This window comes from Curtobacterium sp. MCBD17_032 (assembly GCF_003234855.1).
Taxonomy (GTDB): Bacteria; Actinomycetota; Actinomycetes; order Actinomycetales; family Microbacteriaceae; genus Curtobacterium.
The window spans coordinates 1-115,099 of record NZ_QKTO01000005.1; the positions used below are offsets into that span (position 1 = coordinate 1).

Genomic DNA, 115,099 nt, shown 5'->3' on the forward strand with positions numbered 1-115,099 from the left:
CGGGGACGGCGCCGCGGGGGCGGTGGGCTCGACGACGCCGGCGGCGTGCGCTCCGGTGGTCGTGAGCATGAGGAAGCCGGCGACCACCGTCAGCCCGAGGAGGACGAACAGCAGGAGCCTGCCCGTGCGGGCGGCGCTCACCCGGTCCGCCGCGAGCGGAGGACCGACGCCGCCTGGCGCCAGGTGTCCGCCGAGAGGATCGACCCCTGCAGCTGGGCCGCAGTCGGGACGACCCGCGTGTCCGCCGCACGGACCGTCCGGTGGGCACGGCGGCCGCGCGGCCGGAGCGGCAGTGGGTCGGTGACTCGTCCCTCGGCGTCGGCCGGGGCGGTCGCGACGGCCGGGAGGCCCGGTGCGGCCTGGTCCTGCCGGTCGAGTTCCGCGCCGAACGCGTCGGCCGTCGGCAGCGCGACCGGACCCGTCACGATCGTCAGCTCCGGTGCGGGCGCCTGCCCGCTCGTGAGGAGCGTCACGCCCTGCTCGGCGACGCCGAGGACGAGCCGCTCGCCGTCGACGTCGACCACGACGACGCTCGCCTTGCCGCCGATCGCCTGACGGCCGACGACCTCGACCGAGGCCGCCCGACGCCCGCGCGCACGCGACGCGCCGAACTGCCCCTTCTGCATGCGCCGGTGCAACACCCACATGAGGGCGAGCACGACGCCGAGGGAGAGCGCGACGCGGAGCGCGATGACGAGCGTGTCCACCGGGGTCAGACCGTCTCGGCGACGTCGAGGATCTTGGTGATGCGGACCGCGTAGTCCTGGTCGACGACGACGACCTCGCCGTGGGCGATGAGGCGGCCGTTCAGCAGGACGTCGGCGGGGGCCCCGGCCGAACGGTCGAGTTCGACGACCGCGCCGGGCTCCATGCCGAGCACGTCGCGGACGGACATCCGGGTCCGGCCGATCTCGACCGTCAGGGTCATCTCGACGCTGTTGATGCGGCCGAGGTTGCCGGCCGGCAGGGTCGGCGCGGCACTGACGGGCTCGGTGACCGTGCCGTTCTCGCGGATCCGGACCGCGACCCAGCCGGCCGGTGCCCCGGCACCGCTGAGGGTGAAGACGACGGTCTCCGGGTCGGCGACGAGCGCGGCGGCGGACTCGCGGCGACCCTCGCCGAGCACGCCCGCACCGAGCGGTGCGACCGCGGCCTCGAGCGACGGACGGAGCACGTCGGCCACCGAGACGAGTCCGGAGTCGACGCCGCCGGCGGCGGTGATGCCGCCCAGGTCGAGCAGGACCACCGCGAGGTCCGCGGAGACGCCGCCGACGAACGAGGCGACCACGGCGTCGACCGCTCGTGCCTGCAGGTCGGGGGTCGGGCCTCCCGGCTGGACGACCGCGACGAGCGGGACGGGGGTGGGCAGTGCGCTCGCGAGCGCCTCGGCGGCGGTCGTGTGCAGCGTGGAGGTGACGACGGTCATGCGGACGGCTCCGATGCGGTGGTGGTGACGACGACGCCCGCGAGCCGCGAGCCGTTCGCGCCGACGGCGGCGGTGCCGACGGGTTCGCCGTCGACGGAGATGGTGAGCGGGCGGTGCTGCGGGTGCGGCAGGGGCAGGACGTCGCCGACGGCGAGGCCGAGCACCTGGGCGGGCAGGACGGTCGCGGGGGCGAAGCGCAGCGCGACGCCGACCGGCACGGCGGCGAGCTGCGCGTCGATGAGCGCCTTCGCGTCGGCGGTCGAGACGTCGGCGGGCCGGTCGACGAGCTGCGGCAGGACGGCCTCGGCGGGGAGGGCGAGGGTACCGTCGGCGACGCGGTCGCCGACGCGGATCTCGAAGGACGCGACGATCATCAGGTCGGACTTCTGTGCGGCCTGGGCGAACTGCGAGTTGAACTGGAAGGCGCCGGCGGCGATCGGCCGGTCGAGCAGCCCACCGAGGGAGTAGCGGAGGTCGTCGAGCGCGTCCTCGACGAGTCGGCGGACGAGGGCCTGCTCGATCGGCGTGAAGGTGCGCTCCGGGGTGGGCAGCGGCTTCGAGGCGCCGAGGGAGTGCGACACCCACGTCAGGGCGGCGTCGAGCGGCACCTGCAGGACGCCCTTCGCGACGACACCCTCGATCGGCAGCAGCACCATGCCGGTGAGCGCGGGCAGCGACGCGGCGTACTCGTCGTAGGTCATCATCGCGACCTGGTCGCTCGTCACCTGACTGAGCACGCGGACCTTCGCGGTGAGCTGCGTGCCCCACTGGCGCGCGAACGTCTCGAAGGCGAGCTCGAGGACCCTGGCGTGCTCGCGCGCGAGCGTCGACGGGCGCGCGAAGTCGTACACCTCGGGCGCGGTCAGGGTCTCGGTCACGAAGCGCACTCTCGGCCGGCGGAGGGCGGCCGTCAGCTCTGGCCCCTCTTCTGGGGCGGCGTGGTGCTAGCCGGTGCGGGCTCCGTCCTGTGCGGAGGCGAGGGCCGGCATGAGGGCGCTGACGTCCTGGTCGGCGTTGGACAGGACGACGATGTCGACGCGGCGGTTCAGGGCGAGGTCCTGCTCCCGGGTCCCCTTCGCCAGGGGCCGACTCGACCCGAACCCGACGGACTGGATGCGCTCTGCCGGCATCCGTCCGCGTTCGACGAGGTCCCGGAGCACCCCGGTCGCGCGGGCCGAGCTGAGTTCCCAGTTCGTGGCGTACGGGGCGGTGGAGTTCCGGCTGTCGGCGTGCCCCTCGACACTGACGTCGTGGTCGGCGCCGCGCAGGACCGGGGCGATCGCGTCCATGATCCGCTTCGCCTGCTCGGACAGGTCCGCGCTGTTCGTGCCGAAGTAGGTGTCGCTGCCGACGAGCCGGACGGTGAGGCCCCGGGCGTCGAGGCGGAACTGGACGTTGGCGTCCTGCCCGGCCTTCTGCAGGTTCCCGGAGATGGCCCGCTCGATGGCCTGCAGGTCGTCGAGCTCCTCCTTCGCCGCCGCCAGGTCGGCCTTCGTCGCCGACGCCGGCACGACGGTGGACGCCGGGTCGGCGTTCGTGTCCTCGGCGCCGGACGCCGCCGTGGAGTGGTCGGCCTGCGCCTTGTCGACGGAGTACCCCGTGCCGTCCTCGACCTCGTCCTTCGTGACGATGGTCCCCGAGGCGGTGTCGATCTTCTGCGACTCGACCTCGCCGAACCCGGTGGCGAGCGACTCCTTGAGGGCCATGTACTTGTCCTGGTCGACGGAGGACATCGCGAAGAGCACGAGGAACATGCACATGAGGACCGTGATCATGTCCATGTACGAGGCCATCCAGCGCTCGTCGGGGTGCTCGACCTCGTGGCCGCCCTTCTTCCGACCGCGTCCGCGACCACGGGGGTTCGCGCTCACGGTCAGGCCGCCAGCTGCTGGTCGTCGGCGTCCGACCGCTTCTTCGCGCCCGTGCCGGCCACGCCGCGCGCGCTCGGCGGAACCATCGCGGTCAGCCGCTCCCCGAGGAGGCGCGGCTGGCTGCCGGCCTGGACCGCGAGGAGGCCCTCCATGAGGAGCGTCTGTCGGTCGGCCTCGAGCTGCGCGAGCTTCCGGAGCTTGCCGCCGAAGGGCAGCCAGAGGAAGTTGGCGGTGAGCAGGCCCCAGAGCGTGGCGACGAACGCACTCGCGATGAGCGGCCCGAGCTCGTCCGGCTTGCCGAGGTTCGCGAGGACGTGGGTGAGCGAGACGACGGTGCCGATGATGCCGACCGTCGGGGCGAAGCCGCCGAGGCCCATGAAGAACGCGCTCGCGCTCCGCATCGGCGCCGCGTTCGACTCGATCTCGTCCTCGAGCAGGATCCGGAGCTCGTCGCCGTCCGTGCCGTCGGCGATGTTCTGCAGGGCCTTCTTCATGAACGGGTCGTCGTGCTTGTCGGCCTCCTGCTCGAGGGCGAGCAGGCCGTTCGCGCGGGCCGTCTCGGCGAGCCCGACGACGTCGTCGATGACCGTCTGCGGCGGGGTGACCTTGCCGGTGAACGCCTTCGGGACGGTCTTGAAGGCAGCGAGGGCGTCCTTCAGCGTCGTGCTCGCGACGCCGCAGCCGATGGTGGCGACGAACACGAGGAGCATCGGTGCGGGCAGGAACAGCCCCGCCATCTCGACGTGCTCCATCTGCGCCATGCCGAACAGGGCGCCGAAGGCCAGGAGGATCCCGATGATGGTCGCGATGTCCACCTCAGCGCCCCCCGTCCTGCGAGCGGAGGGTCGCCACGGGGGCGAGCGTGGGCTGCGGCCCGGTGGTGGCCAGGTCCCGCGCCGACGGCAGGTCCGTCCCGTAGGCCATGCTGACGATCCGGGCGCGGTACGCGGCGATCCGCTCGATGACCTCGGCCAGGGACTCGCGGACGATGTACTTCGCCCCGTCGACCATGATGAGCGTCGTGTCCGGCGTCTCCTGGATGCGCTCCACGAGATCGGGGTTGACAGCGAATCCGCTGCCGTTGAGTCGTGTGACGACGATCATGGCCCGTCCTGGTTCTCGATCGACCCGCCGCCGTCCGTGGGGCAGGTGTTCGACCGCCCGTCCGTGGGTGGTCAGTGCGCACTATCGGCTCCCGGCGCGTCCCCGTAAGTGCGGACGGAGCCGAGGCGCGCTCGCCCGGGGCGACCGGACGACGGACGGGAGGCTCGTCACCGGCTGGTGGCGAGCCTCCCGTCCGTCAGGTCGCGGCGGACCGGTCAGACGACCGCGATCTCGTTCGGGACGCCGGGCAGGCGGTCGCTGGTGGCGATGACGTCACCGCTGGTGAGGTCGACCGCCGTGACGGTGCGCTCGGCCGGGTCGGTGACGTACGCGACGTCGTCGACGACCTTCAGCGCCGGGTGGGCGTCCTGCCACTCGGCGGGGCCCTCCCACTCGTCGATGACGGGGAAGCTGTCGAGCTCCTCGCCGGTCTCCTCGTCGAACACGTGCAGGGCGCCGTCGCTGCCGAGCACCACGGCGGAGTCCTCGGGCCCGCGGGCGAGGTCGCGGAAGGTGAAGCCGACCCCGTCCGGCATGTCGGCGACGCGGTAGTCGCCCGACGCGGCGTCGATCAGGGCGATCTGGTCGAGCAGGTAGCCCTCGGAGTCCGGGTCGTCGTTGTAGTCGCCCAGGGCGATGCTCGACGACTCGGTCGTGAACAGGTTCCCGCTGCGGCCGTACTCGGTCGGTGCGTCGATCTTCTCGAACGCGCCGTCCCGGTACACGAGCGCGCCGTCGGAGCACCCGAAGACGGCGACCTCGTCGGCCACCGCACCCTCGCCGTGCACGTCGGGGCACTCCTCGGAGCGGGCGGTCTCCTGACCGTCGGCGTCGAGCGCACGGACGCCGGTGCGCGACTCCTCGGTGCCGATGGTGGTGAGGAGGGTGCCGTCCTCGAGCTCGATCGCGACGCCGTGGTGGGCGGCCTCCGACTCGGTCGTGTCGACCTCCGGCAGTCCGCCGCCCTCGACGGCGCTCGCCAGGTCGGCGGTGTCGAACGTCGTGACGTCGCCGGAGCCGTCCGCGAAGAGCGCGGTGCGGTCGCCGTGGACGACGACGTGCCCACCGGTGTCGGCGGGGAACGTGACGTCGGTCAGGGCGGAGTCGGCGCTGGTGCCGGCCGCCGTGTCGAGCACGCGGAACCCGTCGGGGACGGTGACCATCACGTGGCGGTCGTCACCGGCCGGGTTGACGCGCGTGAAGCCGTCGATCCCGTGGTCCCCGACGACCTGCAGGTCGCTGTCGAGGACGAGCAGGCCGCCGTCGTACGTCAGGGCGATGCGGTGCCCGGTGTCGGCGCCGGCAGCGTCGGCGCCGGCGGACGCACTGCCGCTGGCGGCGGGTGCGCCCGAGCCGGCGCACCCGGTGAGGAGGAGGGCGGACGCGCCGAGCAGCACGGCCGGGGCGAGGAGGTTCTTCTTCGTCATGGTCGGAACTGTATTGATTCTCATTCTCATTCGCCAGTCGACAGGCCGTCGACGATGGCCTCGGTGTTCGAGCGCATCATCTCGAGGTACGAGTCGGCGCCCTCCCCCTCGGCCGTGAGCGACTCGGTGGCGAGGGACCGGATCTCCACGTGCACGTCCACCTCGTCCGCGAGCACCTCGGCGAGCCGGGCGGGCTGGGACGCGTCGACGAAGATCGTCGGCACGCCGGTGGCCTCGATCGCCGCGGCGAGGTCGCGGAGGTCCGCGGCGCTCGGCGAGGCGAGGGTGGTGCCGCTCGGGATGACGGCCCCGACCACGCGGAAGCCGAACCGGTCGGCGAGGTACCCGAACACGTGGTGGTTCGTCACGAGGGCACGGCGGTCCTCGGGCAGCGCGTCGAACGCGACCGTCATGTCCTCGTCGAGCGTGTCGAGGTCAGCCCGGTAGCTCCCGAGCGCCGTGTCGAGCGCCTCGTCGTCGAGCCCCGGGACGTCGTGGAGCTCCTGCCCGAGCGCGTCCACGACGTCCGTCATGCGTGCCGGGTCGGTCCAGAAGTGCGGGTCGGGGCCGCTGGCGTCCTCACTCGTCCACTCGAGCACGTCGATCGCCTCCCCCGCGGTGAACACCCGGACCCCGTCGGACGCAGCGGCCTCCACGTGGCGTGCGACGCCCTCCTCGAGCCCGAGGCCGTTCTCGACGACCAGGTCCGCGGTCCGCAGCCGGGCGGCCTCCTGCGCGGAGACCTCGAACGAGTGCGGATCGGCACCGCGTGGCATGAGCACCATGACGTCGGCACTGTCCCCGACCACCCGCTCGACGACGTCGCCGAGGATGTTGGTCGTCACCGCCACGAGCGGCCGGTCGTCGCTCCCCGCGGCCGTGCACCCGGTCGCACCGAGTGCCAGGGACGCGACGGCGACGGCGACGGCGACCGTGGACCGTCGGACGCCGGTCACCGGCCGACCTCGGCGAGCACGTCGGGTCGGACCGGCACGTCGATCGACCGGGCGACTCGGGCGTCGTCGGCGAAGTCGATTTCGTGCACGACGGAGCCCTCCGGGTCGGCCAGGTAGGCACGCTGGGCGTCGAGTTGCAGCGTCGCACCGGCAGCGGCCGTCACGAGGGGCTCGGTCGCCACGGGGGCGGACCCGCCGTCCGACCAGACGAGGACCCGGCCGTCGGCGTCCAGTGCGACCACGTGCTCGTCGGCGTCGTCGACGGCGACGACCTCCCGCAGGGGACGGTCGGTCGGCACGTGCTGCCAGGTGCGCTCCCGGGTGTCGAGCAACCAGTACCCGGTGTCGCCGGCGAGGGCGGCCACGGTGGGTCGGCCGGTACGGTTCGCGAAGTCGGTCGCGCGCGGAGCGGTTGCGTCGGCGGGGGCGGCGATCGTCTCGACGACCGGGTCACCGCCGTCCGGGTCCTCGGTGACGAGCACCGCGCCGTCCGCGCACCCGACGACCGCACCGACACGGGTGACGATGCCGCCCGCCGGGTCGCTGCAGGCCGTGTCGACACCGGTCGGCTCCCCCTCGGCGTCGAGCACCCGGACGCGGTCCCCCGCGCCGTCTCCGGACACCAGGAGTGCGCCGAGCGGCAGGAGCACGCCGGCGTGGTCGACCGTCGCGGTCTCCCGCACCTCCCCCTGGCCGAGGGCGTCGCGATCGAGGGCCACCGCGCGGCCGGACTCCGGCCAGGCGAGCGTCGTGGTCGACTCGGACGACGCGATCGACACCGGTCCCCCGCTGTCGAGGGCACCGACGACACGGGCAGTGGCGTCGTAGTAGTGCGTGTGGTCGCCGTGGTCGACGGTCCACGAACCACCGTCGACGATCGTCGTCCGCTCCCCGTCGCTCGTGGCGAGGAACCGGCCGTCGGTCGCCGCGTGCTCGGGCGCCGGGACGTCGTCGAGCGACTCGGTCTCGGCGGCGAGCAGGTCGTGGACGGCCACGCTCCCCTCGGCGTCGACGAGCAGGAGCCGCAGCTGGGGCTCGGACGCCTCGGACGCGCCCTCGACGAACCCGTGCGGCTTCGCGGAGTCGGTGGCCGGAGTGCCGGGCGAGGTGTCGTCCGGTGACGAGCAGGAGGTCAGGAAGAGTGCGGCAGCGACGCCGAGCGCTGCCGGGACGGCGATCGGGGCTGGTCGGGTGCGGAGGTGGTGCATGGTTCCTTCCGGGGACGGTGGACGAGGGGACGGGTCGCACGGCGGAGACCGTGCGAGACGACGACGGCGACGATCGCGACGAGGGCGATGCTCGCGCCGGCAGCGGTGCCGGCGTGCCAGGAGACGAGGAGACCGGTCGTGACCGCGGCCACCCCGAACACCGCGCCGAGCGCCATGGTCGCTCCGGCGCCGCGGGTCCACGCACGGGCGGCCGCGGCGGGGGCCAGGAGCAGCCCGACGACGAGCAGCGTCCCGACGGCCCGGTAGGAGGCGACGACGGCGAGGGTCACGAGCGCCACGAGGACGACCTCGGCCAGCCGCGGCCGCAACCCGAGCGTCGTCGCCTTGCGCGGGTCGAACGCCGCGGCCGTGAAGGGTCGGTGGAACACCGCGGCGACGGCGAGGGCGACACCGGCCGCGACGGCGAGCGTGCCGAGGTCGGCGGTGGTGACGGCGAGCACGTCGCCGAACAGGATCGCGGTGACGTCGGTGGCGAAGGACCGGGACCCGGAGACGATGATGACGCCGAGCGCGAGCATGCCGACGAACAGCAGTCCGATCGCGGTGTCGTAGGACAGCCCGCCGCGACGCCGGAGCGCCTGCACGCCGGCGACCATCACGCCCGCACTCACCGCGGCGCCGAGCACGGCCGGGATGCCGGTCAGGGTGGCGACCGCGACGCCGGGCAGCATGCCGTGCGCGAGCGCCTCGCCGAGGAACGCCATCCCCCGGACGAGCACCCAGGTCCCGACGACGGCGCAGAGCACGGCGGCCGTGGCTCCGGCGGCGAGGGCTCGGAGCATGAAGTCGACGGAGAACGGGTCGGTCAGCCAGGTCACGGTCGACCAACCTACATGGGAACGATTCTCTTTACTGATAACCTCCACAGGTGTCGCCGCAACCCGTCCACCTCCGTTCCGTGACCGTCCGTCGCGGCGAGCGGACCGTCCTGCACCGGGCCGATGCGGTCTTCGCGCCCGGCTCCGTGACGGTCGTCGCCGGCGCGAACGGCTCCGGCAAGTCCACCCTGCTCGAGACCGTCGCCGGGGTCCTGCCCGTCACCGAGGGCTCCGTCGAAGGAGTGCCGTACCGGTCCGTCGCACACGTCGCCCAGTCGGTGTCGGCCCCGGGACCGCCGCTCACCGTGCGCGCTGCCGTCGGCATGGGGCGCTGGGCCTCGGTCCCCTGGTGGCACCCCCTCCGCGCCCGCGACCGCGCGGTCGTCGACGACCAACTCGCACGACTCGACCTCGGCGGGCTGGCCGACCGCCCCCTCGCCGAGCTGTCCGGTGGACAGCGGCAACGCGCACTCGTCGCGATGGGACTCGCGCAGCAGGCGGCGGTGCTCCTCGTCGACGAACCGACCGCCGGCGTCGACGCCCGATCACTCGGGCTGGTGCTGGACGCGCTCCGGGACGAGGCCCACCGCGGCGCGGTCGTCGTGCACGCGGCCCACGACCCCGAGGCGCTCCTCGCCGCCGACCGGGTGCTCACGCTCGACCGCGGCACCCTCTCCTGAGGCGAGCGTCGGGAGCACCCGCACGGTGACCGCTCGGTCAGCTCCGCCGGTCACTCGCGCTGGTCGAGCCGGAGCAACCGGGTCTCCTCGGCGTCGTACTCGGCGCGGACCTGCCGGAGCACGAGGTCGTCGATCTCCCCCTCGTCCCGCAGTCGCAGCACCGTGGCGGCCTTGAGCCGCACGAGCGCCAGCTCGAGCTCCACCGCCGTCCCCCGCTGCTGCAGGAGCGGGTGGTCGTCGTCCTGGCTCTCCTCGGCCTCCACCAGCGCGAGGTGGCCCTCGTAGTCCTCACGGATCCGGTCGACGATCTCGGCGTCGGCACCGGCGCGGCGGGCCAACTTCGGCAGGGCGTCGAGCGCCGCCTCGATCGCGGCGCGCTCCGCGGACCGACGTTCCTCGACCACCTCGTTGCTGCCGTCGAACGCCGCCCAGCGGACGACCGCCGGCAGCACGAGCGACTGCCCGACGATCGTCACCACGACGACGCCGGCGGTGACGAAGACGATGAGGTCCCGGTCCGGGAACGCGCCGCCGCTCTCCACCATCCGCGGGACGGCCACCGCCGCGGCCAGTGAGACCGCACCGCGGAACCCGGTCAACCCGCTCACCAACCGGTCGCGGTGTCCTTCGCGGGGCGAGCCTCCCGTCCGCAGCGTGACGAGCCGGACCGTGCCCCAGGTGAGGTTGAGGAAGGCGAAGCGGAGCACGACGACCGCCACCGACACGGCGCCGATCAGCCCGAGGCCGACCGCGATCTCGCCGCCCGTCAGGGCGCGGACCGAGATCGTCGCCTCGATGCCGACGAGCACGAAGAGCGCGCCGTTGAGGAGGAACGTGGCGAACGACCAGAAGGACCGCACCTGCTGCCGGGTCTCCGCCCGGTCGAGCTTCGGTGCGACCTGGCTGACGACGAGCCCCGCCACGACGACCGCGAGGACACCGGACGCGTGCACGGCCTCGGCAGCGAGGAACGCGGCGAACGGCACGAGCAGCGTCAGCAGGTTCTCGAGGACGACCGCGTGCACCCGCCGGAGGACGAGCATCCCGAGCCACGAGGTGAGCAGTCCCGCGGCGATCCCGCCCACGTAGGACAGCAGGAGCATGCCGGAGACGTTCCAGACGGTGAGCTCCTGCTCCCCGGCCGTCACCGCCACGGCGATGCCGTAGATGACCAGGGTCGTGCCGTCGTTCACGAGCGACTCGGCCCGGAGGACCGTGGTGTTGCGCCGCGGCAGGGACCGCGTGAGCGCACCGACCGCGGTGGCGTCGGTCGGGGCGACCGCGGCACCGAGCACCCACGCCGGACCCCACGGCATGCCGAGCAGGTGCAGGAGCGTCGCCACCCCACCGGCCGTCAGCACGACGAGGAGGGTCCCCATCAGGACGATGCCGCGGAGGTTCGCGCGGATCTCCCGGAGCGAGATCGTCAGGCTCTCCCAGTACAGGAGCGCCGGCAGGAACAGCAGCAGCACCGCGTCCGCCGGCAGCTCCACCTTCCCGAACACCGGGATGAAGGCGATGCCCGCGCCGAAGGCGAGCAACAGGACCGGTGGTGCGACGCGCAGCCGGTTCGAGACCGCGGTGGCGACGGCGATCGCGACCACGAGCACGACGACGAGTTCGGGTGCGATGAGTTCCATGAGGAGGACAGCCTGACAGGGCATCGGTGTGGGGGCTCACGCCTGGTCCGCACAACGAACCCCGGAGCGCCCGGACCGCCCGGCCCGACCGACCCCCGCACGGGTCAGCGGTTCCGCTCGGCCCGCTTCGTGATGACCAGGAACGTGACGTGACCGAGCAGGGCGATGCCGAAGAACACGAGCGCGACCGCGTAGACCCGGTCGAGCGTGCCGTCACCGGTCAGGAGGAGCACGATGCACCCGACCACCGCCGCGGTGAGCACCCCGACCTGCACCATCGACCACGTCGTCCGCCACCGCGGTTGCTGTCCCTGTCCGTCCACCGGTCCATCTTCGCGCACCGTCGGACCTTCCCGGCCGTCGGACCGTCCCCGCCGTCGGACGGTCCCTGCTGTCGGACCGTCCCCGCAGTCGGACGGGAGGCGCGGAGCACGACGTCCGCCGGGCCTCCCGTCCGCTCCGTCGTCAGCCGAGCTGGTCGGTCAGCGCCGTCGGGTCCCCCGCGAGGGACGCCTTGACCATGCGGCTCCAGTCGTCGACGAGGACCTCGGCGGCTCCGGCCTGCACACCGTCCAGCGACGCGCGGGCGACGTCGGCCGGGTCGGTCATCGCGCCGTCGTACCCGGCCATCATGTCGGTGTCGGCGGCACCGAGGTGGAGGCCCTGCACCGTCACGCCGCGGCTCGCGAGTTCGAGACGGACCGCGTTCGTCATGTTCCACTCCGCGGCCTTCGCGACCGAGTAGCCCCCGGCACCGGGAGCGGCGAACCAGGACAGCGCCGACAGGACGTTCACGATCGCGCCGCCGCCGTTCCGCTCGATGACGGGTGCGAAGGCGCGGACCACCTCGAGGGTCCCCCAGAGGTGCGTGTCCACGGCGCGGCGTGCGTCGGCCAGGTCGTCGGTGAGGAGCGACCCGGAGGAGGAGATGCCCGCGTTGTTGACCAGCAGGGTGACGTCGGGCGCAGCGGCTGCTGCCGCGGCGACCGACGCGGTGTCGGTGATGTCGAGGGGCAGGACCGTCACCCCGGGGACGTCGACGAGTTCGGGGCGGCGTGCGGTCGCGTAGACCTTCGTGGCACCGCGCTCCAGGAGCTGCTCGACGAAGCGGCGCCCGATGCCGCGGTTCGAGCCGGTGACGAGTGCGACCGATCCGGTGATGTCCATGGTGTCCTTCCGCCGGACGGGTCCGTCCCGCTCCGGCTCGGGTACGGTAGGACCTCACATCAGTGTCAGGGGCAAACCCGGGACGGAGACGACATGCGCATCGGGGACCTCGCCGCCGAGACCGGGGTGAGCGTCCGCTCGCTCCGCTACTACGAGGAGCAGGGGATGCTCGCCGCCACCCGCACCCCGAGCGGGCAGCGGACCTACGGCTCGGACGCCGTCGAGCGGGTCCGGCTCGTCCAGCAGCTGTTCGCCGCCGGGTTGCCGAGCCGCACCATCGTCCGACTGCTGCCGTGCGTCGACGCCGGCCGGGCGACGCCCGAGAGCTTCGCCCTGCTCGTGCAGGAGCGCGACCGGATCACGGCCCAGCTCGCAGAACTCACGGCGGCCCGGGACCGGCTCGACGACGTCATCCACATCAGCGAGCACCCGACGCCCGAACACTGCCCCGCGCTGCGGACCGATCCGGCGGCGCTGGGCAGCGCGGCTGCCTGACGGTCGGCACGCTCCCGGCGCGCGGGCCACCGGACGGGTGCTGGACGGTGGCGCGGCGAACCGCGACACTCGGAGCATGGGGTCGACGGGGGCGGACGCTGGTGGGGGCGGTGCCCGTGGGTCCCGCCCCGGGCCGGGGCGGACCGCACGACGGATCGCTCTCGCGGTCGTCGTGCTCATCGTCCTCGTCGCGGTCGCCGTGGCAGCGGTCCGCGTCCTGCACCCGCCGGTGATCGGCGAGGAGTACGCGGGCGCCGGACCCGGGACGCTCGGCATCGACGGTTCCGGGGACACCACTCCGACCGTCGGCTGGGTCGAACCCGGCAGGAGCTTCTTCGTCACGACCTACGGGTCGTCGAGCTGCCCGCACGCGCCGACGGGCATCGACCAGCGCGGCACCGCCGTCGAGGTCGAGATGCGCCGGCAGGGCGGACCGGCGTGCACGGCCGACTTCGGACCGACGTCCTACGCGCTCGACCTCCCCCGCCGGAGCGACCCCGACGCGGTGCTCGACGTGACGATCCGCCTGGTGGACGGCGCCACCACGGTGGTCCGGCTCGGTCGATGACGGTGGGGTCGTCCAGACTCCGGTGACGAGCCGGATCCGGCGCCGACCTCGCGGAGGACCTGGGCCGGTGGCCGGCCCGCCGGGGAGGGGTCGAGGGAGTCGTACCCGCTCCGGAGCGGCGTCGGTGTTCGGCGGTGTCGGGCGCAGTCGGTATCGTCGTCGGGTGCAGATGCCGCCCCGCCCAGAGGACACCGTCGGACGACCCCACGGCCGGGTGTCCGCATGACGGCTGACACCACGGTGATCGAGCGCGAGGCGGGACGCCGTCGCACGGTCGCCGTCATCGCGCACCCGGACGCCGGCAAGTCGACCCTGACCGAGTCGCTCACCCTCGCCGCCGACGCCATCGACGAGGCCGGAGCCGTGAAGGGGAAGGCCACCCGCCGCGCCACCGTCTCCGACTGGATGGAGATCGAGCGGAGCCGCGGCATCTCGATCAGCTCCGCCGTCGTGCAGCTCGACGCCGGCGGCACACTGATCAACGTCGTCGACACCCCCGGGCACGCGGACTTCTCCGAGGACACCTACCGCGCGCTGGCCGCCGTCGACTGCGCCGTCATGCTCATCGACGCCGCCAAGGGCATGGAGGCGCAGACGATCCGCCTGTTCGAGGTCTGCCGCACGCGGGACATCCCGGTGATCGCGGTCGTCAACAAGTGGGACCGCCCAGGACGGGAGGCGCTCGACCTGCTCGACGAACTCGAGGAACGCACCGGCCGGACCCCGACGCCCGTCACCTGGCCGGTCGGTGAAGCCGGACACCTGCAGGGCCTCGTCGACACGGCGACGGGAACGCTCACGACCTTCGAGTCGAGCGGCGGCGGTCACCTCCCGGTCACCGCCGAGCGGTCGGCGGACGAGGCGGCCGAGCTGCTCGGCGCCGCCTGGCAGACCGCCGTCGAGGAGGTCGAACTCACCCGCGAGGTCCGTGGTCTCCCCGACCAGGGTGACTTCCACGACCGGATGAGCATGCCGGTGTTCTTCGGCGTCGCCACGAAGCACGTCGGCACCGTCGACCTGCTGCGCTTCCTCCGCGACGCGGCGCCCGCCGCCCTGCCCCGCCGGACCGAGGACGGCACCGCACGCCCGGTCACCGAGCCGTTCGCCGCCCAGGTGTTCAAGGTGCAGGCGAACATGGACCCGGCGCACCACGACCAGGTCGCCTTCGTCCGGATCTGCTCCGGCCGCTTCGACCGGGGCATGATGCTGACCCACGCCCAGTCCGGCCGGCGCTTCAACACGAAGCACGCGCTGAGCGTGTTCGGACGCGAGCGCGACACGGTCGACCTCGCCTGGCCCGGTGACGTCGTCGGCCTCGTCAACGCGACGATGCTGCACCCCGGGGACACCCTGTTCAGCGAGGAACCCGTCGAGTTCGAGCCGCTCCCCCGCTTCGCCCCCGAGATGTTCGCGACGGTCGCGCCGACCGACCCGAGCACGGCGAAGAAGTTCCGGAAGGGCATGCAGCAGCTCGCGGGCGAGGGCGTGGTCCAGCTCCTGCACTCCGAGCGGCGGACCGCGCAGGCGCCGATGGTCGGGGTCATCGGCGCCCTGCAGCTGGAGGTCCTCACCTCCCGGCTCATGGCGGAGTTCGGCACCGCCGTGCGGGTCGAGCCGCTGCCGTGGACGATGGTGCGCACCGTCACGGACGCGGACTTCGCGGTCCTCGAGAAACGCCGCGACCTCGAGATCGTCACGACCGACCGCGACCGGTACGGGCTGTTCCGGGACCAGTGGCACCTCAACTCGGTGATGCGCGAACTGTCGGGTCTGGAGTTGCCCGCTCCGGCCTGACGGGCGGGCCGCGCACCCCTCGATCTGGGGTCGTCCGAAGCGGACGACCGGGCGTGTCCGCATCACCGCGGGCCGGTACGGTCGGGGCAAGCCACCGACCCGACCCCACCCGACCCGAACGGGATCCCATGCACAAGATCGTCACCGGTGTCGTCGCCAGCGCCAGCGGCCTCGCCCTGCTCCTCGGCGGCGCCGGCACCTTCGCGCTCTGGAACGCCGACGCGGCCACCCGTCCGGCGACGGTCTCCTCGGGCACGCTCGCGCTGTCCGCGAACCCGGACGGCGTGTGGACCGACATCACGAACGGCCGGTCCGACGTGGTCGACATCACGGCCGTGCGGATGGTCCCGGGCAACGCGTACCAGTTCCACCAGACGCTCGACGTCACCGCGACGGGCGACGACCTGACGGCGGACCTGACCTGGGTGCCGCAGAGCATCACGGGCGACGCGGAACTGATCGCCGCGGCTACGCAGTCCCTGTCGCTCGCCTCGGACAGTGCGAGCCTGACGCCCGCGGGCCGGACCTCGTGGAACGTCACGCCGACGGACGGTACCTCGGTCGTCGCGGTGACCTACACGATCGGGCTCGCGCCGGACGTCACGACCGGCAAGGCACAGTCGATCGACCTCAGCGGCATCAGGTTCACGCTCACGCAGAAGCCCGTCGAGCCCTGACGCCGGACCGGTGGCAGGCTGGTGACGTGCACACCACCATGCAGTCCGCGACCGACGTCGTCACCGGCATCCGCTTCCCCGAGGGCAACCGCTGGCACCGCGGTCGACTCTGGTACTCGGACATGCACACCGGCGAGGTCTTCTCGATCGACCCCGGCACCGAGGACCGACCGCGCCTGGAGACCACGGTGGACGGTCAGTCGTCGGGCCTCGGCTGGTTGCCGGACGGACGGCTCGTCGTCAGCGCGATGGAGTCCCGCACGGTCGTGGCCGTGGACGCCGTGGGCACGACGAGCGTCTTCGCCGACCTGTCCGACACCGAGCCGTCGCTCCTGAACGACCTGGTCGTCGACCCGGAGACCGGCCGCACCTACATCGGCGCGTTCGGCTACGACCTGTACGGCGGCGAGGAGCTGCGCCCCGGGCCGCTGTACGTCATCGACCCGGACGGTACGACCCGGCTCGCTGCCGACGGCCTGGTCTTCCCGAACAGCGCGAACGTCCTGCCCGGCACGCGGACCCTGGTGGTCAGCGAGACCTGGGGCGGACGTCTCACCGCCTTCGACATCGAACCGGACGGCTCCCTGACCGGACGGCGCGAATGGGCGGCGCTGCCCGACGGCGTGACCCCGGACGGCAGCACGGTGGACAGCGCGGGAGCGATCTGGGTCTGCTCGGTCGACACGGGCGAGTTCCTCCGCGTCGTCGAGGGCGGCGAGGTCACGGACCGCATCGACGCTCCCGGGCTCTGCGCGATCGACTGCGCCCTCGGCGGCCCCGACGGCCGGACGATCTACCTGGCCACCGCCGACAGCTACGACCCGGCGACCACGGCCCGGACCCGCGCGGGACGGATCAGCGCCGTGCGGGTCGCCGTCGCCGGACCAGGGGCCGTCGCACCGAGCTGATCCTGAACCGCCGGTCGCCCGTCCGACAGCGCGACGACACGCGAGCACGGAGCGACTCCCACCACCGGTCGGCAGACCGCTAGGTTGTCCCTACCGGACGCAGTCCGGGAAGGGGGAACACCGTGATCGTCATCCTGACACTCACCGCCGTGGCCGTGCTGGTCGTGTCCGCACTCGTCGTCGGAGCGGTACAGGACCGCCGACGACGTCAGGCCCTCGCGCACCTGGGTGGACCGGACGCGGTCATCGGGTCCCGAGCACTCGCCGAGGCCGACGCCGCACGGTCGACGATCGAGGGGTCCGCGCGGACAGCGCACCCCGGGGTGTCCGGCGCATCCGGGACGTCCCCGGGCGCCTGACCCGCCGTCCCCGCACGACCCCGTCCCCCGCGGGGCCCGTCCCTGCAGGGCCGGTCCCCGCAGGGCCGGTCCCCGCCGGGTCCGTCTCCGCAGGTCCCGTTCCCGCGGAACCCGTCAGCACGAGTCCCGTCGACCCGGAGGACCATGTCCAGCCCCGTCCCGAACCACGGTGCCGCGAGCCCCGTCCGCCTCGGCGTCATCGTCCCCGAGTGGAACGAAGCGCGCCTGGTCCCCGACCTGCTCGACGCGCTCCGCGAGCAGGTCGACCCGGACTTCACCGTCGTCGTCTGCGACAACGGATCGTCCGACGGGACCGCGCGCATCGTGGCCGACCACGTCCGACGCCATCGTCTGCCCTGGCAGGTCGTCGTCGAGCCCCGGAAGGGCACGGGTGCCGCGGCCGACACCGCCGCCCGCGCCGCGATCGCCGCCGGGTGCACCCACCTCGTCCGGACCGACGCCGACTGCGTCCCGGCGCCGGACTGGACCGCCGCGGTCAAGCGCGTGTTCGCCGAGACGGACCACCTGTTCTTCGGCGGGCTGACGCTGCCGCGGCGTGACGACATCCCGGTCGGACCGCTGCGCTACCGGTTCCTGTGCGCCGTCAACGAGATGGCGATCTGGTGCGGTCGGCTCCTGCCGGAGAACCGGGGCCGCCAGTACCGCGGTCCCTACGTGATGGTCGCCGGGAACAACCTGGCCATCACCAGCGCGCTCTACGAGCAGGTGGGCGGGTTCCCCCGGACGGCCATCGAGGAGACGCACGAGGACCGCGACCTGACGAACGCGGTCCGGCGGGTGACGGACCGGTACGGGCTGCACCGCGAGATGGTCGTCACGATGTCCGTCCGCCGGATCGCGGTGTGGGGCATCGTCCGGTCGCTCGCCTGGTACGCCGGGCACCGGTACCGCCCGCAGACCACCGGCTCCGTGGACGTCCGACCGTGACCCGCCTCGACGCCCGTGCTGCGCGCCGCGCCACCCGGGAGGACCGCCGCGTCGTCCTGCACGCGCACCGCGCCGGCTACCTGGCCCTCCGCGGCATCACCCGGCTCGGCCGGGTCGTGCGGGTCCCCGGCCTCGGGGTCGTCGTCAGCGACGCCGCGCGCATGCGGGAGATCCTCCTCGACCCCGGCACGTACTCGAAGGTCGGGCCGGGAGGCTCGGACCGGCTCTGGACGCCCATCATCGGCCCGAGGGGGCTGCTCAACATGGACGGCGCGGAGCACGCGCACCTGCGCCGGAAGCTCACCCCCCTGTTCTCGCAGAAGTTCCTCCGCAGCATCGTCGACGAGGTGCTCACCCCGGAGATGGACGGGTTCGTGGCCGCCGTGGCCCGCCACGAGGACGTCGACGTCGTCACGGTCATCGAACGTGCGGCGGCGCTCATCATCTGTCGGCTCACCGGGTACCCGGAGGACGACGCCGCTGCGCAGCTGGCCCGGGCGCGGGAGATCCTGGGGTTCGTCACCCTGACGACGAAGTCGTTCACGGACGCCCAGCTCGCCGTGATCCACGAGAAGCTCGCCGTCCTCAACGCGAGCACCCGGACCGCCTACCGGGCAGCGGCTCCCGGGACGGTGCCGGCGCTCATGCGCGCCGAGGGGATCACCGAAGACGACACCGTCGCGGTCGTCACCGCGATGATCGTCGCCGGGACGGAGACGATCGTCAGCTTCGCCCCGCGCTTCACGAACCTGGTCGTCGAGTCCGGCCACCTCGACCACCTGGCCCGGCACCCCGAGGACGTCCCGGCCGCCGTCGCGGAGGCGATGCGGGTGACCGTCCCGTCGCCCGTCATGATCCGGAGCGTCCTCCGCGACGACCGCGTGGCCGGTGTCCGGGTCCGCGCCGGGGAGCGGATCATCCTCGCGAACATCTTCGCCTGTGCCCGCGCCGGCGACTTCGACCCGTCCCGCCCCGTCCCGAAGGAGATGCGGCAGCTGTGGTTCGGTGCCGGCGCACACTTCTGCATCGGGATGCCGCTGGCGACGCTCGAGGCCGAGGTGTTCGCCACGGCGCTCGCCCGGGCAGCCGAGGCCGGCCGGATCGGCGTCCGAGCGCGGGTGCGGAAGCAGCGCACGATGGCGGCGTCCTACAGTCGGCTCGTCATCCGGGCGGAGCGTCCGGCGTGACGAGCACCGTCGCCGTCACCGGCGGGAGCGGGTTCATCGGCGGCCGGGTCATCGCGGCGCTCAAGCGGGAGGGGCACCACGTCGTCGACGTCGGGCGTCGTCCCGGACGCGGCGGTGCCGACGAGCACGTCCACGTCGACCTCGCAGCCGGTCGAGCGCGGGCACCACGGCTCGGCGACGTGCCGCTCGTCCACTGCGCGGCGGAGGTGCGCGACGGGTTCGACCGGGGCATGTTCGACCGGAACACCCGGATCATGGACTCCGCGCTCGCCCTCGCCACGGGCAGGGTCGTCCACGTCAGTTCGTCGTCGGTGTACGACCTCGCACGCCCCTCGGTCCACGCGCACCCGGGCGAGGCGACGGGCCACTACCGGTGGTTCGGCACGTACGGCGAGTCGAAGCTCGCCAACGAGGGGCAGCTCGTGGCGGCGGGGCGCGCCTCCGCGGTCATCCTCAGGCCGCACGCCGTCTACGGCACCGGCGACACGACCCTGCTCCCCCGGGTGCTGCGCGCGTCGCGACACGGCGTGCTCCCGCTCCCCCTCGGCGGCCGGGCACCCCACGCGCTCACCTGGGTGGACAACCTCGCCGCCGCCGTCCTCGCCGCACTCCGCGCCGACGTCGACGGCACACACGCGGTGAACGTCACCGACGACGACCCGGTCCCCATCGGGGACGCCCTCCGGGCCGTCGTCGGCCGGCCGCTCCGGGTGCTGCACGTGCCGATGCGGACGGCACGCCACGTCGCCGCGGTCACCCGGGGGCGGTCGGGCATCTCCCCGTACTCGGTCCGGCAGCTGGGACTCGAGCGGACCTACGACGTGGGTCCGACGGCCGCGCTCCTCGGCTGGGTGCCCGAGCCGGGGACACGCGCCCGACTCACGGCCCTCGGTTCGGTCCGTCGCGTGACCGAGCGGCTCAGGCCGGGTTCGACCTGAGGAGCCGGGTCACCGCGATCATCGCGCCGCCCACCACCGCCGGGATCCCGCCGCCGGGGTGCACCGACGCGCCGACCCGCCACAGCCAGGGCCGCCAGGGGTCGTTGTACGAGGGCCGGTGGAACGGTCCGCTCTGCCACGGCGGTCGCGCCGCTCCGTAGAGCGCACCGTGTGGCTCCCCGCCGCTGGCGTAGTAGCCGGGGTCGAGCACGGTCTGCTCGTCGAGGAGGTCGGTGAGAGGTCGGTCGAGCCCCATCGCCCGCGACACGCGGTCGACCTCGCGCCGCACGAAGGGGTGCTCGGTCGTGTAGTGCCCACCGTCGGCGGGCGCGGTGAGCAGGACGCCGACGGTGCTGCGGGTGTTCGGGTACACCTCGCCCGCGCGGTACTGGTTGACGAACACCATCGTGTCCGCCGGCTCGTCGCCCGCCTCGAGGCTGCGGTACAGCGCAGCGGGCTTCGTCGGCAGGACGACACCGTGCGTCGGGAAGTCCGCCGGCAGCTCCTCCCGCAGCACGCCGTACACCGCGACGGCCGAGCAGGAGAGCACGCGGGGCCGCAGCCGGGGCAGCGTCGGCATCCGCGACGGCCCCGTCAGCGTGCCGAGCCGGTCGGCGTCCACCCCGCTGACGACGAGGTCGGCCTCGTGGCGGCCGGTCTCGGTGGTGACCGCTCCGCGGTCGATGTGGGTGACCGCCTCACCGGTGCGCACCTCGACCCCGGCGGCCTCGGCCAGGCGGCCCAGCGCGAGCACGATCTCGTACACTCCGCCACGCGGCACCCAGGCCCCGGTCTTCGCCATGATCGCCGGCATGCTCGCGTAGAGGGCGGGGGTGCGCGCGGGCGAGACGCCCGCGTTGAGGGTGTGGATGGCGATGATCTCGCGCAGCCCGTCCGGCAACCAGGGCAGGCTGTCGAGGTACGCGCGCGTGGTGAGGCGCGAGCCGTAGACGGTCAACAGGCGGCGGAGCGCCGGAAGTGCGGCTCGGTCGAGGGGGTCGGCGAGCAACAGCTCGGTGACGTCGTCGGCGAGGGGCGCGTGCAGGTCGGAGAACCGGCGCCAGGCGGGGTACCAGGGGTGGTCCGGCGCCACCGGCAGCGAGGTCACCTCGCCGTCGTGGTGGTAGCGGCCCACCTCGGACATCCGCACCAGGTCGAGGTGGCCGTCGTCGCGGGTCCGGTCGGAGGCCCGTCCAGCGCCGCCGAGTCGCCGCAGCAGCTCGTCCCACACCGCCGGGAACGTCACGAGCGAGGGGCCGGTGTCGACACGCTCCTCGCCGAGGTGGATCCGACGGCTCTTGCCGCCGAGCTCGGTCGAGGCCTCGAGCAGGGTGACGCGGTGACCCGCGTGCGCGAGCAATGCGGCGGCGGTGAGTCCACCGATCCCGCCGCCGACCACGACGATGCGGCTCACGGGGTACCTCCCAGCACGATCGAGACCATGAGCAGCACGCCGGCGAACGAGCCCGCGATGTACGGGAACGCGACCGACAGGCGGTAGAGGCGGTGTCCGGTCTCGGGTGTCGGATCGCGCAGCAGGCACACCACGAGGATGCCCGCGATCAGGAGGTTGACCGCAGCCACGGGCACGCTCACCACGGCGAACAGCGCCGTCGAGACGATCCACCACGACCCGCTCCACACGGCCGTCCCGCGCGGGCCGAGTCGCACCGCCGTGGTGGTGATGCCCGCGTCACGGTCCTCCACGATGTCCTGGACAGCGTCGAACGCGTGCTTGGCGACGCTCCAGGCCATCAGCCCGAGGGCGGCGGGCCACACCGGGGGCACCGCGAGGGCCGCGGGCACGATGACCAGCGGGAGTGCGTAGGCCGCGTTGCTCAGCGAGTCGAGGAACGGCCGCGCCTTGAAGCGCAGCGGCGGTGCGGAGTAGAAGACGAAGACGCCCACGTAGAGCAGGATCGCGGCGTTCGCGAGCGGCGGCAGCGCGAGGAGGAAGAAGACGAGGAACGGGACGTTGACGACGGCGACGGCCCACGCGATGAGCCGCACCTCCGACTGCCGGATGCGCGCGCCCTCGATGGAGCCCTTGCGCGGGTTCGCCGCATCCGTGTCCTGGTCGTAGATGTCGTTGACGCCGTAGATGAGCAGGTTGAACGGCAGGGTCAGCCACAGGATGACCGGCAGCGCCCGCAGGTCGAACAGTGCGCCGGTGAGCCACACGGCCACGAGACCGGAGCCGATGGTGTTGATCCACAGCACCGGGCGCGAGATGAGCACGAGGCGACGCACGGCCAGACCCAGCCCGGACGGCACGGTGCGCGATGTCAGCTCACCACTGTCGGTCACGACTCCGAGCCTACGCGGCTCGCGTCGTCGCCGGGCACCGGCTTCCGGGCCACACTGGGTGGATGCGCCTGATGCTGCTCACCGCCGGGACCCGGGGTGACGTGGAGCCCTTCGCAGCCCTGGCGCGTTCCGCCGCGTCCCGGGGCCATGACGTCCGGCTCGCCCTGCCCGACGACGCCGATGCGCCCGACGGGACGGACACCGTGGCGCTCGGTCTCGACGTGCAGCGCATGCTCTCCCCGACTGCTCGCAGCCCGTGGGCGCTCGCACGGCACCTGCACGCCGAGGTGCGGCCCGCGATGCGACGGATGTTCGCCGCCGCGGTGCGGGAGACCGTCGCCTTCAGGCCCGACGTCGTCGTGCACCACCCGCTCGTCCTCAGCGCTCCGATGGTGGCGGACGCGCTCGGTGTGCCCCGCGTGCTGGTGGAGTTCGCGCCGGTGGCCACGCCGAGCGAGCACTTCCCCGCCGCCGGCGGTCCCACGGCCACCCACGACCTCGGCCCGCGCAACCGGTTCACGTACGCGGTGCCGCGTGCCGCCGCGCGGCTCTTCGGCGCCGACGTGGCGCGCGCCGCTGCCGAGCTCCCCGGCGGTCGTCCCGACCGGCGGACGCCGTCGCGGGCGACGCTCATGGCCGTGAGCCCGGCACTGCTGCCACGGCCGGACGACTGGCCTGAGCGGGTGCACCAGACGGGGGCCTGGTACGCGGAGGGTCCGGCGGTGCCTCCCGACCCCGCCGTCGGCGCCTTCCTGCGGTCCGGCCCCACCGTCGTCGCCTCGTTCGGCTCGATGGCGACGGGGGACGCCTCCGCACGGGGTGCCGCGGTCGTGACGGCCGCCCGTGCCCACGGCCTGCGGGTGCTGCTCGTCACCGGGTGGGGCGGGCTCGCGCTGCCGGCGGAGTGCCGCGGACCCGACGTGTTGGCGGTCCGGTCGGTGCCGTTCGACACGGTGCTGCCGGGTGCGGCGCTCGCGGTGCACCACGGCGGAGCCGGCACCGCGCACGCCGTCGCGCGGGCCGGCGTGCCCGCCGTCGTCGTGCCCGTCACCGCCGACCAGCCGTTCTGGGCCGCTCAGCTGCACCGGCGGGGTGTGGCCGCCGCTCCGGTCCCCCTGCGACGTCTGTCCGCCGGCACCCTCGCACCCGCGATGCGTGACGCTCTGTCCCGGCGGGCGCGGGCGGCCGGGGTCGGCCGGCTCATGCGCCAGGAGCCCGGGGTCCGTGGAGCGCTCGACGTGCTCGAGTCGCTCTGATCCGTCGGGCCTCCGGACGGTCCGCCCGGCGGGGATCTCCTAGGTCAGCACGACCTTCGCGGCGACGAGCACGTCGTGCAGGTCGGGGCGGAGCGCCTCCTGCGACGACGTGTGCACCTTCACGATGAGCGCTGCCCCGGGCTTCGCGAACGCGCGCGCGACCGTCGCCGACCACGATCCGTCGGACGACTGCCCGGCGATCGACAGGAACTGCGCCGTGCCACCGGTCATCGTCGGCAGGAGCTGCTCCTCCAACTGCTCGGCCGGCAGTCCCGCTGCGGTGAACAGCTGCTCGGTGGCGGCACGGTCGCCGACGGACGGGTCGAGGTCGGTGATCCGCTGCTGCGTGATCGTCGCGACCGAGCCGTCCGTGTTCGTGTACTCGCGGGACCCCGTGCCCGGGTCCTCGCCGGTCTGCTCCCACCCGTCGAGTGCGGAGACCTCGAGACCGAACGCGGGCAGGCTGCTCGCGGAGAGGGCGGCGCCGTCCTCGAAGGTGAGGTCGGTGGGCGCTGCTGCCTCGGCCGCCGGGGTCGACGTCGGCGAGGCGGACGCAGCTGACGGTGCCGCGGACGCCGACCGGTCGATGCCGGGCACGGTCTTCCCGCTCGCGGCGCAGCCGGACAGTGCGACGGCGACGAGCACCGCGGTCGTTCCCGCGGCGGTGATCCTGGACGTGATGGACATGCGGTTCCCCCTTGTCGCCCGCCGTGCGCCCCGTGCACCGGCGGATCCGCGTCCCAGCGTACGGGGCCGCGGCGGAAGCGGTGCGGGACCCCGCTCTCCTGATCGACCAGGAACAGCGGGGTCCCGCCGACGAGCGTCAGCGCTTCAGGTTCGTGAGCTCCTGCAGCACCTCGTCCGAGGTGGTGATGATGCGCGCGTTCGCCTGGAACCCGCGCTGCGCGACGATGAGGTTCGTGAACTCCTGCGACAGGTCGACGTTCGACATCTCGAGCGTGCCCGCGGCGAGTGAGCCGACGCCCGCGGACCCCGGGACGCCGACGGTCGCCTGGCCGGAGTTCGCGGTCGCCCGGTAGCCCGAGGCCCCGGTCTTCTCGAGGCCGGCCGGGTTGGCGAAGGTGGCGAGTGCGATCCGGCCGACGGCGAGCGAGGAGCCGTTCGAGAAGGTGCCCATGACGGTGCCGTCCTTCGAGATCGAGTAGCTCTGCAGCGACCCCGCCTCGTGACCGTTCTGCGACGAGATCGACGCGGTGTTGAGCGCGGCGAAGCCGGTGAGCTGCCCCATGTCGACCGCGATGCCACCGACCTGCAGCGTCGCGCCGCGGGTGATCTTGCCGTCGGTGCCGAAGGCGATGGTCCCGGTGGCCGAGGTGCCCTGCCCGTTCGAGGCCGCGACCGACCAACCGGTCGCCGTCTTCGTGTAGGCGAGCGACAGGGTGTGCTTCGTCCCGTACTCGTCGAACACGGTCGCGTCGCGGTTGAGGGTCTCCCCTACCGCGGTGTCGGAGGGCAGGTTGCCGGACACCGTCGCGGCGCTCGTCGCGGTGGCGGGCGCGGCGGCCTGCAGCGGCAGGGTGATGTCGGTGAGCTGACCGCCGTCGTTGACGACACCGTTCGTGGCCGAGTAACCCTGCACGATCTTGCCGTCCGCGGTGACGAGCCGACCGTCGGCGTCGAAGTCGAACGCGCCGGCGCGGCTGTAGACGGTGTCGTTGCCGAGGCGGGTGACGAAGAAGCCGTCGCCCGAGATCATCAGGTCGGTGGCCTTGCCGGTGGCCTGCGCCGAGCCCTGGGCGAAGTTCGTCGAGACGCCGGCGACCTGGACGCCGAGGCCGATCTGGGCGGGGTTCGTGCCGCCGATGCCGGTCTGCGGGCCACCGGCACCCTGGGTCATCTGGGAGAGGGTGTCCTGGAACACGGTCGTGGAGGTCTTGAAGCCGACGGTGTTGACGTTGGCGATGTTGTTGCCGGTGACGTCGAGCATCTGCTGGTGCGAGCGGAGGCCGGAGATGCCGGAGTAGAGCGAGCGGAGCATGGTGCGTCCCTTCGTGGACGAGGAAGCGGAGGGGGAGGGAGGGTCAGGAGCCGGAGGCGGTGGAGATACCGGAGATCACGTCGAGATCGACCTCCTTCCCGTTCACGGTCACGGTCGGCACGCTCTCGGCGTAGGAGACCGCGGTCGCGGTCCCGGTGACGGCCTTGCCCGAGGTGGCGTCGGTGTAGCTGACCTGCTTGCCGACGAGGTTCGCGGCGGCGATGCGCATCTGCAACGAGAAGTTCTCGTTCGCCGTCGTGGTCTGGTTGGTGATCTGCTCCATCATCGCGAGCTGCGTCTGCTGGCTGATCATCTGGTTCGTGTCCATCGGCGACGACGGGTCCTGGTTGCGGAGCTGCGTCACGAGGAGCTTCATGAAGACCTCGGAGTCCATCGTCTGCGACCGCGAGGACGCCGTGTCGGCCGCGAGGGCGGCGGCCTGCGTGGCGGCGTCCACGGAGCCGGTGATCCCGTCGAGTGGCATGTCGTGTTCCTTGTCGTGGTGGCCGGTCAGGCGAGGACGTCGAGTCCCGCGGTGCGGACGGTGGTCGAGGCGGACGGGTGGTCTGCGGCGGTGGTGAGGCGGGCCTCCCGGCCGAGGTGCCGCGGGTCGGCCCGCAGGGCGTCCGGACCGGCGCCCCGACGACCGTCCCGGGCACCGGCGTCCGCCCGGTCGCCGCCCGGCTGGTTCTGCGCGGACAGGTCGAGCGTCGTGCCACCCGCGGCCTCGCGGCGGAGGTCCGGCAGGATCTGTCGGACCGCGTCGCGTCCCGCGTCCGAGGCGGCGAAGAGCTCGACGTGCATGCCGTGCCCGGTGACGTGGGCGCGGACCGTGACGGGTCCGAGCGCGTCCGGCGTGAGCTGGACGGTCACGACGTGCTGCCCCGGGCCGGCAGCCGCGAGCGTGAACAGCGGGCGGGCGAGCTGCTGGGTCAGGGGCGGCGCGGCCGGGGTGGTACCGGCGGCCGGCGCGACGGATGTCGTCCCCGCGCTCGTGGTGGCGGTCGGCGCGACGAGCACGACCGGTGCGTCCTGACCGATGGCCGGGAGGCCCGTCCCGCCCTGGTCGGTGCCTGGTGCGACCGCGACGTGGCCGGGTCGGACGGTGCCCGCTCCGGCCGTTCCGTCGGGTGCGGTCCGGGGCAGGGCGGTGGCCGTCGGCGCGGTCTCGCCGGAGGTACGGCCGGCTGCGGTCGGGACGAGCAGGGCCGTGCCGTCCGGCCCGGTGCCGGGCGCGAGGGTGCCCGTCTGCGCCGTGCCGGCCGCCGCCGGCGCGCTGGCCGCACCGACCACTCCGGCCTGGGAGGAGACCGGATCGGGAGCGGCCGGCGACCGGGTGCCGGCCGTGGCGGTCGCTGTGCCCGTCCCACCGACGGTCTCCTGCGCCGGGCCCCGGTCCTCCGAGGACGGGGCCGTGCGGTTGCCGGACGGCGGGAGTGCGCCGGCCGTCCCGGTCGGGACCGCCGCGGTGACGACGACCGGCACGGTGCCGACGGGGGCGTCAGCGGGCGCGACGGCACCGGTCGCGTCGGCACCGGTGGCGCCAGTCGCGCCGGTCGCGCCGGTCGGCAGGACGCCAGCGGCGTCGCCCTCGGTGGCCGTCGGGTCGCCGTCGGCGACCTCGCCCGCGGTCGGACCGGACAGCGCGGCCGGTGCGTCGGGTCCGTCGGGTTGGTCGGGTCCGAATGTGGTCGTCGCGCCGGACGCCGCGGCCCCGCTCGACATGATCGGCAGGGTGACACCGGCGCCGACCGCGGTGGCGTCCACGGAGGCCGAGACCACGACGGGAGACGCCTCGGTCCCGTCCGCGCCGGCCGTCGTCGCGGTGTAGCCGTCGGCCGACCTGCCCGCCGCGGAGCCCGCCGTGTCCGCGGTCGCACTTCGGTCGACCGCAGGACCGGTCGCGGTGCGGCCACCCGCCGGACCGATCCCGCCGCGGTCGTCAGCCGGACCGGTCGCGCTGCGGTCGCCCGCCGCGGCGGGTCCGGCGACAGCGAGCTGCGCCGCAGCCGCGGTGAGCGCCAGCCCGAACCCAGCGGCTGCGTCGGGGTCGCCGACGCCCGGCCCGCGGGACACGACGGACCCTCGGACGACGGCCGACGGCTGCGCGGTCACGGCGTTCACGCGGCGCTCCCGGCGAGGAGCGACTGCAGCGCCGCGGTCTGCAGGTCCTTCGCACTCGTCGCTCCGGCTGCACGGGCCGTCGAGGTGACCGTCGCGGCGGAGGCGGTCGCCGCCTCCTGGGCGGACGGCACGATCCGACGGATGGTGGCGATGTCGCTCTCCTTGTACCAGTTGTCGACGATGCGGACGTCCTTGCCCGGCCGCGGTGCGTGCAGGACCTTCCCGTCGCCGAGGTAGATGACGATGTGTCCCTCGCCCTTCGGGATGATGAGGTCGCCGGGGCGTGCCTGTGCGAGCGACGGCACGGCGACGCCCATGTCGGCCTGGTCCGGCACGACGCGGGGCATGCTGACGCCGAGGTCCTTGAACACGGTCTGCACGAGTCCGGAGCAGTCCATGCCGGCGCGGGTCTCGCCGCCGAACACGTAGGGGACGCCGAGGTACTGCTTCGCGGCGGCGACGACGTCGTCCCCGGTCGCACCACTGCCGGTCGCGATCGTGCCGTGCCCGGCGTCGACGGAGGTCGCGGGCGCAGCCGTCGACGCACCCGCGCTCGCGGCGGCTGCCGACGGAGCGGAGGCACCGGCCGCGGTCCCGGCGCCGGTGCCCGTCCCGGTCGCGGTGGCGAGCGCGTCGGCGAAGGCGGACGACGAGGCGGCGGCCGACCCGGCGGCGGTCGGCACCGTGGTGCCGCCCTGCAGCGTCTCGATCCGGCTGCAGATCTCACTGATCCGCGAGAGCACGGCGTCGATGCTCATCGGTGTCCCCCTTCGGTGCGACGGCGCGCGGCGATCTCGTCGAGCGCGGATTGTTCGGCGCGCAGGTCCTCGGCGGCGACACGGCTGGTGTGGTGTCCCTCGAGCTTCTCCAGCCCGAGGGCGGACCGGCGTGCGGCGTTGTAGGTCTCCTGCGCCCGCTCGGCGTCGGCGCGGCGGGAACGGACGACGGCGTCGAGTTCCTCGAGCATCCCCCGGGTCGCGGCACGGGCCGACGCGACGGCGCTGAGCGTCGCTGCGTCGGTCACCGTCTGCGGCTCGTCGTCGAGGGTGCGGCGTGCGGCCATCCGGGCGTCGGCGGCGTCGCGGACCCGTCCGTTCGCGTCGGCGAGGGACGCTGCGGCACGGTCCTGTTCGGCGTGGCGGAGGCGGAGGAGCCCGGCGAGCGGGAACCGGCGCGCCATCAGGACACGCTCCCGGACACGCCGAGCGTGCGGACGAGACCGGCCAGACGCTCCCAGGACCCGGCGGCGGTGACCTGCTCGGCCATGCCCTGTCGCAGGAACCCGTCGATGGCGTCCTGGTGGTCGACGGCCGCGTCGACGAGCGGGTTCGTCCCGCGCTGGTACGCACCGACGTCGAGCAGGTCCTGCGCGCTGCGGCGGGCGGCCATCACCTTCCGCAGGGCGGTGGCCACGGCTCGCTGCTCGGGCGTCGTCACCTTCGAGGCGACCCGCGAGATCGACCCGAGGGCGTCGACGGACGGGAAGTGCCCGGTGACCGCGAGCTTGCGGTCGAGCACGACGTGCCCGTCCAGGATGCTGCGGGCGGCGTCCGCGATCGGCTCGTTGTGGTCGTCCCCGTCGACGAGCACGGTGTACAGCCCGGTGACGCTGCCGACCCGGTCGGTCCCGGCGCGCTCGAGCAGCCCCGCGAGCACGGAGAACGTCGACGGCGGGTAGCCCCGGGTGGCCGGCGGTTCCCCGACCGAGAGCCCGATCTCGCGCTGCGCCATCGCGACGCGCGTGAGCGAGTCCATCATGAGCACGACGTCCTGGCCGGCGTCCCGGAACGCCTCGGCGATCCGGGTCGCGACGAAGGCCGCCCGCAGGCGCATGAGCGCCGGCTCGTCGGAGGTCGACACGACGACGATCGACCGCGCGAGCCCCGCCGCGCCGAGGTCGTCCTCGAGGAACTCGCGTACCTCGCGGCCGCGCTCGCCGACGAGGGCGATCACGTTCACGGCGGCGTCGCTCCCCCGCGCGATCATCGACAGCAGCGAGGACTTGCCGACGCCGGAGCCCGCGAAGAGCCCCATGCGCTGCCCGCGGCCGACCGTCGTGAGCGTGTCGAGCACCCGGACGCCGAGCTGCAGCGGGGTGTCGATCCGGGTCCGGGCCATCGCGTTCGGCGTGTCGTGGTCGAGCGGCACCCACGCGTCGGCGTCGAGCGGACCGCGGTCGTCGATCGGCCGGCCGAGTCCGTCGAGCACCCGACCGAACAGGCCGGTCCCGGTCGGCACGAGGACGGGCTGACCGGTCGACCGGGCCGGGGTGCCCGCGGTGATGCCGGTGAGCCGGCCGAGCGGCATGCAGCGGACCCCGGACGCGTCGGTCGCGACGACCTCGACGGCGGTCTGCTCGGCACCCTCGGCCCCGACCGTGACGACCTCGCCGACGCGCGCGTCGAGCCCGGCGATCGTCAGGCCGAGACCGACCGCGCTCGTCACCGTCCCGACGCGCTGCGGGCGCGCCGCGGCGACGGCGGCGTCGAGGCCGCGCGGCCGGAGCAGGGTGGTCGTCGTCACCGGAGCACCCCCAGCGCGGCACGGGCACGGGCGAGCGCGGCGGCGATGCGGGCGTCGAGGACGCCGTCGGGCAGGTCGACCACCGCGTCGCCGTCGCGCAGCGTGGGGTCCGCGACGACCGGGACGGGCAGGGACACGTCGGCGAGCACGGCCGCGTCGGCCGGGCTGAGCCGCACCGCCGTCGCGACCGGCGCGTCCGCGGCCGCGAGGGCGCGTCGGACGGTCTCCTCGGCGGAGGCGGCGCGGCGACCGGTCGGACCGCTGCCGTCACCCTCCGGACGGGAGGCCCGGATCGCCGACCCGACGACGGCCTCCGCCAGGTCGACGGCCGCGCTGGCGACCGAGTCCTCGGCGGACGCGAGCACCGGCGCGACCCGGGCCTGCAGCGCCGCTGCGGCGCGGTCGAGGACCGCGACCCGCTCGGCGACGACGGCGTCGAGCGCTGCGATCCGGGCGTCGTGCTCGGCGACGAGCCGCGCGCGGAGCGCGTCCGTCTCGGCCTGGGCGGCGCGGAGGCCGGCGGCGTAGCCGGCAGCGTGTCCGCGGACGTCGGCGCTCGCGGCACGCCGGGTGCGTGCCGCGTCCGTGATGACCGGGAACGCGACCGGGGCGAAGGCGTCAGTCAACGAGCTCGTCCTCCTCGGCGCGGTGCACCGTGATGACGCCCTGGGCCTCGAGTTCGCGGACGGAGCGGACGACCTCGGCGCGGGCCTCCTCGACCTGCGACACCCGGACCGGGCCCATCGACTGGACCTCGTCGTCCAGGAGCTCGCGGTTGCGCTCGGACACGTTCGCGCGGATGGTCTCGACGACGGCGACGGGAGCGCCCTTCATCGCGGTGGCGAGGATCTTCGAGTCGATGCCGCGCAGGACCTGCTGGATGTCTCGCGACTCGAGCTTCACGATGTCCTCGAAGGTGAGCATGCGCGAACGGATGTCCTCAGCGAGTTCCGGGTCACGGGCCTCCAGGCCATCGAGCACGGCCTTCTCGGTCGCGACGTCGGAGCGGTTGATGATCTCGACGAGCGGCGCGATGCCGCCGACGACCTCGACGCTCTCGCGCGGCGAGACCACCGCACCGGCGCGCGCCCGCAGGACGCCGGCGACGATGCCCACCGACTCCGGGGTGGCGGTGCCCATGGTGGCGAACGCCTGCGCGACGTCGGTGCGGACCCGCTCGTCGAAGCCGGCGAGCACCGCGCTGGCCTGCCCGGCCTTCAGGTGCGCGAGGACCAGCGCGATGGTCTGCGGCAGCTCGCCCTCGAGCAGGGCGATCACCTGCCCGGGTTCGGCGTCGTCGAGGAACTCGAACGACTGGCCGGCCAGGTTGGACGCGAGGCGGTCCATCACGCCGGCGGCGCGCTCGGCACCGAAGGACGCCTCGAGCAGCCCGAGCGCGGTCTCCTTGCCGCCACGGCGGCCGGTGCGGCCGGTGCGGGTCAGCCGGTGGAACTCGCTCAGGGTGCGGTCCACGGTCTCGTCGTCGACGCGGCGCATGCGGACGATCTCGGCGGAGATCTCCTCGGCCTCGAGCTCGGAGAACTGCTTCATCACCTCGGCGGCGCGCTCGGTCTCCATCTGCATGAGGATGAGCGCCACCTTCTGCGCACCGGTCAGCTGCCGGTCGGTGCCGGGCGCGGGGACGACGGCGCTCACACCGGTGCCCGGTCGTCGAGCAGCCCGCGGAGGAGCTCGGCGGTGCGCTTCGGGTCGCGCTCGGCGAGGGCGGCGATGTCCTGACGGCGACGTTCGGCCGTGATCTCGTCGGTGGTGAGCACCTCGGTCGGGGCGTCCTCGACCGGCAGGGCCTGCAGCGCCACGGTCGGGGCGTCGCCGGCGTCGAGGCCGGTCCGGTGCTCGGCCGGTTCGACGGCGAGCGGCAACTGGAAGGCGTCGCCGAACGCGTCGAGCTCGCCGATGTCGACCTGCTCGCGCTGCTGCCGGCGGCTGCGGCGGGCGAGGAACACCATCACCGCGATGACCGCGAGGACGATGCCGACGACGATGCCCGCCGTGCGGATCGCCGACCACAGCGCCTCCTGCTCGTCGGCCTGCTGCTGCGCCTCGAGCGCCTTCGCGGCGTCGTCCGCGGCGCTCGTGTCGAAGTCCATCATCGCGACCTCGACGCGGTCTCCCCGCGTCCCGTCGACCCCTGCTGCGTTCGCCACCAAGTCGTTGATGCTCTGCAGGTTGACGCCCTGCACCGACGCCGCCTTGGAGTTGAGCGCGACCGAGATCGTCTGGCGGTCCATGGCGCCGGCCGGGATCTGCGTCGTCTCGGTCGTCTTGTCGACGGCGTTGTTCTTCGTCGCCGACTCGTTCTGGTAGCCGCCGTCCGTCCCGGCGCCGGCGGCGGTGTCGTTCGGCACGGCGATGTTGTCCGGCCCGAGCACGCCCGTGGCGTTCGCGCCGGCACCGGAGCCGGCGCCGTACTCCTCCTTGGTGGAGGACTCGTTGAGGGCGACCGGGCCGGTCGTCGGGGTCGTGTAGGACTCGGTCGTCCGGGTGCCGGAGTTGTCGCTCATCGTCGCGGAGACGACGACGCTCGCGTTGCCGGCGCCGAGCGTGGTGTCGAGCAGGTCCTGGATCTTCTTGCTCGTGGCGGCGTCGTAGTCAGCGGCCTGGTCGGAGCCCGAACCGGTCGCGCCGGTGCCGACGGCCGACAGGGTCTGGCCCTTCTGGTCGACCACGGAGACGTCGGTCGGCTGCATGCCCTCGACGGCCGCACTGGTCAAGTGCACGATCGCCTGGACCTGGTCGGAGCCGAGCTGCGCCCCGTTCTTCGTCGCGACGAACACCGACGCGGTCGGGTCCTTCTCCTCGTCGACGAACACGGACTTCTCCGGGATCGCGAGCTGCACGCTCGCGGTCTGCACGCCGTCCATCGCGGAGATCGTCTTGGCGAGCTCGCCCTCGATCGCCCGCTTGTACGTGACGTCCTGCTGGAACTCGGAGCTCGTCACGCCCATCGTGTCGAGGAGCGAGTACCCGCCCTCGTTCGACGACGGCAGCCCGTTCGACGCGGCCGCGAGCCGCTCCCCGTACACCTTGTCCTGTGGCACGAGGATCGTCGCACCGCCGTCGGTGAGCTGGTACGGCACCCCGTCGGTGGTGAGCTGGTCCGTGATCGAACTGGCGTCCGCCGCGGCGAGCCCGGTGAAGAGCGGCGCGTACGACGGCTTGCCGAGCCAGGACGCCAGCGCGACGCCCCCGAGCACGAGGGCAGCCACACCGATGACCGCGATGGTCCGCTGCGCGGCGGTGAACCCCTTGACGTACGCGCCGAGTCGGCCGAGCACGCCCTGCACCCCGGCGGGCATCAGGCCTGCATCCGCATGATCTCGTTGAACGCGTCGACGCCCTTGTTGCGGACGGCGGCGACGAGTTCGAGGGTGACCTGCGCACGGGTGGACGCGATCGTGGCGTCGTGGATGTCCTCGAGGTTCCCGGTGACGGCCTTGAGCGCGAGCGTCTTCGAGTCGCTCTGCAGCTGCTGCAGGCCGTCGACGGCGGAGCCGAGGCTCGCGGCGAAGCCGTCGCCGCTGTCGCTCGTGGTGCCGGACGCACGGGTCACGGCGTTCGTCATCGCGTTGGTGGTCACACCGTTCACGGCGTCGATGGGCATCAGTTCTTCCCGATCTGCAGTGCCGCCTCGTAGGCGGTCTTGGCACGGTCGACCACGGCGGCGTTCGCCTGGTAGCCGCGCTGGGCCATGATGAGGTCCGCCATCTGCGTGCCGAGGTCGATGTCCGGCATGCGGACGTACCCTTCGGCGTTCGCGAGCGGGTTGTCCGGGTCGTAGGTCACGCGACCGGCGGCACTGCCGAACGCGGCGCCCTTGACGTAGGCGCCGGAGACGCCGTTGCCCTCCTGGACCTCCACGTACCGGGCTTGGAACGCGGCGTCGTCCATCGACCGGACGGTGTTGACGTTCGCGATGTTGTCCGAGATCGCGTCGAGCCACTTCCGGTGCACGGTCATGCCGGTGCTCGCGATGCCGATCGCGTCGAACGTGGTCACGAGTTGGTCCGCATCGCCGTGCGGAGGCTGGTGGCCTCGCCGCCGACGGCCTGCGTGGCGAACTGGTACCGGAGCACGGTGTCGACGTTCGAGAGCGTCTCCTCGTCGAGGTTGACGTTGTTCCCGTTCGTGTTCGTCGGCTCGAGGCTCCGGGCGACGGACGGCGTCGTGTGGCCGTCCCCGTCGACGATGCTCTGCGCGAGCGCGTCCTCGAACCGGACCTTCTGCGCCCGGTACCCGGTCGTGTTGATGTTCGCGATGTTGTCCGCGATCACACGCTGGCGCATCGAGAGGCCGTCGAGCGCGCTCTGCAGCGCAGCCGACGTCACGGAATCGAACACGGAGGGGTCCCCTCGTCGGGCGTCGTCACGAGGGACGTCGCCGAAGCGGTGGTGGCCGATCCGTGGCCGGTTGTCGAGCGATCCGTGCTCGTGGTGGCCTATCGGCGGGGCCGACGAGCCGTGTAAGCCGTCGCCCCGAACGGGGGGCCGACGGGTGCGTCAGGCGCTGGCGTCCAAGTAGACGGAGCCGGACGGCAGGCGCGTGGCGTCGACGGCGCGGAGCGCGCCGAGGTGGTCGAGGGTGATCCGGCGGGCGTCCTCGACGGCGGAGATGCGGTCGCGCTGTGCGGCGAGCAGCCGGGAGGCCCGACCCACCAGGTCGCGTGGGACCGGTCCCAGCCCGGTCGGCTCGGTCCACGGCTCGTCGGCGTCGTCGGCGTCGCCGTCGAGCGACGCCTCGAGGGCGTCGAGCACCGCTTCCCAGCGGGCGTGCGATCCGTCGCCTGCGGCCGGCGGGCCCGCGTCGATCGGACCCGCGTCGTGGGGCTCCGACTCAGGCGACACCGAGGGCCCCGCCGGCGGTGTGCTGCGGCGCGGCCGGGGCCGCCGGCAGCGAAGCGGCAGCGTCGTGCCAGGCCTGCCGGAGCGGCTCGAGGATCCGGATGCAGTCACGCGTCGCCTGGACGTCGCGGTGCACGTTCGCGGTGATGAGCGAGGTCGACGCGTAGTTGTAGAGCGCGAGCAGTCCCTCGCCGCCGTCCCACACGTCGACCTTCAGCGTGGAGGACAACTCCCCCACGATCGCCTGCGCGTGCATGAGCTGGTCGCGGGCGGTGTCCCAGTCGGACGCCACCTGCGCGGTCTCGGCGCGGTGCAGGTCGAGCAGCAGCCGGTCGTAGAGCATCGTGACGAGCTGGGCCGGGGTGGCCGACAGGACGGCTTCGTTCGTGTACTGGGCGCGACGCTGCTCGGTCATCGAGCGCGGTGCCGCTGCCTGGCGGAAGGCGGCCGCACCGCTGAGGTCGTAGGCGTTCATGTCGGTTCTCCTGCGGCTCAGTTCGCGGACATCGACGCGAGCTGCCCGGCGAGCCAGCTCGACTGGGACTGCAGCTTGCTGAGGCTCGTCTCGAGCGCCGCGTACTGGTTCTGCAGCGTCGCCCGACGCATCGTCAGGCGGTCGGTCCACGATTCGATCTGCGTGGTGAGGTCCTTGACCACGGACTGCTTGCCGGTGATCGCGGTGGTGATGGAGCCGGTGTACTTGTCGCTGGCTGCGGTTGCGGCGTCCGCCACGGTCTTCGCCACACCCGAGAGCATGCTCTGGGTCCCGGCGGGGTCGGCGGCGAGGGCCTTCTGGAAGGCGTCGGCGTCGAACTCGAAGTCGCCGTCCTTCGTGATGACGATGCCGATCGAGGACGGGGACTTCCCGTCGACCGGGGTCGACATCGCGGACGTCAGACGCTGCACCGCGGACCGTGTGGTGCCGTCACCGAGCAGGACGCCGGCGGTGGTGCTGGTCGTCCCGCTCGTGGGGCTGGTGGTGCTCGTGACACCGGTGTTCGACGCGTAGTAGGACGTGACGGCGTTCAACGCGTCGACGAGCCCGGACGCGACAGCCTGCGCCTTGGCGGAGTCCCGCGCCACGGTGACCGTGACCGGGTCGGTCGAGGCCTTCGAGACGGTGACACTGACGCCGGGCAGCAGGTCGGCGAAGGCGTTCGTGGCGCTCGTCACGGTCTGGGCCGCGGCGGTGCCGGCCCACAGCGTGACGGACGCGTCGGACGCCCGCGTCACGACGGCCGCGCCGGTCTCGGCGAGGACGTCCGTCGCGGTGCCCGCCGCGACGTCGGCAGCCGTCCCTCGGTGCAGGGTGAAGCCGTTGGCCGCTCCGGTCGCGGTGCTGGTCACCTGCAGCCGGTAGAGCTTCGTGCCGGCGGCGTCGGTGCCGGCGGCGACCTTCGTCGCGGTGACCCCGGCAGCGGAGGCGTTGATCGCCGACACGGTGTCGTCGAGCGACCCGGTCTTCGGCGTCACCGTCGTGGTCGTGCCGTCGGGCTTCGTGAACGTCAGCGGCGACGCGGTGTCCCCCCAGGACGACATCGCGGCGGTGACGCCCACCTGTGCGGCGGCGGTCTGGCCGACCGTGAACGAGACCGACCCGGGTGCGGCGGTCGCGCTCGTGGAGACGGTGGCGTTCGTGGCGCTCGACGACGCCGTGTAGACGTCGAGGGAGTCCGCCTTCGCGGCGGCCGAGGCCTTCGTCGCGAGGGACTGCACGAGCGAGTTGATCGTCTGCAACGACGAGATGAACGAGTTGGTCGTGGTGACCTTCGCCTTGAGCAGGTTCTGCGGGACCTGCTCGATGCTCATCAGCGAGTTGATGAGGTCCGAGGTCTTCAGACCGGAGACCAGACCGTCGATCGCGAGCGAGGTGCCCGTCGCGGACGTGGTGGACATCGCGGGCTCCCCGGCGGTCGTCGGATCGTGGTGGTGGCGGACCGACCGCGGTCAGTCCGAGGGGGTGGGCGCCACCACCGAGGAGCACCCGAACGGCTCCTCGGTGGTGGCGACCGATGCGACTAGCGGAGCAGCGACAGGACGCCCTGCGTGCTCTGGTTCGCCTGCGCGAGCATCGACGTGCCGGCCTGGCTGAGGATGTTGTCGCGCGTGTACTTCACCATCTCCTGCGCCATGTCGACGTCGGTGATGCGGGACTGCGCCGCGGTGAGGTTCTCCTTGGCCACGTTCGTCACGTTGATGGCGTGGTCGAAGCGGTTCTGGATGGCACCGATGTTCGAGCGAGCCTCGGACACGTTCTTGATCTCGGCGTCGATCGCCGCGATCGAGAGCTGCGCGTTCGCGTTCGTGTCGAACTTGAGCGCTGCATCGTCAGCACCCGCAGCGGACTCGTCGACCGTGAGGCGCGTCGCCATCGACTTGACGTTCGCCTTGGAGAGGTCGACCTCGATCTTGCTCGAGTCGTCACCGTTGGCGCCGACCTGGAAGGTCAGCGTGCCGGTGCCCGTGTCGGCAGCCGTCGTCGACGCCTTGCCGTCGAGCAGCTTGATGCCGTTGAAGTTCGTCGAGTCCGCGATGCGGCCGAGCTCCTTCTGGAGCTGCCCGACCTCGGTCTTGATGGCTTCACGCGACGTCTCGTTGTTCGAGTCGTTGCCGGCCTGGACGGCCAGGTCGCGCATGCGCTGGAGGATCGAGTGGGTCTCGGTGAGGCCACCTTCAGCGGTCTGCACGACGGAGATGCCGTCCTGCGCGTTGCGGGCGGCGACCGTGAGGCCACCGACCTGCGACTTGAGCCCCTCGGAGATCGTCAGGCCCGAAGCGTCGTCGGCGGCGCGGTTGATGCGGAGACCGGTCGAGAGCTTCTCGAGGGACTTCGACAGGTCGTTCTGCGTCGCGTTGAGGTTCCGGTACGTGTTGAGTGCCGAGAGGTTGGTGTTGATGGACATACCCATGGTGTGTTCCTCCGTGAAACTGGGCCGATCGTCAGCCCGTCCGTGGGCTGACAAGTGCTCCTCTCGGCCGGTCGGCCGGAGGCGTTAGACGATCCGTCGGACGATTTCCCGCTCGTCGGACCGCCGGACGGTCAACTCGCCGCGACCCGACCGATCGGTGCGGCGTCCTGCACCGCGCGGGCGACCCCGGCGGCGGCGTTCGTGGCGACACGGGCGAGGTAGGCGCTCCGTCGCGCCGCCGTGGTGCGCGAGGCGGGCTCGGGAGCGGCCCCGTCGTCGCCGTAGTGCGCAGCCAGGCCGTCGCGGAGCAGTCGCATCGCCTCGGACCGCTGCTGCGAGACGGCGGAGTGCGTGATGCCGAGCTCGGTGGCGACGTCGGTGACGGTGCGGTCTCCGAAGTAGACGGCCTCGACGATGAGCCGCATGCGGTCCGGCAGCGCCAGGACGGCGGCGCGGAGGTACCGACGCTTCTCGGCCTCGAGCAGGTCCTCGCCCGGCAGCGGCAGGTCGGCGGCGATCGTGTCGTGCACGGTCTCGTCGATCGGGGTGATCGTCCGCGCCGCGTCGCTGAGCGCGTCCACCGCCGTCTGCCGGTCGACGCCCATCGCGTCGGCGATCTCCTGCGGGGTGACGCTCCGGCCGAGACCCGCGGAGAGGGCCTCCTGTGTGGCGAGCGTCTCGCGGATGCGCTTGCGCGTGCCGCGGCTGGCCCAGTCGCCGGCGCGCAGGTCGTCGGCGATCGCGCCGGTGATCCGGGTCCGGGCGTAGGCGCCGAACGGCACACCGAGGGTCGGGTCGAACGCGTCGGCCGCCTGCACGAGGGCCACGGAGCCGACCTGCGCGAGGTCGTCGCGGCTGAGGTGGGTCGCGCGTGCGCAGGTCTCGGCGACGATGTAGCCGACGAGCGGCAGGTGCTCGACGATCATCGCGTTGCGTGCGTTCCGGTCCATGGTGTTCCCCTGGTCGTCCTGGTTCGGCTGACCCGTCCGTGGGCATGACGAGCACCGGCGTCGGGACCGCCGGAGTACGTCGAAGAACCGCGGGGATCCGTCCTCGCGGTGCACCCGCGCCCTGGGCGCGACCTGGAGGTTGTCCCCCGGTGCTGCTTCCGAACCTATCGGCTGCGCAGAGGCTGAACGAGGGTCTGTCCGTACCCAGTGCGGGGGTGAGGGGCTTGGACCGCGGTCCGCCGTTCTGCGGACCCGGAGCGGCGGTGTCCCCCGATCGGAGGACCGGGGCCGCCGTGCTTACGCCGGGGTCTCCCGGGTCGATAACCCCTGGAGACCGCAACGGGCGGTCGACCGATCCCGGAGGGGGCTGATGAGCGTGAACGACCTGTCCGCCGTCCTGTGGCGTGAACGCGAGCTGCTCGAGTTGCTCACGTTCAAGCTCGAGGAGGAGCAGCTCATCCTCGCCGCCGGGCGTTCCCGCTGGGTGTCGCACGCCAGCCGCGAGGTCGAGCAGGTCCTCGACCGCCTCCGCACGACCGGTCTCGAGCGCAGCGCCCAGAGCGCCGCCGTCGCCGAGGAGTGGGGCGTCTCCTCGGACGCACCGTTGCGCGAGGTCGTCGCCGCCGCACCGTCCGGACCCTGGAGCGAGATCCTCGCCTCCCACCTCGCCGCCATGCTCGAGCTGACCACCCGGATCGGCGCACTGCGCGACGAGAACGACCGCTTCCTCCGCATCGCCGCGCAGGCCACGCAGGAGACGCTCGCGGGGACCGTCGCCGACGCGGACACGTACGACGCGACCGGGTCCTCCGGCGCGAACCCGGACGGCGCCCGCCTGTTCGACGGGAACCTGTGACCATGGTGAGCACCTTCGGATCGCTGCAGACCGCTTACTCGGGACTCGCGGCAGCCCGCGCCGGACTCGACGTCACCGGGCAGAACATCGCGAACGCGGGGACGACCGGTTACACCCGACAGCGCATCGTGCAGAGCGAGGTCGGCGCACCGGCACAGACGGGCTTCCTCCGCGGCACCGCTGCCCTCGCGGGACAGGGTGTCTCGGTCGACGCCATCGCCCGGCTCGCGACCGCGACCCTCGACACCCGCGTGCGGTTCTCCGCCGGTGCCGCGGCGTACGCCGACACCCGGGCGACCGCCCTCGACCAGCTCGAGACCGGTCTGCACGAGCCGGGCGCCGACGGGCTCGCGGCGAAGCTCGACGGCCTCTGGTCCGCCTGGAGCGACCTCGCGACCCACATCGACGACCCGGGCGCCGCCAGCGCGCTGCTCGGCGCCGCGAAGACCGTCGCCACCTCGCTGTCCGCCGGCTCGGCGAGCGTCGACGCGCAGTGGTCCGCGACCCGGTCGACCGTCGCCACGCAGGTCACCCAGCTCAACGACGCAGCGGCACAGGTCGCCGACCTCAACGGCCAGATCCGGTCGACGGTGGCTTCGGGCGGCAACGCGAACGAACTGCTCGACCGACGCGACCAGCTCACCGAGTCGATCGCGACGCTGACCGGCGCCGCCGTCCGGGACAACGGTGACGGGACGGTCGACGTCGTCCTCGGCGGGAACGCGCTGGTACAGGGCACCTCGGCGCGTTCCGTCGCCCTCGCCGGTGGCGGCACCCTCGCGGACGTGCGCGCTGGATCGGGTGGACCGTCCCTGACCTGGCTCGGCGGTTCCGGCGGTCCGGTGGCGCTCGACGGCGGGTCGCTCGCTGGCGGCTTGTCGCTGCTCGCGCCGGCGAACGGTTCGCGGACCGGTGGCGCCCTCGCCGAGGCCGCCGCCGCGTACGACGCCGTCGCCACCGACCTCGCGACGTCGGTGAACGCCCTGCACACCACGGGCACGACCCCCACGGGCGCGACCGGCGCCCCGTTCTTCGCCCTCGCCGCCGGTGTCCCCGCGGCCCAGGGACTGTCCGTCGTCCCGACGGATGCGAGTGGGCTGGCCACCCGGAGCGCCACCGGCCAGTTCGACGCTTCTGTGCTGACGGCCATCGCGGCCGTCGGCACCCGTGCCGGCGGCCCCGACACCACCTGGGCGACCTTCGTGACGGGCGTGGGCAGCGCCTCCCGGACGGCCACGTCGGAGGCGACGCTCACCGGGCTCGCCCTGACCAACGCGCGCACGCAACAGCAGTCGAGCGCCGGCGTGGACATGGACGAGGAGAACGTCTCCCTGCTGGCGTACCAGCACGCCTACCAGGGCGCGGCGCGCGTCCTCACCGCCGTCGACGAGATGCTCGACACCATCATCAACCGCCTCGGCCTCGTCGGGAGGAGCTGACCGTGATCACCCGTGTGACCACCCAGATGACCATGGCCGCCGCGCAGTCGCGGCTGCAGGCCGGAGCCGCGAAGGTCGCCGAGCTGACCGACCAGGCGACGACGCTCAAGGCGATCCGCAAGCCGTCCGACGACCCCGCCGGCACCGCGACCGCGATGCAGGTGCGCAAGGAGCAGGCGCAGGCCGCCCAGCACGCCCGGAACGCGGACGACGCCGTCGGCTGGCTCGCCACGACGGACAGCACCCTCGCCGACGTGTCGAACGTGCTCGGCAAGGTCCGGGACCTCACCGTGCAGGCCGCCAACGACGCAACGCTGAACCCGGCGGCGCGCGACGCGTTCGTCAAGGAGCTGCAGGGGCTCAAGGCCGACCTGCTCAGCTCGGCGAACACGAAGTACGGCACCCGCTCGGTCTTCGCCGGGTCCTCCCCCGCCGCGGCCGCGTACGCGCCGGACACCACCTGGGCCGGCTCGTCGGCCACGAGCGTCACCCGCACGGTCGGCACCGGCGACGAGGTCCGCGTCGACACCGACGGCAGCGCCGTCTTCGGGACCGGCGACGGCTCGGTCTTCGCGCTCCTCGACGACATCGTCGCCGACCTGCAGGCAGGGACGAACGTGAACCCGAGACTCAACGAGATCGATGCAGCGCAGACCGCCGTCCGCGGAGCACAGGCGGACGTCGGCGTCCGGCACGCAGCGGCGCTCTCCGCGCAGGACGCCCTGAAGACGCTGTCCACCACGCTCGAGGGACGTCGCTCCGGCGTCGAGGACAAGGCCCTCGCGCAGGCCGTCCTCGACCTGCAGGTCCAGAGCACCAACTACCAGGCAGCCCTCGCCGTCACCGCGAAGGTCCTGCAGCCGACCCTGATGGACTACCTCCGATGAACATCGACCTCACCTTCCCCGTCGCCCCGTTCGGCCTCGAGCCGCTGCGGTCCTTCGCGCTCGTCCCCGTCGACGGCGCCGACGGCCTGTTCACGCTGGTGGGCACCGGCACGACGGACTCCGGTGTCACCGACCCCCGCCTGTACCTGCTCGACGCCGCCGTGCACCTGCCCGACTACGCACCCGTGCTCGCGGACGACCAGGCCGAGCGCATCGGCCTCGAGCGCGCGGAAGAGGCCATGCTCCTCGTCGTCGCCAACCCGGACGCCGCCGGCACCACGGTCAACCTGCTCGCCCCGGTCGTCGTCAACGCCCGCACCGGCGTCGGCGCGCAGTTCATCCTCGAGGACCAGGACCTGCCGATCCGGGCGGAACTCGCGCACAGCTGACCCTCCGGAGAACGGCCGGTCACGGCCGCTCCGAGCACGCCGCGCGTAGCGTCGTCGGCATGTCCCGCACCTCCAAGGGCCACGACGCGATCGTGCCGATGCCCCCCGCACCCGTCCAGAGTGCTCCGTCCGCCGACGGTCAGCGCGTGCAGCCCGACGACACCTCGGGCTGGGCCTCCTGGCTGGACCGGGCGATCTCGGTGCAGCGGCCCGTCGTCGTCGCCCACGTCAACCGTGTCCGTCGTCGCCATCCCGACGCCACCCCCGCCCAGGTCATCGAGATCCTCGAGCGCCAGTACCTGGCCGCCGTGACCTCCGGTGGCGCGGCCGTCGGTGCGAGCGCCGTCATCCCCGGCGTCGGCATGATCGCGAGCCTCGGCCTGAGCGGCGCCGAGACCGTCGGGTTCCTCGAGGCCAGCGCGCTCTTCGCGCAGTCCGTCACCGAGGTCCACGGCATCACCGTCGAGGACCCGGAGCGAGCCCGTGCCCTCGTCATGGCGATGATGCTCGGTGCCCCCGGCACGCAGCTCGTCCAACAGCTCGCCGGCCAGGCCCGCGGCGGACAGGGTCGCTCGGCGTTCTGGGGTGAACTCGTCACCTCGTCGTTGCCGAAGCAGGCGGTCAGCGGCATCGGCGGCAAGCTCCGCAACACGTTCGTCAAGCGCTTCCTCACCCGCCAGGGCACGTCCGTCCTCGGCCGGGCCATCCCGTTCGGGATCGGGGCCGTCGTGGGTGGCCTCGGCAACCACGCGCTCGGTCGCAAGGTGGTCCAGTCGTCGCGCAGCGCCTTCGGCCCGCCGCCCGCCCACTTCTCGGTCGTGGTCGACGCCACGCCGGTCGGCACCGCGGAGTCCGCGAAGCCATTGAGCGAGAAGCCGCTGAGCGAGAAGCCATCGAGCAAGCGGCAGCAGCGCAGGCTCGACCGCTGACGCGGACGACGGACGGGAGGCTCTCCACCGGGTGATGGCGGGCCTCCCGTCCGTCGTGGGGTCGCCTCGGGCGACCGCGGTCAGCGGCGGCGGACCGGCGTGGTGACCACCTGGCCGGCGTGCGCGAAGCCCCCGCCGAACCCGAACAGCAGCGCCGGGACCCCCTCGGGCAGCTCGCCGCGGTGCCACGCCTTCGACAGGCCGAGCGGGACGCTCGCCGCGGAGGTGTTGCCGGACTCGACGACGTCGCGCACGACGTACTTGCCCTCGCCGCCGAGCGCCGTGACGAGCGGCTCGATGATGCGCAGGTTGGCCTGGTGGAAGGCGAAGACCCCGATGTCGTCGAGGGTCAGGCCGGCCCGCTCGACGACCGCGCGGGCGTGCCCCTCGGCCTCGGTGATCGCCCACCGGTAGATCGAGCGGCCCTCCTGCTGGAAGACCTCGGGGTCGTGCGTGACGCGCACGGCGTCCTGCAGGTGCGGCACGCTCCCCCACGACACCGGGCCGATCTGCGGCTCGTCGGAGACCTGCACGACCGCGGCGCCGGCGCCGTCGCCGACGAGCACGCAGGTCGAGCGGTCGGTCCAGTCGGCGATGCGGGACAGCGTCTCGGAGCCGATGACGAGCGCGGTGTCGGCGGAACCGGTGCGGATCGCCTGGTCGGCGATCGCCATGGCGTACTCGAACCCGCTGCACGCGGTGTTGATGTCGACGGGTGCCGGGCCGTTCGACATGCCGAGCGCTGCCGCCACGCGTCCGGCCGTGTAGGGCGAGCGGTCCCGGTGGGTGGTCGACGCGACCACGACCAGGTCGACCTCGGTCGGCGCGACGCCCGCGTCCGCCAGGGCGTTGCGCGCCGCCTCGGTCGCCATCGACGTCACGCTGTCGTCCGGGCCGGCGATGCGCCGGGTCCTGATCCCGGTGCGTGTCGTGATCCACTCGTCGTTCGTGTCGACCATCGTCGACAGTTCGTCGTTCGTCAGGACCCGGTCGGGCTGGTGGTGGCCGAACCCGGTGATCCGGCTGCCTCGGAGTGCTGGGATGTTCACACCCCGAACGCTACGCCTGTCGTCCAACGCCGCATGCCGGGCACGGCATGGAGTGGGCGGAGGTCAGTCGCGCGCCTTCGCCGTCGCTCGGCGGTTCGCCTTCTTGATCGCCTCGACGAGCTCGTCCTTCGTCATCCTCGAGCGGCCCCTCACCTCGAGGCGCTTCGCGACGTCGAGCAGGTGCGCCTTCGAGGCGTTCGCGTCGACGCCCTCCTGCGTCGTGCCGGAATCGCGTGTGCCGGCGGCACCGGAATCCGACGGGCCGGCGGAGCCCTTCTCCTCCCAGTGGTCGCCGACCTTCTCGTACTCGTGCTTCACGGCGGCCCACGCGGTCCGGCCGGCGCGCTGCCCCTCGCCGTACTCGGCCTCGGCGGACCGCAGGGTGGCGCGGTAGACGTCCTGCGCGTGCTCCGGGGACCGCTGCAGCGTGCTCGGGATGTCGTCGTCGGGCATGGTCGTTCCTCCGTCGCGTGGTCGTCGAGGCCTCCACGGGTACTCCCGGGTCCTGACAGCGCGTCGAGCCGGGGGCGTAGACCTGGTGCATGGACTACACACACCTCGGACGGACCGGCCTGTCGGTGTCACGGGCAGTGCTCGGCACGATGAACTTCGGACCGGAGACCAGCGAGGACGACTCGCACGCGATCATGGACCGGGCGCACGAGCTCGGCGTCAACTTCTTCGACACCGCCAACGCGTACGGCGGCTCGGTGGGCAAGGGCGCCACCGAAGAGATCATCGGCCGGTGGTTCGCGAAGGGCGGCGGACGACGCGACAAGACGGTGCTCGCCACGAAGGTGTACGGCGAGATGACCGATTGGCCGAACGGCGGCAAGCTGAGCGCGCTGAACATCCGCCGGTCGATCGACGCGTCGCTCCAGCGGCTGCAGACCGACCACATCGACCTCTACCAGATGCACCACATCGACCGGGACACCCCGTGGGACGAGATCTGGCAGGCGATGGAGATCGCAGTCGGCCAGGGGAAGGTCCTGTACGTCGGCTCGTCGAACTTCGCCGGGTGGCACATCGCCCAGGCGCAGGAAGCGGCGCAGCACCGGAACTTCCTCGGCCTCGTCAGCGAGCAGTCGATCTACAACCTCGTCGTCCGGGACGTCGAGCGTGAGGTCCTGCCGGCCGCGCAGCACTACGGCCTCGGCGTCATCCCCTGGTCGCCGCTGCAGGGCGGCCTGCTCGGCGGTGCCATCGAGAAGACCGAGAACGGCTCGCGCCGCCTCTCCGGCCGCAGCGCCGAGTACGTCGACGCGCACCGCGACCAGCTGACCGCGTACGAGTCGTTCGCGAAGGAGCTCGGGCACACACCGGGTGAGGTCGCGCTGGCCTGGCTCCTGCACCAGCCCGGCGTCACCGCGCCGATCACCGGCCCGCGCACGATGGAGCAGTGGGAGTCCGCGGTCCGCGCCGTCGACGTCCGCCTCGACCAGGCCGCGCTCGACCGCCTCGACGAACTGTTCCCCGGGCACCGGACCTCCCCGGAGGACTACGCCTGGTAGCCCCGCACCGGTCCAGGGTCCGACGACTACCGATGGACCCTCGGACCACCGACGAGAGGACACCCACGATGACCACTTCCATGCCGAACGACCACGGCGGCGAGGGCGGCAACACCGAACTCGGCGAAGCCCTGCAGCACGAAGCCGCCACCACGGGTGACTCCGGCTCGGCCGAGGAGCAACCGCGTGCCGACGACGACCGGTCCGGGCTCGACCTGGAGGACCGTGGCGACCAGGAGCAGTCCGCGCTCGCCGCGCTCGGGAACGACGCTCGCGGGGGCGACGCCCTCGTCGGCGGTGGCGACGACCTCGGGGACACGTCCGCCGGGACGCAGACCGACGACCAGGCTGCCCCCGCCGGCTCCCGCGAGGACGGCGCCGACACGCACTGACCACCGGCCGCACGACGACGGCCCCCGCTCGGAGTGAGCGGGGGCCGTCGTCGTGCGGCAGGAGCGGTCAGCGCACGCCGACCGGGCTGCTGTCCTCCTGGTCGTAGAGGACGTAGCCCTCTTCGCCGTGGACCGCGGTGTCGATGCCAGCGACCTCGTCCTCGGTCTTCACCCGGAAGCCCATCGTCTTCTCGATGATGAAGCCGATCACGAAGGCCAGGACGAACGAGTAGAGGCCGACGACGAGGGCCGCGGCGGCCTGCTTGCCGAGCTGCTCGAACGAGCCCGAGTAGATGAGCCCGGTGTCGTTGGCGAAGAAGCCGAGGAACAGCGTCCCGAAGATGCCGCCGACCAGGTGCACGCCGACGACGTCGAGCGAGTCGTCGAAGCCGAGACGGTACTTCCAGTCGATGGCGAAGCAGCAGACGACGCCGGCGAGGAAGCCGAGGACGATGCCCCAGCCCGGGGTGAGCGCGGCGCAGGCCGGGGTGATCGCGACGAGGCCGGACACGGCGCCCGAGGCGGCACCGACGGAGGTGGCCTTGCCGTCCTTGAGCTTCTCGATGAGCAGCCACCCGAGGATCGCGGCGGCGGGGGCGGCGAGCGTGTTCACCCAGGCGATGGCGGCGATGCCGTCCGCAGCCCCCTCGGAGCCGGCGTTGAAGCCGAACCAGCCGAACCAGAGGATCGCGGCACCGAGGAGGACGAAGGGCGGGTTGTGCGGCTTGTGCGCGCCCTTCGCGAAGCCGACCCGCTTGCCGAGCACGAGCGCCAGGGCGAGGCCCGCGGCGCCGGCGTTGATGTGCACCGCGGTGCCACCGGCGAAGTCGATGACGCCCCACGTGGCGGCCCAGCCCGAGGTGAGGTTGAACACCCACGAGGCGACCGGGAAGTAGACGACCGTGACCCAGATGCCGGCGAAGACCATCCACGCGCCGAACTTCGCACGGTCGGCGATGGCACCGGAGATGAGGGCGACCGTGATGATCGCGAACGTGGCCTGGAAGCCGACGAAGGCCATCGAGGGGTAGGCCGCCTGGATGTCCGACGACTGCGCCTCCTCGAACGCCTGGCCGAGGCCGAGCAGGTTCCAGTCGATGCTGAAGAAGCCGACGATGCCCGTCACGGCCGTGTTGTCCCCGTGGTTGGCGAAGGCGATCGCGTAGCCGTAGAGCACCCAGAGGACGCTCACCAGCGCGATGGCCCCGAAGGACATCATCATCATGCTGATGACGGACTTCGCCTTCACCAGACCGCCGTAGAAGAAGGCCAGGCCGGGTGTCATGAACAACACCAGCGCCGCCATGACCAACACGAACGTCGTGTTGCCCTGATCAAGCATGTGTGCACCTCTCGTCGCTGTGCGGCTCTCCGTCCGCCTCGGGTGCGACCGAGTCTGGCGACGACGTGTTTCACCGGGACGCGTGCTCTGTTTCGCGGAGGTAACGTCACGGCGCCTTCTGTGAACGCTGTGTTTCGCGGCCCCGTGCGGTGCCCGGCAGGACGGCTGCAGCGACGCTCAGGAGGCCCGGGGCGCTTCCTCCGTGCGGGTCAGTGCGACGACGCGGCTGGCGGCACGCAGGTACTTCTTGCGGTACCCGCCTTCGAGCATCACGTCGGGGTACACCGTGTCGAGCGGGATGCCCGAGGCGACGATCCGGACCTGCGCGTCGTAGAGGCGGTCGACGAGCGCCACCCACCGGAGCGCGTCGGTCTGGTCCGTGAACGCCTGCACGTCGGTCAGCCCGACGGCATCGAGCCCGTCGACCAGCGCGACGTACCTGGACGGGTGCACGGACGCCAGGTGGGCGACGACGGACCGGAAGTCGTCCTGCGTGACGCGGGCCGGGCCTCCAGTCCCGGACGGCGTCGACGCGGTCAGGGCCGCCAGCGCGGCCGGGACGTCCTCGACGACCGACGCCGACTCGTCGACGGCACGACGGCGGAAGTCCAGGCCGTCGATGCGCATGGTGTCGAACCGGTCGGACATGGCCTGGATCTCGCGGAGGAAGTCCTGCGCGGCGAAGCGGCCCTCGCCGAGCGCCCCGGGCGGGGTGTTCGACGTCGCGGCGAAGCGCGTACCGGTCTCGGTGAGCTCCTTGATGAGCCGGGTCATCACCATCGTGTCGCCCGGGTCGTCGAGCTCGAACTCGTCGATGCAGACGAGCGCGGTCCCGCGGAGCAGGTCGACCGTGCCCTGGAACCCGAGCGCCCCGACGAGCGCGGTGTACTCGATGAACGTGCCGAAGGTCTTCCGGCCGGCGGCCGCGTGGTACGCCGCGGCGAGCAGGTGGGTCTTGCCGACGCCGAACCCGCCGTCCAGGTACACGCCGGACTTGGCGGGGACCTCGGGCTCCTTGCGCTTCCGGCCGAACAGCCCCCGCTTGGTGGGCTCCGGGGCGGTCGTGACGAACGCCTCGACGGCGTCCCGCACCGCGGCCTGCGAGGCGTACTCGGGGTCAGGACGGTACGAGGCGAACGACGCCTGGGCGAACTGCGGCGGTGGCACGAGTGCGGCGGCCATCTGCTGTGGCGTGACCTGCGGGTCGCGGTCGACGAGGTGTCCCGGCGCGGGGCGCGGTTCGTGTTCCGGCGCGGGGCGCGGTTCTGGCACGGTGCGGGACCTCCGGTGGCCTGTCGTCTGGTGTCACGTCACGGCTGCGACACGGCGCTTCCGCGTACCGTTGGCGGTGACGCGCAGGGACCGATCCTAGTCCGCGCGCCATCGATCCCCAGGAGGTACCCCCGATGACCGCACCGGTCGACCCGTCCGAGAAGTTCCGCTCCTACGCGCACCCCGAACGCCTGGTGTCCACCGAGTGGCTGCAGGAGCAACTCGACGCCGGCGTGGGGTCGCCGGAGCTCGTCGTGGTGGAGTCCGACGAGGACGTCCTGCTCTACGAGACCGGCCACATCCCGGGTTCGGTCAAGATCGACTGGCACACCGATCTGAACGACCCGGTGCAGCGCGACTACATCGACGGCGAGGCCTTCGCCCGACTCGTCGGCGGCAAGGGCATCGGCCGCGACACCACCGTCGTCATCCACGGCGACAAGGACAACTGGTGGGCCGCCTACGCCCTCTGGGTGTTCACGCTCTTCGGGCACGAGGACGTCCGGTTGCTCGACGGCGGCCGGGCGAAGTGGATCGCCGAGGGTCGCGCGATGACCACCGACCGGACGTCGGTCGACGCGGTGGAGTACCCCGCGGTCGAGCGCGACGACGCCACCGTCCGCGCGTTCAAGGAGGACGTCCTCGCGCACCTCGGGAAGCCGCTCGTCGACGTCCGCAGCGCCCCGGAGTACTCGGGCGACCGCACGACCGCGCCGGACTACCCCGAGGAGGGTGCGCTCCGCGCCGGCCACATCCCGACCGCCGTCAACATCCCCTGGAAGTCCGCCGCTGCGGCCGACGGCACGTTCAAGTCTCGCGCGGAGCTCGACGCCGTGTACCGCGAGGGCGCCGGCATCGGCGACGCGGACGAGGTCATCGCGTACTGCCGCATCGGCGAGCGGTCGAGCCACACGTGGTTCGTCCTGCAGCACCTGCTCGGGGTCGAGGACGTCAAGAACTACGACGGCTCCTGGACCGAGTGGGGCAGCGCCGTCCGCGTCCCGATCGCCACGGGCTCCGAGCCGGGTACCGTTCCCACCCGATGAGCACCGAACTCCCCCGGCCCCTCGCCGAGATCCGCGACGACTTCCTCGCGCTGACGCAGAACGACCGCCTGCAGCTCCTGCTTGAGTTCTCCGACGAACTGCCGGCGCTCCCGCCGCGTCTGCAGGGGCACGAGGACGAGCTCGAGCGTGTCGAGGAGTGCCAGTCCCCCGTGTTCATCACCGTCACCGTGGGAGCCGAGGGTGATGCGCCGGACGTGGTGCGGATGCACGCGACGGCGCCGCGTGAGGCACCGACCACCCGTGGCTTCGCGTCGATCCTCGCGCAGGGGCTCTCCGGGCTGACCCTCGAGCAGGTGCTCGCCGTCCCGGCCGACTACCCGCTGACACTCGGGCTGAACGAGGCGGTCAGCCCGCTGCGGATCCGCGGCATGGTCGGGATGCTCGGCCGGGTGCAGCGGCAGGTGCAGGCGGCCGCTGCGGACTGATCGCGGTCTCCTGACGGACGGGAGGCGCGGTGCCGGCTGGCACCGCGCCTCCCGTCCGTCACTCCGTCCGTACGCGATATTTCCCCCACTGGTCATCCGCCCTCCTGCCGTGCCAAGATCGAGGAGTCATCGGGGGGAGACATCATGGCGAAGGTCCACGGCAACGATCCGACGGGGTACTCGTACGGCGACGCCGACGCACTGAAGACCGCGGCGCGCAACCTGGCGTCCGCGATCGACGGACAGACTGCGACGCGCGCCGCTGCGGTGACGAGCGCGGGACGCGAGTTCCGCGGGTACTTCTCGCAGGTGTTCGCCGACAACGCCGGCATCGCATCCCGCAGCGCGAGCAAGCTCTCGGACGCGCTGTCGTCCCTGGTCGGCTTCGTCGACGAGCTGCGCGAGGCGGCGAAGCAGGAGGACCGACGGCGGGCCGACGCCAAGGCGTGGGAGGCTCGGAAGCGCGAGCGCGAGGAGAACTTCTTCATCGGTGCCGCGCACGAGGTGTCGACGTGGTTCGGTGCCGAGGACGACCCGAAGCCCCCGGAACCCGAGCCGGAGCCACAGCTCCAGGCCGATGCGGTCTCGGTCCGCGGTCGCACGATCCCGGCGGGCGGTGGCGGCAGCGGGGGCACGTCGTCGGCGGTGCCGGCCGATCTCCGATCGTTCGCCTCGAGCACCCGTGGTGCCGACGACTCCCTGTCCGGCGCGGTGTCGTCGTTCCGCAACGCCCTGGCCGACTACGAGTCGGGGTGCAACACGTGCTGGGGCACGCTGCACGCGCAGTCCCTCGTGACGGCGGTGCAGGACTGGCTCACGGACAACGGACACGACGCCTCGTGGGCGGACACGGTGGCCGCACAGTTCGAGGCCGCCGGCGGTGGGTCCGGACCGGCGACGCTCTCGGACGCCTCGATCGCTGCGGCGCTGGCGTCAGCCGGGGTCGCGGTCGGACGCGACGACTTCACGATCGGCCCGTTCTCCGCCATGGGGACACCACCCACCAACGGGTTCGCCGACGATCCGGTGAACACCGCGACGGGCAACTTCCTCGAGCCGGAGGACGACCTGACCTTCGGCGGCGCTGCGGCGTCCCTGCGGTTCTCCCGGATGTACAACTCGCTCGACACCCGGGTCGGGGCGTTCGGGGTCGGATGGTCGTCGGTGCTCGACGTCCGGTTGGAGCTCGGCGACGAACTGGCCTCGATCGTGCTCGAGGACGGGCGCCAGGTCGACTTCCCGCGCGACGGCGACGGTTGGGGTCGCGGTGTCGGTCAGGACCTCTGGCTCCGTCGCGAGGCCACCGCACTCGTCGTCACGGACAACACCGGCGTCCGCTGGATGTTCTCGCCCGCCGGTGTCTGGCTGCACACCGGACGTGGCCCGGGGACTGGCGTGTCGGTCCTCCGCGACGACGACGACCGGATCACCCGGCTCGAGCACGAACTCGGTCGTGCGCTCGACGTGGAGTACCACGGCGACCGCGTCGCTTCCGTGTCTGCGTCCGACGGCCGGCGCGTGGAGTACGACTACGACGACGCGCGCCACCTGGTCGCCGTGCAGGACGCCGTCGGCACGCGACGCTACCGCTGGAACGACGCAGGTCTCATCGACCAGGTGACCGCCGCGACCGGCGTCGTCGAGTGCATCAACACCTACGATGACCGGGGCCGTGTCGTCGAACAGCGCTCGCCGTTCGGACGGACCGTGCGGTTCTCCTACCTGCAGGGCAGGGTGACCTCCGTCTCGGACACGGACGGCGGCAACGCCAACACCTGGATCGCGGACCGCAGCGGTCGAGTGGTCGGCATCGTCGACTCCGACGGCGCGCGGCAGTCGATGTCCTACGACCGACACGGACACCTGGTCTCGGTCACCGAGCGGGACGGGTCGGTGACGGTGCACGGGTACGACGACCGGGGACGCCGCACGCGCACCGTGACCCCGGACGGTGCCGGCGTGACGTACGCCCACGACGACCAGGACCGGACCATCACCGTGGTGACCGCCGACGGCGGGATCGTCGAGTACGAGTACCGCGGCGACGACCGCAACCCGTCCGTCATCAGCGATCCCGTCGGCGGACGGACGCTCCTCGAGTGGCGTGCCGGACAGCTGACTCGCTGCACGGACCCGACCGGCGTGGTCGTCACGTTCCACCACGACCAACACGGCGACCTCGTCGCCATCGAGGATGCCGACGGGGGGACAGCGCGCTTCGTCCGCGACGCAGCGGGACGCGTCGTCGAGGCGGTCACCCCGCTCGGCGCCCGAACCTCGTACCGCTACGACGCGGCAGGTCTGCTGACCGCTCGCGAAGCTCCCGACGGTGGTGTGTGGCGGTTCGAGCACGATGATGCCGGGCGCGTGATCGCCACCACGGATCCGACGGGAGCCCGGACGGCGGTCGAGTACGACGCGCACGGCGAGATCACCGCGACCACCGACCCGCTCGGGCGCCAGACCACCAAGCGGTTCGACGAGCTCGGCAACGTCTCCGCGCTCACCCTGCCCGACGGGGCGGAGTGGCGCTTCGTGCACGATGCACTCTCGCGGCTGCGCACCGTCGTCGATCCCGCGGGTGGTTCCTGGACGCGCGAGTACGACGCGATCGGCGCCGTCACCGCGACCCTGGACCCGACCGGTGTCCGCACCGCGGCCGACCGGAAGCGCGCCGACGGCACCACGATCGTGCGTTCCGCGTTCGAGGAGGTCAGCGTCCGCACCGATGCGCTGGGTCGGCCGGTCAGCGTCCTGCAGAGCGACGGGTCCGCCATCGTGACCGTGTGCGACGCGGCTGGTCGGATCGTCGAGTCGCTGGACGGGGAGGGCGGGCTGACCCGCTTCGAGCGCGATCTCGCGGGTCGCGTCGTCGCCGTCACCACACCCGCTGGTCGGACGACGACGTACACCTACGACCGGTGCGGACGACCGGTGACGGCCACGGATCCGCTCAGCGGTCGGACGTCACTCCGCTACGACGCCGACGGACGGGTCGTCGAGCGGACGGATGCGGACGGCGACGTCGAGCGCACCGAGTACGACGCAGTCGGTCGGGTCACCTCCGTCGACGTGCCGGCCCTCGGGATCATCCGGTACCGCTACGACCGGGCGGGGCGCGTGGTCGAGGCACGTGACCCGCGGTTCGGTCGCCGCTCGTTCCGGTACGACGCCGCGGGGCAGCTGGTCGCGGCGACCAACGGCCTCGGCGGGGTGACGCGCTACGAGTACGACGGTCGCGGGCGGCTCGTCCGCACCACCGATCCGCTCGGAGCAGTCACGACGCGGACCTACACCGAGCTCGACAAGGTCGCCAGCTCGACGGACCCCCTCGGCCGGACGACGAGCGCGACGTACGACGCTGCCGGTCGCCAGGTCTCCCAGACGGAGCCCGACGGCACCATGCTCCGGTGGGAGTACGACGCAGCCGGCCGAGAGGCCGCCCAGTACGTGGACGACGCGCTGGTCGCTCGCATCGAGCGCGACCCGCGCTCGCGGACCGTGACCATCTCCGACCACACCCGACCGGACGTCACCAGTGCCCACCTGCTGGAGTACGACCGTCGGGGTCTCCTCGTCCGCCGTGTGACGGACGGTCGAGAGACGCGGTGGACGTACGACGCGGACGGCCTCCGGACGTCGGTGCACGCGCCGGACGGTTCCGTGACGCGCACCGAGCGTGATCCCGCGGGTCGGAAGGGCACCGTCGAGCACACCGCGTTCGGCGACGTCCACCACGAGTACGACGGCGCCGGTCGACTCACGGCGGTGCGCACGGCAGGGACGAGCGACTCCTGGTCCCACGATCACGGTTTCGTCGTCGGGCACACCCGCTCCGACGCGGACACGACATCGACGACACGGTTGACCCGCGATCGAGACGGTCGGCTCGTCCGGATCGAGCGGCCGGGCACGACGACGGTCTACGAGCACGACGCAGCGATGCAGCTCGTCCGTGCCGACACCGACGGTGTCGAGACCACGTGGTCCTACGACGCCGCCGGCCGACTCGTCGTCGAACGCACCGGGGGTGGCACCCGCACGTTCGAGTACGACGATGCGGGCCAGCTCGTCGCGGTGACCGGACCCGAAGGGCGGACCTCGCACGAGTACGATGCGCGCGGCCAGCGCGTGCGGAGCACTGCCCCGGACGGTACGGCGACGCGGTACTCGTGGGACGGGCGGGGGTGGCTCCGACTGATCGCCTCGGGCTCGTCGAGCACGTCGACCCACGTGGATGCACTCGGCGACCTCGTCGACGTCGACGGCGTCCGACTCGACTGGGACGCCGCTGCCGCCGTTCCCACCCTGCTGGCCGTCGACGACTCCCCCGTGCTCCGCACGCCGGTCGGACTGCTCGGTGGTCCGGAGGGTACTGGAGCAACGGGCTGGCGGACGGCCCGCAGCACGCCCGAGGCCGATCCGTGGCAGCTCCTCGCCGCGGCCTCCGGCGATCGCGAGGGCGCGCTCTCGTTCGGCGCGGACGGGACGCCGGTGGTGGCCGGACTCGAGTGGATGGGGGCGCGCGCCTACGATCCCGCGACCCGTGGCTTCCTCTCGACCGACCCGATCACCGCTCCAGCGGGGGCGGCCTGGGGCGCGAACCCGTACTCGTTCGCTGGGAACGACCCGCTGCACGCGGTCGACCCACTCGGTCTCGCGCCGATCACGGATGCCGAGCTCGAGGCGTACGCCGCCGCCGAGCAGGGGCCGCTCGCGCGGGCGGCAGCGGCGACCGGTGACTGGTTCGGGGACAACTGGGAGTACGTCGCCGGCGGAGCGATGGTCGTCGCGGGCGGTGCCCTCATGCTCACCGGTGTCGGCGGGCCGCTCGGCGGGATGCTCATCGGTGCCGGCGCGGACACCATCATCCAGAAGGCCACGACCGGCGAGGTCAACTGGGGACAGGTTGCCGTCAGCGGGGCGTTCGGGATGGTCGGCGGTGGCCTCGGGGCTGCGGTCGGCAAGCACTTCGTCGGCAACGCCGTCGAGGGCGCGGTGGAGAACGTGGCGAACACCGTCGTCAGCGGTCAGCCACTCACGCCGGGCAAGCTCCTCGGTTCCGCTGTCGAGGGCGCTACGACGTCCGCTGCGACCGGCGGCACGATGTCGAAGGTGCACCTGCCGTCAGCGGTGAACAAGCTCGGCGACGAGCTCCCGGTTCCTCCGCCAGGGATCATCTACCGACGCACCGACCTCACCGGGAATCTCAAGCCGTACGTCGGACAGACCAGAAGCGACGAACACTTCCTCCTGCGGCAGTCAGCGCACGAACGGGAGCACCCGGACTCACTCTTCCGTTTCGAACAGATCGACCGCGGTCATCCAGGGCAGGATCTGGATCGGCGCGAGGAGTTCCACATCCGTAACGAAGGCGGTCCGACGAACAAGTCACATCCCGATGGGGGACTCTCGAACAAACGACACCAGATGAGCGAGAAACGCTACGCTGCGGCAGGAGGAAGCCCGTATTGAACAGCGCAAAAAGTGTGTACGACGTGTCCGTCGGTGATGTCTTCTCCGTTCCCGTGGATGATCGACGCCGCGCCGTCGGCCAGGTCGTAGGCGAGTACAAGTCCGCCTTCTACGTCGTCGTCTTCGATCGAACGATCGAGGAGGCCGACGGCCCATCGCTCCAACTCGAGGATCCGACGAAGTACGAGCCGGTGTTCGCCCGGCTGATCTTCGACTCACGGTTCCGCCCAGGCATGTGGGAGATCGTCGGACACGCCGCGGCCGATTCCGAGCGGTACCTTCCGGCTTTCACCTACGGGTCCGCGGATCTCGACGGCATCAAGATCACGAACTTCGACGGAACGAAGGTCCGCAACGCATCGGAAGCCGAGTCGACGAGCATCCCCCGCCTTGCGATCGACTCACCGCTGATCCTGGAGAAGGCCGTGCAGGCGCACTTCGGCACTGGCCCTTGGCTTCCTGCTTTCGAAGAACTCCGGTACCAGCGGGGCATCGCGTCTGCGCAGCTCTTTCGCTGAAGAAACAAGCCGGGACACAGGGAGAGAGCGCGAGGGATGAAGTGGCCGTCGAGGACCTCTCGTTGCTCCCGGTCGGAGAAACGGTCTCGACGAGTACATCATCCCGAACGGCATCGAGAAGGGCGAGATCCAGGTCGATCGCGTCGATCCGGAGTTCTGACATGCAAGAAGTCTTCTTCCTCTCCTCCATGGACAGCAAGCGGTTCTCGTCCGTCTTCCGGTGCGAAATGGAACGACCGATCGAGCTCCCGAACGGTCACCATGCACTGATGGTCAGCTGCGATCCGCCGCTGAACGGTCAAGAGCTCGGCCACCCGCTGGGCATCGGGGAGTTGTTGCTCTGGAGTCGGTTCGAAGACGAAGACATCTGGACGCTCCCCGCCTTCCCGCACTTCGTGCAGATCTGTCTCCCTGACGTCGATCTGCCGGTCCATGCCATGCCTCCGAGCATCGCGTGGGGCGAGATCTACAAGACCGAAGCAGACGCGCACGCCCACGAGATGAGCGCTCGCCCGCGCTCCTCAACAAGCGGATGATGACCATGTCGTTCGGCAGAAGACCAGGTCGCCTTGCCACCAGGAAACCGGAGCCCGACTTCGTCACGTACCACCGCCCGATCGGCTCACAACCGACCGGCGTCCCGACGTTCCGCAACGTCGTCAACGGCATGACCATCCCCCCGCTGCGATGGCTCGTCACAGACCTCGAAATGGTCGTGCTGCCGGACTCGGACATCAACGTCCTCGAGTGGGCGCAGGAGCTGCGCGACAGCAGCGGCGCCGAGCTGTGGATCACCGACGGCGACATGCGGGGCTTCGCCGGGGACAACCACCACATGATCGACGGCGAGTTCTCCGGGTTCCCGATCGGCAGCACCACGACGGACGCGTCACAGGCGGTGGTCCGCATCGACTTCTTCGACAGCTCGACGGTCACGGTCACCTTGGACAGTTCGGTGATCCGGACCTCCTGGGAGTTCGAACGCTTCCTCGCACCCGGCGTTCCCGTGTCCAGCATCGGCAGCCGTGACGAGGAGATCGCCGACGAGCAACGCCGCGCACAGGACGAGCAGCGACGCGCACAGGACGAGCAGCGACGCACACAGGAGGAACGTGACGGACAGCAGATCCGCGCACTCGTCCGGGTGTGCCTCCAGAACGCTCGGTTCAACGAGGCACCGACCCTCCTCACCCAGCTCGACGCAGGAGGAGCCGTCACGCCGTCCGGGCCGCCGTGCCTGGTCGCTCGAGCTCGAACGCGACGACGCGCCCCGTGTGGACCTCCCCGACGGGCCACCGCCGGAAGCCGCCAGTCACCGGACCGACGCCGAGGCGCTCGCGGGCGAGTTGCTCATCTGGGTGCAGGACGGCACGATGCAGATGGTCGAGCTCCCGTGGTTCACCGACGCGATGCCGACCGAACTGCCGCGCGTCGATCAGCTCGTGCACCCGCAGATCGAGAGGCCGGGACGGAGAGGACTGTGACGAACTCCGCACGGGCCCCCATCCAACTGCATGTCGCCAGCGACGCGATCGACGCCATCGCGATCGACACCGGCGTCACCGTCAGCTTCTCGAGCGGAGCGACCCTCCGGTTCGAGACCGCCTTCTCGCTGAGCGAGACCGACGGCCCGCACACCTTCATGAAGCCCGGGGACCCGCCTTCACTCCTGCCGCTCCTCACCCTGCACGCGAAGGCGGTGGAACGCGGCACCGTCACCGGTGCGCGCGTCGCCGTCCGCTTCGCATCGGGTGCGTTGCTGGAGGGGTCGTCCCACCGCGACCGGCCCTCGTGGCACTGGTCCGAACCAGGACGAGCACGCCTGGACATCGACGTCCTGACCGGCGGCGAGGTCGTCGCTCGCACGCTGCCGGGAAGGATGCCGTCATGACGGACGTCGTGTCGGTCGACGTCCTGCGCCGACACATCCCGAGATCCGACCCGCTCGTCCCGGGCCGGGTGCACGAGGTGTTGTCCGCTGTCGCCGACGATGCCGATGTCCTCGCCTACAACGTGCCGGCACGCTCGTTCGTCGAGGTCGTCCGGCGGAGCTACGCACAGGACGAACCCGACCTGCTGCCACTGGTCGAACCACTCGGGCCGCTCGGGGACGCACTCGTCCTCGTGTGCCAGGTCGAGTCCGGTCCGGAGATCGTCACCGTCCTCCTCCGCGCTGCCGATCGGGCATTCCTGTCCGCGACGGCTCACGACCGATCCGTCGGCGCCCCGCACGTCACCGCCGTCGCACTCACGGCGCTCCTCCGCTCCACGCAGGCACCGGGTGCAGCCGAGGCGCTGACGGTCGCGCTGCGTCTCGCGCCGGAGGAGCGGATCAGGATCTTCGTGCAGGGCGCGCATCCGACTGCGCGGACGCTGCTCACCAAGTACACGCTGGCCACGGAGAAGGGGTTCGACGTCCGTGGGCTCCTCGCGTTCACCGACGCGTTGCTCGCGCTGGAGGCCCGACTCGTCCCCTTCTGCATCGTCACGTCCGGCGGGTCCTCGTCCACGATCGCACTCGGGGACGAGCGGACGTCGGTCGTCGCGGCCATGACCGTGCACGGCATCGGGTCGCACCCTCAACCGACGGAGGAATGACCTGTCCCCGAGCACCATCAGGACGGAGGAAGCAGGATGACCTCGACAGTCCCGCAGGACCTCGAGATGGTCACGTACACGATCCCCGCTGCCCGGATCGCACTGCCCGATTTCGTGCAGTTGTTCTCAGAGCTCGAAACACCAGAACTCGAAGCACCCGAGCTCGTCTGGGTCCTCACGACCCTGTACGCCGTCACGTCCCCTGACCAGTTGGTCGAAGCACTCCCACTCGAACGCCGTGTCGACGCCGCGGAGGAACCAGGGCTCGTCCTCAGCCACGCCGAGGCGACGGACATCGCCGACAGCATCTGGCAGCTCATCGACGGCGAATTCCTCGGGTACCTGCCCGGCGGGGACCTGACCGACGAGACGAACCTGGTCGTCCGCATCGACGCTTTCGACAGCGGCGAATGGACCGTGACGGTCCGACCACCGCTCACGACGATGAGCGATGCCTTCGACCGGAAGTACGGCCCAGCGCGGCCCGGCCGCCCGGCGACTCGTCTCGAGGAGTTCGGGCCACGCCGGCAGACGGCGATCTGACGGAGGAGGCACGATGACCGACGATCCCGCTCTCGAGTGCACCGACGGCCGGGTGACGTCCGCAGCTTCGCTTTCCAGACGAAGCGATGTCCGACTCACCAGTCGTGCCACGATGAGGGTGTCATCGGACGAGGGGAACGGACGACGTGTTCGGCAAGCGCAAGAAGGACCAGCCATCGGGCTCCGAGTTCCACCGGACCAACAGTGAGCAGCAGCTCTTCGCGCAGCTGCTGGCCGAGACCCGGGCCGACCCGGAGAAGCTGTTCACGATCGAGATGATCGATCGTGGCAACCCAGGTCGCGACCTCGACGACCGTCTGGACCGGGTCCGCCACGCGGGCGTGACGATGACGCGGCCGTCCCCCGCCGAGGGTGTCCCGCCACGGTCGTCGTCGCACTCCGAGTCCGGAACCGCCGAGACGCCCGCCGACGAGCTGGTCCCGCTCAGCCGCGAGCCGTTCACGGCCGAGACCGGTGACGTCTTCTTCATCCCGGACGGCGGCGGCAGCGTGCTGCTCGGGCACGTCCTCGCGACGCTGCACGACGCCGTCCACGTCGCGGTCTTCCAGCGCCCAGCGGACCTCCCGCGCCCCGCCGACCCGCTCGTCGTGCTCGCCACGCAGCCGGTGGTGGCCGGGCTGACCCTGCCGGCACGGTTCCAGCCGGGCATGTGGGAGGTCGTCGGCAACGTCGCCCCGGACACCGACCGCCTGTTGCCCGCGTACACCTGGGGCACGGACCTCGACGGTGTGTACGTCACCGACTTCAGCGGGTCGCGCTCCCGACCCGCCACCGAGATCGAGGCGACGACGATCCCCCGCCGCGTCGTCGTGTCGCCGTACTTCATCGACATCGCCGTCCGGGCCGTGGTCGGCCTCGTCGACTGGCACCCGGACTTCGAGCACCTCCGCTACCGCTCCACCCCACGCTCCGTCGACCTCTTCCCCGCGCGCTGAAGAGGGACGGGGGCGGCCACCGCGGGTGCGGTGGTGCACACCCGTCGGACGGGAGGCGCGGTGCCGGCTGGCACCGTCCTCCCTCGCAGCCTCGGTCGGCACGCCCCGCGGCCCGCTCCGCGTCGCCGCTGAGCGGGCCGCGCCCGTTCGACCGTCGGTCGCGCCTACCGCGCGCTGGGCACGTCCGTCGGCTGGACCACTTCGGTGAGCCACGCCAGGATCCGCGCGTCGAACCAGTCCGCGTCGTGGTTCCAGAGCTTCGTGTGCCGGGCGACGTGCGCGACCTCGAGCCGCACCAGGTCCGGTCGTGCCGCTGCGAGGGCGTGTGCCGCTGACGATGGGACGAACCCGTCGTCGTCGCTGTGCAGCAGGAGGATCGGCACCCGCAGTTCGTCGGCGCGGGCGACCATGTCGAGCTCGCGCAGGTCGATCGGCCGCTCGAGTCCGGCGATCCGGTGCACGACCGGCGTGCGGAGGACCCACTGCGCCACCTTCCGGACCGGCCGCGGCAGTCGGAGCGCGCGGCTCTGCGACTTGAGGACGGCGTTCCAGTCGACGACGGCCGAGTCCAGCACGATGCCGGAGACCAGGTGCGCCAGCGCCGAGCGCACGAGCGTCTGCAGGACGACGGCGCCGCCCATCGACCATCCCATGAGCACGACGCTCGTGGCGCCCTGCTGCGCGACCCAGTCGAGTGCGGCGTCGGCGTCCTCCCACTCGGTCGAGCCGAGCCCGTAGCGGCCGTCGGGGCTCGGAAGCGCGACGCCGTCGTTCCGCCACGACACCAGCAGCACGGAGTACCCGGCAGCGCGGAACACCGGCACGGCGCGGATCGTCTCGGCGCGCGTGACGCCACGACCGTGCACGAGGACGGCCCAGGGAGCCGCCGGGTCCTCGGCGCGGACGACCCAGGCGGGCGCGGGACCGTTCGGGGTCCGCACGTCGACGTCCTCGACCGGGACGCCGAGCTCCCCCGGGGTCAGGTAGAACCAGCCGCCCCAGCGTCCGCGCCGTGCAACGGTCGGGTCGCCGGCGTCCACCGCGATGATGCGCCGGGTGACCGTCGTGTCGGTCACGGCGAGCACCTCGCCGACCCGCATGTGCCCGGTCGCTCCGCCGAACCACAGGCTGTACCGGCCCTGGAGCTCCGTGTCGGGACTGCGCCCCAGGGTGACGGTCCGGGCCTCCAGGTCGACCGCGGTGATCGGGACCCGCTCGGTGCGCTTGCGGTCCGGGGTGACGACGGCGCGGGCGACGGCAACGACGGAGCCGGCGATGACCGCGACGCCGAAGGCGGCGGCGGTGACACCGGCGCCGAGCGCGACGAAGCCGGCCGAGCGCGCCGTCCGTTCAGCGGGCCCCGGCCGTGACCGACGTGCGGGACGGACGGCGGCGGGACGGCGGGGCATGCGGGCCTCCAGGAAGAGGACGACTGCGGGCAGCACGACTGCGCGACGGACGGCGTGCCGCCCGCACCGGTGCTCGGTCCGGAGCCTAGTCTGCATCCGTGCCTGAACCCCGAGTCCCCGACGCCGAACCGGAGGCGTTCGCGCGTCTCCGCGCGTTCGTGTCGACCGGCAGGACCCGCACCGAGACCACGGTCACCGAGATCCCCTCGCCGAGCCGCATCGCCCCGTACTCGATCGCCCTCGCGGCGGACGTGTCCGGGGTCGTGCACGGCGTCGACTCGGACCTCGGTACCGGACGCTTCATCGCCCTGCACGACCCCGACGAGCCGGAGGGCTGGGGTGGCGCGTACCGCATCGTGACCTTCGCGCAGGCCCCGCTCGAGCCCGAGATCGGCGTCGACGAGTTCGTCGCCGACGTGACGTGGAGCTGGCTCGTCGACGCCCTCGACGCGCACGGCGCCCGCTACGCGAACGCCTCGGGTACCGCGACGAAGATCATCTCGCGCGGGTACGGCGAACTCGCGACGCAGGGCGACGGTGCCCAACTGGAACTCCGGGCGTCGTGGACGCCCCTCGACGACGACCTGACGCCGCACGTGCAGGCCTGGGAGGAGATCGTGGCGATGCTCGCCGGACTCCCCCCGGCCTCGGACGGCGTCTCGCTCCTGGCCCCTCGGAGGCTCGCCCGTGACTGACCCCGATCCCGCCTACGAGGCCGCGCACGCCGCCGTCCACGTGATCGAGAGCCGCGAGGAGTACCTCGACGCCGTGGCCCGCATCGCCGCCGGCACCGGTCCGGTCGCGGTCGACGCCGAGCGCGCCAGCGGCTACCGCTACTCCCAGCGGGCATACCTCATCCAGGTGTTCCGCCGCGGCTCGGGCTCGTTCCTGTTCGACCCGATCGCGATCGGTGACTTCAGCGACCTGCAAGCCGCGATCGTCGACGAGGAGTGGGTGTTCCACGCCGCATCGCAGGACCTGCCGTGCCTCCGCGAAGTCGGCCTCGTCCCGACCCGGGTCTTCGACACCGAGCTCGGGGCCCGGATCGCCGGCTTCCCGCGCGTGGGGCTCGGCGCGGTCGTCGAGCAGCTGCTCGGCATCACGCTCGCGAAGGCGCACTCCGCCGCGGACTGGTCGACCCGTCCGCTGCCCCAGGCCTGGCTCGTGTACGCCGCCCTCGACGTCGAACTGCTGCCCGACCTGCGCGACTCCCTCGCCGAGGTCCTCGAGGCCGCGGGCAAGACGCGGATCGCCGAGGAGGAGTTCGCCGCCGTCCTCGCCCGCGCCCCGAAGCCCCCGCGCGCCGAGCCCTGGCGTCGCCTGTCCGGCATGAACGTGCTCCGTGGCGCCCGTGCCCTGGCGATCGCGCGGTCGCTGTGGCAGGCACGCGACGCGTACGCCCAGGAGACCGACATCGCCCCGGGCCGCACGATCCCGGACGCCGCCATCGTCGCCGCCGCCGCTGCCGCCCCGGCCTCGCGTGCCGAACTCGGCGCGCTGAAGACCTTCACCGGCCGCGCCAGCCGGTCGGAACTCGACCGCTGGTGGGCCGCCGTCGAGGAGGGTCGCACCACGGAGGACTTGCCGCGCCTGCGTGGCGGGGGCGAGCCGAGCCTCCCGCCGCCCCGCGCCTGGGCCGACCGGAACCCGGACGCCGACCGCCGGTACCGTGCAGCCCGCGTCGCCGTCGCCGCCCGCGCCGCCGAACTCGACCTGCCCGTCGAGAACCTCCTCACGCCGGAGACGCTCCGGCTCGTGTCGTGGAACCCGCCGAAGACCGTCGCGACGGAGACCGTCGGCGCCACCCTCGCGTCGCACGACGCCCGGCCGTGGCAGGTCGAGGAGACCGCGTCGGTCATCGCGCACGCGTTCGAGGTCGCCGCGGACCGGTCCGTGGCGGACCCGGTCGCCGTGGTCACCGCGACCACGGCCTCCCGGCCGGACGAGGCGACCGACGGCGCAGCACCCGACGCCGCCGAGCAGGGCGACGCCGCTCTTGTCGCAGACGGACAGCCCGACGCCGCCACCGGATCGACCGGCTCGTAGGAACCGCCCAACCGACGTGCCGCCGCTCAGCCGGGGGTACTAGCGTCGGATCGTCGCCGGGCGAGGCCCGGCCAGGTCGGGGCGACCGTATCCCCGGCCCGATCGTTGTGGATCTGGAGGCTCGCATTGCCGAAGACATCAGACGTCGTGTTCGTGGACGGTGTCCGCACACCGTTCGGCCGCGCCGGTGAGAAGGGCGTCTTCTGGCGCACCCGTGCCGACGACCTCGCGGTGCACGCGATGCGGGGCCTGCTCGACCGGAACAGCTCGCTGGACGGTGCCGCCGTCGACGACGTCGCGGTCGCCGCGACCACCCAGCAGGGCGACCAGGGCCTGACCCTCGGTCGCACCGTCGGGATGCTCTCGGGCCTCCCGAAGTCCGTCCCTGGCTACGCCATCGACCGCATGTGCGCGGGCGCGATGACGAGTGTCACGACCCTGGCCGGCGCGATCGCGTTCGGTGCCGCCGACGTCGCGATCGCCGGTGGCGTCGAGCACATGGGTCGCCACCCGATGGGCTTCAACGCCGACCCGAACCCCCGCTTCGTCGCGGAGCGCATGGTCGCCCCCGACGCGCTCGTGATGGGCAACACCGCCGAGCGCCTGCACGACCGCTTCCCCGCCATCACGAAGGACCGCACCGACGCCTTCGCCGTGCAGTCCCAGCAGCGCTACGCCGCCGCCTGGGGCGCCGGCAAGCTGCAGCCGGACGTCATCCCGGTCGAGGTGAACACCGGTCAGGGCTGGGACATCGTCACGAAGGACGAGCCGCCCCGTCCGGGCACCACCCTGGAGGCCCTGGCCGCGTTGAAGACGCCGTTCCGGCCCCACGGGCGGGTCACCGCCGGCAACGCCGCGGGCCTGAACGACGGCGCGACGATGAGCCTGCTCGCGTCCGAGGACGGTGCAAAGCAGCACGGTCTGCCGACGAAGATGCGCATGGTCTCCTTCGCCTTCGCGGGCGTCGACCCCGAGGTGATGGGCGTCGGCCCCATCCCCGCGACAGACAAGGCGCTCCGGAAGGCCGGCCTGTCGATCGACGACATCGGCCTGTTCGAGATCAACGAGGCGTTCGCGGTCCAGGTGCTCGCGTTCCTCGACAACTACGGCATCGCGCAGGACTCCCCGAACGTGAACGCCTGGGGCGGCGCGATCGCCGTCGGGCACCCGCTGGCGTCGAGCGGCGTCCGGTTGATGACCCAGCTCGCGGCGCAGTTCGCCGAGCGACCGGACGTCAAGTACGGCATCACGACCATGTGCATCGGGCTCGGCCAGGGCGGCACCGTCATCTGGGAGAACCCGACCTTCAGCAAGAGCGCGGCACGGAAGGCGGCCTGACCATGACCACCACCCCGATCGACCAGCTGACCGCCCTGAGCGAGGACGAGGTCGTCACCCACTCGTACGTCAAGCACGTCGCGCTGCCCTCCGGCGGCACGCTCGCGCTCATCACGCTCGACAACGGCAAGGACTACAAGCGGCCCTCGACGCTCGGTCCGCGCACCATGCGCGAGCTGTCCGAGGTGCTTGACACGCTCCGTGACGCGGCGTCGAAGGGCGAGGTCCAGGCCGTCGCCATCACCGGCAAGGAGTACTGCTTCGCCGCCGGCGCCGACCTGTCCCAGGCGGCGGCGCTGCCCTCCCGCGAGGTCGCGCACGAACTCGGTGTCCTCGGGCACGCGACGCTCCGCAAGTTCAGCGAGCTGGGGGTGCCGTCGTTCGCGTTCGTGAACGGCATCGCGCTCGGCGGCGGGCTCGAGGTCGCCCTGCACTGCACCTACCGCGTGTTCTCGTCCGCTGCCCAGGGCATCGGCCTGCCCGAGGTCTTCCTCGGCATCATCCCCGGTTGGGGCGGCGCGACGCTGCTCCCCCGCCTCATCGGCCCGGAGAAGGCGCTCCGCGTCATCGTGGAGAACCCGCTGAAGAACAACCGGCTGATGGACGGCAAGGCCGCGGTCGAGCTCGGCATCGGCGACGCGCTCATCCCCTCGGTGACGTTCCTGCCGTCCGCCGTCACCTGGGCGGACGGCGTCGTGTCCGGCCGGACGAAGGTCAAGCGGGCGAACGAGCCCGGCATGCTCGAGAAGGCCGCCTGGGGCACGGTCGTCAAGGTCGCCCGGGGTCAGGTCGCCTCGAAGATCGGCACCGTCCCGAAGTCGCCGTTCCGCGCGCTCGACCTCGTCGCCGCGGCGAAGTCCGGGTCGCTCGAGGAGCGGTTCGCCGGCGAGGACGACGCCCTGGCCGACCTGCTGTCCGGAGACCAGTTCGCCGCGTCGATGTACGCCTTCGACCTCGTGCAGAAGCGGGCCAAGCGCCCGGTCGGCGCCCCTGAAGGCGTGGACGCGAAGAAGATCACGAAGGTCGGTGTCCTCGGCGCCGGGCTCATGGCGTCGCAGTTCGCGCTGCTGTTCGCCCGTCGTCTCGGCGTCCCCGTGGTGATCACCGACGTTTCGCAGGAGCGGGTCGACGCCGGGGTCGCCCGGATCGGCGGCGAGGTCGCGAAGCTGCTCGAGAAGGGCCGCATCTCCCCGGACGAGGCGAACCGCATCAACGGACTCGTCAGTGGTTCAGTGTCGTACGACGCGTTCGCGGACGCCGACTGGGTGATCGAGGCCGTCTTCGAGGAGATGGGCGTCAAGCAGGACGTGTTCCGGAAGATCGAGCAGGTCATCGCCCCCGACGCGATCCTCGCCACGAACACGTCGTCGCTGTCCGTCGACGAGATGGCTTCGGTGCTGACGAACCCCGAACGTCTGGTCGGCTTCCACTTCTTCAACCCGGTCGCGGTGATGCCGCTGCTCGAGGTCGTCCGGGCGGCGAAGACGTCCGACGAGGCCGTCGCCACCGCGCTCGCGGTCGCGAAGACCCTGAAGAAGACCGCGATCGTGACCGCCGACCAACCTGGGTTCGTCGTGAACCGGGTGCTCGCGCGGGTGCTCGGGGAGGCCATGCGCGGCGTCGAGGAGGGCACTTCGTTCGAGACGGTCGCCGACGGTGCCGCTCCCCTGGGCCTGCCGATGTCGCCGTTCGAGCTGCTCGAACTCGTCGGCCTGCTGGTCGGTGCGCACGTGCTCGACTCGCACCACGCGGCCTGGCCCGACCGCTTCTACCCCGGCGACGGCCTGAAGCGGATCGCTGAGCACGGCACGATCCTCACGCGCGACAAGAAGGGCAACGCGACCGGGTACGACCCCGCCGCCGTGAAGCTCGTCGCGCCGTCGAAGAAGGACGCGAAGCAGGTCGACGCTGCCGAGATGCAGCGCCGGTTCGAGGACGCCCTCGCCGACGAGGTGCACCGCATGCTCGAGGACAGGGTCGTGCAGCACGTCGAGGAGATCGACCTCGGGCTCATCCTCGGCGCGGGCTACCCGTTCCAGGCCGGTGGCATCAGCCCCTACCTCGACCGCAGCGGTGCCTCGGAGCGCGTCTTCGGCGCCACGTTCCACGAGCCGCGGATCGTCGGCCCGGCCAGCCGCTAGCACGGCCGGCCAGCCGTTAGCACGGCCGGCCGACCGACGCCTCGGCAGGCCGGCCCCGGCCCCGGCCCCGGCCCCGACCCCGACCCGGCGCCAGCCGGACCCGCACAACAGCAACCGCCTCGTACCACGGACGTCCGTGGTTCGAGGCGGTTCGTGTTGTGCGGTGCCGATGTCCGCCGCGGCTGGCGAGCCCGGGCCCGGGCCCGGGCGCGGCCGGCGGGCCCGCGCACGAGCCGGCCAGCGCCGGGCGTTCAGCGCTCGGCGGACTCCCGCGAGCGGGCCGGCTTCGCCTGGGGCACCTTCGTGCCGACGACCTGGTCGATGACGTCGCGGGCGATCGCCTGCGCTGTCAGCCCGGCGTCGGCGAGGATCTCGCTCCGGCTGGCGTGGTCGATGAACGCGTCCGGCAGACCGAGCTCGTTCACGCCGGTGTCGACCCCGGCAGCGCGGAGGTCCTGCCGCAGCCGCGTCCCGACACCGCCGACGCGCACGCCGTCCTCGATCGTGATGACGAGCCTGTGGTCGCGCGACAGCTCGATGAGCGACGTCGGGATCGGCACGACCCAGCGCGGGTCGACGACGGTCACGCCGATGCCCTGCGCCTCGAGGAGCGCCGCCGCCTCGAGCGCGGTCGGCACCATCGACCCGACGGCCACGACGAGCACGTCCGGCTCCTGGTCGTCGGCCGGCGTCCGGAGCACATCGACGCCGTCCGCCAGCCGTTCGACGGCGGGGATGTCCGGCCCGACCTGGCCCTTCGACCACCGGAGGACGGTCGGGGCGTCGTCGACGGCGGCGGCCTCCCGGAACTCCTCGCGCAGGGTCGCTGCATCGCGGGGCGCGGCGATCCGGATGCCGGGTACGACCTGCAGGAGTGCGAGGTCCCACATGCCGTGGTGCGACGGACCGTCAGGCCCGGTGATGCCTGCGCGGTCCAGGACGAACGTGACCCCGGCCCGGTGCAGGGCGACGTCCATGAGGACCTGGTCGAACGCCCGGTTGAGGAACGTCGCGTAGAGGGCGACGACGGGGTGCAGACCGCCGTAGGCGAGCCCTGCGGCCGTCGTCACGGCGTGCTGCTCGGCGATGCCGACGTCGTAGACACGGTCGGGGTGCGCCTGCTCGAACAGGTGCAGGCCGGTCGGCCGGAGCATCGCGGCCGTGATCGCGACGATGCGGGGGTCCTCGTGCCCGACCTCGGCGAGGGTGGTCGCGAAGACCGAGGTCCACGACGGACCCGACGACACGTCGAGCGACTCCCCGGTCTCGGGGTCGATGTGCCCGACGGCGTGGAACTGGTCCGCCTGGTCGCGGAGCGCCGGCGCGAAGCCGTGGCCCTTCTCCGTGATGGCGTGCACGATGACCGGGGACCCGTAGCCCTTCGCCTGCCGGAGCGCCGCCTCCATCGCCTGCTGGTCGTGCCCGTCGACGGGGCCGACGTACTTGATGTCGAGGTTCGAGTACAGCGCCTCGTTGTTCGTGAACCGGGACAGGAACCCGTGCAGGCCACCTCGGAGGCCCCGGTACACCGCTCGGCCGGGCGCCCCGAAGTGGTCAGCCGCCGCACGGCTCTTCTCGTACAGCGTGCGGTACTCACGGCGCGTCCGCACCGAGCTGAGGAACCGGGCCATGCCACCGATCGTCGGGGCGTACGACCGGCCGTTGTCGTTCACCACGATGACGAGCCGGCGGTCGTTCTGGTCGGAGATGTTGTTCAGCGCTTCCCAGGTCATGCCGCCGGTGAGGGCGCCATCACCGACGACGGCGACCACGGTGCGGTCGCTCTGCCCCGTCTGCTGGAACGCCCGCGAGATGCCGTCCGCCCAGGACAGCGACGACGACGCGTGCGAGGACTCGACGATGTCGTGCTCCGACTCGCTCCGCTGCGGGTACCCGGCGATCCCGCCACGCTCGCGGAGGTGGGAGAAGTCCTGCCGTCCGGTGACGAGCTTGTGCACGTACGACTGGTGCCCGGTGTCGAACACGAACGGGTCGTGCGGCGAATCGAAGACGCGGTGCATCGCGAGGGTGAGCTCGACGACGCCGAGGTTCGGTCCGAGGTGCCCGCCGGTCTTCGCGACCTCGGCGACCAGGAAGCTGCGGATCTCCGCGGCGAGGTCGGTCATCTGCGCGTCGGAGAGACGCTTCAGGTCGCGCGGCGACGTGATGCTGGCGAGCAGGCTCACGGGCGGTCCTTTCGTACGGCTGACGGCTCACTCTATGCGCGCGACCGGCGGACGGACTGGAGGCGCGGTGGCGGCCCGCCACCCGCCTCCCGTCCGTCCGCACGAAGCAACGAAGGCGGCTCCCCGCAACGGAGTACCGCTGCGGGGAGCCGCCGATGTTGCGTGCTGCGAGGGGTCAGACGAGCGACCGGAGCACGTACTGCAGGATGCCGCCGTTGCGGTAGTAGTCGGCTTCGCCCGGGGTGTCGATGCGGACGACCGCGTCGAACTCGACCGTCTGCTTGCCGGCGGGCGAGTGCTCGCTCGGCTCGGCCGTCACGTGCACGGTCTTCGGCGTGGTGCCCTCGTTCAGCGCGGTGAGGCCGGAGATCGAGATGACCTCGGTGCCGTCGAGGCCGAGGGACTCGATCGACTCGCCCGCCGGGAACTGCAGCGGGACGACGCCCATGCCGATGAGGTTCGAGCGGTGGATGCGCTCGAAGCTCTCGGTGATGACCGCCTTGACGCCGAGCAGGCTCGTGCCCTTCGCCGCCCAGTCGCGGGACGAGCCGGAGCCGTACTCCTTGCCGCCGAGGACGACGAGTGGGGTGCCCTGCGCCTGGTAGTGCTCGGACGCGTCGTAGATGAACGACTGTGCACCGTCGGGCGTGGTGAAGTCGCGGGTGTAGCCGCCCTCCACGCCGTCGAGCAGCTGGTTGCGGAGTCGGATGTTCGCGAAGGTGCCGCGGATCATCACCTCGTGGTTGCCACGACGCGAGCCGTAGGAGTTGAAGTCCTTCCGGTCGACGCCGTGCTCGGCGAGGTACCGGCCCGCGGGGCTGTCTGCCTTGATGGACCCGGCCGGCGAGATGTGGTCGGTGGTGACCGAGTCGCCGAGCTTGGCGAGCACGCGGGCGCCGGAGATGTCGGACACCGGGTCCGGCTGCATCGTCATGCCGTCGAAGTACGGGGGCTTCCGCACGTAGGTGGACTCGCTGTCCCACTCGAACGTGTCACCGGTCGGGGTCGGCAGGTTCTTCCAGCGGTCATCGCCCTCGAACACGGAGCCGTACTCGTGCGTGAACATGTCGGTGTCGATCGACGCGTCGATGACCTGCTGCACCTCGGCGGTGTCGGGCCAGATGTCCTTGAGGAAGACGTCGTTGCCCTCGGGGTCGGTGCCGAGCGCGTCGCTGTCGAAGTCGAAGTGCATCGACCCGGCGAGGGCGTAGGCGATGACGAGCGGCGGCGACGCCAGGTAGTTCATCTTCACGTCGGGGTTGATGCGGCCCTCGAAGTTGCGGTTGCCCGAGAGCACCGCGGTGACGGCGAGGTCGTTGTCCTGCACGGCCTGCGAGATCTCCTCGGGCAGCGGGCCCGAGTTGCCGATGCAGGTGGTGCAGCCGTAGCCGACCGTGTAGAAGCCGAGGTCCTCGAGGTAGGTCGTGAGACCGGCCTTCTCGTAGTAGTCGGTGACGACCTTGGATCCCGGCGCGAGGGTCGTCTTGACCCACGGCTTGGCCTTGAGGCCCTTCTGCGACGCGTTGCGCGCGAGGATGCCCGCGGCCATCATCACCGACGGGTTCGACGTGTTCGTGCAGGACGTGATCGCGGCGATCGCGACCGCACCGTGGTCGATCGTGAACGGGTCGCCGTCGGCCACGGGCACCGAGGTCGGCTTCGAGACCGTGCCGGGCGCGCTCGACGCGTGCACCGGGACCTCGGACGCCGGGGCGTCCTGCAGGTCATCGACCGCGTGCTCGTCGCCGGGGGCAGCGGCGACCGGGTCGGACGCCGGGAAGGTGTCCGCGACGGCCTTGTCCTCTTCCGAGTGGTCGATGCTCGCGTAGTTCGCGAGGTCCACCTCGAACTGGTCCTTCGCCTCGGTCAGGACGATGCGGTCCTGTGGGCGCTTGGGGCCCGAGATCGACGGGACGACCGTGGACAGGTCGAGCTCCATGTACTCGGAGTACACCGGCTCGACCGAGGGGTCGTGCCAGAGTCCCTGCGTCTTCGAGTAGGCCTCGACCAGCGCGATCTGCGCCTCGTCGCGGCCGGTCAGGCGCAGGTAGTCGAGCGTCACGTCGTCGACCGGGAAGATCGCCGCCGTGGAACCGAACTCGGGGCTCATGTTGCCGATGGTCGCGCGGTTCGCGAGCGGCACCGCGCCGACGCCCTCGCCGTAGAACTCGACGAACTTGCCGACGACGCCGTGCTTGCGCAGCTGCTCGGTGATCGTGAGCACGACGTCCGTCGCGGTCACGCCGGCGGGGATCTCCCCCGAGAGCTTGAAGCCGACGACCTTGGGGATGAGCATCGACACGGGCTGACCGAGCATGGCCGCCTCGGCCTCGATGCCGCCGACGCCCCAACCGAGCACACCGAGGCCGTTCACCATCGTGGTGTGCGAGTCGGTACCGACGAGGGTGTCCGGGTACGCGTACAGCTCGCCGTCGAACTCGCGCGTGTAGGTGACCTTCGCCAGGTACTCGATGTTGACCTGGTGCACGATGCCGGTGCCCGGCGGGACGACCTTGAAGTCCTCGAACGCGGTCTGGCCCCAGCGGAGGAACTGGTAGCGCTCCCCGTTGCGCTCGTACTCCAGGTCGGTGTTGCGCTGCAGGGCGTCCGTGCTGCCGAACAGGTCCGCGATGACGGAGTGGTCGATGACCATCTCGGCGGGCGAGAGCGGGTTGATCTTGTTCGGGTCGCCGCCGATCTCGGCCATCGCCTCGCGCATGGTGGCGAGGTCGACGATGCACGGGACACCGGTGAAGTCCTGCATGACCACGCGTGCCGGGGAGAACTGGATCTCGGTGTCCGGGTCTGCCTCCGGCTTCCACGAGCCGAGGGCGCGGATCTGGCCTTCGGTGACGTTCGCGCCGTCCTCGGTGCGCAGGAGGTTCTCGAGCAGCACCTTGAGGCTGTACGGGAGCTTCTCGTGCCCGGGCACGGCGTCGATCCGGTGGATGGCGTAGTCGACACCCCCGACCGAGAGCGTGTCCTTCGATCCGAAGCTGTTGACTGCAGCCACTGTGCCGCCTCCTGAGTTGATCGGTGTGCCCTCATCCTCGCGGGCCGCGGGACGTCCCACCAGCAAGGTGAACCTAAACCCGGGGACTCCGTCGTGCCCGGAGGAAAGTGTCTCGACGTCGAGACAACTCTACACCGCGGCGGGTTCGTCCCGGACGAAGACGGTCCGGACGAGCAGCCACGTCACCCAGAGCAGCGCGGCGTACAGGGGCACGCCGGTGATCAGCTTGATGCCCGCGAGCAGCTCGACCTGGGCGGTCAGCCAGAGCGGGATCTCGAAGGCGAGGCGGAAGGCGAACAGTCCGGCCCACATCCACGTCGCGACGGTGAGCACCCGACGCTTCGCCGGGTCGTCCCGCCAGTCGTGCCCGTCCTCGTCGCCCGGGACGAGGAGACCGACGACCAGGCCGATGAGCGGTCGCCGGATCGCCAGGGTCACGAGGATCACCGCGAGGAACACCGCGTTGATGACGATGCCCGGGATGAAGTTGCTCTCCGCCCGGCCGGTCAGCAGCGCGAGGCCCGCCGAGATCGCGACGCCGAAGATGCCCGCGAAGGACATCATGATCGACTGCCGCTGCAGCAGGCGGAACACCACGAAGACGAGCCCGATCGCGACCGGGACGACCACGCTCGGGACGACCTCCTTCGTCACCGCGTAGACGATGAGGAACGCGAAGCCGGGCAGCACGGACTCGGCGAGCCCGCGCACCCCGCCGACCGCGGTCAGCAGGGCCCTGCCCGACGGCGCTTCGCCCGGGGCCACCTGCCCGATCCCGGCGTTCCGGACGGCGTCCCGGAGCTGGGCCTGGAGCGACAGCGGCTCCGCCCGCTCCTCGGCGTACGGATCACCGTCCGGGGCGACCCGGTCCGGACGTGGGCGGTCGTCGTGGTCCGTCACCGGGCCTCCAGGCTGGATCGAGCGTTCGGCCGGTGGCCGGGGTCAGATGGTCGACTGCGTCGACTTCGGCATGTGCAGCGGGATGAGGTCGCGCGGCGGCATCGGGGTCGTGCCACGCACGACGACGACGCTGCGGAACAGCTCCTCGATGTCCGCGGAGTCGTCGGGCTGATCGGCGGCCTTGCCGGCGATCACACCGCGGAGGAACCACCGCGGGCCGTCCACGCCGACGAAGCGGGCGGCGCGCACGCCGTCCGTGACGCCGGCACCGCCGACGACCGGGACCTGCGCACGGAGCTCGGGGCCGAAGGGGCCGTCGACCTCGGTCACGACGCCGCCCTGCTGCTCGATCTGCTCGGCGATCTGTGCCCGGATCTCGTGCCAGAGCCCGGTGGACCGGGGAGCCGCGAACGGCTGCACCTGCAGCGTCGACTCGTCGAAGTCGAGCCCGACGGCGACGACGCGCTTCGAGTCCTCCTCCACCTCGAGCCGGAGGTGCAGGCCCTCGCGCGGCAGGATCTTCACGCCGCCGAGGTCCACGTAGGGGCGGACGAGGTTCGCCTCGGTCTCGTCGAGCGGGCCGTTCTCGCCGCGGTCGGCGGGCGCGGACTTCGCGGTGGACTCGGTGGCGAGCACCTCGTCGAGTCCTGCGTCGGCGTCGTCGGCGAGTTCGATCTCGGGCGACGGACCGGCCACCTCGACGTCGTCCACCACGGCCTCGGCGACCTCGACCTCGTCACGCTTGCGTCGTCCGATCCTCATGACCGCGTCCCTTCTCGACCCTGTTCGTGCATCTCGACGGGCGTCGCCGCGCCGTCGTGTCCGGTGGTGCCCGCGTCCCGTCGGGCGTCCCCCGCGCCGTACACGCCCGGGTGCCCGTTCTGGTCGTCACGGTAGCCCGACGACCCGAAGCCGTCCTGGCCGCGGACGCTCTCCGGCAGGTCGGCGACCCGCGTGAACGTCACCCGCGGGACGGGGAGGACCACGAGCTGCGCGATGCGGTCACCGACCTGGACGGCGTAGGGCTCGGTGGCGTCCGTGTTGAGCAGCGCCACCTTGACCTCGCCGCGGTAGCCGGAGTCGATCGTGCCGGGGGCGTTGACGATCGTGATGCCGTGCTTCGCCGCGAGCCCGCTCCGGGGCACCACGAACCCGACGTGTCCGTCGGGGAGCGCGATCGCGAGGCCGGTCCCCACCAGGCGCCGCTGTCCGGGCGCGAGGACGAACGCCTCGGCCGAGACGAGGTCGGCCCCGGCGTCACCGGGTTTCGCGAAGACGGGAGCGGCATCCCCGGTCCAGAGCACGTCGACTGCATCGGTCACGAGTCGAGGGTAGTGCAGACCGTGACCGATCCGTGACCTGGCTCGGAGCACGCAGCGATGCATGGTCGAATGGAGGGGTGACCGTGTACCGCGAACGACTGTGGGCGCCGCCCGCCCTGTACCTGGCGACGGCGCTCGTCGTCCCCGCCAGCCTCCTCGTCTTCCTCCCGATCAGCGTGACGGCCGGCGTCGTCGTCGCGATCGGGATGGAACTGGCCGTGCTCGTGCTGCTGTGGGTCCTGGCCCCCGTCATCGAGGTGACCGAGACCGAGTTCCGTGCGGGCCGGGCACACCTGCCCCGCACCGCGGTGGGTGCCGTCGAGGGCTTCACGGGCGCAGCCGCCACGAGTCAGCGCGGCCCGCAGCTCGACGCGCGGGCCTGGACGCTCTTCCGCGGCTACGTGCACGGTGTGGTGAAGATCGAGGTCCGCGACGACGCCGACCCGACGCCCTACTGGCTCGTGAGCGTGCGACACCCGGACGCGGTCACCCGTGCCCTCACCGCCGCCTCCGCGATGCCCGAGGGCGACCCGCGCTGACCCCGGGCGGGTCGGCATCCCGGCACCGCCGCGACGCAGGACGGCCCGCATCCGACTGGATGCGGGCCGTCCTGGGTTCGGCAGCGTGCGCCGGCGGACGCGGCTCTACAGAGCAGCGCACTCCATGCACACGGGGCCGAGCTTCGTCTCGTGGTCGAGCTGCGAGCGGTGCTTCACGAGGAAGCACTCCACACACGTGAACTCGTCGACCTGCGGGGGGAGGACGACGACGTCGAGGTCGACGTCGCTGAGGTCCTGTCCGGCGAGTTCGAAACTGCCGGGATTGTCGGAATCGTCGTCGACGACCCCCGACATCTTGTCGGGAACGCGCTCCTTGAGGGCCTCGATCGACTCCGAGTCAGAGTTGTCGTCGGTCTTCCGAGGGGCGTCGTAATCGGTGGCCATGCCCATCCATTTCTCGTATCGAGAGGGTCGTCGCCGGAATCGGCGGCGACAGTTTGCACCACGGCCCGTCCGAGTGCAAACCCGATGGACGGTCGGTGCGTTCTGGCCGTGCAACCCGGCGCACCCCTGCGCCATTCCCGGAGTCGACGACCTGCGCACGGCACGCCGTGCGCCTCCCCGGAAACCGCCCGGACGGCCTGCATACTCCTCGGGTACGACGCACGACCGTACGCAGGCAGCGGAAGGCGGAACCATGCAAGACGTGAGAGTCATCGGGGTCGAATCCGGGTCACTCCTCCTCGCGACCGACGGCGGCACCGAGTTCCGGTTGCCGGTCACCGCGTCCCTCGCGGGTCAGGTCCGACAGGCGAACCCGGACTCCAGTCCGCAGAAGCGCGTGTCCCCGAAGGACGTCCAGGCACGCATCCGCAGTGGTGCCGACGCCGCCGACGTGGCCGCCGCCCTCGGGGTGGAGGTCGAGTACGTCCGGCGCTTCGAGGGCCCCGTGCTCGCGGAACGCGCGTTCATCCTCGACGCCGCCCGTCGCGTCGGCGTGACCCCGGTCGACGACGCTGCGCCGGACACCTTCGGCCCGGCGATCACGGCGCGCCTGGAGGCCGGCGACGCCGCGGACATCACGTGGTCGAGCTGGAAGCACGTGGAGAACGGCTGGCAGGTCCAGGTCCGCTACACGGCCGCCGAGGTCGAACACGACGCCCAGTGGCGCTTCGACCCGAAGACCGCGACGCTCGTCCCGGACAACGGTGACGCCCACCGCCTCTCCCACACCGAGGACGAGGGGATCGCACCCCGACTCCGTGCCGTCGAGTACGAGCGCCAGGACGAGGACGCCACCCGCTTCGACTCCGGGGCGTTCCACGTCGAGGAGCCGACCACCGAGACCGAGCCCCCGGCAGCGGAGCCCGCGGAACGCGCGCCGCTCCGGCCGCCGCTCCCCCGGATCGGGACCGCGTACGTCGAGGAGCGCGCACCCGGCAACGAGACCGCCGACCTGCTCGAGGCGCTCCGCCGCCGCCGCGGCGAGCGTGAGGCCGCGTCGTTCTCCGAGCAGCAGGACGCGCCGCGCGGTCCGGCGGTCGGGGTCGTCGACATCCCGCTGCACGGCGCGGACGACTCCGACACCGCCCCGCAGCCGGAGGCCCGCTCCACCACCGACGGTGACGCCCGACCCGACCGACGCAAGCGCAACCGTCGCGCGATGCCGAGCTGGGACGAGATCGTCTTCGGGACCCGCCCCGACGACGACGTCTGAGTCCGGTCCGCCGCCCCGACGTCCGGAGGCCCTCCCACATCCGTGAGGCGCGCCAGGAGGCCCGTCCCACGCCCGTGGGGCGGGCCTCCTGGCGTCTCGTCGCCGGGTCCGGTCGCCGCGCTACCGCTGCGCGAACGCGCCGGCGAGACGGAGCGGCACGAGCAGCTCGTCGTCGCTCATCGCGCCGTGCTGTCCGACCATGCGCCCGGGTACCGTCCCGGTCCGGACCTCACGGTCGTCGTTGAACGCCCACGAGCCGCGCGCCACGAGCAGGACGTCGCCGATCCGCGGCAGGACCTCGGGCGAGACCGGCCCGAACCACCCGGCGGCCACCGCTTCGTCCCGGCTCGCCACAATCGCGCGCTTGCCGAGCCAGGCCCGGAACGCCCCGACCAGGCCCGGTACGTCCGTCCCCGGCGCCACCGTCAGCTGTCGGCAGCGCGGGTCCCCGGCGACGCCGACCACCGCCGTCAGCAGCTCGGGGTCGAGTGCGACGTTCGATTCCGGCGGGACGTCGAGCACGCCGTGGTCCGCGGTGACGAGGACGCCCACGTCTCCCCCGACCCGGGCCGCCAGCCGGGCGACCTCGGCGTCGACGAGCTCGAGGGCCGCCGTCCACCGGTCGGACTGCCAGCCGTGCTTGTGGCCGATGGAGTCGAGTTCGGGCACGTAGAGGTAGACGAGCTGCCGTCCGGCCGCGGTGGCCTCGACCGCCGCGTCGACCCGGGCGGCCACGGTGTCCGCCGACACGAAGCGCGCGCCGCCGAGCACGTTCGCCGTCATCCCGGAGGACCGGTAGCGCCCGGGGGCGACCACGACGGGCTCGACGCCGAGCCCGTCCGCCGCGGTGAACAGGGTCTCGGAGCGGAGCCACCCGGCGGGGACCTCGTCGTCCCATCCGCTGAGCAGGTTCATCACGCGCTCCCGGTCGGGGTCCCAGCCGCTGTAGCCGACGACACCGTGGGTGCCGGGCGGTCGGCCGGTCGTGAGGGTCGTCAGGGCAGCGGCCGTGGTCGTCGGGAAGCCGCTCCGCAGCCGTTTCTTCGTCGCGGTCAGGAAACGCGCGTGACCGGCCCGTGCGGCGAGGGCGTTCGCGCCCAGACCGTCGACGAGCACGACGACCGCGGAACGGGCGGGGCGGAGCGCGATCCGGGCCTCCAGACCGTGCGTCCGCAGCCAGTCGTCGTCCGCGGCGCCGAGCGCGACCAGGCAACTCGGCAGCACGTCGGCGAGGTTCGCGGTGTCGTCGGGGGCCGTCGGTACGCTGGTTGCCACATCTCCACTCTTCCAGAAAGGTGCCATGGCACGCACGGACGTCGTCGGACTGCCCGACGGTGAGCGCATCGAGGACGTCGACGTCTCGGAGGAGATGCAGGGCTCCTTCCTGGAGTACGCCTACTCCGTCATCTACTCACGCGCGCTCCCGGACGCCCGCGACGGGCTGAAGCCGGTCCAGCGACGGATCCTGTACCAGATGGCCGAGATGGGTCTCCGGCCGGACCGCGGCCACGTCAAGAGCGCGCGCGTCACCGGTGAGGTGATGGGCAAGCTGCACCCGCACGGCGACGGCGCGATCTACGACGCCCTCGTCCGCCTCGCGCAGCCGTTCACCATGCGCGTCCCGCTCGTCGACGGACACGGCAACTTCGGGTCCCTCGACGACGGCCCCGCCGCGGCGCGGTACACCGAGGCCCGCCTCGCCGAGCCGTCGATGACGATGACCGAGGGCCTCGGCGAGGACGTCGTCGACTTCGTCCCGAACTACGACAACCAGATCATGCAGCCGAGCGTGCTGCCGGCCGCGTTCCCGAACCTGCTCGTCAACGGCGCCTCGGGCATCGCGGTGGGCATGGCGACGAACATGGCGCCGCACAACCTCGGCGAGGTCGTCGAGGCCGCCAAGCACCTGCTCCTCCACCCGCAGGCCACGCTCGACGAACTGATGGAGTTCGTCCCGGGTCCGGACCTGCCCTCCGGCGGGACGATCGTCGGTCTCTCGGGCGTGCGGGACGCCTACGCCACGGGACGCGGCAGCTTCCGGACGCGGGCCAAGGTGTCGGTCGAGAACCTCACGCCGCGCAAGTCCGGGCTCGTCGTCACCGAGCTGCCGTACCTGGTCGGCCCGGAGCGCGTCATCGAGAAGATCAAGGACGGGGTGCAGGCGAAGAAGCTCGTCGGGATCTCCGACGTGAACGACCTGACCGACCGCAACCACGGCCTGCGCCTCGTCATCGGCATCAAGTCCGGCTTCAACCCCACGGCCGTCCTCGAGCAGCTGTACAAGCACACCCCGCTCGAGGAGAACTTCGGCATCAACAACGTCGCCCTCGTCGACGGTTCGCCGCGCACGCTCGGTCTGCGCGACCTGCTCGAGGTCTACGTGCAGCACCGGCTGGCGGTCGTCACGCGACGCTCGCAGTACCGGTTGGCCCGCCGGCGGGAACGGCTGCACCTGGTCGAGGGTCTGCTCATCGCGATCCTCGACATCGACGAGGTCATCCAGGTCATCCGGACGTCCGACGACTCCGAGGCCGCACGGAGCCGCCTGCGGGACGTGTTCGACCTGTCCGAGGTGCAGGCCGAGTACATCCTCGAACTGCGGCTCCGCCGCCTCACGAAGTTCTCGCGCATGGAGCTCGAGGGCGAACGGGACCAACTGCTCGCCGACATCGCCGCGCTCGAGGAACTCCTGGCGTCCGACGACCGGCTCCGCGCCCAGGTCGCGACGGAGCTGACCGAGGTGTCCGACCGCTTCGCGACGCCGCGACGCACCCTCCTGACCGAGGCGGACGCCCCGGTCCGCGGTGGCCGGAAGGCCGCGGTCGACCCCGAGTCGCTCCAGGTCGCCGACGCGCCCTGCCGCGTGCTGCTCTCCACGACCGGGCGGCTCGTCCGCGTCGACATCCCCGCAGCCGAGTCCGGCATCGTGCACGTCCCGAAGCGGTCGAAGCACGACGCGGTCCGCTCCACCGTGGTGAGCTCCGTGCGCGGGCAGGTCGGCGCGCTCACCTCGACCGGTCGGGTGCTGCGGTTCTCCCCCGTCGACGTCCCCGCCGTCCCGCCCGCGTCCGTCCGGCTCGACGCCGGTGTCCGCGTCAGCGACTACCTCGGCATCCCGAAGACGGAGACCGTGATCGCGCTCGTCTCGCTCGACGCGCCCGCGTCCGAGTCGCTCGCGATCGGGACCGCGCAGGGCATCGTGAAGCGCGTGGTGCCCGGTGCGTGGCCGGACAAGCCCGAGGTCGTCGCGATCGGGTTGAAGCCGGGCGACCGTGTCGTCGGTGCCGCCCAGGCGCCCGAGTCGGACGACCTGGTGTTCATCACGTCGAACGCGCAGCTCCTGCGCTTCCCGGCCGCCGCCGTCCGTCCGCAGGGGCTGCCCGCCGGCGGTGTCGCGGGCGTCTCGCTCGCCGCCGGCGCGTCCGTCATCTGGTTCGGTTCGGTCGCCCGCACCGAGGACGCCGTGGTCGCCACCGTGTCCACCACGTCGACCGCCCTGCCGGGGACCGACGCCGGACGGGCGAAGGTGTCCGCGCTGACCGAGTTCCCGGCGAAGGGCCGCGGCACGCAGGGCGTCCGTGCACACGCTTTCCTGAAGGGCGAGGACGGCCTGACCGTGGCGTGGGCGGGCGTCGCTCCCCCGCACGCGGTCGGGGCGGACGGCGCTGCCCGCACGCTGCCGGACTGGCTGTCGAAGCGCGACGGCTCTGGCAGTCCGCTCGACGCCGAGGTGGTCACGATCGGTGGCAGCGCGGCGGCGGTCGACGGGACACGCGGCGAGGCCTGAGCTCCGCCGGACGGGAGGCGCGGGTCGGGTCTAGCCCGCGCCTCCCGTCCGTCGGGAACGCCGGTCAGGCGTCGATGCGCTCGCGGTCCAGACCCTCGCCGGCAAGGATGAACTCCTTGCGGGGCGCCACGTCGTTCCCCATGAGCAGCTCGAACACCTTCGCCGCCGACTCGGCATCCGACACGTTGACGCGTCGCAGGGTGCGGTGCGCGCGGTCCATCGTGGTCTCGGCGAGCTGGTCGGCGTCCATCTCCCCCAGGCCCTTGTAGCGCTGGATGGGCTCGAGGTACTTCTTGTTCGAACGCTCGAGCTTCTTGAGGAGTGTCGTCAGCTCCTGCTCCGAGTACGTGTAGAGCGTGTCGTTCGGCTTGCCGCGGTTCACCACCACGACCCGGTGCAGCGGCGGCACGGCGGCGAAGACCCGGCCCTGCTCGATCATCGGTCGCATGTACCGGAAGAACAGCGTCAGGAGCAGTGTCCGGATGTGGGCGCCGTCGACGTCGGCGTCGGACATGATGATCACCTTGCCGTACCGGGCCTGGTCCAGCTCGAACGTGCGCCCGGACCCGGCACCGATCACCTGGATGATCGAGGCGCACTCGGCGTTGGAGAGCATGTCCGACACGGAGGCCTTCTGGACGTTGAGGATCTTGCCCCGGATCGGCAGGAGCGCCTGGTACTCGCTGTTCCGGGCAAGCTTGGCGGTCCCGAGGGCCGAGTCGCCCTCGACGATGAACAGCTCGGTCCCGTCGACGTCGTTCGAGCGGCAGTCGGCGAGCTTCGTCGGCAGCGACGAGTTCTCGAGCGCGTTCTTGCGGCGCTGCGTCTCCTTGTGGGCCCGGGCCGAGATGCGCGTCTTCATCTCGGCGACGACCTTCTCGAGCACGACCGCGGCCTGGGCCTTCTCGGTCCGCTGCGTCGACGTGAGGATCTCCGTCATGCGCTTCGCGACCACGGAGTCGACGATCCGGCGGACGGCCGGCGTCCCGAGGATCTCCTTCGTCTGCCCTTCGAACTGCGGCTCGGGCAGCCGGACGGTCAGCACCGCGGTCAACCCGGCGAGCACGTCGTCCTTCTCGAGCTTGTCCTGCCCGACCTTGAGCTTCCGGGCGTTCGCCTCGACCTGGGCACGGACCGCCTTGACGAGTCCCGACTCGAAGCCGGCCTGGTGCGTGCCGCCCTTCGGGGTGGCGATGATGTTCACGAAGCTCCGGAACACGGTCTCGTACCCGTCGCCCCACCGCAGGGCGACGTCGACCTCGCAGGTGCGCTCGACCGCGGTGGACACCATGTGCCCCTTGTCGTCGAGCATCGGGACGGTCTCCGTGAAGGTGCCGGAGCCCTGGATGCGCCAGACATCGGTCTTCGCCCCGTCGACGGCGAGGTGCTCGACGAACTCGCCGATGCCGCCCTCGTAGCGGAAGCGCTCGACGACCGGACCCTGCTCGACCGCCAGGGCGGGGGCGACGTCCGTCGCGGGCCCGTCGGCACCGACGGCGTCGCCCACGCCCACCGCGTCGGCGTCGGGAGCAGGCGCCGCCAGGGCCGCGCGCTGCGCAGCCGCCGTGATCGACGCCGGTCGGGCGTCCGTGATGGTGAGTCCGAGACCCGGCACGAGGAAGGCGGTCTGCCGTGCGCGGGTGACGAGGTCCGCGGTGCTGAACGCCGCGTCCTTCGTGAAGATCTGTCGGTCGGCCCAGTACCGCACCCGGGTCCCGGTCACGCCCTTCTTCACCTTGCCGACCACCCGCAGCTCACTGCCCGAGGTGAACGGCGCGAAGGGGGCGTCCGGCCCGATGCCGGCCGAGTCGTCGAACACGCCCGGCTCGCCGCGGTGGAACGACATGGCGTACGTCTTGCCGCCGCGGTCCACCTGCACGTCGAGGCGCTCCGACAGCGCGTTCACGACCGAGGCGCCGACGCCGTGCAGACCACCGGACGCCGCGTACGACCCCGATCCGAACTTGCCGCCGGCATGGAGCTTGGTGAAGACGACCTCCACCCCGGTCAACCCCGTCTTCGGCTCGACGTCGACCGGGATCCCGCGCGCCAGGTCGGAGACCTCGACCGAACCGTCGGCGTGCAGCGTGACGCCGATCTCGTCCCCGTGACCGGCCAGGGCTTCGTCGACCGAGTTGTCGATGACCTCCCACAGGCAGTGCATGAGCCCGCGGGAGTCCGTCGAGCCGATGTACATGCCGGGACGCTTCCGGACCGCCTCGAGTCCTTCGAGGACGGAGAGATGCCGTGCGGAGTAGTCGGAGCTCACCTGACGAGCGTACCGATCCGCACCGACATCAACAGGCCGCCCGAGCGGTGAGCCTCGGCGTGGGGACAAGCGCTCCGCGCTCAGCGAACGAGCCGGTCAGGATGCACGGCATCCAGGCGGGACGTGTTGGAATGGGTGCATTCACCGCACCGTACTGCGATCCGTGAGGAGCACAGCAATGACCCAGACCGTGCAGGACCTCTCCGTCGACGAACTCAACGACAACCACCAGCTCACCGCAGCCGACCGCTGCGACAGCTGCGGTGCGCAGGCGTACATCCGCGCCACCATGGCCAGTGGTGAACTTCTGTTCTGCGCCCACCACGGCGCCGAGTTCAAGGACAAGCTGGCAGCCACCGCCCTCGAGTGGCACGACGAGTCCTCGCGACTCCACGAGTCCAAGTAGGCGGCTCCGCCGCGACGCACCGGAGGCCCGGTGCCGGTCCACGAGACCGGCACCAGGCCTCCGGTGCGTGGTGCTGCCGGACGCCGGCGCGCCGGGTGGCGCGCCGGCGTCCGGGTCGATCAGGTGATGCGCTTGAACGCCTTGTCGACGTAGCGGTCGACCGTGGCGCGGGCCTCACGGGCGTACCGGTCGATCGTGGCGGTACGCTCCGCGTCCGGCTCGTACGAGCGCCCGAGCCGAGCGGTCGCGGCGGCGAGGACCGCGTCGGTGAGCTGCGGGTTGAGCGGCAGGACGGGCCCCTGTGTGTGCGTGCCGAAGGACGTGCCGGTGATCGCACCCTCGACCGGAGCACCGGCCTGGTTCCCACCGCCCGACACGACGTCCGCGAACGGCTCGACGCCGTCCGACAGCTCGATACGAGCGGCGTGGTCCTCGAAGCCCGCGAGCCGGGTGGAGGCACCGGGGAGCAGCGGGTAGCGGGTCTCGAGCACGAAGTAGTTCACTCGGCGCTCGGCACCGCGGACGGCCCGGGCGTCGAACACGCCGAACCCGTCGACCGGGGCACCCTCGGTCGGCACGACCTGGTTCGTGGCGAGGTCGAACCCACCACCGACCGCGACGACCGGCACGCCAGCGGCGGCGAACTCCCGCAGGGCGGCACCGATCCGCGGGACGTCCGTGCCGAGCGACCGCATCGCGCTGAGCGGTCCGTTCCCCACCAGGACGACGTCGGCGGCGGGCGGTAGCTCGTCACCCGGCGCGTACTCGACGACCTCGGTGGCGATGTCGGCCGCGGCGGCGCGACGGACGAGGGCTGCGACGTTGCCGCGGTCCCCGGAGACCCCCATCTGGCGTGGGTACACGTGCAGGATGGTCAGGCGATCGGCCGTCATGCGGTCTTCTCCAGGTCCGGGTGACCGAGGGCCTTCCGGGCGATCATCATGATCTCGTAGTTGACGATGAAGTTCTTCGTGCCGGTCGTCGTCGCGCCGAGGCCCTGCATGTGCCGGATGGCGGACTCGACATCGGGCTCGACGCGGCCGATGCGCACGCCGGCGTGTTCGAGGGCGATCGCGATCTGCCAGGCCTTGTCGCCCGAGACGACGTCCACGTGGTCGAGCTTCGAGAAGTCGATGTCGTAGATCCACGAGATGTCCGGAGTGCCCTCGTCGATCGCCATGAGCACCTGTTCCGGATGCGCGGGCAGGGCGTCGAGGTTGAGCTGCAGGCTCGCGGCGTTCTTGAACATCGTGAACTCGGCGGACTCACCCGCGATCGGCAGACGCTCGCCACGGCCGTACGCCGGCTTCATCCGCTCGAACGCCTTCGTCACGGCGTCGACGCGGAACTGGGCGCCGAGCGCGGCACTCGCGGTCGCGGTGGCCGCGGCGGCATCGACCGCGTAGTGCAGGCCGCGCGCCGGGAGCCGGACCGGGATCTCGGCGCCGTCGAACGCGATCGTCGCGCCGTCGCCGGTGAACACGACCACCTCGGCGTCCGCCGTCGTCTGGACACGGTCGGCCCCGGCGACGAAGTCGTCAGCGTTCTGCAGGCCGTTCGGCGCGGCGGCGACGACCTCGGCGCTGGCACCGAACCGGAGGACGCGCTGCCCGTCGACGGCCGTGTAGGCGTCGAGGAACTGGTCGTCGTGGTTCGTGATGACGTTCGCGCTCGACAGCGCGGCGGTGTCGAGCATCATCGTCGCGACACGCTCGGTCTCGAAGAAGCGGTAGAGCTGGTCGACCTGGACGTTGAGCATCGTCACCGTCGACGGCGACAGGATGCCCGCGAGCTCGACGGCGAAGGCCTCGTCCACCTCGAGGATCCCGATGTCCGCCTTGAGCGCGCCCGTCAGCGACACCTCGGAGAGGAGCGCCGACGCGATGCCCTGCGGCAGGTTCGCGCCGGACGGGTTCGTGAAGACCCGAAGGCCGTGCGCCCGCACGATCTCCGAGATCATGTGCGTGGTCGTCGACTTCCCGTTGGACCCGAGCACGAACACGACGCCGTTCGGGAACTGCCGGGTGACGTGCTGCAGGAAGTCCGGCACGAGCTTGAGGACGATGTAGCCCGGGTAGGCGGACCCGCCGCCCCGCGCACGAGCGAGGGCGCGGAGGATCCGCCCGACCAGGATCGGGATCACGAATCGCACGGGCGGCCTACTCGAGGTAGTCGCGGAGCGACTGCGACCGGGACGGGTGGCGGAGCTTCGCCATCGTCTTCGACTCGATCTGGCGGATGCGCTCGCGCGTGACGCCGAAGGTGTCGCCGATCTGGTCGAGGGTCTTCGGCTGGCCGTCACCGAGGCCGAAGCGCATCCGGATCACGCCGGCTTCGCGCTCCGACAGGGAGTCGAGCAGGCTCTCGAGCTGCTTCTGCAGCATCGTGAAGCCCACCGCGTCGGCGGGCACCACGGCCTCGGTGTCCTCGATGAGGTCACCGAACTCCGAGTCGCCGTCCTCGCCGAGCGGCGTGTGGAGCGAGATGGGCTCGCGGCCGTACTTCTGCACCTCGACGACCTTCTCGGGCGTCATGTCGAGCTCACGGGCGAGTTCTTCCGGCGTGGGCTCACGGCCGAGGTCCTGCAGCATCTGCCGCTGGACCCGGGCGAGCTTGTTGATGACCTCGACCATGTGCACCGGGATGCGGATGGTGCGGGCCTGGTCGGCCATGGCTCGCGTGATGGCCTGTCGGATCCACCACGTCGCGTAGGTCGAGAACTTGAAGCCCTTCGTGTAGTCGAACTTCTCGACCGCACGGATCAGGCCCAGGTTGCCCTCCTGGATGAGGTCGAGGAACTGCATGCCACGGCCCGTGTACCGCTTCGCGAGCGAGACGACGAGACGGAGGTTCGCCCCGAGCAGGTGCGACTTGGCGCGCTGACCGTCCCGCGCGACCCAGCGGAGTTCACGCTCCGCCGGCTTCGACAGGCCCGTCGAGTGCTGCAGCTTGTCCTCGGCGAACAGGCCGGCTTCGATGCGCATCGCGAGCTCGACCTCCTGCTCGGCGTTGAGCAGCGCGACCTTGCCGATCTGCTTGAGGTAGTCCTTCACCGGGTCCGCAGTGGCACCCGTGATGGTCGTCGAGTAGACCGGTGCTTCGTCGTCGTCGGTCTGCGAGATGACGAGTGCGCCCGCGGCGACCGCGGCGGCCTCGGTCGCGGGCTTCGCGGCCGACTCGTCCTCGGTGTCCTCGGCGACGTCGTCGGTGGTGTCGACCGCGTCCTCGACGACCTCGACCGGGGCGTCGTCCTCGGCGTCGCCGTCCTCGTCCTCGGCGGCAGCCGTGGCCTTCTTGCCAGCCGCCTTCTTCGGGGCGGCCTTCTTCGGGGCGGCTTTCTTGGCGGCGGTGGTGGTCCTGGTGGCGCGCTTCTTCGGCGCAGCCGTTCCGTCGGTCTCCGTGGCGTCTTCCGCCACGACGCCGTCGGGCGTGGTGTCCTTCGTGGGATCGACCGTCGTGCTCCGGGCAGCCATGCGATCACCTTCCTCGTCGTGCCACGTTCCTGGGGTCGTGGCCTTCCCTCGCCGCCCAGGGCCACCGCCGCGGTCCCCCACGTCGTCTGGTCCTACCGTTCCGGGCAGCACTAGGACCCATGTCAAGTCCCCCGACGTCGGACGCGGGGAACCCGAAAGGGTCCGTGGTCATTATTGCACGCGCTGTTTCCGCAGGCGTGCAACGAGTGCAACCCAGAGCGGTCCCACCCGTATTCCGTCCTCGGCGTGCAGCCGTGCGCGGGTCCGACGCCGGGCGGAGATCAGCATCACGACACCGAACCCGACGACCACGTACTGCACGGTCATCGCGACGCGGAAGTTCTGCCAGGCGAACGTGTCGGTGCCGGACGCCGAGGCGAGGACGTCGAGCAGCGTCCCGATGGCGAACATCATCACGAAGGCCGCCAGGAACCCGCCGACGTTGACCACGCCGTTCGCCGACCCGAGCGAACCGACCGGGTTGAAGGACCGGGCGAAGTCGAACCCGATCAGCGACCCGGGTCCACCGACCCCCATCGCCACGACGAGCAGGACGAGGAGCCACGTCGGCGGCTGGCCCGGCCAGAGCAAGACCGCCGTCCAGACGACGCCGAGGGCGGTCACGATCCCGAGCACCAGGTTCGACCGCCGCATCGGGAAGCGTGCGCAGAGGAGTCCGAGCACGGGCCCGGCGACGAACCCCACGACGACGATGACGGTGAGGAAGCTCGCCGCCTCGGTCGGTGAGTACCCGAGTCCCCGCAGCATCGGTACGCCCCACAGCAGGCTGAACACCGTGCCGGACGACTGCGTGACGTAGTGCGACCAGAAGCCGAGCTGGGTCCCCGGCCGACGGAGCGCGTGGCCGAAGGTGCTGAACGCGGCGCCCCACGAGTGCGGGATCGGGATCGTGTCGGTGCGGACGGCGACCGGACCCGCGCGGACGAAGACCACCGCCAGCACCAGGCCGACGGCACTCGCGACGGCCGCGACGCCGAACGCGGCGTCCCACCCGACGGAGTGCAGGAGCAGGGCGAACGGGAACGCGGAGACGATCTGGCCGATCTGGCCGAGGTTGCCCGTCCACTGCGAGATCTGCGGCAGCAGGGTGCCGCTGAACCACATCGGCAGCAGGCGCATCACCGAGATGAACGTCATCGCGTCGCCCGCGCCGACGAGCACCCGCCCGACGATCGCCGGTCCGATGGTCGGCGAGAACGCGACCACCGCCTGTCCGACCGTGAGCAACAGTGCGCCGAGGAGGACCAGGCGGCGCGGACCGACGCGGTCGAGGGCGATCCCGACGGGGATCTGCAGGCCGGCGTACACCGCGATCTGCACGACCGCGAGCGTCGACAGGGCGGCGGCGGACACGGCGAAACGGTCCTGCGCGTCGACCCCGGAGACACCGAGGGACGACCGCTGCACGACCGCCAGGACGTACGCCAGGACGGCGACGCCCCAGACGACGAAGGCGCGGCGGGAGTTCACCCGACCAGGCTAGCCACCACGCAGGCCGCCCCGACGCGAGGACCCGGTGTCCGTGGACGGGACGACCGGGAGGGCACGATGTGGAAGGCTGGGCGCACCCTGCGCGTCCGTCGGGACCGCGGGCGTGACGGTGGCGCGCTGACCGGCGGGGCCGGGTCGGGCCTCCCGGCCGACGTCAGTCGTCGTCGGCGGTGCGACGGTCCGCCAGGAACCGTTCGAGCTCCGCGGCGATCGCGTCCGCAGTGGGGACCTCACCGTCGGCACCGGTCAGCGGCGACGCCACCGGGTTGCCCTCCATGTACGTGTCGTGGCGCTGCTCGAGCGCGCCCACCAGCCGCTGCAGTTCGGCGTTCCCGGCCACCTGCTCGTCCACCCGGGACAGGAACTCGCGGCCCTCTTCGCGGAGGGCGTCGGTCGGGAAGATGAGCCCGGTCGCCGCCGAGATGCCGGACAGCGCGGCGACGGCCGCGTCCGGGTACTCGGTGTCGGCCAGGTAGTGCGGGACGAGCAGGACCAACCCCGTCACCTGCTGCCCGAGTCCGGCGAGACGGTGCTCGACCAGGTGCAGGACGTTCGCCGGCGCCTGCGTCTCCGGCTTCCAGACGCTCATCGACTCGACCAGGTCCGACCGCGTGCCGGACACGGTGACCCCGATCGACCGCGTGTGCGGCACCGGCATCGGGATCGCCTGCACCCAGGTCGTGTCCGCGACCTGCAGGTCCTCGGCGAGGTCGACGACGGCGCGGACGAAGCGGTTCCACTGGAAGTCCGGTTCGTACCCGGACAGGAAGAGGAACTGCTGGCCGAGCTCGTCGCGCACCAGGTGCAGGGTCAGCCGGGGCGGCTCCACCGCGGTGATGTGGTCGTGCTCGAACGTGATCACCGGGCGGCGGGCGCGCCAGTCGAGCAGGACGTCCGGGTCGAACTCGGCCACGAGCTGCGACTCGAGCGAGCCGGTGATCGACGTCGTGATCTGCGCCACCGCCGAGCCCGCGTCCGCGAAGCCCGTGAGGGCGGCGACGAGGTGCAGCCCGGCGGGCACCGTCGGCGCGGACTCGTCGAGCGTGTAGAGGTCCTCGGGGTGGTTCACCCGGCCAATGCTAGGCGGGCCCGCCGACGCGGCCCGGACCGCCGCCCACGCCGACAGCGAACATGCCGTCAGAGCACCGTCAGTAGGCTGGTGCGATGGTCCGACCGACGCTCTCCACCACTTCCTCCTCCCCCGCCTCCGTCGACGCCGACGTCCTCGTCGTGGGCGTCCGCCCCGGCACCGACGGCGGCCCCGCCACCCTCGCACCGACCGCCGTCGGCCCCGTCGCCGGCCTCGAGCAGCTCGACCTGGAGGCCGTGGGCGCCACCGGCGCGAAGGACCAGCTCGTCCGCATCCCCGGTGGCACCGCCGCCGGGGTCGCCGCCGCCGGCATCGCGCTCGTCGGGCTCGGCAGCGCGACCGGGGCCGCCGCCGTCCGCTCCGCGGCGGGCAGCGCTGTCCGACAGCTCCCGCACGTCGAGGCGATCGCCCTCGCCCTGCCGACCGAGGACGACGACACCGTCGCCGCCGCGCTCGAGGGCGCTGCCCTCGGCTCGTACGCCTTCACCCGGCACAAGGGTGCCGGCACCACCGGACCGACGCGCGGTGACCAGCGCATCACGGTCCTCGCCCCGGAGTCGGTGGACGCCGACGCCACCGAGCGCCCGACCGTCGTCGCCGAGGCAGCGGCGCTCGTGCGCGACCTCGTGAACACCGCCGCGGGCGACCTCGGGCCGTCGGACGTCGCCGACGTCGCCGCCGCGGTCGCCGAGGGCCTGCCCCTCACCGTCGAGGTGCTCGACGAGACCGAGCTCGCGCAGCAGGGCTTCGGCGGGATCGCCGGCGTGGGCCAGGGTTCGGTCCGGCCGCCGCGCCTCGTCGTCGTGCGGTACGAGCCGGCGGCTGCGACGAAGCACCTCGCACTCGTGGGCAAGGGCATCACCTTCGACACCGGCGGTCTCTCGCTCAAGCCCGCCGCGTCGATGCTCGGCATGAAGACCGACATGACCGGTGCCGCGACCGTGCTCGCCGCGACGGTCGCCGCGGCGAGACTCGGCCTGGACACGAAGGTCACCGCCTGGCTCTGCCTCGCCGAGAACATGCCGTCCGGGTCGGCGATCCGCCCCGGCGACGTCCTCACGCTGAAGAACGGCAAGACCGTGGAGGTCACGAACACCGACGCCGAGGGACGCCTGGTCCTCGGCGACGGGATCGCCGCGGCCTCGCTCGAGCAGCCCGACGCGATCGTCGACGTCGCGACGTTGACCGGCGCGCAGATGGTCGCCCTCGGCGACCGGACGACCGGCCTCATGGGCAGCGACGGGCTGGTCGCCCAGGTGCGCGCGATCGCCGACGCCGTGGCCGAACCCGTCTGGCCGATGCCGATGCCGGAGGAGCTCGACGGCCGGCTGGCGAGCGACGTCGCCGACATGGTGAACGCCACCGTCGGACAGACCGCGGGCGGCATGCTCCTCGCGGCGAAGTTCCTCGAGCGCTTCGTCGGCAGGACCGCGGACGGCGAGAGCATCCCGTGGGCGCACCTCGACATCGCCGGACCGTCCGAGAACCGCGGTGCCGGGTACGGCTGGCTCGGCAAGGGTGCGACGGGCGTCATGGTCCGGACCCTGGTCGCACTCGCAGAAGACCTGCAGGGCAAGTAGTAGGTTTGGTTCCGGCGGGGCCGCCGCGTCAGCGTGCTCCCCGCCGGAACTGACGGGACGGGACCGGTACAGACGGTCCGACCGCCGGACGCCGCCGCGCGGTGTCCACCGGGACGGCGTCCAAGAGACACGAAGCCGCCCCTGACACGCACGAGGGAGTTGCACCAGGTGACGGAACAGACTTACGACGTCGTGGTCCTCGGTGGCGGCAGCGGCGGGTACGCCGCAGCGCTCCGGGCCGCCGAGCTCGGCATGAGCGTCGCACTCATCGAGGGAGACAAGCTCGGAGGGACGTGTCTGCACCGCGGCTGCATCCCGACGAAGGCACTGCTGCACTCGGCCGAGATCGCCGACGGCACGCGCGACGCCGAGAAGTACGGCGTCATCGCCGAGTTCGCCGGCGTCGACGTCCCGAAGGTCATCGAGTACCAGCAGGGCGTCATCAACTCGAAGTACAAGGGCCTGCAGGGGCTCGTCAAGGCCCGCGGGATCACCGTGGTCGAGGGCTGGGGCCGTCTGACCTCGCAGAACACCGTGCAGGTCGGCGACCAGACCGTCACCGGTCGGAACGTCGTCCTCGCCACCGGCTCCTACTCGAAGTCGCTGCCGGGTCTCGAGATCGGCGGCCGGGTCATCACCTCCGAGACCGCGCTCCGCATGGACTACGTCCCGAACAAGGTCGTCATCCTGGGCGGCGGCGTGATCGGCGTCGAGTTCGCCAGCGTCTGGAAGTCGTTCGGCGCCGAGGTCACGATCGTCGAGGGCCTGCCGCACCTCATCCCCGCCGAGGACGAGTCGATGTCCAAGCAGCTCGAGCGCGCCTTCCGCAAGCGCGGCATCGAGTTCTCGCTCGGCGTCCGGTTCGACCACGTCGACCAGCACGAGAACGGCGTCGTCGTCACGCTCGAGGACGGCAAGACCTACGAGGGCGACGTCCTCCTGGTCGCCGTCGGGCGCGGCCCGGTCACGCAGAACGTCGGCTACGACGAGGTCGGCGTCGCGATGGACCGCGGGTTCGTCACGACGAACGAGCGCCTCCTCACGAACCTGCCGAACGTGTACGCCGTCGGTGACATCGTCCCCGGTCTGCAGCTCGCCCACCGCGGGTTCCAGCAGGGCATCTTCGTCGCCGAGGAGATCGCCGGTCTGAACCCGGTCGTCATCTCGGACACGAACATCCCGAAGGTCACCTACTCCGACCCCGAGGTCGCCTCGGTCGGTCTCTCGCAGGCGAAGGCCGAGGAGCAGTACGGTGCGGACAAGGTCGACACCTACGAGTACAACCTCGCCGGCAACGGCCGCAGCCACATCATCGGCACGGCCGGTGCGGTGAAGGTCGTGCGCGTCATCGACGGTCCGGTCGTCGGCGTGAGCATGATCGGCGCGCGCGTCGGCGAGCTCATCGGCGAAGCCCAGCTCGCCGTGAACTGGGAAGCGCACCCGGAGGACGTCGCGCCGCTCGTGCACGCCCACCCCACGCAGAACGAAGCCCTCGGCGAGGCCTTCCTGCACCTCGCGGGCAAGCCGCTGCACGCGCTGTGATCGACACGCACGTGCACACCACGAACACCACAACCACGAACCACGCCTGCGAAGAGGAGTCCACCCGATGAGCGAATCCGTCAACCTCCCGGCGCTCGGAGAGAGCGTCACCGAGGGTACGGTCACCCGATGGCTGAAGAACGTCGGTGACCGGATCGAGGTCGACGAGCCGCTGCTCGAGGTCTCCACCGACAAGGTCGACACCGAGATCCCGTCGCCGGTCGCCGGTGTGATCGAGGAGATCCTCGTCCAGGAGGACGAGACCGTCGAGGTCGGGACCCCGCTCGTGAAGATCGGCGACGGCTCCGGTTCGGGTGACTCGTCCGACCAGGGCGGTGCCGAGTCGGCCGACGACGCGACCGAGGCCGTGGCGCAGGAGTCCGAGCCGGAGACCGCGCCGAGCACGGAGCAGGACACCGAGGCGAAGGCCCCGGAGCCCACCGAGCCCGAGCCGACCCCGGCCGGCCAGACGCAGCCCGCCGCGCCGCAGGCTCCGTCCGCACCGCCGGCCGCCCCGCCCGTACCGCAGGCCGCACCGGTCCCGCCGCCCGCGGCAGCCCCGCCGGCTGCGGTCCCCGCCCCGGCGAAGGCCGCACCGGCTCCGGCCGCTGTCCCGGCCGCCGCTGCGCCGGCATCGACGCCGTCCGCCGAGGTGCCGAACCCCACCACGAACGGTTCCGCGACCGGCTACGTGACACCCCTCGTGCGGAAGCTCGCGAACGAGCAGGGCGTCGACCTGTCGACCGTCGCCGGTACCGGTGTCGGTGGACGGATCCGCAAGGAGGACGTGCTCGCCGCGGCTTCGGCAGCGGCCGCAGCCCCCGCAGCCTCGGCTACGCCCGGCGCTCCGGCCCGGTCCGGTCCCTTCGTCGCCGAGGTCTCGCCGTTGCGCGGGACCCGGGAGAAGATGACCCGTCTCCGCAAGGTCGTCGCCGAGCGTGCCGTGCAGTCGATGACCTCGACCGCACAGCTCACCAGCGTCGTCGAGGTCGACGTGACGAAGGTCGCGCAGTTCCGCGACGCGCACAAGGCCGAGTTCCTCGAGAAGACCGGTTCGAAGCTCTCCTTCATGCCGTTCTTCGCCCTCGCGGCCTCCGAGGCACTCAAGGCGCACCCGAAGATCAACTCGACCGTCGACGGTGAGGAGATCGTGTACCCGGAGACCGAGAACGTCTCCATCGCGGTCGACACCGAGCGCGGCCTGCTCACCCCGGTCATCAAGGACGCGGCGTCGCTCGACCTCGCCCAGTTCTCGAAGGCCATCGCCGACCTCGCCGAGCGCACGCGCAACAACCAGCTCAAGCCGGACGAGCTCGCCGGCGGCACGTTCACGCTGACCAACACCGGTTCGCGCGGCGCGCTGTTCGACACCCCGGTGGTCTTCCTGCCGCAGTCGGCGATCCTCGGCACGGGCATCGTGACCAAGCGCCCGGCCGTGGTGAAGGTCGACGGCCAGGAGGCCATCGCGATCCGTTCGTTCGTCTACCTGGCGCTCTCCTACGACCACCGCATCATCGACGGCGCGGACGCGTCCCGGTACCTGGTGGCCGTGAAGAACCGCCTCGAAGAGGGCAACTTCGCACCGAACCTCGGGTACTGACCGACAGGTCGGACCGACAGCACCTCGACGGCCCCGTCTCCCCTCCGGGAGGCGGGGCCGTCGCCGTGCTGGTCCGGTTCAGGTCCGGCCCCCGGTGACGCCGGCGAGCACGAGCCCCGCAACGACGACCCCCGCGGTCACGAGCGCACGGACGCCGACCCGCCGCCCGCAGACGGGGACGCCCGTCGTCAGGACGTCCCGGCACGCCACGAGGAGTCGGTCGACCGTCCCGGGCTCCCGCTCTCCCGACGATCCCCGGATCGCCATCGCGTCGCCGGTCCGGGCGCCGAAGGCGTACGTGAGCGGCGGCGGATCCCACCGGACAGGTCGTGGTGGTGCCGCAGCCCGGACCGCCCGCTCGAGTTCGACGAGTGCAGCGCCGCCGCGCGTCCGCGCCGCCGCGCACCGTTCGTCGATACCCGCCAGACCGGGTCCGGCGACCCCGTCGCCCCGCGGGTCCACGCGGTCCCACACGGCACGGACCGCGAGGACGAGCGCCTCGGCTCCGTGCGACGACCCCGCGGGCAGGGGTCCGTCCGCTCCCGGCGGACGGTCGACGAGCACGACCGCGCCCGCGTCGTCGACGACGACGTCCTCGAGCCGGGCGGACCCCAGCAGCACCGCCCCGGCGTCGGCAAGCAGCGCGACCTCGAGCAGCGGGAGCGTGAGCGTCACGGCGACCCCCGGCGTCGGTGATCCGATGCGGTCCAGTGCGGCGGGCAGCGCCAGTCCGGTCGGCACGGCGACGCGGACGACGAGTGCGCCGGTCTCGTCCCGTCCCACTTCCGCGATGTCGACCAGGTGGTCGTGGGCCGCCGGACCGCGGTCCGCGACCCATGCCCAGAAGGCATCGGACGGCGCCGCGGCGCGCCAGCAGCGGTCGGTCTGTCCCTCCGGTCCCATGGTGCCCAGCATGCCGGCGGTGTGGCGAGCCTCCCCTGCGGCGACCGGGATGGTGGACGAGCCCTGTTCGCCCACAGCCTGGTGGCCGGCGGTCTGCGATGCGCGTGCCAGGCCGTATCCTTGTCGGCATGGCACGCAGCAGTTCCTCAAGCACCCCGGCGAAGGAGCCCGGTCGTCTCAAGCAGATGTACCAGGTCTTCACCATGACGCGTCGGGCAGACCCGTCGTCCGTCTGGTGGTTCGCCCTCGCGTTCCTCGGTCCGGTCGTGGCGGGCGTCCTGTTGGCGCTGCTCCTGCCGGGTCAGAACTGGCTCGCGATCGTCCTCTGGATCCTCGCCGGCGTCCTGCTCGGCGTGCTGCTGTTCCTGATCGTGCTCGGACGTCTGGCCGAGCGGGCCGCGTACTCGCAGATCGAGGGGCAGCCCGGTGCCGTCGGCGCGGTCCTGTCCAACTCGCTCCGGCGCCAGTGGCGGTCGAGCGAGATGCCGGTGGCCGTGCACGGTCGCTCGCAGGCCGCGGTCTACCGCGCGGTCGGCACCCCGGGTGTCGTCCTCATCACCGAGGGCCCGGTCGGCAACCTGACGCGACAGGTCGAAGAGGAGCGACGCAAGGTCGCCCGCATCGTCCCGAACGTCCCGATCCACGTCGTCAACGTCGGCGACGGCGACGGGCAGGTCACGCTGCACAAGCTGCCGAAGGCGATGAACAAGCACAAGAAGGCGCTCAACCGGAACGAGGTGCTCGCGGTCGCGAACCGACTCGACTCGCTGACGCACGGTCCCGCCGCGGCCATCCCGAAGGGCATCGACCCGACGCGTGTCCGAGCGGGTCGCCCGCGCTGATCGCCGTCGCACGTCACGGAGCCCCCGAACGAGCTGGTCCCCCGACCGAGCTGGCCGGGGGCTTCGTCGTCCTCCGGGCGTCGCCGGGACCCGCCGCGTCGGGCGAGCGCTCCGCTCAGCGCTGACGGAGCACGACTGCCTCAGCGGCGGACGAGCACCGTGCCGGCAGCCCCGTCGTGGAGCGGGCGGCCGTCCTTGGCGTGGATCAGCGCCGGGATGACGATGCAGAGCAGGAGGGTGCGGACCGCCGGCCGCCACACGCCGACGTAGCCCCCGCGGATCGGTACGACACGCAAGCCGACGCAGAGGTGTCCGAACGAACCGGACAGCAGCGCGATGAACAGGACCTGCAGGGCGGCGAAGATCCCCAGCGTGACGAAGTTGCCCGCCGCGCCGTACGTCCCGATCACGAGCGAGACGAGCGAGGCCAGCGCCCAGTCGATCACCAGCCCGAGGAACCGTCGCCCGAAGCTGCCCATGCTCCGCGGACCCGACTCGGGCAGGCCCAGGACCTTGCCGGGCCACTCGGTCCGTCCCGATCCGGCTGCGGGCGGAGTGGACGGAGTGGAGCGGGCCATGGGTCCAGCGTAGGCGCTCGCCCGGTGCGTAACACGCCGGAAACAACGCAGTCACGTCCGGGAAACCCGGTGTCCCTACCCTCGTCGGAGGGTGCCTCCTGGTTCCCTCGTCACCACCCAACGCCACAGGAGACCGACTCGCATGTTCAGTGATTCCTCCGAGGTGCTCGCGTTCATCAAGGACACGGACGTCAAGTTCCTCGACATCCGGTTCACGGACCTCCCCGGGGTCCAGCAGCACTTCAACATCCCCGCATCAACGGTCGACGAGGACTTCTTCGCCGTCGGTCAGCTCTTCGACGGCTCCTCGATCCGCGGTTTCGCGTCGATCCACGAGTCGGACATGCAGCTCATCCCCGACGTGACGACCGCCTACGTGGACCCGTTCCGCGCGGAGCGCACGCTGATCATGGTGTTCGACATCTACAACCCGCGCAACGGCGAGATCTACGGCCGTGACCCGCGCCAGGTCGCCAAGAAGGCCGAGAAGTACCTCGCCTCGACCGGCATCGCGGACACCGCGTTCTTCGCCCCCGAAGCCGAGTTCTACATCTTCGACGACGTCCGCTACTCGGTCACGCAGAACGAGTCGTTCTTCTCGGTCGACTCCGAAGAGGGCGCCTGGAACACCGGTCGCGAGGAAGAGGGCGGCAACCTCGCCAACAAGACCCCGTACAAGGGCGGCTACTTCCCCGTCTCCCCGGTCGACAAGACCGCGGACCTGCGGGACGACATCTCCCTGAAGCTGATCGACGCCGGCCTCGAGCTCGAGCGCGCACACCACGAGGTGGGCACGGGCGGCCAGCAGGAGATCAACTACAAGTTCGACACGCTGGTCCACGCCGCGGACGACATCCTCAAGTTCAAGTACATCGTCAAGAACACGGCGGAGCAGTGGGGCAAGGTCGCCACGTTCATGCCGAAGCCGCTGTTCGGCGACAACGGTTCGGGCATGCACACCCACCAGTCGCTCTGGTCCGACGGCACCCCGCTGTTCTACGACGAGAACGGCTACGGCGGCCTGTCCGACGTTGCGCGCTGGTACATCGGCGGCATCCTCCGGCACGCGCCGGCCCTGCTCGCCTTCACGAACCCGACGGTGAACTCCTACCACCGCCTGGTCCCGGGCTTCGAGGCCCCCGTCAACCTCGTCTACTCGGCGGGCAACCGTTCGGCAGCGATCCGCATCCCGATCACGGGCACGAACCCGAAGGCCAAGCGCATCGAGTTCCGCGCGCCCGACGCCTCCGGCAACCCGTACCTCGCCTTCGCCGCGCAGCTCATGGCCGGTCTCGACGGCATCCAGAACCGCATCGAGCCGCACGAGCCGGTCGACAAGGACCTCTACGAGCTCCCGCCCGAGGAGGCCAAGAACATCCCCCAGGTCCCGGCCGGCCTGTCGCAGGCGCTCGACGCGCTCGAGGCGGACCACGAGTTCCTGACGAAGGGCAACGTCTTCACCGAGGACCTCATCCAGACCTGGATCGACTACAAGCGTGAGAAGGAGATCCTCCCCCTCGCGCAGCGGCCGCACCCGTTCGAGTACGAGCTGTACTTCGGCGTCTGAGTCCCGCACACGAGGAAGGGCCCCGCACCGTCAGGTGCGGGGCCCTTCCTCGTCGTCGCGCAGGCCTGCCGCGGCAACGGCGGGGCCGAGCCTCGGTCGCGCGGACACGCCGCGCCCTCCGGGCGCCGCGATCAGTCCGCAGGGCCGAGGCTCGGCTCCGCATCAGCCCGCCCGAGCCGGCCGGCCTGGAGGCCCGGCGCCGGTCCGCCCGGCCGAGACGGGCCTCCAGGCTGCCGCACCCCGCAGCAGCCGGGCCGAGCCTCGGCTCAGCGGACACGTCGCGCCTCCCGGGCGCCAGGATCAGTCCGCAGGGCCGAGGCTCGGCTCCGCCTCAGCGCGCGGCTGCACGCGCGCGAGCGGCGCCCGCGCCGGACGCCGCGGGCACCGCTCGAGGACGATCGGTCAGCGACCGGTGACGAGCACGTCACCCACACCGGCAGCGACGCTCGGCGCGGCAGCGACGGCCGGTGCCGGTCGGCCCAGGGACCGGACCGTCCAGCCCGCCCCGATCCAATGTGCGACCGGGAGGCAGTTGCGTGCGTCGATCACGACCCGCCGGCCGACGACGGCGGCGAGGGCGGCCGGGACGGCCTCGACGACCTCGTCCCACTCGGTGAGGACGAGCACGAGGTCGGCGCCCGCGATCGCCTCCGTCATCGATCCCGCGTACGTCAGGGTCGGGAACGAACGACGTGCCGTCTCCATCGCCTCGGGGTCCCACAACGTGACCTGGGCACCGCGGAGGTGCAGTGCGGCCGCCACGTTCAACGCCGGGGAGTCGCGGACGTCGTCGGTCATCGGCTTGAAGGCCGCCCCGATGACCGCGATGCGGCGGTTGAGGACCGATCCCCCGGCGGACTCGATCGCCATGTCGATGACGCGCTGGCGCTGCCCCATGTTGATCTCGTCGACCTGCTGCATGAGCCCGACGACGCGACCCGCACCGAGTTCGTTCGCCCGGTGCATGAGCGCCCGGATGTCCTTCGGCAGGCAGCCACCGCCGAAGCCGAGCCCGGCGTTCAGGAACTTCCGGCCGATGCGGGCGTCGTGCCCGAGGGCGTCCGCGAGCGTCGACACGTCGGCCCCGGTGATCGCACACATCTCGGAGATTGCGTTGATGAACGAGATCTTCGTCGCGAGGAACGCGTTGGCGCTCACCTTCACCAGCTCGGCCGTGGCGAGGTCGGTCGTGATGACGGGCGTCCCCTCGGCGATCGGCGCGGCGTAGACCTCGCGGATGACGGCGTCCGCCGCAGGCGAGGCACCGCCCCAGACGAGACGGTCCGGGTGGAGCGTGTCCTCGACGGCCTTGCCCTCGCGGAGGAACTCGGGGTTCCAGATGAGCTCGGCGTCGATGCCCGACGGCGAGAACTCGCGGACGATGCCGCGCAGCCGCTCGGCGGTGCCGACCGGGACCGTCGACTTGCCGACGATCAGGCCCGGGTGGGTGAGGTGCTCCGCGACGCCTCGGGTGGCGCTCTCGACGAAGGTGAGGTCCGCGGCGTGCGACCCGGCCTTCTGCGGGGTGCCGACGCAGACGAAGTGCACGTCAGCCGCCGCGACCGCTTCCGAGATCGAGGAGGTGAAGCGGAGCCGCCCGGTGGCGACGTGCTTCGTGATGAGTTCCGGCAGACCGGGCTCGTAGAACGGCACCTCGCCGGCGGACAGGGCCGCGAGCTTGGCCGGGTCGACGTCCACGCCGATGGTCTCGAAGCCCATCTCGGCCATGGCGGCGGCGTGCGTGGCGCCGAGGTACCCGGTGCCGATGACGCTGATGACGGGAGCGGGGCGCGTGTCCGACGAGGACGGGTTCGTGGTCACTTCTTGACCTCCTGCAGGTCGTAGTCGATGTCGTTCCGGGCGATGCCGGCGACGAAGGCCGCCAAGCTGTCCGCCCGGGAGTCGAGGCGCCAGTCGTTCGTGGTGCGGGCACCGTCGACGATGGTGGTGGCGGTCTCGCTGAAGTAGGCGAAGCCGATGACGTCGGCGTTGGCCGGGTCGGCGAGGGCGTCGAAGAGCGAGGTGATCCAGCGCGCCTTCTGCCCGTCCGTGACCGCGGCTCCGGTCTCGGTCGCGCCGATCTCGCTGAGCAGGATGCGCTTGTCCGGCGCGATCTGCCGGATCTGCTCGAGGGTCCTCGCGAAGGTGGTGTCGAAGGTCGGCGCCTCCGCCGCCTTCCGGTAGTACCCGCTCATGCCGACCCAGTCGACGTAGTCGTCGCCCGGGTAGTAGGCCCGCAGGGAGTCGAGCGTCTGGTACTTCACGTTGCCCAGGGCGTCGATGCGCGTCGGCGACCAGTTCCAGATGACGTAGTCGTTCGCTCCGACACGGTCGAAGACGTCGTGCACGTGCTGCCACATCGCGACGAACGATCCCGGCGCGTTCTGCTGCGCGGTGCCGTCGGCCCAGTTGTACCAGCTGCCGTTCATCTCGTGGTCGAGGCGGATGACGACCGGCTGCCCGTTCGCCACGAGCGCTTCCGCGTACTGCGTCAGGTAGCGGTCGAACGCGCCGCCGGTGATGTCGGCGTTCGTGTACCCGGGGACGTACTTCTGGTCGTTGCCGGTCTTCAGCGGGCGGCTCTCCCAGGTGAGCATCGGGACGCGCCCGTTCGTCCAGGAGCGCTGGACGGCGTTCGCGTTGAAGTCCTGGTCGAAGCCCTGGAAGTAGCCCACCATGTTCGTAGCAGCACCGATCTGCTGCGACAACTGGTCGTACTCGGCCCAGTTGAAGGGCGACTGCGCTGTGTACAGCCCGTACCAACGGGACTGCTGCGCGAGCACCTCGGCCTTGGTCGGGACGTCGACGGGGGCCGCGGGGTCCGGGTCGGTCGAGGGGCCGCCCGTCCCGGGGACGACGGTCGGCCCGCCGCCCTGGCCGGATGCCCCGCTCCCGTCACCGTGGCGGGCGGTGGCCGACGCGCCGGAGGAGGACGAGCCTCCCGAGGAGTGGTGCGCGCCGGACGCGGACCGCGCGGCCACGAGCTGCGACCGCAGGTCGGCGATCTGGGCCTTGAGCTGGGTGAGCTGGTCGCCGCGGGAGCCGGCCTGCGCCGACGTGCTCTGCAGCTTGCCCTCGAGCTTCCAGATCCGCTCCTGGGCCGCGGTGAGCTTCGTCTCGAGGGCTTCGGCGTCCGCCGACTGCTCCGGCTTCGTCGGGACGCCGAGCGCCCGGCTGACGGCCGAGGAGACCGGCCCGGAGGGCGAGATCCACACGGACCAGGTGATGAGCGAGAGGACGGCGACGATGGCCGCCATGCCCACCGCGGTGCGCTTCGCGTGACGGGTCGAGGGGGCCCACCAGGTGCCGGTGGGACGGGAGTGGTCAGACAATGAGGAACGCCTCCAGAGCGAAGACGGCGATCCCGATCACGTAGGGGATCGACGCGTAGGGGTTGAGACGGGGGGTGCGGGTGGGCTTCGGCGCGCGCTGCGCCTGTCGTTCGGTCGCGGTGGCGACGTCGCGGCGGGTGGCCAGGACGGTCGCCGTGGAGGCCGTGGTGGCGTCCGGACCGAAGATCTCGTCGAAGGCGCGGTCGACGGCGGCCTGGTCGTCCGCCGGGCCGACCGGTGCGGCCGGGTCGCGGTCGACCGGACTCGCCGGGACGGCGGTGGCGAGGGGCTGCGGCTGGGCCGGGTCCTCCTCGACGGGGCCACCGGCGTAGGCGCCCGCCCGGGTCCCCCAGCCGCTGGCGTGCGCCAGGCGGAAGAACCCGATGAGACGGATCGGCATGAGGAAGAACGTCGAGACGATGATGAACATCGGCAGGCGGAAGAAGTCCGACGGCTTCTCGGCGAGGTGCCGCATCTGCCGGATGGCCATGCTCAGCACACTCGACACGACCATCAGCCCGGCCACGTAGACGAACCCCGTGGAGAAGCCGTACTGGTGCAGGATCCCCTCGTAGAGGTTCTGCCCCTGGCCGGTGAGCGCCCGGTACGCCCAACCCGCGATGACGCCGAAGAGCATGAACGGCAGGATGATGTCGGTCAGGAAGAACAGTGCCAGGACCGGCGCGTGCCCGAGCATCCACGGCAGCATGCGCAGCGTGTTGTACTGCGAGCCGCGCGCCCAGCGGAGCTGCTGCTTGAACAGCTTCTTGACCTGCAGCGGAGCGTCCGTGTACACGAGCGACGTGTACTGGTACACGGTCCGGTACCCCTCCTTGAGCGTCAGGTTCGTGAGCGTCCGGTCGTCGGACACCTCGAGGAAGACGCCCATGAACTCCTCGTGCATGAACTTGTCCATGACGCGGACGAGGATGTTCCGGCGGAACGCGATGGTCCGACCGGGCAGGCAGCCGATCTGGCCGAGCACGCTCTGCGCGGGCATCGAGTACAGCGCGCGGGAGTTCTCGAGCCAGTCGGCCCAGCGGGTGATCCACGAGCGGGTCGGCTCGAGGATGCGCTGCCGGGTGGTCACCCCACCCACGGAGTCGTCGGCGAACGGTCGGAGGAGCTCGACGAGTGTCCCGGGCGTCCAGACGGTGTCCGAGTCGACGAGCACGGTGATGTGGCCGGTGGACATCTCGGTGCCGACCTTGACGGCGTTGCGCTTGCCGGGGATCGGGGTGTGGGTCCAGCGGACCAGCGGAGCGAACTCGTCGCACACCGCTTCGAGGGCCTCGTTCCGGGCGCCGTTGATGACGACGATGATCTCGCCGGGACGCTGTTCGACCATGCGGCCGATGACGTCACGGAACAGGTCGAGCGGCTCGTCCACGACCGGGACGACGACGCTCGTCGTCCCGGTGTACGTGCCGGTGAAGGGGCGGTAGCGGGCGGAGAGGACGACCTTGAGCAACCAGAGCAACCAGATCACCAGTGAGTACACGGTGAACAGGTAGAACTCGGGGTGGCCGTCGACCATCTGCCGGATCTGGAGGATGAAGGTGAACATCGATCCCTGCTGCAACGTTCGAAGGGGAGATTCCGCGCCATCGGGAAATCGGGGGTCGGTTCGGGTGTCCTCATTCAGACAGAACGCAGACTCGCCGCGCAACGTGACCCTCGGCCGGGGGTGACCACGGCGTCCCCCGGGGTACACCCGGGTCCGCTGCACGCTGGACAGCGGCGTGTCCGCACTGGTGCTGACAGCAGTTCCGTGGACCGGTCCGACGGTGCGTGACGTCACGTCCGCCAGTCGGGCTAGCCGGGAGGCTCGGTCCTGGCTGCGCGGAAAGCCCCGGTCACCGCGCGGATCACCGCCTCGTCACCGGTCTCGACGCGGCTCGCGCCGCGCGTGTTCCGAAACCCTGGTTTCCGGCTGACAGCAGTCCCGCCGACGAACCGACCGGGGTACGGTATTCACCTGTGTGGGGTACGACGGCCTCGGCCCGCGAATTGCCGAAGACAACTTCCCCGGACGAGCTCGAACGATGCGCCCCGGGCGTGTCGTCGGGCTCCGGGAGCGGTCAGGCGCCGTAGAACTCGCGCTCGAAGACCTGCCGCGCGCGGCGTGTCACCGCGAGGTAGTCCTCCTCGAGCTGCGACGCCGACCCCGGCGGGTACTCCAGCAGGCGGGCGATCCCCTCGAGCTGCGTGCGCTCCACCGGCAGGACGTCCGTCGTGCGGCCGGACCAGAGCACGAGCGCACTCCGGGTGCGCGATGCGAAGCGCCAGGCGGCTGCGAGCTTCTCGGCGTCCTCGGCGGCGACCCAGCCGGCGTCCGTCGCCGCGTCGAGGGCCTCGAGCGTCGACGTGGTGCGGAGCGACGGCTGCGCACGCCCGTGCTGCAGCTGCAGGAGCTGGACGAACCACTCGACGTCGCTCAACGACCCCCGTCCGAGCTTGAGGTGCCGCGCCGGATCGGCTCCGCGCGGCAGCCGCTCCGACTCGACGCGGGCCTTGATGCGCCGGACCTCGCGGACCTCGCGCTCCTCGATCGACTCCGGGTAGCGCGTGCGGTCGGCGAGGTGCTCGAAGTCCCGGAGGAGCTGGGGGTCCCCCACGGCACCGCGAGCCCGCAGCAGGGCCTGCGCCTCCCACGTCAGCGACCAGCGGGCGTAGTACGCGGCGTAGGAGTCGAACGAGCGGACGACCGGGCCGTTCCCGCCCTCCGGTCGCAGCCCGATGTCGAGGTCGAAGGGGTACAGCGCGTCCTCGGTCAGGCGGTTCAGCTCGCGGACGATCACCTGCGCCGCCCGCGAGGCCACGTCGTTCGGCACCGAGGCGGACCGGTAGACGAACAGGACGTCCGCGTCGGACCCGAACCCGAGCTCGCGCCCGCCGTACCGGCCCATCGCGACGACGCCGAACTCGAGACCGTCGGGGGCGTCCCGACGCGCCAGGTCGAGCGCACCGCTCAGCGTGGCCTCGGTCACGTCGCTCAGGGCGGGCCCGAGCCCGTCGACGTCGAGGTGCCCGAGCACCGCGGCCATGCCCAGGCGCAGCGTCTCCCGTCGGCGGACGCCGCGCAGGAGGGACGCCGCGGTGTCCACGGCGTCGCCGTGCCGGGCCGTCGTCGCGCCGGTCTCGGCGAGCAGGGCCGGCAACGGTCGGGGGCGGAGCAGGGTCTCCGGTTCGTCGAGCCATGCGACGGCCTCCGGGAAGCGCTCGAGCAGGCCGGACAGGAACGCCGACTCCGACAGCACCGTCGTGAGGCTGTGCGCCGCGCCCGAGGAGTCGCGGAGCATCCGGAGGAACCAGTTCGACTCCCCCAGGGTGTCGCTCAACCGCCGGAAGGCCAGGAGGGCGCGGTCCGGGGCCGGCCCTTCCGCCATCCAGCGCAGGAGCACCGGCAGCAGGTTCCGCTGGATGGTCGCGCGGCGTGAGGTCCCCTGCGTCAGCACTCGGATGTGCCCGACGGCCCCGTCCGGGTCGAGGAAGCCGATCGCGGTCAGGCGGTCCCGGACCTGGCTGCTCGTCAGGGCGATCTCGCCGTCGGTCGCCGCCACCGCGGAGAGCATCGGCCGGTAGAAGAGCCGCTCGTGCAGCCCCCGTACCTCGAGCTTCACCGACCGCCAGCGGTCCTGCAGCCCGGACGCCGAGGACGCCAGGCGCGTCGACCGGGCCAGGACCCGGAGTTCGTCCTCGTCGCTCGGCATGAGGTGCGTCCGCTGGAGTCGTCGGAGCTGGATGTGGTGCTCGAGCACCCGGAGCAGGGCGTAGTCGGGTCCGAACCGTGCCGCTTCCGGACGCCCCACGTAGCCCGCGGCCGCCAGGGCGTCCATCGCCTCCAGCGTCGACCGGACCCGGACGGACTCGTCGTCGCGGCCGTGCACGAGCTGGAGCAGCTGCACCGTGAACTCGACGTCGCGCAGGCCCCCCGGACCGAGCTTGAGCTGCCGGTCCACCTGACCGTCCGGGATGTGGGCGGTGACCCGCTCCCGCATCCGCTGGACGGACTCGACGAAGCCGGGGCGCTTCGACGACTCCCAGACGAACGGCGCCACCGCGGCGACGTACCGCTCCCCCAGGTCCATCGACCCGGCGATCGCCCGTGCCTTGAGCAGCGCCTGGAATTCCCACCCCTTCGCCCACCGCTCGTAGTAGGCCACGTGGGACTCCAGCGTCCGGACGAGCGCGCCGTCCTTGCCCTCGGGACGGAGGTTCGCGTCGACCTCCCACAGCGCGGGCTCGGCGGCGAGGTCGGTGATCACGTGCGTGGCCGCGATCGCGAGGCGGGTCGCGATGAGGACCGCACGGTCGGTGCCGATCCGCGGCGCGTCGTCGCCTTCCGGAGGCTCGGTCGGCTCGGTGACGAAGATGACGTCCACGTCGCTGACGTAGTTGAGCTCACGCGCACCCGCCTTGCCCATCGCGATGACCGCGAGCGGGGTGGCGGCGACGTCCGCGGCGGGGAAGGGCACCTCGCGACGGGCCACGGCCACCGCGACGTCGAGCGCGGCGCCCGCCAGGTCGGCGAGCCCGGCGGCCACGGCCGGGAACGCGTCGGTCGGTACCGGGTGGAGCACGTCGAACAGCGCGATCTGGGCGAGGTGCCGGCGGTAGCGGACCCGGAGGCGCCGGCGTGCGGTCTCCCCGGAACTGCCGTCGACGGCCTCGGACAGGGACGCCGTGTACCGCTCCTGAGACAGCGGCGGCGTGACCGGCTCGAGCAGGAGCGCGAGTTCCTCAGGACGTCGCTGCAGGAACTCGGCGAGACCGATCGAGGACCCGAGCAACCGGACCAGGCGTTCGGTGGCGGCCGGGTCGGCGAGGACGGGGCGCAGCTCGTCCGGAACCGCCTCGACCAGGCGCTCGATGGCGAGCAGCGCACCGTCGGGGTCCGCGGTGGCTGCCCAGACCGACTCGACATCCGCGATCGGGACCCGCGGGTCGGACGCGGGACGGGCCTCCAGGGCGGCGATCCGCTCGAGCGTGCCGGACAGGTCGGCGAAGCCGAGCCGCGCCAACTGTGACCGCGACGTCGCCGTCCTGCCCGTCATCTCGCGAGTGCTCCCGTGGTGTGCTTCCGGAGGATCAGAGCATGCCGAGGTTCGTGTCGAGCTCGAACGGCGTCACCTGGTCGCGGTACCGCTTCCACTCCTGCCGCTTGTTGAGCAGGACGAAGGTGAAGACCTGCTCGCCGAGGGTCTCGGCGACGAGCTCGGAGTCCTCCATGAGCGACAGCGCGTGGTCGAGGCTCGCGGGCAGCTGGCTGTAGCCGAGCGCCTTCCGCTCGGAGTCGGACAGGCTCCAGACGTTGTCCTCGGCCTCGGCAGGGAGCTCGTAGCCCTCCTCGATGCCCTTGAGACCGGCGGCGAGGAGCAGCGAGTACGCCAGGTACGGGTTCGCGGCGGAGTCGATGCCGCGGTACTCGATCCGGGCGGACTGGCCCTTGTTCGGCTTGTACAGCGGGACCCGGACGAGTGCCGAGCGGTTGTTGTGCCCCCAGGTGACGAACGAGGGAGCCTCGTCGCCGCCCCAGAGCCGCTTGTACGAGTTGACGAACTGGTTCGTCACGGCGGTGATCTCCGGCGCGTGCCGGAGCACACCGGCGATGAACTGCTTGGCGGTCGCGGACAGCTGGTACTCGCCGCCGGGCTCGTAGAACGCGTTCTGGTCGCCCTCGAAGAGCGAGACGTGCGTGTGCATGCCGGACCCGGGCTGACCGGACAGCGGCTTCGGCATGAACGTCGCGTACACGCCCTGCTCGATCGCCACTTCTTTCACCACGGTGCGGAAGGTCATGATGTTGTCCGCCATGGTCAGCGCGTCGGCGTAGCGGAGGTCGATCTCGTTCTGCCCCGGGCCGGCCTCGTGGTGGCTGAACTCCACCGAGATGCCGAGGTCCTCGAGCATGCGGACCGAGCGCCGACGGAAGTCGTGTGCACTGCCGCCGGGGACGTTGTCGAAGTACCCGGCCTGGTCGACGGGCTGCGGGCCGCCGTCCTTCCACTCACGGCTCTTGAGCAGGTAGAACTCGATCTCGGGGTGCGTGTAGAACGTGAAGCCGCGGTCGCTCGCCTTCGCGAGGGTGCGCTTCAGCACGTTCCGCGGGTCGGCCACCGCGGGCTGCCCGTCCGGGGTCGTGATGTCGCAGAACATCCGCGCGGTCGGGTCGACCTCGCCCCGCCACGGCAGGATCTGGAAGGTCGAGGGGTCCGGGTGCGCGAGCACGTCGGCCTCGTACGACCGGGTGAGCCCCTCGATGGCCGAGCCGTCGAAGCCGATGCCCTCGGCGAACGCCCCCTCGACCTCGGCCGGCGCGATGGCGACCGACTTGAGCGTGCCGATCACGTCGGTGAACCAGAGTCGGATGAACTTGATCCCGCGCTCCTCGATGGTGCGGAGCACGAAGTCCGTCTGCTTGTCCATGCACGACCTTTCCGTGTTCGCCGGGCCACGTCGCGGCTCGCCGGGGGCCGCATCGCGACCGTGCACACAGGCTAGTGCCCGCGCCGGTGGTCGTGGGCGGGACGCGCGCGGTCGACGTCCCGCGCGGCCGGTTGTCAGGGGTACCGACCAGTATCGGACCGGTACCGATCGCGAAGGAGCACCGTCATGGCCGTCCTCGACGCCGCCGAAGTCCTCACCCAGACCCCCATGCCGATCCCGGAGGCCCGCGGTCCGCTCAGCGCCGCCGTCCTCGACACCCTGCGCTCCGGCGCGCCCGAGGAGTCGCTGCCGGCCACCGCGGCCGCTGCCGTCGCCGCGTCGCCCGACCTGCTGCACGACGACGACGTCCAACTCGCGCTCTTCGTCCTGTACGAACTCCACTACGGCGGGGTCCAGGGCGTCGACGACCGCCTGGAGTGGGACACGACGCTGCTCGCGACCCGCACCGTGCTCGAGACGGCACTCGAGTCCGCCGTGCGCGCGGTCGTGCCGGTGCCGGACCGACCGGAGCCGACGGCGGAGGCGGTCTCGGCCGCCCTCTTCGCGTTGACCGCCGCCGACAGCGGGCCGAGTGTCTCGCGCTGGGTGGCGCGGAAGGCCGACCGCGAACACATCCGCGAGTTCCTCGTGCAGAAGACCGCGTACACGCTGAAGGAGGCGGACCCGCACAGCTGGGCGATCCCCCGCCTATCCGGGCGTGCGAAGGCCGCGCTCGTCGAGATCCAGTCGGACGAGTACGGCGGTGGACGGCCGAAGCGCATGCACTCGGCGATCTTCGCGCGGACGCTCCGGGCCGCCGGGCTCGACGACTCCTACGGCGCCTACGCCGACCACCTGCCGGCGATCACGCTCGGCGCGCTGAACATGATGAGCTTGTTCGGCCTGCACCGGCGCCTGCGCGGCGCGATCGTCGGACACCTCGCCGCGTTCGAGATGACGTCGTCGATCCCGAGCAAGCTCTACGGGGACGGGTTCCGCCGGAACGGGTTCGACGAGGACGCGACCTGGTACTTCGACGAGCACGTCGAGGCCGACGCCGTGCACGAGCAGATCGCCGGGCGCGACCTCGCCGGCGGGCTCGTGGAGGCCGACCCGACCCTCCTGGACGACGTCATGTTCGGGGCGGCGGCGTGCCTGACGGTCGAGGGGATGGCCGGTGCCCAGCTGCTGTCGAGCTGGGAGGCCGGGCGCAGTTCCCTCCGTCGACCGCTCGACGACGCAACCCTCACCTCGGGCGGTGTCGCGGATGTCGCGTGAGCCGGCCGACGAGCCGTCGATCGTGGCTTACCCCGACGGGCCCTTCCTGCTCCGCGGCGACGTCGCGGTGCTCGGGCCGGACGGGCAGGAGCTGCCCCGGCGTCGCCGCACCGTGGCGCTCTGCCGGTGCGGCAAGTCGGTGCTGAAGCCGTACTGCGACGGCACGCACAAGGTCATCGGCTTCCGCACCGAACCGGAGCTGCCGGTGGACGACACGGGCCCTTCCGCCGGATAGCGGACCAGGCCGGGCCGGAGGTCAGGCTCCGGCGTCGGCCGCGTCGGCGCGCTCGTTGTTCGCGCGGATGCGGTCGAGGGCGTGCGCCGCCTCGTCACGCGTGGCGAACGGGCCGATGTGGTGCCGGTTCGTCGACTTGAGGCCCTGTTCGACCTCGCCGGTCTTGTCGTTGTACCACCACTGGGATTCGATGCGTTCGTCGCTCATGCGCCCGACCGTACCCGCCGACCGCACGGCGCGGGCGGCGCCCTCCGACCCGCGGCTAGAGTGGAGCGCATGCCCCGGGACGAACACGGACACCTGACCGCCGGCCGGATCTCCCCGCAGCGGCCGGTCCCGAAGGACATCGAGCGTCCCGAGTACGTCGGCAAGGTGGAACCGCACGAGCACGGCCTCGGTGACACCTACACGCCCGACGAGGTCGAACGCATCCGCGTCGCCGGGCGCATCGCGTCGCAGGCGATCGACGCGGTCGGCGCCGCGATCCGCCCCGGCGTGACGACGGACGAACTCGACCGCATCGGCCACGAGTTCGTCACCGGGCACGGCGCCTACCCCTCCACGCTCGGCTACCGCGGGTACCCGAAGTCCCTCTGCTCGTCCCTCAACGAGGTCATCTGCCACGGCATCCCGGACGACACGGTGCTGCAGGACGGCGACATCGTGAACATCGACATCACCGCGTACAAGGACGGGATGCACGGCGACACGAACCGCACCTTCGTGGTGGGTTCGGCGTCGCAGGAGGTCCAGGACCTCGTGACCCGGACCGAGGAGGCGATGCACCGCGGCATCCGCGCAGTCGCCCCCGGCCGGCAGGTGAACGTCATCGGTCGCGCGATCGAGTCGTACGCCAAGCGCTTCGGGTACGGCGTCGTCCGCGACTACACCGGGCACGGCGTCGGACGGGCGTTCCACTCCGGGCTGATCATCCCGCACGTCGACGACGTCCGGTACGACACCGTCATCGAGCCCGGGATGGTGTTCACGATCGAACCGATGCTGACGCTCGGCGGTATCGACGCCGACATCTGGGACGACGACTGGACCGTCACCACGCGGGACCGGTCGTGGACGGCCCAGTTCGAGCACACGCTGGTCGTCACCGAACGCGGCACCGAACTCCTCACGGTCTCCTGACCGCACCACCCCTCAGCACGTCTACCGGAAGGCACCGTTCCTCATGACCTCACTCGCAGTCGGCGTCGACATCGGCGGAACAGGCATCAAGGGCGCGATCGTCGACATCGAGTCCGGTCAACTCACGACCGACCGCATCAAGAAGGCGACGCCGGAAGGCGGGAAGCCGCAGGACATCGTCGACGTGGCGAAGTCCATCCTCGACGACCTCTCGCCGGCGTCCGACGTCGCGGTCGGCGTGTGCTTCCCGGCGATCGTCCGCGACGGCAAGACGATGTCGGCGGCGAACGTGTCGAAGAAGTGGATCGGCTTCGAGGCCGAGGCACTGTTCGAGAAGGAGCTCGGTCGTTCGATCCACTTCGTCAACGACGCCGACGCCGCCGGGTTCGCTGAACAACAGTTCGGCGCCGCCGAAGGCCGGAACGGCCTCGTCATCATGACGACCCTCGGCACCGGCATCGGCACCGCGCTCATCAACGACGGCGTGCTCATCGTCAACGCCGAGCTCGGGCACCTCGAGATCGACGGCGTCGACTACGAGACGAAGGCGTCGTTCGCCGCCAAGGAGCGCGACGACCTGTCCTGGAAGCACTGGGCGAAGCGGCTGCAGAAGTACTACTCCCGACTCGAGGCCCTGCTCTCCCCCGAGCTGTTCGTCGTCGGCGGCGGGGTGTCGAAGCAGCACGAGGAGTTCCTGCCGTTGCTCGACCTGCAGGCCGAGATCATCCCGGCGACGCTCCGGAACAACGCCGGCATCATCGGCGCCGCGACCCTGGCCGCGCGCAGCAACGGCTGAACTCCTCGGAGCGAACGGGTCGCCGACCATCCTGCGCTGCACGGTCGCGTCGGACCCGCAGGACGTCAACAGCGAACAGGTCGCCGACCATCCTGCACTGCACGGTCGCGTCGGACCCGCAGGACGTCAACAGCGAACAGGTCGCCGACCATCCTGCACTGCACGGTCGCGTCGAACCCGCAGGACGTCAACAGCGAACAGGTCGCCGACCATCCTGCACTGCACGGTCGCGTCGAACCCGCAGGACGTCAACAGCGAACAGGTCGCCGACCATCCTGCGCTGCACGGTCGCGTCGGACCCGTAGTATGTGTTCAGCGAACGGGTCGGTGAGACGGTCGCGTCACTCCCCCGGGAGTGCCGAGGAACGTCCGGGCTCCACAGAGCAGGGCGGTGGGTAACACCCACCCGGAGCAATCCGCGAGACAGTGCCACAGAAAGCAGACCGCCGGCGGTGACGTCGGTAAGGGTGAAACGGTGGTGTAAGAGACCACCAGGGGTCCGGGTGACCGGATCCGCTCGGTAAACCTCGCCCGGAGCAAGGTCAGACAGAGGACGTCGAGGCTGCTCGCCGAGTCCTCGGGTAGACCGCTGGAGGCCGACGGCAACGTCGGTCCGAGAGAGATGGCCGTCACCGCGACGCACGTCGCGGGACAGAACCCGGCGTACGGCCGGCCCGTTCGCCTCGACCACCGGCACGGCCCCCGACACCGCGAGGTGTCGGGGGCCGTCGTCGTCGGTCTACAAGCCGGACTCCGCCGTCCGCACCAGGATCGCGTCGCTGTCCGGGCAGAGCACGACGTCGTCCGGCGCCGCGGCCCGGATCGCCGCGAGGTCGGAGTTCGTCAGCGTCACCCCGGACGCGGTCGACACGCCGCCCTGCAGGAGCGAGGCGCCGAAGCCGTACCGCGCACGCTGCCGCTCGTACAGGGCGAGCAGGTCGGCCGGGACCGCCGCGGCCACGTCAGCCCGCGCCTGCACCGCCGCGACACGGTCCTTCTCGAAGCGGGCGATGCCGTCGTCGCGGACGCCCATGAGCCGTCCCCGCTCCCCGTCGAGCTCCGCGAGCTGCGCTTCGACGTCGCCCACGCGGGCCCGGAGGCGGTCCAGCGTCTCCATCACCTCGAGCTCCTGCGTCTCGAGGTCACCGATGCGCCGGTTCAACGAGTCGAGCTCGTTCTGCAGCCCGGCGGCGTCCTTCGCGCTGCCGACGTTCTGCAGCAGCGTCGTGTCCCGTTCGACACGGGCCTGCGCGGTCGCGGTGTCGGACTCGAGCCGGGCGAGGTCGCGCTCGGCGTCCTCCACCTCGCCGACGGCGACGACGAGCTGCGCGCGCAGGGCGGCCGCGCGGGTGCCGAGCTCGGTGAGGTGCTCGCCCTTCTGCAGCGAGCTGATCCGGTGCGCCAGCCGCGTGATGTCGTTGTCGAGTCGCTGGAGGTCGAGCAGGGTGGCCTGGTCCTCGGGTGCTGCCTTCATGGTCAGGCTCCTTCGTTGGGTGCGGATGGCAGGACGGCGAAGTCCCACGGGTCGGTACGGAGGTCGCTCACGGTCACGCGCACCCCGGCCGCTGCGCGCAGCTGCGCGGCGGCGACGTCCAGCCAGAGCCACTCAGTGGCCCAGTGCGACGTGTCGATGAGCGCCGGGCCGTCGGTGAGCAGTGCCTGTTCGCGGAACTCGGACGCCGGGTGGTGCCGGAGGTCACTCGTGACGTAGACGTCGGCGGCCCGGACGGCGGGGTGCGCGAGGTAGGAGTCCCCCGCCCCGGCGCAGAGGGCGACGGTCCGCACCGGGTGGTCGTACGCCCCGGAGACGCGGACGCCGGTCGCGGTGGCGGGCAGTACATCGACGATGCGTCGGGCGAGCGCACCGAGCGGCATCGGGTCGGACAGGACGCCGACCCGGCCGATCCCGGTGGTCCCGTCGGCCGCCGGGTCGAGGGGACGCTGCTCCTCGAGCCCGATCCGGTCCGCGAGCACGGCCGACGTCCCGGTGGTGACGACGTCGGCGTTCGTGTGGGCCGCGAGCAGGCCGCAGCCACCCCGGACCAGCGTCGCGAGCACCGATCCCTTGTAGGTGGACTCGTCGATGGTCGTCACACCGCGGAGCAGGAGCGGGTGGTGCGTGAGGAGCAGGTCCGCGCCGGCCGCGACCGCTTCGCGCGCGGTGTCGGGGACGGCGTCCACGGCGAGGTGGACGTGCTCGACCACCGCGTCGGGGTCCCCGGCGACGAGGCCGACGGCGTCCCATGACTCCGCTCCGGCCGCCGGCCACAGCGACTCGACGACGGACTGCAGTTCTCGGAGCGTCGGCATCCCGTCAGTGTACCGAGGCGCCGGGGCCGCTCCGGGTGTCAGCGTCGACCGACGAGGTGCAGGAAGCGGGCGACGAGACGCGACCACCAGCCGGGGCTGGCGGTCGTCGCGTCGGCGACACGGGCCTCCCGGCCGGTGTCGGCGTCGTCGACCGGCGTGCCGACCACGGTGTCCGGTACGACGGGTGCCGCCACCGGGACGGCGACCGAGACCACCGGGTGCTCGCCCGTGTGGGCGCGGAGCACGGCGGCGAACGCCTCGGGGTCGACGACGGTCGGGCCGGTGACCGGCTGGACGAGCGGGGTGGGGCGACCCGACGCCGACAGCGGCGGCGAGACGGGGGCGACGGACCGGAGGCCCGACACCGGCCGGACGGCGGCGCGCGGTCCGACGGTCGTCTGCGGGGCAGGCACCGCCTCGGCTGCGTCGTCGAGGTCTGCGGGCAGGTCGAACGCGACCGGGTCGGCCACCGCACGGTGCGGCGCCGGCAGCAGCGGACGGACGGCGCCGACCAGGACCGGCGCGGTCGCGGCGCGGCGCAGGGCAGCCCGCTCGCGACGCTCGGTCTCGAGTGCGGCGTCGGCGAGGAGGTCGGCGAACACCTCGCGGGCGAAGGCCCGTGCTCCGGCGACCTCGGCCGCGGAGACCTCGGTGTCGGACAGCCCGGCGACGACGGCCTCCCACGCGGCGAGACGCGCGAGGTCCTCGTCGCGGACCCGGACCTCGTCCTCGAGCAGGTCGATGCGCTCGATCGTGGTGCGGCCACTCGCTGCGCTCACGGCGACGGCGAGGTCGTCGAAGCGGAGGGCGAGACGCTCGGGCGGTTCCGGGAACGAGGGGGCGCAGACCGCGACGTGCCGCGCGCGGTCACGGCGGAACGCGCGGTCGTCCGGGTGTCCACCGGCGTCGGCCTGCGCGTCGGACGCGGCGGGCTGCTCGACGACCGCGGATTCGTCTGCGAGCTCGACCGCGGACCCGTCTGCGAGCTCGACCGCGGGCAGCACCGGACGACGGACGGGTCCGGTGACCGGCGGCACGACGAGGTCGGCCACGTACGGGGAGCGCGTCGCCGGGGCGTCACGCAA

The 115,099-nt window shown here is 71.9% G+C and carries 107 protein-coding genes and 1 other RNA gene (1 of these 108 cut by a window edge); 46 read left to right on the forward strand and 62 right to left on the reverse strand.

What is annotated here, in order from left to right; all coding sequences use genetic code 11:
* Positions 1–137: 137 nt before the first annotated feature.
* The 10 genes from DEI91_RS08820 to aztB form a co-directional block, all read right to left on the reverse strand.
* Positions 138–707 (reverse strand): flagellar biosynthetic protein FliO, encoded by a 570-nt coding sequence (locus DEI91_RS08820; RefSeq protein WP_111051942.1) that lies wholly within the window; start codon positions 705–707, stop codon positions 138–140.
* A 5-nt stretch (positions 708–712) separates the two neighbouring features.
* Positions 713–1,426 (reverse strand): flagellar motor switch protein FliN, encoded by a 714-nt coding sequence (gene fliN / locus DEI91_RS08825; RefSeq protein ID WP_111051943.1) that lies wholly within the window; start codon positions 1,424–1,426, stop codon positions 713–715.
* On the reverse strand, positions 1,423–2,304 hold the full coding sequence (locus DEI91_RS08830; RefSeq protein WP_111052129.1) for a flagellar motor switch protein FliM: 882 nt from the start codon (positions 2,302–2,304) through the stop codon (positions 1,423–1,425). Before DEI91_RS08830 ends, fliN begins: the two co-directional genes overlap by 4 nt.
* Before the next feature lie 66 nt (positions 2,305–2,370).
* Entirely contained in the window at positions 2,371–3,297 is a 927-nt protein-coding gene (locus DEI91_RS08835) for a flagellar motor protein MotB (RefSeq protein WP_111051944.1), read from the reverse strand.
* 2 nt (positions 3,298–3,299) lie between these two features.
* Positions 3,300–4,112, reverse strand: coding sequence for a motility protein A (locus tag DEI91_RS08840; RefSeq protein WP_111051945.1), 813 nt, complete (start codon positions 4,110–4,112; stop codon positions 3,300–3,302).
* Between the two features lies 1 nt (position 4,113).
* Positions 4,114–4,401 carry a flagellar FlbD family protein gene (locus tag DEI91_RS08845; RefSeq protein WP_111051946.1) on the reverse strand — a complete coding sequence of 96 codons (288 nt, stop codon included), beginning with the start codon at positions 4,399–4,401 and terminating at the stop codon, positions 4,114–4,116.
* 215 nt (positions 4,402–4,616) lie between these two features.
* On the reverse strand, positions 4,617–5,828 hold the full coding sequence (locus tag DEI91_RS08850) for a hypothetical protein (protein WP_111051947.1): 1,212 nt from the start codon (positions 5,826–5,828) through the stop codon (positions 4,617–4,619).
* A gap of 26 nt (positions 5,829–5,854) precedes the next feature.
* Positions 5,855–6,784 carry a zinc ABC transporter substrate-binding protein AztC gene (gene aztC, locus DEI91_RS08855; RefSeq protein ID WP_111051948.1) on the reverse strand — a complete coding sequence of 310 codons (930 nt, stop codon included), beginning with the start codon at positions 6,782–6,784 and terminating at the stop codon, positions 5,855–5,857.
* On the reverse strand, positions 6,781–7,992 hold the full coding sequence (locus DEI91_RS08860) for an ABC transporter (RefSeq protein WP_111051949.1): 1,212 nt from the start codon (positions 7,990–7,992) through the stop codon (positions 6,781–6,783). The genes aztC and DEI91_RS08860 overlap by 4 nt, the downstream gene beginning before the upstream one ends.
* The gene (gene aztB / locus DEI91_RS08865) at positions 7,917–8,831 is read right to left on the reverse strand and encodes a zinc ABC transporter permease AztB (protein WP_111051950.1); all 915 of its coding nucleotides are present in this window, start codon (positions 8,829–8,831) and stop codon (positions 7,917–7,919) included. Before aztB ends, DEI91_RS08860 begins: the two co-directional genes overlap by 76 nt.
* A 50-nt stretch (positions 8,832–8,881) precedes the next feature.
* Between aztB and DEI91_RS08870 the strand changes: the two genes are divergently transcribed.
* The gene (locus DEI91_RS08870) at positions 8,882–9,511 is read left to right on the forward strand and encodes a metal ABC transporter ATP-binding protein (RefSeq protein WP_258374364.1); all 630 of its coding nucleotides are present in this window, start codon (positions 8,882–8,884) and stop codon (positions 9,509–9,511) included.
* Positions 9,512–9,561: 50 nt separating this feature from the next.
* Here the strand turns inward: DEI91_RS08870 and DEI91_RS08875 are convergent, their stop codons facing one another.
* The 3 genes from DEI91_RS08875 to DEI91_RS08885 all read right to left on the reverse strand — a co-directional run bounded on the left by DEI91_RS08875 (position 9,562) and on the right by DEI91_RS08885 (position 12,318).
* Complete coding sequence (locus tag DEI91_RS08875) at positions 9,562–11,151, reverse strand: Na+/H+ antiporter (protein ID WP_111051951.1); 1,590 nt, start codon at positions 11,149–11,151, stop codon at positions 9,562–9,564.
* A 104-nt stretch (positions 11,152–11,255) separates the two neighbouring features.
* Positions 11,256–11,474: a hypothetical protein gene (locus DEI91_RS08880; RefSeq protein WP_111051952.1), complete on the reverse strand. Its 219-nt coding sequence runs from the start codon at positions 11,472–11,474 to the stop codon at positions 11,256–11,258.
* A gap of 142 nt (positions 11,475–11,616) precedes the next feature.
* On the reverse strand, positions 11,617–12,318 hold the full coding sequence (locus DEI91_RS08885; RefSeq protein WP_111051953.1) for an SDR family oxidoreductase: 702 nt from the start codon (positions 12,316–12,318) through the stop codon (positions 11,617–11,619).
* A 93-nt stretch (positions 12,319–12,411) separates the two neighbouring features.
* Between DEI91_RS08885 and DEI91_RS08890 the strand changes: the two genes are divergently transcribed.
* From DEI91_RS08890 to DEI91_RS08930, 9 genes are all read left to right on the forward strand, one after another.
* Positions 12,412–12,813: a MerR family transcriptional regulator gene (locus tag DEI91_RS08890; protein ID WP_111051954.1), complete on the forward strand. Its 402-nt coding sequence runs from the start codon at positions 12,412–12,414 to the stop codon at positions 12,811–12,813.
* 76 nt (positions 12,814–12,889) lie between these two features.
* Positions 12,890–13,381, forward strand: a complete 492-nt coding sequence (locus DEI91_RS08895; protein WP_146244243.1) for a hypothetical protein — start codon at positions 12,890–12,892, stop codon at positions 13,379–13,381.
* Between the two features lie 222 nt (positions 13,382–13,603).
* A complete protein-coding gene (locus DEI91_RS08900; RefSeq protein WP_111051956.1) occupies positions 13,604–15,175 on the forward strand; it encodes a peptide chain release factor 3 in 1,572 nt (523 codons plus the stop codon).
* 128 nt (positions 15,176–15,303) lie between these two features.
* Positions 15,304–15,852 carry an alternate-type signal peptide domain-containing protein gene (locus DEI91_RS08905; RefSeq protein WP_111051957.1) on the forward strand — a complete coding sequence of 183 codons (549 nt, stop codon included), beginning with the start codon at positions 15,304–15,306 and terminating at the stop codon, positions 15,850–15,852.
* Between the two features lie 26 nt (positions 15,853–15,878).
* Positions 15,879–16,760, forward strand: coding sequence for an SMP-30/gluconolactonase/LRE family protein (locus DEI91_RS08910; RefSeq protein ID WP_111051958.1), 882 nt, complete (start codon positions 15,879–15,881; stop codon positions 16,758–16,760).
* Between the two features lie 122 nt (positions 16,761–16,882).
* Positions 16,883–17,119, forward strand: a complete 237-nt coding sequence (locus tag DEI91_RS15970; protein ID WP_146244244.1) for a hypothetical protein — start codon at positions 16,883–16,885, stop codon at positions 17,117–17,119.
* A gap of 144 nt (positions 17,120–17,263) precedes the next feature.
* Positions 17,264–18,067 (forward strand): glycosyltransferase family A protein, encoded by an 804-nt coding sequence (locus DEI91_RS08920; RefSeq protein ID WP_111051959.1) that lies wholly within the window; start codon positions 17,264–17,266, stop codon positions 18,065–18,067.
* Complete coding sequence (locus tag DEI91_RS08925) at positions 18,064–19,254, forward strand: cytochrome P450 (RefSeq protein WP_111051960.1); 1,191 nt, start codon at positions 18,064–18,066, stop codon at positions 19,252–19,254. Before DEI91_RS08920 ends, DEI91_RS08925 begins: the two co-directional genes overlap by 4 nt.
* Entirely contained in the window at positions 19,251–20,192 is a 942-nt protein-coding gene (locus tag DEI91_RS08930) for an NAD(P)-dependent oxidoreductase (protein ID WP_181439541.1), read from the forward strand. Before DEI91_RS08925 ends, DEI91_RS08930 begins: the two co-directional genes overlap by 4 nt.
* Here the strand turns inward: DEI91_RS08930 and DEI91_RS08935 are convergent.
* Together DEI91_RS08935 and DEI91_RS08940 are read right to left on the reverse strand one after the other, a co-directional pair.
* Entirely contained in the window at positions 20,173–21,606 is a 1,434-nt protein-coding gene (locus tag DEI91_RS08935) for an NAD(P)/FAD-dependent oxidoreductase (RefSeq protein WP_111051962.1), read from the reverse strand. The two genes, DEI91_RS08930 and DEI91_RS08935, sit on opposite strands and share 20 nt — an antisense overlap.
* Entirely contained in the window at positions 21,603–22,499 is an 897-nt protein-coding gene (locus DEI91_RS08940; protein WP_111051963.1) for a UbiA family prenyltransferase, read from the reverse strand. The genes DEI91_RS08935 and DEI91_RS08940 overlap by 4 nt, the downstream gene beginning before the upstream one ends.
* A gap of 62 nt (positions 22,500–22,561) precedes the next feature.
* On the opposite strand from DEI91_RS08940, the gene DEI91_RS08945 reads away from it, so the two are divergent.
* Complete coding sequence (locus DEI91_RS08945; RefSeq protein WP_111051964.1) at positions 22,562–23,755, forward strand: glycosyltransferase; 1,194 nt, start codon at positions 22,562–22,564, stop codon at positions 23,753–23,755.
* Between the two features lie 39 nt (positions 23,756–23,794).
* Here the strand turns inward: DEI91_RS08945 and DEI91_RS08950 are convergent, their stop codons facing one another.
* The 18 genes from DEI91_RS08950 to DEI91_RS09035 all read right to left on the reverse strand — a co-directional run bounded on the left by DEI91_RS08950 (position 23,795) and on the right by DEI91_RS09035 (position 39,122).
* Positions 23,795–24,442 (reverse strand): hypothetical protein, encoded by a 648-nt coding sequence (locus DEI91_RS08950; protein WP_146244245.1) that lies wholly within the window; start codon positions 24,440–24,442, stop codon positions 23,795–23,797.
* Between the two features lie 136 nt (positions 24,443–24,578).
* Positions 24,579–25,754 carry a flagellar hook protein FlgE gene (locus DEI91_RS08955; RefSeq protein WP_111051966.1) on the reverse strand — a complete coding sequence of 392 codons (1,176 nt, stop codon included), beginning with the start codon at positions 25,752–25,754 and terminating at the stop codon, positions 24,579–24,581.
* A gap of 43 nt (positions 25,755–25,797) precedes the next feature.
* Positions 25,798–26,238 carry a flagellar hook assembly protein FlgD gene (locus tag DEI91_RS08960; RefSeq protein ID WP_111051967.1) on the reverse strand — a complete coding sequence of 147 codons (441 nt, stop codon included), beginning with the start codon at positions 26,236–26,238 and terminating at the stop codon, positions 25,798–25,800.
* A 26-nt stretch (positions 26,239–26,264) separates the two neighbouring features.
* Positions 26,265–27,878, reverse strand: a complete 1,614-nt coding sequence (locus DEI91_RS08965) for a flagellar hook-length control protein FliK (RefSeq protein WP_111051968.1) — start codon at positions 27,876–27,878, stop codon at positions 26,265–26,267.
* Entirely contained in the window at positions 27,875–28,636 is a 762-nt protein-coding gene (locus DEI91_RS16835) for a C40 family peptidase (RefSeq protein ID WP_111051969.1), read from the reverse strand. The genes DEI91_RS08965 and DEI91_RS16835 overlap by 4 nt, the downstream gene beginning before the upstream one ends.
* Positions 28,633–29,058, reverse strand: a complete 426-nt coding sequence (locus DEI91_RS08975; protein ID WP_111051970.1) for a flagellar FliJ family protein — start codon at positions 29,056–29,058, stop codon at positions 28,633–28,635. The genes DEI91_RS16835 and DEI91_RS08975 overlap by 4 nt, the downstream gene beginning before the upstream one ends.
* On the reverse strand, positions 29,058–30,401 hold the full coding sequence (locus DEI91_RS08980; protein WP_111051971.1) for a FliI/YscN family ATPase: 1,344 nt from the start codon (positions 30,399–30,401) through the stop codon (positions 29,058–29,060). The genes DEI91_RS08975 and DEI91_RS08980 overlap by 1 nt, the downstream gene beginning before the upstream one ends.
* Positions 30,398–31,027 (reverse strand): hypothetical protein, encoded by a 630-nt coding sequence (locus DEI91_RS08985; RefSeq protein WP_111051972.1) that lies wholly within the window; start codon positions 31,025–31,027, stop codon positions 30,398–30,400. The genes DEI91_RS08980 and DEI91_RS08985 overlap by 4 nt, the downstream gene beginning before the upstream one ends.
* Positions 31,020–32,057: a flagellar motor switch protein FliG gene (gene fliG, locus DEI91_RS08990; RefSeq protein WP_111051973.1), complete on the reverse strand. Its 1,038-nt coding sequence runs from the start codon at positions 32,055–32,057 to the stop codon at positions 31,020–31,022. The genes DEI91_RS08985 and fliG overlap by 8 nt, the downstream gene beginning before the upstream one ends.
* Entirely contained in the window at positions 32,054–33,721 is a 1,668-nt protein-coding gene (fliF, locus tag DEI91_RS08995) for a flagellar basal-body MS-ring/collar protein FliF (protein WP_111051974.1), read from the reverse strand. Before fliF ends, fliG begins: the two co-directional genes overlap by 4 nt.
* Complete coding sequence (gene fliE / locus DEI91_RS09000; RefSeq protein ID WP_111051975.1) at positions 33,721–34,026, reverse strand: flagellar hook-basal body complex protein FliE; 306 nt, start codon at positions 34,024–34,026, stop codon at positions 33,721–33,723. The genes fliF and fliE overlap by 1 nt, the downstream gene beginning before the upstream one ends.
* The gene (locus tag DEI91_RS09005) at positions 34,026–34,421 is read right to left on the reverse strand and encodes a flagellar basal body rod protein FlgC (protein WP_258371018.1); all 396 of its coding nucleotides are present in this window, start codon (positions 34,419–34,421) and stop codon (positions 34,026–34,028) included. The genes fliE and DEI91_RS09005 overlap by 1 nt, the downstream gene beginning before the upstream one ends.
* On the reverse strand, positions 34,418–34,762 hold the full coding sequence (locus tag DEI91_RS09010; RefSeq protein ID WP_111051976.1) for a flagellar basal body protein: 345 nt from the start codon (positions 34,760–34,762) through the stop codon (positions 34,418–34,420). The genes DEI91_RS09005 and DEI91_RS09010 overlap by 4 nt, the downstream gene beginning before the upstream one ends.
* Positions 34,763–34,921: 159 nt before the next feature.
* The gene (locus tag DEI91_RS09015; RefSeq protein ID WP_146244246.1) at positions 34,922–35,266 is read right to left on the reverse strand and encodes a hypothetical protein; all 345 of its coding nucleotides are present in this window, start codon (positions 35,264–35,266) and stop codon (positions 34,922–34,924) included.
* Positions 35,256–35,738 carry a flagellar export chaperone FliS gene (gene fliS / locus DEI91_RS09020; protein ID WP_111051978.1) on the reverse strand — a complete coding sequence of 161 codons (483 nt, stop codon included), beginning with the start codon at positions 35,736–35,738 and terminating at the stop codon, positions 35,256–35,258. The genes DEI91_RS09015 and fliS overlap by 11 nt, the downstream gene beginning before the upstream one ends.
* Before the next feature lie 17 nt (positions 35,739–35,755).
* Positions 35,756–37,159, reverse strand: coding sequence for a flagellar filament capping protein FliD (fliD, locus tag DEI91_RS09025; protein ID WP_111051979.1), 1,404 nt, complete (start codon positions 37,157–37,159; stop codon positions 35,756–35,758).
* A gap of 122 nt (positions 37,160–37,281) precedes the next feature.
* Positions 37,282–38,172, reverse strand: coding sequence for a flagellin (locus DEI91_RS09030; protein ID WP_111051980.1), 891 nt, complete (start codon positions 38,170–38,172; stop codon positions 37,282–37,284).
* Between the two features lie 131 nt (positions 38,173–38,303).
* Positions 38,304–39,122: a sigma-70 family RNA polymerase sigma factor gene (locus tag DEI91_RS09035; protein WP_111051981.1), complete on the reverse strand. Its 819-nt coding sequence runs from the start codon at positions 39,120–39,122 to the stop codon at positions 38,304–38,306.
* A 370-nt stretch (positions 39,123–39,492) separates the two neighbouring features.
* On the opposite strand from DEI91_RS09035, the gene DEI91_RS09040 reads away from it, so the two are divergent.
* From DEI91_RS09040 to DEI91_RS09060, 5 genes are read left to right on the forward strand one after another with little or no spacing between them, the layout of a single operon-like run.
* Positions 39,493–39,978 carry a flagellar protein FlgN gene (locus DEI91_RS09040; protein WP_111051982.1) on the forward strand — a complete coding sequence of 162 codons (486 nt, stop codon included), beginning with the start codon at positions 39,493–39,495 and terminating at the stop codon, positions 39,976–39,978.
* 2 nt (positions 39,979–39,980) lie between these two features.
* Positions 39,981–41,417: a flagellar hook-associated protein FlgK gene (flgK, locus tag DEI91_RS09045; protein ID WP_181439542.1), complete on the forward strand. Its 1,437-nt coding sequence runs from the start codon at positions 39,981–39,983 to the stop codon at positions 41,415–41,417.
* Positions 41,418–41,419: 2 nt separating this feature from the next.
* On the forward strand, positions 41,420–42,304 hold the full coding sequence (flgL, locus tag DEI91_RS09050) for a flagellar hook-associated protein FlgL (RefSeq protein ID WP_111051983.1): 885 nt from the start codon (positions 41,420–41,422) through the stop codon (positions 42,302–42,304).
* Positions 42,301–42,693, forward strand: coding sequence for a flagellar assembly protein FliW (fliW, locus tag DEI91_RS09055; protein WP_111051984.1), 393 nt, complete (start codon positions 42,301–42,303; stop codon positions 42,691–42,693). Before flgL ends, fliW begins: the two co-directional genes overlap by 4 nt.
* A gap of 59 nt (positions 42,694–42,752) precedes the next feature.
* Positions 42,753–43,622, forward strand: a complete 870-nt coding sequence (locus DEI91_RS09060) for a hypothetical protein (protein ID WP_181439543.1) — start codon at positions 42,753–42,755, stop codon at positions 43,620–43,622.
* An 80-nt stretch (positions 43,623–43,702) separates the two neighbouring features.
* On the opposite strand, the gene DEI91_RS09065 is transcribed toward DEI91_RS09060, so the two are convergent.
* Together DEI91_RS09065 and DEI91_RS09070 are read right to left on the reverse strand one after the other, a co-directional pair.
* Positions 43,703–44,671, reverse strand: coding sequence for a beta-ketoacyl-ACP synthase 3 (locus DEI91_RS09065; protein ID WP_111051985.1), 969 nt, complete (start codon positions 44,669–44,671; stop codon positions 43,703–43,705).
* A gap of 63 nt (positions 44,672–44,734) precedes the next feature.
* Complete coding sequence (locus tag DEI91_RS09070) at positions 44,735–45,124, reverse strand: ChaB family protein (RefSeq protein WP_111051986.1); 390 nt, start codon at positions 45,122–45,124, stop codon at positions 44,735–44,737.
* Between the two features lie 89 nt (positions 45,125–45,213).
* Between DEI91_RS09070 and DEI91_RS09075 the strand changes: the two genes are divergently transcribed.
* Entirely contained in the window at positions 45,214–46,185 is a 972-nt protein-coding gene (locus DEI91_RS09075) for an aldo/keto reductase (RefSeq protein ID WP_111051987.1), read from the forward strand.
* A gap of 68 nt (positions 46,186–46,253) precedes the next feature.
* Positions 46,254–46,577 (forward strand): hypothetical protein, encoded by a 324-nt coding sequence (locus tag DEI91_RS09080; RefSeq protein WP_146244247.1) that lies wholly within the window; start codon positions 46,254–46,256, stop codon positions 46,575–46,577.
* Between the two features lie 67 nt (positions 46,578–46,644).
* Here the strand turns inward: DEI91_RS09080 and DEI91_RS09085 are convergent, their stop codons facing one another.
* On the reverse strand, positions 46,645–47,919 hold the full coding sequence (locus DEI91_RS09085; protein WP_111051989.1) for an ammonium transporter: 1,275 nt from the start codon (positions 47,917–47,919) through the stop codon (positions 46,645–46,647).
* A gap of 177 nt (positions 47,920–48,096) precedes the next feature.
* Entirely contained in the window at positions 48,097–49,191 is a 1,095-nt protein-coding gene (gene zapE, locus DEI91_RS09090; RefSeq protein ID WP_258374366.1) for a cell division protein ZapE, read from the reverse strand.
* Positions 49,192–49,325: 134 nt separating this feature from the next.
* On the opposite strand from zapE, the gene DEI91_RS09095 reads away from it, so the two are divergent.
* From DEI91_RS09095 to DEI91_RS09135, 10 genes are all read left to right on the forward strand, one after another.
* Positions 49,326–50,237: a sulfurtransferase gene (locus DEI91_RS09095; RefSeq protein ID WP_111051991.1), complete on the forward strand. Its 912-nt coding sequence runs from the start codon at positions 49,326–49,328 to the stop codon at positions 50,235–50,237.
* The gene (locus DEI91_RS09100; protein ID WP_111051992.1) at positions 50,234–50,683 is read left to right on the forward strand and encodes a SufE family protein; all 450 of its coding nucleotides are present in this window, start codon (positions 50,234–50,236) and stop codon (positions 50,681–50,683) included. The genes DEI91_RS09095 and DEI91_RS09100 overlap by 4 nt, the downstream gene beginning before the upstream one ends.
* A 144-nt stretch (positions 50,684–50,827) precedes the next feature.
* Positions 50,828–56,158, forward strand: coding sequence for a DUF6531 domain-containing protein (locus DEI91_RS09105; RefSeq protein WP_111051993.1), 5,331 nt, complete (start codon positions 50,828–50,830; stop codon positions 56,156–56,158).
* Positions 56,155–56,676, forward strand: a complete 522-nt coding sequence (locus DEI91_RS09110; protein WP_111051994.1) for an Imm26 family immunity protein — start codon at positions 56,155–56,157, stop codon at positions 56,674–56,676. Before DEI91_RS09105 ends, DEI91_RS09110 begins: the two co-directional genes overlap by 4 nt.
* Before the next feature lie 161 nt (positions 56,677–56,837).
* Entirely contained in the window at positions 56,838–57,212 is a 375-nt protein-coding gene (locus DEI91_RS09115) for a hypothetical protein (RefSeq protein WP_111051995.1), read from the forward strand.
* A gap of 738 nt (positions 57,213–57,950) precedes the next feature.
* The gene (locus DEI91_RS15975; protein WP_146244248.1) at positions 57,951–58,160 is read left to right on the forward strand and encodes a hypothetical protein; all 210 of its coding nucleotides are present in this window, start codon (positions 57,951–57,953) and stop codon (positions 58,158–58,160) included.
* A complete protein-coding gene (locus DEI91_RS15980) occupies positions 58,157–58,567 on the forward strand; it encodes a DUF6188 family protein (protein WP_146244249.1) in 411 nt (136 codons plus the stop codon). Before DEI91_RS15975 ends, DEI91_RS15980 begins: the two co-directional genes overlap by 4 nt.
* A complete protein-coding gene (locus DEI91_RS09125; RefSeq protein ID WP_111051997.1) occupies positions 58,564–59,274 on the forward strand; it encodes a hypothetical protein in 711 nt (236 codons plus the stop codon). Before DEI91_RS15980 ends, DEI91_RS09125 begins: the two co-directional genes overlap by 4 nt.
* A gap of 36 nt (positions 59,275–59,310) precedes the next feature.
* Positions 59,311–59,817 carry a hypothetical protein gene (locus DEI91_RS09130; protein ID WP_111051998.1) on the forward strand — a complete coding sequence of 169 codons (507 nt, stop codon included), beginning with the start codon at positions 59,311–59,313 and terminating at the stop codon, positions 59,815–59,817.
* A gap of 146 nt (positions 59,818–59,963) precedes the next feature.
* Positions 59,964–60,773 (forward strand): hypothetical protein, encoded by an 810-nt coding sequence (locus DEI91_RS09135; RefSeq protein ID WP_111051999.1) that lies wholly within the window; start codon positions 59,964–59,966, stop codon positions 60,771–60,773.
* 164 nt (positions 60,774–60,937) lie between these two features.
* On the opposite strand, the gene DEI91_RS09140 is transcribed toward DEI91_RS09135, so the two are convergent.
* Positions 60,938–62,182 (reverse strand): S9 family peptidase, encoded by a 1,245-nt coding sequence (locus DEI91_RS09140; protein WP_146244252.1) that lies wholly within the window; start codon positions 62,180–62,182, stop codon positions 60,938–60,940.
* 98 nt (positions 62,183–62,280) lie between these two features.
* On the opposite strand from DEI91_RS09140, the gene DEI91_RS09145 reads away from it, so the two are divergent.
* The 4 genes from DEI91_RS09145 (at position 62,281) to DEI91_RS09160 (ending at position 67,707) form a co-directional block, all read left to right on the forward strand.
* Positions 62,281–62,877, forward strand: coding sequence for a DUF3000 domain-containing protein (locus tag DEI91_RS09145; RefSeq protein ID WP_110825460.1), 597 nt, complete (start codon positions 62,281–62,283; stop codon positions 62,875–62,877).
* Positions 62,870–64,228, forward strand: a complete 1,359-nt coding sequence (locus tag DEI91_RS09150) for an HRDC domain-containing protein (RefSeq protein ID WP_111052001.1) — start codon at positions 62,870–62,872, stop codon at positions 64,226–64,228. The genes DEI91_RS09145 and DEI91_RS09150 overlap by 8 nt, the downstream gene beginning before the upstream one ends.
* Positions 64,229–64,354: 126 nt before the next feature.
* Positions 64,355–65,566 carry a thiolase family protein gene (locus DEI91_RS09155; RefSeq protein WP_111052002.1) on the forward strand — a complete coding sequence of 404 codons (1,212 nt, stop codon included), beginning with the start codon at positions 64,355–64,357 and terminating at the stop codon, positions 65,564–65,566.
* Positions 65,567–65,568: 2 nt separating this feature from the next.
* Positions 65,569–67,707, forward strand: a complete 2,139-nt coding sequence (locus tag DEI91_RS09160) for a 3-hydroxyacyl-CoA dehydrogenase NAD-binding domain-containing protein (RefSeq protein WP_111052003.1) — start codon at positions 65,569–65,571, stop codon at positions 67,705–67,707.
* A gap of 251 nt (positions 67,708–67,958) precedes the next feature.
* Here DEI91_RS09160 and dxs read toward each other — a convergent pair whose 3' ends face one another.
* The 5 genes from dxs to dut form a co-directional block, all read right to left on the reverse strand.
* Entirely contained in the window at positions 67,959–69,893 is a 1,935-nt protein-coding gene (gene dxs / locus DEI91_RS09165; protein ID WP_111052004.1) for a 1-deoxy-D-xylulose-5-phosphate synthase, read from the reverse strand.
* 175 nt (positions 69,894–70,068) lie between these two features.
* A complete protein-coding gene (locus tag DEI91_RS09170) occupies positions 70,069–72,906 on the reverse strand; it encodes an aconitate hydratase (protein ID WP_111052005.1) in 2,838 nt (945 codons plus the stop codon).
* Between the two features lie 129 nt (positions 72,907–73,035).
* On the reverse strand, positions 73,036–73,806 hold the full coding sequence (locus tag DEI91_RS09175; protein ID WP_111052006.1) for a DUF3159 domain-containing protein: 771 nt from the start codon (positions 73,804–73,806) through the stop codon (positions 73,036–73,038).
* Between the two features lie 42 nt (positions 73,807–73,848).
* Positions 73,849–74,568, reverse strand: coding sequence for a DUF3710 domain-containing protein (locus DEI91_RS09180; RefSeq protein WP_111052007.1), 720 nt, complete (start codon positions 74,566–74,568; stop codon positions 73,849–73,851).
* Entirely contained in the window at positions 74,565–75,128 is a 564-nt protein-coding gene (gene dut / locus DEI91_RS09185; RefSeq protein ID WP_375537678.1) for a dUTP diphosphatase, read from the reverse strand. Before dut ends, DEI91_RS09180 begins: the two co-directional genes overlap by 4 nt.
* A 77-nt stretch (positions 75,129–75,205) precedes the next feature.
* On the opposite strand from dut, the gene DEI91_RS09190 reads away from it, so the two are divergent.
* On the forward strand, positions 75,206–75,667 hold the full coding sequence (locus DEI91_RS09190) for a DUF3093 domain-containing protein (RefSeq protein ID WP_111052009.1): 462 nt from the start codon (positions 75,206–75,208) through the stop codon (positions 75,665–75,667).
* 105 nt (positions 75,668–75,772) lie between these two features.
* Here the strand turns inward: DEI91_RS09190 and DEI91_RS09195 are convergent, their stop codons facing one another.
* Positions 75,773–76,072: a DUF4193 domain-containing protein gene (locus tag DEI91_RS09195; protein ID WP_110825450.1), complete on the reverse strand. Its 300-nt coding sequence runs from the start codon at positions 76,070–76,072 to the stop codon at positions 75,773–75,775.
* A 253-nt stretch (positions 76,073–76,325) separates the two neighbouring features.
* On the opposite strand from DEI91_RS09195, the gene sepH reads away from it, so the two are divergent.
* Entirely contained in the window at positions 76,326–77,345 is a 1,020-nt protein-coding gene (sepH, locus tag DEI91_RS09200) for a septation protein SepH (protein ID WP_181439544.1), read from the forward strand.
* A gap of 120 nt (positions 77,346–77,465) precedes the next feature.
* On the opposite strand, the gene DEI91_RS09205 is transcribed toward sepH, so the two are convergent.
* Positions 77,466–78,620, reverse strand: coding sequence for an alkaline phosphatase family protein (locus DEI91_RS09205; RefSeq protein ID WP_258374367.1), 1,155 nt, complete (start codon positions 78,618–78,620; stop codon positions 77,466–77,468).
* Positions 78,621–78,645: 25 nt separating this feature from the next.
* On the opposite strand from DEI91_RS09205, the gene DEI91_RS09210 reads away from it, so the two are divergent.
* Positions 78,646–81,132, forward strand: coding sequence for a DNA topoisomerase (ATP-hydrolyzing) subunit A (locus DEI91_RS09210; RefSeq protein ID WP_111052012.1), 2,487 nt, complete (start codon positions 78,646–78,648; stop codon positions 81,130–81,132).
* A 64-nt stretch (positions 81,133–81,196) separates the two neighbouring features.
* Here the strand turns inward: DEI91_RS09210 and DEI91_RS09215 are convergent, their stop codons facing one another.
* Entirely contained in the window at positions 81,197–83,401 is a 2,205-nt protein-coding gene (locus tag DEI91_RS09215; protein ID WP_111052013.1) for a type IIA DNA topoisomerase subunit B, read from the reverse strand.
* Between the two features lie 178 nt (positions 83,402–83,579).
* On the opposite strand from DEI91_RS09215, the gene DEI91_RS09220 reads away from it, so the two are divergent.
* Positions 83,580–83,807, forward strand: a complete 228-nt coding sequence (locus tag DEI91_RS09220) for a hypothetical protein (RefSeq protein WP_110825445.1) — start codon at positions 83,580–83,582, stop codon at positions 83,805–83,807.
* Positions 83,808–83,926: 119 nt separating this feature from the next.
* On the opposite strand, the gene DEI91_RS09225 is transcribed toward DEI91_RS09220, so the two are convergent.
* From DEI91_RS09225 to DEI91_RS09245, 5 genes are all read right to left on the reverse strand, one after another.
* On the reverse strand, positions 83,927–84,700 hold the full coding sequence (locus DEI91_RS09225; protein ID WP_111052014.1) for a hypothetical protein: 774 nt from the start codon (positions 84,698–84,700) through the stop codon (positions 83,927–83,929).
* The gene (locus DEI91_RS09230; RefSeq protein WP_146244254.1) at positions 84,697–85,959 is read right to left on the reverse strand and encodes a MurT ligase domain-containing protein; all 1,263 of its coding nucleotides are present in this window, start codon (positions 85,957–85,959) and stop codon (positions 84,697–84,699) included. Before DEI91_RS09230 ends, DEI91_RS09225 begins: the two co-directional genes overlap by 4 nt.
* Positions 85,960–85,966: 7 nt before the next feature.
* Positions 85,967–87,280, reverse strand: coding sequence for an RNA polymerase sigma factor (locus DEI91_RS09235; RefSeq protein ID WP_111052016.1), 1,314 nt, complete (start codon positions 87,278–87,280; stop codon positions 85,967–85,969).
* A 171-nt stretch (positions 87,281–87,451) separates the two neighbouring features.
* The gene (locus DEI91_RS09240; protein WP_111052017.1) at positions 87,452–88,771 is read right to left on the reverse strand and encodes a nitrate/nitrite transporter; all 1,320 of its coding nucleotides are present in this window, start codon (positions 88,769–88,771) and stop codon (positions 87,452–87,454) included.
* Positions 88,772–88,946: 175 nt separating this feature from the next.
* Entirely contained in the window at positions 88,947–89,861 is a 915-nt protein-coding gene (locus tag DEI91_RS09245) for a proteasome assembly chaperone family protein (RefSeq protein ID WP_111052018.1), read from the reverse strand.
* 95 nt (positions 89,862–89,956) lie between these two features.
* Between DEI91_RS09245 and DEI91_RS09250 the strand changes: the two genes are divergently transcribed.
* The 3 genes from DEI91_RS09250 to sucB all read left to right on the forward strand — a co-directional run bounded on the left by DEI91_RS09250 (position 89,957) and on the right by sucB (position 94,604).
* Positions 89,957–91,462 (forward strand): leucyl aminopeptidase, encoded by a 1,506-nt coding sequence (locus DEI91_RS09250; protein WP_111052019.1) that lies wholly within the window; start codon positions 89,957–89,959, stop codon positions 91,460–91,462.
* A 168-nt stretch (positions 91,463–91,630) separates the two neighbouring features.
* A complete protein-coding gene (gene lpdA / locus DEI91_RS09255; protein ID WP_111052020.1) occupies positions 91,631–93,004 on the forward strand; it encodes a dihydrolipoyl dehydrogenase in 1,374 nt (457 codons plus the stop codon).
* Between the two features lie 67 nt (positions 93,005–93,071).
* Positions 93,072–94,604, forward strand: a complete 1,533-nt coding sequence (sucB, locus tag DEI91_RS09260) for a 2-oxoglutarate dehydrogenase, E2 component, dihydrolipoamide succinyltransferase (RefSeq protein WP_111052021.1) — start codon at positions 93,072–93,074, stop codon at positions 94,602–94,604.
* Positions 94,605–94,682: 78 nt separating this feature from the next.
* On the opposite strand, the gene DEI91_RS09265 is transcribed toward sucB, so the two are convergent.
* Positions 94,683–95,519 (reverse strand): hypothetical protein, encoded by an 837-nt coding sequence (locus DEI91_RS09265; protein ID WP_111052022.1) that lies wholly within the window; start codon positions 95,517–95,519, stop codon positions 94,683–94,685.
* Between the two features lie 116 nt (positions 95,520–95,635).
* On the opposite strand from DEI91_RS09265, the gene DEI91_RS09270 reads away from it, so the two are divergent.
* Positions 95,636–96,349 (forward strand): DUF4191 domain-containing protein, encoded by a 714-nt coding sequence (locus DEI91_RS09270; RefSeq protein WP_111052023.1) that lies wholly within the window; start codon positions 95,636–95,638, stop codon positions 96,347–96,349.
* Between the two features lie 140 nt (positions 96,350–96,489).
* Here DEI91_RS09270 and DEI91_RS09275 read toward each other — a convergent pair whose 3' ends face one another.
* Positions 96,490–96,927: an RDD family protein gene (locus DEI91_RS09275; protein ID WP_111052024.1), complete on the reverse strand. Its 438-nt coding sequence runs from the start codon at positions 96,925–96,927 to the stop codon at positions 96,490–96,492.
* Between the two features lie 142 nt (positions 96,928–97,069).
* Between DEI91_RS09275 and glnA (DEI91_RS09280) the strand changes: the two genes are divergently transcribed.
* Positions 97,070–98,494 carry a type I glutamate--ammonia ligase gene (glnA, locus tag DEI91_RS09280; RefSeq protein ID WP_110825433.1) on the forward strand — a complete coding sequence of 475 codons (1,425 nt, stop codon included), beginning with the start codon at positions 97,070–97,072 and terminating at the stop codon, positions 98,492–98,494.
* 402 nt (positions 98,495–98,896) lie between these two features.
* Here the strand turns inward: glnA (DEI91_RS09280) and DEI91_RS09285 are convergent, their stop codons facing one another.
* The 5 genes from DEI91_RS09285 to glnA (DEI91_RS09305) form a co-directional block, all read right to left on the reverse strand.
* Positions 98,897–100,315, reverse strand: coding sequence for a UDP-glucose/GDP-mannose dehydrogenase family protein (locus DEI91_RS09285; protein WP_111052025.1), 1,419 nt, complete (start codon positions 100,313–100,315; stop codon positions 98,897–98,899).
* Positions 100,312–101,826: a glycoside hydrolase family 26 protein gene (locus tag DEI91_RS09290; RefSeq protein WP_146244256.1), complete on the reverse strand. Its 1,515-nt coding sequence runs from the start codon at positions 101,824–101,826 to the stop codon at positions 100,312–100,314. The genes DEI91_RS09285 and DEI91_RS09290 overlap by 4 nt, the downstream gene beginning before the upstream one ends.
* Positions 101,819–103,393 carry a glycosyltransferase gene (locus tag DEI91_RS09295; protein ID WP_111052027.1) on the reverse strand — a complete coding sequence of 525 codons (1,575 nt, stop codon included), beginning with the start codon at positions 103,391–103,393 and terminating at the stop codon, positions 101,819–101,821. Before DEI91_RS09295 ends, DEI91_RS09290 begins: the two co-directional genes overlap by 8 nt.
* A gap of 514 nt (positions 103,394–103,907) precedes the next feature.
* The gene (locus tag DEI91_RS09300) at positions 103,908–106,883 is read right to left on the reverse strand and encodes a bifunctional [glutamine synthetase] adenylyltransferase/[glutamine synthetase]-adenylyl-L-tyrosine phosphorylase (protein ID WP_111052028.1); all 2,976 of its coding nucleotides are present in this window, start codon (positions 106,881–106,883) and stop codon (positions 103,908–103,910) included.
* A 34-nt stretch (positions 106,884–106,917) separates the two neighbouring features.
* On the reverse strand, positions 106,918–108,255 hold the full coding sequence (gene glnA / locus DEI91_RS09305) for a type I glutamate--ammonia ligase (RefSeq protein WP_111052029.1): 1,338 nt from the start codon (positions 108,253–108,255) through the stop codon (positions 106,918–106,920).
* Between the two features lie 186 nt (positions 108,256–108,441).
* On the opposite strand from glnA (DEI91_RS09305), the gene DEI91_RS09310 reads away from it, so the two are divergent.
* Together DEI91_RS09310 and DEI91_RS09315 are read left to right on the forward strand one after the other, a co-directional pair.
* Positions 108,442–109,533, forward strand: coding sequence for an iron-containing redox enzyme family protein (locus tag DEI91_RS09310; RefSeq protein WP_258374368.1), 1,092 nt, complete (start codon positions 108,442–108,444; stop codon positions 109,531–109,533).
* A 22-nt stretch (positions 109,534–109,555) separates the two neighbouring features.
* Complete coding sequence (locus DEI91_RS09315; RefSeq protein WP_309148051.1) at positions 109,556–109,768, forward strand: CDGSH iron-sulfur domain-containing protein; 213 nt, start codon at positions 109,556–109,558, stop codon at positions 109,766–109,768.
* Between the two features lie 21 nt (positions 109,769–109,789).
* Here the strand turns inward: DEI91_RS09315 and DEI91_RS09320 are convergent, their stop codons facing one another.
* Complete coding sequence (locus tag DEI91_RS09320; RefSeq protein ID WP_111052031.1) at positions 109,790–109,975, reverse strand: SPOR domain-containing protein; 186 nt, start codon at positions 109,973–109,975, stop codon at positions 109,790–109,792.
* A gap of 69 nt (positions 109,976–110,044) precedes the next feature.
* Between DEI91_RS09320 and map the strand changes: the two genes are divergently transcribed.
* The 3 genes from map (at position 110,045) to rnpB (ending at position 112,385) form a co-directional block, all read left to right on the forward strand.
* Complete coding sequence (gene map / locus DEI91_RS09325; RefSeq protein ID WP_111052032.1) at positions 110,045–110,908, forward strand: type I methionyl aminopeptidase; 864 nt, start codon at positions 110,045–110,047, stop codon at positions 110,906–110,908.
* Positions 110,909–110,951: 43 nt separating this feature from the next.
* Positions 110,952–111,704, forward strand: coding sequence for a polyphosphate--glucose phosphotransferase (gene ppgK, locus DEI91_RS09330; protein WP_111052033.1), 753 nt, complete (start codon positions 110,952–110,954; stop codon positions 111,702–111,704).
* Positions 111,705–112,024: 320 nt separating this feature from the next.
* An RNA gene (rnpB, locus tag DEI91_RS09335) (RNase P RNA component class A) lies at positions 112,025–112,385 on the forward strand.
* A gap of 58 nt (positions 112,386–112,443) precedes the next feature.
* On the opposite strand, the gene DEI91_RS09340 is transcribed toward rnpB, so the two are convergent.
* The 3 genes in view from DEI91_RS09340 to DEI91_RS09350 are tightly spaced (at most 38 nt apart) and all read right to left on the reverse strand, a layout consistent with a single transcriptional unit that may run on beyond the window.
* Positions 112,444–113,178 carry a zinc ribbon domain-containing protein gene (locus tag DEI91_RS09340; protein ID WP_111052034.1) on the reverse strand — a complete coding sequence of 245 codons (735 nt, stop codon included), beginning with the start codon at positions 113,176–113,178 and terminating at the stop codon, positions 112,444–112,446.
* A gap of 2 nt (positions 113,179–113,180) precedes the next feature.
* Entirely contained in the window at positions 113,181–114,014 is an 834-nt protein-coding gene (locus DEI91_RS09345; RefSeq protein WP_111052035.1) for a Nif3-like dinuclear metal center hexameric protein, read from the reverse strand.
* 38 nt (positions 114,015–114,052) lie between these two features.
* Positions 114,053–115,099, reverse strand: the 3' portion of a protein-coding gene (locus tag DEI91_RS09350) for a hypothetical protein (RefSeq protein WP_111052036.1). The gene runs 66 nt beyond the window's last position; only the last 1,047 of its 1,113 coding nucleotides appear in the window; the start codon falls outside the window, past its right edge — the gene reads right to left on this strand; the stop codon is at positions 114,053–114,055.

Bases quoted from the DNA above. Each gene is read 5' to 3' on its own strand.
- fliN (WP_111051943.1), bottom strand. From the start codon at position 1,426: ATGACCGTCGTCACCTCCACGCTGCACACGACCGCCGCCGAGGCGCTC.
- DEI91_RS08845 (WP_111051946.1), bottom strand. From the start codon at position 4,401: ATGATCGTCGTCACACGACTCAACGGCAGCGGATTCGCTGTCAACCCC.
- DEI91_RS08850 (WP_111051947.1), bottom strand. From the start codon at position 5,828: ATGACGAAGAAGAACCTCCTCGCCCCGGCCGTGCTGCTCGGCGCGTCC.
- DEI91_RS08860 (WP_111051949.1), bottom strand. From the start codon at position 7,992: ATGCACCACCTCCGCACCCGACCAGCCCCGATCGCCGTCCCGGCAGCG.
- DEI91_RS08875 (WP_111051951.1), bottom strand. From the start codon at position 11,151: ATGGAACTCATCGCACCCGAACTCGTCGTCGTGCTCGTGGTCGCGATC.
- DEI91_RS08885 (WP_111051953.1), bottom strand. From the start codon at position 12,318: ATGGACATCACCGGATCGGTCGCACTCGTCACCGGCTCGAACCGCGGC.
- DEI91_RS08890 (WP_111051954.1), top strand. From the start codon at position 12,412: ATGCGCATCGGGGACCTCGCCGCCGAGACCGGGGTGAGCGTCCGCTCG.
- DEI91_RS08895 (WP_146244243.1), top strand. From the start codon at position 12,890: ATGGGGTCGACGGGGGCGGACGCTGGTGGGGGCGGTGCCCGTGGGTCC.
- DEI91_RS08900 (WP_111051956.1), top strand. From the start codon at position 13,604: ATGACGGCTGACACCACGGTGATCGAGCGCGAGGCGGGACGCCGTCGC.
- DEI91_RS08905 (WP_111051957.1), top strand. From the start codon at position 15,304: ATGCACAAGATCGTCACCGGTGTCGTCGCCAGCGCCAGCGGCCTCGCC.
- DEI91_RS08920 (WP_111051959.1), top strand. From the start codon at position 17,264: ATGTCCAGCCCCGTCCCGAACCACGGTGCCGCGAGCCCCGTCCGCCTC.
- DEI91_RS08945 (WP_111051964.1), top strand. From the start codon at position 22,562: ATGCGCCTGATGCTGCTCACCGCCGGGACCCGGGGTGACGTGGAGCCC.
- DEI91_RS08950 (WP_146244245.1), bottom strand. From the start codon at position 24,442: ATGTCCATCACGTCCAGGATCACCGCCGCGGGAACGACCGCGGTGCTC.
- DEI91_RS08955 (WP_111051966.1), bottom strand. From the start codon at position 25,754: ATGCTCCGCTCGCTCTACTCCGGCATCTCCGGCCTCCGCTCGCACCAG.
- DEI91_RS08960 (WP_111051967.1), bottom strand. From the start codon at position 26,238: ATGCCACTCGACGGGATCACCGGCTCCGTGGACGCCGCCACGCAGGCC.
- DEI91_RS16835 (WP_111051969.1), bottom strand. From the start codon at position 28,636: ATGAGCATCGACGCCGTGCTCTCGCGGATCAGTGAGATCTGCAGCCGG.
- DEI91_RS08975 (WP_111051970.1), bottom strand. From the start codon at position 29,058: ATGGCGCGCCGGTTCCCGCTCGCCGGGCTCCTCCGCCTCCGCCACGCC.
- fliF (WP_111051974.1), bottom strand. From the start codon at position 33,721: ATGCCCGCCGGGGTGCAGGGCGTGCTCGGCCGACTCGGCGCGTACGTC.
- fliE (WP_111051975.1), bottom strand. From the start codon at position 34,026: ATGCCCATCGACGCCGTGAACGGTGTGACCACCAACGCGATGACGAAC.
- fliS (WP_111051978.1), bottom strand. From the start codon at position 35,738: ATGAACGCCTACGACCTCAGCGGTGCGGCCGCCTTCCGCCAGGCAGCG.
- fliD (WP_111051979.1), bottom strand. From the start codon at position 37,159: ATGTCCACCACGTCCGCGACGGGCACCTCGCTCGCGATCGACGGTCTG.
- DEI91_RS09030 (WP_111051980.1), bottom strand. From the start codon at position 38,172: ATGGGTATGTCCATCAACACCAACCTCTCGGCACTCAACACGTACCGG.
- DEI91_RS09035 (WP_111051981.1), bottom strand. From the start codon at position 39,122: ATGGACCGGAACGCACGCAACGCGATGATCGTCGAGCACCTGCCGCTC.
- DEI91_RS09040 (WP_111051982.1), top strand. From the start codon at position 39,493: ATGAGCGTGAACGACCTGTCCGCCGTCCTGTGGCGTGAACGCGAGCTG.
- flgK (WP_181439542.1), top strand. From the start codon at position 39,981: ATGGTGAGCACCTTCGGATCGCTGCAGACCGCTTACTCGGGACTCGCG.
- fliW (WP_111051984.1), top strand. From the start codon at position 42,301: ATGAACATCGACCTCACCTTCCCCGTCGCCCCGTTCGGCCTCGAGCCG.
- DEI91_RS09060 (WP_181439543.1), top strand. From the start codon at position 42,753: ATGTCCCGCACCTCCAAGGGCCACGACGCGATCGTGCCGATGCCCCCC.
- DEI91_RS09070 (WP_111051986.1), bottom strand. From the start codon at position 45,124: ATGCCCGACGACGACATCCCGAGCACGCTGCAGCGGTCCCCGGAGCAC.
- DEI91_RS09075 (WP_111051987.1), top strand. From the start codon at position 45,214: ATGGACTACACACACCTCGGACGGACCGGCCTGTCGGTGTCACGGGCA.
- DEI91_RS09080 (WP_146244247.1), top strand. From the start codon at position 46,254: ATGACCACTTCCATGCCGAACGACCACGGCGGCGAGGGCGGCAACACC.
- DEI91_RS09085 (WP_111051989.1), bottom strand. From the start codon at position 47,919: ATGCTTGATCAGGGCAACACGACGTTCGTGTTGGTCATGGCGGCGCTG.
- DEI91_RS09095 (WP_111051991.1), top strand. From the start codon at position 49,326: ATGACCGCACCGGTCGACCCGTCCGAGAAGTTCCGCTCCTACGCGCAC.
- DEI91_RS09100 (WP_111051992.1), top strand. From the start codon at position 50,234: ATGAGCACCGAACTCCCCCGGCCCCTCGCCGAGATCCGCGACGACTTC.
- DEI91_RS09105 (WP_111051993.1), top strand. From the start codon at position 50,828: ATGGCGAAGGTCCACGGCAACGATCCGACGGGGTACTCGTACGGCGAC.
- DEI91_RS09115 (WP_111051995.1), top strand. From the start codon at position 56,838: ATGCAAGAAGTCTTCTTCCTCTCCTCCATGGACAGCAAGCGGTTCTCG.
- DEI91_RS09125 (WP_111051997.1), top strand. From the start codon at position 58,564: ATGACGGACGTCGTGTCGGTCGACGTCCTGCGCCGACACATCCCGAGA.
- DEI91_RS09130 (WP_111051998.1), top strand. From the start codon at position 59,311: ATGACCTCGACAGTCCCGCAGGACCTCGAGATGGTCACGTACACGATC.
- DEI91_RS09140 (WP_146244252.1), bottom strand. From the start codon at position 62,182: ATGCCCCGCCGTCCCGCCGCCGTCCGTCCCGCACGTCGGTCACGGCCG.
- DEI91_RS09160 (WP_111052003.1), top strand. From the start codon at position 65,569: ATGACCACCACCCCGATCGACCAGCTGACCGCCCTGAGCGAGGACGAG.
- DEI91_RS09180 (WP_111052007.1), bottom strand. From the start codon at position 74,568: ATGAGGATCGGACGACGCAAGCGTGACGAGGTCGAGGTCGCCGAGGCC.
- DEI91_RS09195 (WP_110825450.1), bottom strand. From the start codon at position 76,072: ATGGCCACCGATTACGACGCCCCTCGGAAGACCGACGACAACTCTGAC.
- sepH (WP_181439544.1), top strand. From the start codon at position 76,326: ATGCAAGACGTGAGAGTCATCGGGGTCGAATCCGGGTCACTCCTCCTC.
- DEI91_RS09210 (WP_111052012.1), top strand. From the start codon at position 78,646: ATGGCACGCACGGACGTCGTCGGACTGCCCGACGGTGAGCGCATCGAG.
- DEI91_RS09220 (WP_110825445.1), top strand. From the start codon at position 83,580: ATGACCCAGACCGTGCAGGACCTCTCCGTCGACGAACTCAACGACAAC.
- DEI91_RS09225 (WP_111052014.1), bottom strand. From the start codon at position 84,700: ATGACGGCCGATCGCCTGACCATCCTGCACGTGTACCCACGCCAGATG.
- DEI91_RS09235 (WP_111052016.1), bottom strand. From the start codon at position 87,280: ATGGCTGCCCGGAGCACGACGGTCGATCCCACGAAGGACACCACGCCC.
- DEI91_RS09250 (WP_111052019.1), top strand. From the start codon at position 89,957: ATGGTCCGACCGACGCTCTCCACCACTTCCTCCTCCCCCGCCTCCGTC.
- sucB (WP_111052021.1), top strand. From the start codon at position 93,072: ATGAGCGAATCCGTCAACCTCCCGGCGCTCGGAGAGAGCGTCACCGAG.
- DEI91_RS09265 (WP_111052022.1), bottom strand. From the start codon at position 95,519: ATGCTGGGCACCATGGGACCGGAGGGACAGACCGACCGCTGCTGGCGC.
- DEI91_RS09270 (WP_111052023.1), top strand. From the start codon at position 95,636: ATGGCACGCAGCAGTTCCTCAAGCACCCCGGCGAAGGAGCCCGGTCGT.
- DEI91_RS09275 (WP_111052024.1), bottom strand. From the start codon at position 96,927: ATGGCCCGCTCCACTCCGTCCACTCCGCCCGCAGCCGGATCGGGACGG.
- glnA (WP_110825433.1), top strand. From the start codon at position 97,070: ATGTTCAGTGATTCCTCCGAGGTGCTCGCGTTCATCAAGGACACGGAC.
- DEI91_RS09295 (WP_111052027.1), bottom strand. From the start codon at position 103,393: ATGTTCACCTTCATCCTCCAGATCCGGCAGATGGTCGACGGCCACCCC.
- DEI91_RS09300 (WP_111052028.1), bottom strand. From the start codon at position 106,883: ATGACGGGCAGGACGGCGACGTCGCGGTCACAGTTGGCGCGGCTCGGC.
- glnA (WP_111052029.1), bottom strand. From the start codon at position 108,255: ATGGACAAGCAGACGGACTTCGTGCTCCGCACCATCGAGGAGCGCGGG.
- DEI91_RS09310 (WP_258374368.1), top strand. From the start codon at position 108,442: ATGGCCGTCCTCGACGCCGCCGAAGTCCTCACCCAGACCCCCATGCCG.
- DEI91_RS09320 (WP_111052031.1), bottom strand. From the start codon at position 109,975: ATGAGCGACGAACGCATCGAATCCCAGTGGTGGTACAACGACAAGACC.
- map (WP_111052032.1), top strand. From the start codon at position 110,045: ATGCCCCGGGACGAACACGGACACCTGACCGCCGGCCGGATCTCCCCG.
- ppgK (WP_111052033.1), top strand. From the start codon at position 110,952: ATGACCTCACTCGCAGTCGGCGTCGACATCGGCGGAACAGGCATCAAG.
- DEI91_RS09340 (WP_111052034.1), bottom strand. From the start codon at position 113,178: ATGAAGGCAGCACCCGAGGACCAGGCCACCCTGCTCGACCTCCAGCGA.
- DEI91_RS09345 (WP_111052035.1), bottom strand. From the start codon at position 114,014: ATGCCGACGCTCCGAGAACTGCAGTCCGTCGTCGAGTCGCTGTGGCCG.